This is a genomic window from Streptomyces atratus, from assembly GCF_040655115.1.
Classification (GTDB): domain Bacteria; phylum Actinomycetota; class Actinomycetes; order Streptomycetales; family Streptomycetaceae; genus Streptomyces; species Streptomyces atratus_D.
Map to the genome: position 1 here is coordinate 1 of NZ_JBFAJH010000024.1, position 98334 is coordinate 98334.

At 70.7% G+C, this 98334-nt stretch carries 88 protein-coding genes, 11 pseudogenes and 1 riboswitch; of the genes and pseudogenes, 48 read left to right on the plus strand and 51 right to left on the minus strand.

The window, feature by feature from the left end; all coding sequences use genetic code 11:
* Window positions 1-213: 213 nt before the first annotated feature.
* The 7 genes from AB0I23_RS23845 to AB0I23_RS23875 form a co-directional block, all read right to left on the minus strand.
* The gene (locus AB0I23_RS23845; RefSeq protein WP_359112067.1) at window positions 214-879 is read right to left on the minus strand and encodes a HEAT repeat domain-containing protein; all 666 of its coding nucleotides are present in this window, start codon (window positions 877-879) and stop codon (window positions 214-216) included.
* A 46-nt stretch (window positions 880-925) separates the two neighbouring features.
* Window positions 926-2377 carry a peptidoglycan D,D-transpeptidase FtsI family protein gene (locus AB0I23_RS23850; protein WP_359112068.1) on the minus strand — a complete coding sequence of 484 codons (1452 nt, stop codon included), beginning with the start codon at window positions 2375-2377 and terminating at the stop codon, window positions 926-928.
* Between the two features lie 90 nt (window positions 2378-2467).
* Complete coding sequence (locus AB0I23_RS23855; RefSeq protein WP_359112069.1) at window positions 2468-3127, minus strand: response regulator transcription factor; 660 nt, start codon at window positions 3125-3127, stop codon at window positions 2468-2470.
* Entirely contained in the window at window positions 3124-4374 is a 1251-nt protein-coding gene (locus tag AB0I23_RS23860; RefSeq protein ID WP_359112070.1) for a sensor histidine kinase, read from the minus strand. Before AB0I23_RS23860 ends, AB0I23_RS23855 begins: the two co-directional genes overlap by 4 nt.
* Entirely contained in the window at window positions 4371-5396 is a 1026-nt protein-coding gene (locus tag AB0I23_RS23865) for a hypothetical protein (RefSeq protein WP_359112071.1), read from the minus strand. Before AB0I23_RS23865 ends, AB0I23_RS23860 begins: the two co-directional genes overlap by 4 nt.
* A 91-nt stretch (window positions 5397-5487) precedes the next feature.
* Complete coding sequence (locus AB0I23_RS23870) at window positions 5488-5967, minus strand: GNAT family N-acetyltransferase (RefSeq protein WP_359112073.1); 480 nt, start codon at window positions 5965-5967, stop codon at window positions 5488-5490.
* A gap of 3 nt (window positions 5968-5970) precedes the next feature.
* A complete protein-coding gene (locus AB0I23_RS23875; protein WP_037691667.1) occupies window positions 5971-6741 on the minus strand; it encodes an IclR family transcriptional regulator in 771 nt (256 codons plus the stop codon).
* A 137-nt stretch (window positions 6742-6878) separates the two neighbouring features.
* On the opposite strand from AB0I23_RS23875, the gene AB0I23_RS23880 reads away from it, so the two are divergent.
* Complete coding sequence (locus AB0I23_RS23880; RefSeq protein WP_359112074.1) at window positions 6879-8408, plus strand: aldehyde dehydrogenase (NADP(+)); 1530 nt, start codon at window positions 6879-6881, stop codon at window positions 8406-8408.
* A gap of 564 nt (window positions 8409-8972) precedes the next feature.
* A complete protein-coding gene (locus AB0I23_RS23885; protein WP_359112076.1) occupies window positions 8973-9446 on the plus strand; it encodes a GNAT family N-acetyltransferase in 474 nt (157 codons plus the stop codon).
* A gap of 521 nt (window positions 9447-9967) precedes the next feature.
* Here the strand turns inward: AB0I23_RS23885 and AB0I23_RS23895 are convergent.
* From AB0I23_RS23895 to AB0I23_RS23905, 3 genes are read right to left on the minus strand one after another with little or no spacing between them, the layout of a single operon-like run.
* Window positions 9968-12718, minus strand: a complete 2751-nt coding sequence (locus tag AB0I23_RS23895) for an alkaline phosphatase family protein (RefSeq protein WP_359112077.1) — start codon at window positions 12716-12718, stop codon at window positions 9968-9970.
* Window positions 12719-12724: 6 nt separating this feature from the next.
* On the minus strand, window positions 12725-14107 hold the full coding sequence (locus AB0I23_RS23900) for an ABC transporter permease (protein ID WP_359112079.1): 1383 nt from the start codon (window positions 14105-14107) through the stop codon (window positions 12725-12727).
* Window positions 14104-15045 (minus strand): ABC transporter ATP-binding protein, encoded by a 942-nt coding sequence (locus AB0I23_RS23905; protein WP_359112081.1) that lies wholly within the window; start codon window positions 15043-15045, stop codon window positions 14104-14106. The genes AB0I23_RS23900 and AB0I23_RS23905 overlap by 4 nt, the downstream gene beginning before the upstream one ends.
* A 654-nt stretch (window positions 15046-15699) precedes the next feature.
* Between AB0I23_RS23905 and AB0I23_RS23910 the strand changes: the two genes are divergently transcribed.
* From AB0I23_RS23910 to AB0I23_RS23920, 3 genes are all read left to right on the plus strand, one after another.
* A complete protein-coding gene (locus AB0I23_RS23910; protein ID WP_359112082.1) occupies window positions 15700-15867 on the plus strand; it encodes a hypothetical protein in 168 nt (55 codons plus the stop codon).
* Window positions 15868-15934: 67 nt separating this feature from the next.
* Complete coding sequence (locus tag AB0I23_RS23915; RefSeq protein ID WP_327247067.1) at window positions 15935-16654, plus strand: DsbA family oxidoreductase; 720 nt, start codon at window positions 15935-15937, stop codon at window positions 16652-16654.
* 100 nt (window positions 16655-16754) lie between these two features.
* The gene (locus AB0I23_RS23920; RefSeq protein ID WP_359112084.1) at window positions 16755-17816 is read left to right on the plus strand and encodes an aminotransferase class V-fold PLP-dependent enzyme; all 1062 of its coding nucleotides are present in this window, start codon (window positions 16755-16757) and stop codon (window positions 17814-17816) included.
* 8 nt (window positions 17817-17824) lie between these two features.
* Here AB0I23_RS23920 and AB0I23_RS23925 read toward each other — a convergent pair.
* The 6 genes and pseudogenes from AB0I23_RS23925 to AB0I23_RS23950 form a co-directional block, all read right to left on the minus strand.
* Window positions 17825-18093, minus strand: a pseudogene (locus AB0I23_RS23925) (LacI family transcriptional regulator); the annotation flags it as partial.
* On the minus strand, window positions 18087-19109 hold the full coding sequence (locus tag AB0I23_RS23930; RefSeq protein ID WP_359112086.1) for a VOC family protein: 1023 nt from the start codon (window positions 19107-19109) through the stop codon (window positions 18087-18089). The pseudogene AB0I23_RS23925 and the gene AB0I23_RS23930, both read right to left, overlap by 7 nt.
* A gap of 95 nt (window positions 19110-19204) precedes the next feature.
* Window positions 19205-19666: pseudogene (locus tag AB0I23_RS23935) on the minus strand (phytanoyl-CoA dioxygenase family protein); the annotation flags it as partial.
* Between the two features lie 6 nt (window positions 19667-19672).
* A complete protein-coding gene (locus AB0I23_RS23940) occupies window positions 19673-21301 on the minus strand; it encodes an IS200/IS605 family accessory protein TnpB-related protein (RefSeq protein WP_359112189.1) in 1629 nt (542 codons plus the stop codon).
* A gap of 247 nt (window positions 21302-21548) precedes the next feature.
* Window positions 21549-21854: pseudogene (gene ectA, locus AB0I23_RS23945) on the minus strand (diaminobutyrate acetyltransferase); the annotation flags it as partial.
* A gap of 353 nt (window positions 21855-22207) precedes the next feature.
* On the minus strand, window positions 22208-23314 hold the full coding sequence (locus AB0I23_RS23950) for a pyridoxal-phosphate-dependent aminotransferase family protein (RefSeq protein WP_359112087.1): 1107 nt from the start codon (window positions 23312-23314) through the stop codon (window positions 22208-22210).
* A 127-nt stretch (window positions 23315-23441) separates the two neighbouring features.
* Here AB0I23_RS23950 and AB0I23_RS23955 point away from each other — a divergent pair, with 127 nt between their 5' ends.
* Entirely contained in the window at window positions 23442-24518 is a 1077-nt protein-coding gene (locus AB0I23_RS23955) for an amidohydrolase family protein (RefSeq protein ID WP_359112190.1), read from the plus strand.
* Window positions 24519-24831: 313 nt separating this feature from the next.
* Window positions 24832-25785, plus strand: a complete 954-nt coding sequence (locus AB0I23_RS23960) for an SCO1860 family LAETG-anchored protein (protein ID WP_359112089.1) — start codon at window positions 24832-24834, stop codon at window positions 25783-25785.
* An 81-nt stretch (window positions 25786-25866) separates the two neighbouring features.
* On the opposite strand, the pseudogene cobC reads toward AB0I23_RS23960, so the two are convergent.
* The 8 genes and pseudogenes from cobC to AB0I23_RS24005 form a co-directional block, all read right to left on the minus strand.
* Window positions 25867-27460: pseudogene (cobC, locus tag AB0I23_RS23965) on the minus strand (Rv2231c family pyridoxal phosphate-dependent protein CobC).
* 118 nt (window positions 27461-27578) lie between these two features.
* Window positions 27579-29000 carry a cobyrinate a,c-diamide synthase gene (locus AB0I23_RS23975; protein WP_359112091.1) on the minus strand — a complete coding sequence of 474 codons (1422 nt, stop codon included), beginning with the start codon at window positions 28998-29000 and terminating at the stop codon, window positions 27579-27581.
* A complete protein-coding gene (gene cobO, locus AB0I23_RS23980; protein WP_030920034.1) occupies window positions 28994-29602 on the minus strand; it encodes a cob(I)yrinic acid a,c-diamide adenosyltransferase in 609 nt (202 codons plus the stop codon). The genes AB0I23_RS23975 and cobO overlap by 7 nt, the downstream gene beginning before the upstream one ends.
* Window positions 29602-31617 (minus strand): putative cobaltochelatase, encoded by a 2016-nt coding sequence (locus AB0I23_RS23985; RefSeq protein WP_359112092.1) that lies wholly within the window; start codon window positions 31615-31617, stop codon window positions 29602-29604. The genes cobO and AB0I23_RS23985 overlap by 1 nt, the downstream gene beginning before the upstream one ends.
* 154 nt (window positions 31618-31771) lie before the next feature.
* Complete coding sequence (locus AB0I23_RS23990) at window positions 31772-33322, minus strand: cobyric acid synthase (protein ID WP_359112094.1); 1551 nt, start codon at window positions 33320-33322, stop codon at window positions 31772-31774.
* The gene (locus tag AB0I23_RS23995; protein ID WP_359112096.1) at window positions 33319-34299 is read right to left on the minus strand and encodes a cobalamin biosynthesis protein; all 981 of its coding nucleotides are present in this window, start codon (window positions 34297-34299) and stop codon (window positions 33319-33321) included. The genes AB0I23_RS23990 and AB0I23_RS23995 overlap by 4 nt, the downstream gene beginning before the upstream one ends.
* A 147-nt stretch (window positions 34300-34446) precedes the next feature.
* Window positions 34447-34578, minus strand: a riboswitch (cobalamin riboswitch).
* A gap of 153 nt (window positions 34579-34731) precedes the next feature.
* Complete coding sequence (locus AB0I23_RS24000; protein ID WP_359112098.1) at window positions 34732-34965, minus strand: hypothetical protein; 234 nt, start codon at window positions 34963-34965, stop codon at window positions 34732-34734.
* Between the two features lie 12 nt (window positions 34966-34977).
* Entirely contained in the window at window positions 34978-36267 is a 1290-nt protein-coding gene (locus AB0I23_RS24005; RefSeq protein ID WP_359112100.1) for an inorganic phosphate transporter, read from the minus strand.
* A gap of 503 nt (window positions 36268-36770) precedes the next feature.
* Here AB0I23_RS24005 and AB0I23_RS24010 point away from each other — a divergent pair.
* The 3 genes from AB0I23_RS24010 to AB0I23_RS24020 all read left to right on the plus strand — a co-directional run bounded on the left by AB0I23_RS24010 (window position 36771) and on the right by AB0I23_RS24020 (window position 40100).
* Entirely contained in the window at window positions 36771-37406 is a 636-nt protein-coding gene (locus AB0I23_RS24010) for a class II aldolase/adducin family protein (RefSeq protein WP_359112192.1), read from the plus strand.
* A gap of 71 nt (window positions 37407-37477) precedes the next feature.
* Window positions 37478-38605, plus strand: a complete 1128-nt coding sequence (locus AB0I23_RS24015; protein ID WP_359112102.1) for an alpha/beta hydrolase — start codon at window positions 37478-37480, stop codon at window positions 38603-38605.
* A 184-nt stretch (window positions 38606-38789) separates the two neighbouring features.
* On the plus strand, window positions 38790-40100 hold the full coding sequence (locus AB0I23_RS24020; protein ID WP_359112194.1) for a hypothetical protein: 1311 nt from the start codon (window positions 38790-38792) through the stop codon (window positions 40098-40100).
* Window positions 40101-40506: 406 nt separating this feature from the next.
* Here the strand turns inward: AB0I23_RS24020 and AB0I23_RS24025 are convergent.
* Window positions 40507-40598 (minus strand): annotated as a pseudogene (locus tag AB0I23_RS24025) (neutral zinc metallopeptidase); the annotation flags it as partial.
* Between the two features lie 369 nt (window positions 40599-40967).
* Between AB0I23_RS24025 and AB0I23_RS24030 the strand changes: the two are divergent.
* The 3 genes from AB0I23_RS24030 (at window position 40968) to AB0I23_RS24040 (ending at window position 44268) form a co-directional block, all read left to right on the plus strand.
* Window positions 40968-42566 carry an ABC-F family ATP-binding cassette domain-containing protein gene (locus tag AB0I23_RS24030; protein WP_037691628.1) on the plus strand — a complete coding sequence of 533 codons (1599 nt, stop codon included), beginning with the start codon at window positions 40968-40970 and terminating at the stop codon, window positions 42564-42566.
* A gap of 358 nt (window positions 42567-42924) precedes the next feature.
* A complete protein-coding gene (locus AB0I23_RS24035) occupies window positions 42925-43146 on the plus strand; it encodes a helix-turn-helix domain-containing protein (protein ID WP_037691626.1) in 222 nt (73 codons plus the stop codon).
* Window positions 43147-43476: 330 nt separating this feature from the next.
* Window positions 43477-44268: an enoyl-CoA hydratase/isomerase family protein gene (locus AB0I23_RS24040; protein ID WP_359112104.1), complete on the plus strand. Its 792-nt coding sequence runs from the start codon at window positions 43477-43479 to the stop codon at window positions 44266-44268.
* On the opposite strand, the gene AB0I23_RS24045 is transcribed toward AB0I23_RS24040, so the two are convergent.
* A complete protein-coding gene (locus tag AB0I23_RS24045) occupies window positions 44258-44968 on the minus strand; it encodes a hypothetical protein (protein WP_359112106.1) in 711 nt (236 codons plus the stop codon). The genes AB0I23_RS24040 and AB0I23_RS24045 overlap by 11 nt on opposite strands.
* A 94-nt stretch (window positions 44969-45062) precedes the next feature.
* Here AB0I23_RS24045 and AB0I23_RS24050 point away from each other — a divergent pair, with 94 nt between their 5' ends.
* The 5 genes from AB0I23_RS24050 to amaP are packed head-to-tail and all read left to right on the plus strand — an operon-like array spanning window position 45063 to window position 47410.
* Window positions 45063-45551 carry an Asp23/Gls24 family envelope stress response protein gene (locus tag AB0I23_RS24050; RefSeq protein ID WP_359112108.1) on the plus strand — a complete coding sequence of 163 codons (489 nt, stop codon included), beginning with the start codon at window positions 45063-45065 and terminating at the stop codon, window positions 45549-45551.
* Window positions 45552-45583: 32 nt separating this feature from the next.
* Complete coding sequence (locus tag AB0I23_RS24055) at window positions 45584-45775, plus strand: hypothetical protein (protein WP_037691618.1); 192 nt, start codon at window positions 45584-45586, stop codon at window positions 45773-45775.
* A gap of 14 nt (window positions 45776-45789) precedes the next feature.
* A complete protein-coding gene (locus AB0I23_RS24060) occupies window positions 45790-46143 on the plus strand; it encodes a hypothetical protein (RefSeq protein WP_359112196.1) in 354 nt (117 codons plus the stop codon).
* A complete protein-coding gene (locus AB0I23_RS24065; protein ID WP_359112109.1) occupies window positions 46140-46826 on the plus strand; it encodes a DUF6286 domain-containing protein in 687 nt (228 codons plus the stop codon). Before AB0I23_RS24060 ends, AB0I23_RS24065 begins: the two co-directional genes overlap by 4 nt.
* Window positions 46823-47410, plus strand: coding sequence for an alkaline shock response membrane anchor protein AmaP (gene amaP / locus AB0I23_RS24070; protein ID WP_359112111.1), 588 nt, complete (start codon window positions 46823-46825; stop codon window positions 47408-47410). Before AB0I23_RS24065 ends, amaP begins: the two co-directional genes overlap by 4 nt.
* Before the next feature lie 122 nt (window positions 47411-47532).
* Here amaP and AB0I23_RS24075 read toward each other — a convergent pair whose 3' ends face one another.
* From AB0I23_RS24075 to AB0I23_RS24100, 6 genes and pseudogenes are all read right to left on the minus strand, one after another.
* Window positions 47533-48288, minus strand: coding sequence for an SDR family oxidoreductase (locus tag AB0I23_RS24075; RefSeq protein ID WP_359112113.1), 756 nt, complete (start codon window positions 48286-48288; stop codon window positions 47533-47535).
* 5 nt (window positions 48289-48293) lie between these two features.
* Entirely contained in the window at window positions 48294-50093 is a 1800-nt protein-coding gene (locus AB0I23_RS24080; RefSeq protein WP_359112115.1) for a glycoside hydrolase family 15 protein, read from the minus strand.
* Window positions 50094-50208: 115 nt separating this feature from the next.
* Window positions 50209-51027, minus strand: a complete 819-nt coding sequence (locus AB0I23_RS24085; protein ID WP_359112117.1) for an SURF1 family cytochrome oxidase biogenesis protein — start codon at window positions 51025-51027, stop codon at window positions 50209-50211.
* Between the two features lie 71 nt (window positions 51028-51098).
* Window positions 51099-51332: a hypothetical protein gene (locus AB0I23_RS24090; RefSeq protein WP_072482991.1), complete on the minus strand. Its 234-nt coding sequence runs from the start codon at window positions 51330-51332 to the stop codon at window positions 51099-51101.
* A gap of 64 nt (window positions 51333-51396) precedes the next feature.
* The gene (locus AB0I23_RS24095) at window positions 51397-52422 is read right to left on the minus strand and encodes a DEDDh family exonuclease (protein WP_359112118.1); all 1026 of its coding nucleotides are present in this window, start codon (window positions 52420-52422) and stop codon (window positions 51397-51399) included.
* Window positions 52423-52494: 72 nt separating this feature from the next.
* A pseudogene (locus AB0I23_RS24100) lies at window positions 52495-52812 on the minus strand (TetR/AcrR family transcriptional regulator); the annotation flags it as partial.
* A 155-nt stretch (window positions 52813-52967) separates the two neighbouring features.
* Here AB0I23_RS24100 and AB0I23_RS24110 point away from each other — a divergent pair.
* The 6 genes and pseudogenes from AB0I23_RS24110 to AB0I23_RS24135 all read left to right on the plus strand — a co-directional run.
* Window positions 52968-53572: pseudogene (locus AB0I23_RS24110) on the plus strand (amidohydrolase family protein); the annotation flags it as partial.
* A gap of 25 nt (window positions 53573-53597) precedes the next feature.
* On the plus strand, window positions 53598-54311 hold the full coding sequence (locus AB0I23_RS24115; RefSeq protein ID WP_359112120.1) for a VIT1/CCC1 transporter family protein: 714 nt from the start codon (window positions 53598-53600) through the stop codon (window positions 54309-54311).
* A 986-nt stretch (window positions 54312-55297) separates the two neighbouring features.
* Window positions 55298-55684: a DUF4440 domain-containing protein gene (locus AB0I23_RS24120; RefSeq protein WP_359112122.1), complete on the plus strand. Its 387-nt coding sequence runs from the start codon at window positions 55298-55300 to the stop codon at window positions 55682-55684.
* A gap of 118 nt (window positions 55685-55802) precedes the next feature.
* Window positions 55803-56681, plus strand: coding sequence for a sterol desaturase family protein (locus tag AB0I23_RS24125; RefSeq protein ID WP_359112123.1), 879 nt, complete (start codon window positions 55803-55805; stop codon window positions 56679-56681).
* Window positions 56678-57367 carry a lysoplasmalogenase gene (locus AB0I23_RS24130; protein WP_359112125.1) on the plus strand — a complete coding sequence of 230 codons (690 nt, stop codon included), beginning with the start codon at window positions 56678-56680 and terminating at the stop codon, window positions 57365-57367. The genes AB0I23_RS24125 and AB0I23_RS24130 overlap by 4 nt, the downstream gene beginning before the upstream one ends.
* Before the next feature lie 20 nt (window positions 57368-57387).
* Window positions 57388-58431 carry a zinc-dependent alcohol dehydrogenase family protein gene (locus AB0I23_RS24135; protein WP_359112127.1) on the plus strand — a complete coding sequence of 348 codons (1044 nt, stop codon included), beginning with the start codon at window positions 57388-57390 and terminating at the stop codon, window positions 58429-58431.
* Here AB0I23_RS24135 and AB0I23_RS24140 read toward each other — a convergent pair.
* Complete coding sequence (locus AB0I23_RS24140) at window positions 58421-59935, minus strand: CoA transferase (protein ID WP_359112130.1); 1515 nt, start codon at window positions 59933-59935, stop codon at window positions 58421-58423. The two genes, AB0I23_RS24135 and AB0I23_RS24140, sit on opposite strands and share 11 nt — an antisense overlap.
* 67 nt (window positions 59936-60002) lie before the next feature.
* Here AB0I23_RS24140 and AB0I23_RS24145 point away from each other — a divergent pair.
* Window positions 60003-60237: pseudogene (locus tag AB0I23_RS24145) on the plus strand (lysoplasmalogenase family protein); the annotation flags it as partial.
* 149 nt (window positions 60238-60386) lie between these two features.
* Here the strand turns inward: AB0I23_RS24145 and AB0I23_RS24150 are convergent.
* Window positions 60387-61916: a S8 family peptidase gene (locus tag AB0I23_RS24150; protein WP_359112132.1), complete on the minus strand. Its 1530-nt coding sequence runs from the start codon at window positions 61914-61916 to the stop codon at window positions 60387-60389.
* Window positions 61917-62203: 287 nt separating this feature from the next.
* On the opposite strand from AB0I23_RS24150, the gene AB0I23_RS24155 reads away from it, so the two are divergent.
* The 3 genes from AB0I23_RS24155 to moaA all read left to right on the plus strand — a co-directional run bounded on the left by AB0I23_RS24155 (window position 62204) and on the right by moaA (window position 65380).
* Window positions 62204-62569 (plus strand): DUF485 domain-containing protein, encoded by a 366-nt coding sequence (locus AB0I23_RS24155; protein ID WP_359112134.1) that lies wholly within the window; start codon window positions 62204-62206, stop codon window positions 62567-62569.
* On the plus strand, window positions 62566-64206 hold the full coding sequence (locus tag AB0I23_RS24160) for a solute symporter family protein (protein WP_359112135.1): 1641 nt from the start codon (window positions 62566-62568) through the stop codon (window positions 64204-64206). The genes AB0I23_RS24155 and AB0I23_RS24160 overlap by 4 nt, the downstream gene beginning before the upstream one ends.
* A 184-nt stretch (window positions 64207-64390) precedes the next feature.
* Window positions 64391-65380, plus strand: coding sequence for a GTP 3',8-cyclase MoaA (gene moaA, locus AB0I23_RS24165; RefSeq protein WP_359112137.1), 990 nt, complete (start codon window positions 64391-64393; stop codon window positions 65378-65380).
* 193 nt (window positions 65381-65573) lie between these two features.
* Here the strand turns inward: moaA and AB0I23_RS24170 are convergent, their stop codons facing one another.
* Window positions 65574-65810 carry a hypothetical protein gene (locus AB0I23_RS24170; RefSeq protein WP_359112139.1) on the minus strand — a complete coding sequence of 79 codons (237 nt, stop codon included), beginning with the start codon at window positions 65808-65810 and terminating at the stop codon, window positions 65574-65576.
* 199 nt (window positions 65811-66009) lie between these two features.
* Window positions 66010-66384 carry a DUF3099 domain-containing protein gene (locus AB0I23_RS24175; protein ID WP_359112198.1) on the minus strand — a complete coding sequence of 125 codons (375 nt, stop codon included), beginning with the start codon at window positions 66382-66384 and terminating at the stop codon, window positions 66010-66012.
* Between the two features lie 202 nt (window positions 66385-66586).
* Between AB0I23_RS24175 and AB0I23_RS24180 the strand changes: the two genes are divergently transcribed.
* Window positions 66587-66862, plus strand: coding sequence for a GlsB/YeaQ/YmgE family stress response membrane protein (locus AB0I23_RS24180; protein WP_359112140.1), 276 nt, complete (start codon window positions 66587-66589; stop codon window positions 66860-66862).
* Window positions 66863-66936: 74 nt separating this feature from the next.
* Here the strand turns inward: AB0I23_RS24180 and tyrS are convergent, their stop codons facing one another.
* From tyrS to AB0I23_RS24205, 5 genes are all read right to left on the minus strand, one after another.
* Entirely contained in the window at window positions 66937-68205 is a 1269-nt protein-coding gene (gene tyrS, locus AB0I23_RS24185) for a tyrosine--tRNA ligase (protein ID WP_359112142.1), read from the minus strand.
* A gap of 55 nt (window positions 68206-68260) precedes the next feature.
* Window positions 68261-69655, minus strand: coding sequence for a metallopeptidase TldD-related protein (locus AB0I23_RS24190; RefSeq protein ID WP_359112144.1), 1395 nt, complete (start codon window positions 69653-69655; stop codon window positions 68261-68263).
* Window positions 69652-71175 (minus strand): TldD/PmbA family protein, encoded by a 1524-nt coding sequence (locus AB0I23_RS24195; protein WP_359112145.1) that lies wholly within the window; start codon window positions 71173-71175, stop codon window positions 69652-69654. Before AB0I23_RS24195 ends, AB0I23_RS24190 begins: the two co-directional genes overlap by 4 nt.
* Before the next feature lie 203 nt (window positions 71176-71378).
* Entirely contained in the window at window positions 71379-71600 is a 222-nt protein-coding gene (locus AB0I23_RS24200) for a DUF397 domain-containing protein (protein WP_359112146.1), read from the minus strand.
* Window positions 71597-72463, minus strand: a complete 867-nt coding sequence (locus AB0I23_RS24205) for a helix-turn-helix domain-containing protein (protein WP_359112148.1) — start codon at window positions 72461-72463, stop codon at window positions 71597-71599. The genes AB0I23_RS24200 and AB0I23_RS24205 overlap by 4 nt, the downstream gene beginning before the upstream one ends.
* A 196-nt stretch (window positions 72464-72659) precedes the next feature.
* On the opposite strand from AB0I23_RS24205, the gene AB0I23_RS24210 reads away from it, so the two are divergent.
* From AB0I23_RS24210 to AB0I23_RS24235, 6 genes and pseudogenes are all read left to right on the plus strand, one after another.
* Window positions 72660-73136 carry an ATP-binding protein gene (locus AB0I23_RS24210; protein WP_359112150.1) on the plus strand — a complete coding sequence of 159 codons (477 nt, stop codon included), beginning with the start codon at window positions 72660-72662 and terminating at the stop codon, window positions 73134-73136.
* Window positions 73137-73282: 146 nt separating this feature from the next.
* Complete coding sequence (locus AB0I23_RS24215; protein WP_359112151.1) at window positions 73283-73567, plus strand: type II toxin-antitoxin system Phd/YefM family antitoxin; 285 nt, start codon at window positions 73283-73285, stop codon at window positions 73565-73567.
* A 5-nt stretch (window positions 73568-73572) separates the two neighbouring features.
* Complete coding sequence (locus AB0I23_RS24220) at window positions 73573-73956, plus strand: PIN domain-containing protein (protein WP_359112200.1); 384 nt, start codon at window positions 73573-73575, stop codon at window positions 73954-73956.
* 153 nt (window positions 73957-74109) lie between these two features.
* Window positions 74110-74829, plus strand: a complete 720-nt coding sequence (gene fabG, locus AB0I23_RS24225) for a 3-oxoacyl-[acyl-carrier-protein] reductase (protein ID WP_359112153.1) — start codon at window positions 74110-74112, stop codon at window positions 74827-74829.
* Window positions 74830-74834: 5 nt separating this feature from the next.
* Complete coding sequence (gene fabI, locus AB0I23_RS24230; protein ID WP_267005884.1) at window positions 74835-75602, plus strand: enoyl-ACP reductase FabI; 768 nt, start codon at window positions 74835-74837, stop codon at window positions 75600-75602.
* Window positions 75603-75768: 166 nt separating this feature from the next.
* Window positions 75769-76128, plus strand: a pseudogene (locus tag AB0I23_RS24235) (hypothetical protein); the annotation flags it as partial.
* Between the two features lie 23 nt (window positions 76129-76151).
* On the opposite strand, the gene AB0I23_RS24240 reads toward AB0I23_RS24235, so the two are convergent.
* Complete coding sequence (locus AB0I23_RS24240; protein ID WP_037691566.1) at window positions 76152-76826, minus strand: FadR/GntR family transcriptional regulator; 675 nt, start codon at window positions 76824-76826, stop codon at window positions 76152-76154.
* A 140-nt stretch (window positions 76827-76966) separates the two neighbouring features.
* Between AB0I23_RS24240 and AB0I23_RS24245 the strand changes: the two genes are divergently transcribed.
* From AB0I23_RS24245 to AB0I23_RS24260, 4 genes are all read left to right on the plus strand, one after another.
* Window positions 76967-78259 carry a CynX/NimT family MFS transporter gene (locus tag AB0I23_RS24245; protein ID WP_359112155.1) on the plus strand — a complete coding sequence of 431 codons (1293 nt, stop codon included), beginning with the start codon at window positions 76967-76969 and terminating at the stop codon, window positions 78257-78259.
* Window positions 78260-78276: 17 nt separating this feature from the next.
* A complete protein-coding gene (locus AB0I23_RS24250) occupies window positions 78277-78393 on the plus strand; it encodes an SGM_5486 family transporter-associated protein (RefSeq protein WP_266987204.1) in 117 nt (38 codons plus the stop codon).
* A gap of 169 nt (window positions 78394-78562) precedes the next feature.
* The gene (locus AB0I23_RS24255; RefSeq protein ID WP_359112157.1) at window positions 78563-78769 is read left to right on the plus strand and encodes a hypothetical protein; all 207 of its coding nucleotides are present in this window, start codon (window positions 78563-78565) and stop codon (window positions 78767-78769) included.
* Between the two features lie 74 nt (window positions 78770-78843).
* Window positions 78844-79362: a SixA phosphatase family protein gene (locus AB0I23_RS24260; protein ID WP_359112159.1), complete on the plus strand. Its 519-nt coding sequence runs from the start codon at window positions 78844-78846 to the stop codon at window positions 79360-79362.
* Between the two features lie 83 nt (window positions 79363-79445).
* On the opposite strand, the gene serB is transcribed toward AB0I23_RS24260, so the two are convergent.
* Window positions 79446-80708, minus strand: coding sequence for a phosphoserine phosphatase SerB (gene serB, locus AB0I23_RS24265; RefSeq protein WP_359112160.1), 1263 nt, complete (start codon window positions 80706-80708; stop codon window positions 79446-79448).
* A gap of 266 nt (window positions 80709-80974) precedes the next feature.
* A complete protein-coding gene (locus AB0I23_RS24270; RefSeq protein WP_359112162.1) occupies window positions 80975-82603 on the minus strand; it encodes a streptophobe family protein in 1629 nt (542 codons plus the stop codon).
* A gap of 243 nt (window positions 82604-82846) precedes the next feature.
* On the opposite strand from AB0I23_RS24270, the gene AB0I23_RS24275 reads away from it, so the two are divergent.
* Complete coding sequence (locus tag AB0I23_RS24275; RefSeq protein WP_359112164.1) at window positions 82847-85390, plus strand: ABC transporter ATP-binding protein/permease; 2544 nt, start codon at window positions 82847-82849, stop codon at window positions 85388-85390.
* Window positions 85391-85481: 91 nt separating this feature from the next.
* On the opposite strand, the gene AB0I23_RS24280 is transcribed toward AB0I23_RS24275, so the two are convergent.
* From AB0I23_RS24280 to AB0I23_RS24290, 3 genes and pseudogenes are all read right to left on the minus strand, one after another.
* Window positions 85482-86276, minus strand: a complete 795-nt coding sequence (locus AB0I23_RS24280; RefSeq protein WP_359112165.1) for a transglycosylase SLT domain-containing protein — start codon at window positions 86274-86276, stop codon at window positions 85482-85484.
* A 285-nt stretch (window positions 86277-86561) separates the two neighbouring features.
* Window positions 86562-87630, minus strand: a pseudogene (locus tag AB0I23_RS24285) (S-adenosylmethionine:tRNA ribosyltransferase-isomerase).
* On the minus strand, window positions 87627-88331 hold the full coding sequence (locus AB0I23_RS24290) for an SDR family NAD(P)-dependent oxidoreductase (protein WP_359112167.1): 705 nt from the start codon (window positions 88329-88331) through the stop codon (window positions 87627-87629). The pseudogene AB0I23_RS24285 and the gene AB0I23_RS24290 overlap by 4 nt, the downstream one beginning before the upstream one ends.
* Window positions 88332-88523: 192 nt before the next feature.
* Here AB0I23_RS24290 and AB0I23_RS24295 point away from each other — a divergent pair, with 192 nt between their 5' ends.
* The 3 genes and pseudogenes from AB0I23_RS24295 to AB0I23_RS24305 all read left to right on the plus strand — a co-directional run bounded on the left by AB0I23_RS24295 (window position 88524) and on the right by AB0I23_RS24305 (window position 90704).
* Complete coding sequence (locus AB0I23_RS24295) at window positions 88524-89669, plus strand: GAF domain-containing sensor histidine kinase (RefSeq protein WP_359112169.1); 1146 nt, start codon at window positions 88524-88526, stop codon at window positions 89667-89669.
* Complete coding sequence (locus AB0I23_RS24300) at window positions 89662-90306, plus strand: response regulator transcription factor (RefSeq protein WP_359112172.1); 645 nt, start codon at window positions 89662-89664, stop codon at window positions 90304-90306. The genes AB0I23_RS24295 and AB0I23_RS24300 overlap by 8 nt, the downstream gene beginning before the upstream one ends.
* A 148-nt stretch (window positions 90307-90454) precedes the next feature.
* Window positions 90455-90704 (plus strand): annotated as a pseudogene (locus AB0I23_RS24305) (chaplin family protein).
* Window positions 90705-90913: 209 nt separating this feature from the next.
* Here the strand turns inward: AB0I23_RS24305 and AB0I23_RS24310 are convergent.
* Window positions 90914-91696 (minus strand): hypothetical protein, encoded by a 783-nt coding sequence (locus AB0I23_RS24310; protein WP_359112174.1) that lies wholly within the window; start codon window positions 91694-91696, stop codon window positions 90914-90916.
* 123 nt (window positions 91697-91819) lie between these two features.
* Between AB0I23_RS24310 and AB0I23_RS24315 the strand changes: the two genes are divergently transcribed.
* From AB0I23_RS24315 to AB0I23_RS24330, 4 genes are all read left to right on the plus strand, one after another.
* A complete protein-coding gene (locus AB0I23_RS24315) occupies window positions 91820-92617 on the plus strand; it encodes an ABC transporter ATP-binding protein (protein WP_359112176.1) in 798 nt (265 codons plus the stop codon).
* 84 nt (window positions 92618-92701) lie between these two features.
* Window positions 92702-93130, plus strand: a complete 429-nt coding sequence (locus AB0I23_RS24320) for an NfeD family protein (RefSeq protein WP_359112178.1) — start codon at window positions 92702-92704, stop codon at window positions 93128-93130.
* A gap of 126 nt (window positions 93131-93256) precedes the next feature.
* Window positions 93257-94186, plus strand: coding sequence for an SPFH domain-containing protein (locus AB0I23_RS24325; protein ID WP_030920228.1), 930 nt, complete (start codon window positions 93257-93259; stop codon window positions 94184-94186).
* Between the two features lie 62 nt (window positions 94187-94248).
* A complete protein-coding gene (locus AB0I23_RS24330; protein ID WP_359112180.1) occupies window positions 94249-95016 on the plus strand; it encodes a sulfite exporter TauE/SafE family protein in 768 nt (255 codons plus the stop codon).
* Between the two features lie 69 nt (window positions 95017-95085).
* Here the strand turns inward: AB0I23_RS24330 and AB0I23_RS24335 are convergent, their stop codons facing one another.
* From AB0I23_RS24335 to AB0I23_RS24345, 3 genes are all read right to left on the minus strand, one after another.
* Window positions 95086-95592: an HNH endonuclease gene (locus AB0I23_RS24335; protein ID WP_359112182.1), complete on the minus strand. Its 507-nt coding sequence runs from the start codon at window positions 95590-95592 to the stop codon at window positions 95086-95088.
* A gap of 157 nt (window positions 95593-95749) precedes the next feature.
* Window positions 95750-96280, minus strand: coding sequence for a YbhB/YbcL family Raf kinase inhibitor-like protein (locus AB0I23_RS24340; RefSeq protein ID WP_359112184.1), 531 nt, complete (start codon window positions 96278-96280; stop codon window positions 95750-95752).
* A gap of 43 nt (window positions 96281-96323) precedes the next feature.
* Window positions 96324-97106, minus strand: a complete 783-nt coding sequence (locus AB0I23_RS24345; protein ID WP_359112186.1) for a sporulation protein — start codon at window positions 97104-97106, stop codon at window positions 96324-96326.
* A 72-nt stretch (window positions 97107-97178) separates the two neighbouring features.
* Between AB0I23_RS24345 and AB0I23_RS24350 the strand changes: the two genes are divergently transcribed.
* Window positions 97179-97820 carry a DNA-3-methyladenine glycosylase gene (locus AB0I23_RS24350; RefSeq protein WP_359112187.1) on the plus strand — a complete coding sequence of 214 codons (642 nt, stop codon included), beginning with the start codon at window positions 97179-97181 and terminating at the stop codon, window positions 97818-97820.
* The last annotated feature ends 514 nt before the right edge of the window (window positions 97821-98334 follow it).

Here is a 98334-nt window from a genome sequence, read left to right on the forward strand (position 1 = left end):
GCTGACGCCACACCCGGCGTCCCAGATCGCACCGAGAACGTTACGCACACCCCGCCAGCCATGCCCACAGATCGTCGCACCGTTCACTCAATCGTACCCATGTTCGCCAAAGCGGCTTGTGTGCCCAGCAGTTGTGAACCCCCACTCGTTCTGCCCCGGTCCGTCGAACCGGGCGTCCCCAGGACGGATACGACCGTCTCCGGATGTTCCGGGTCACGCTGCTCCGGGAGGGCCCGCCGCAGCGCGGTCACCGCCGCGAGCCGTTCGGCCCGGGAACCCTGACCGGCGATCGTCCGCAAACCGGTCGCGGGTGGAGGTCAGTCCGGGCGCCCGCAGCAGCAGCTTCCCGGCCGCCTCGACGAGCTCCGACCGCACCTCCCCGTTCGGCTCCGAGTCCGACCGTGCCCACAGCGCCTCACTCACCGCCTCCGCCTCCCCGGCGGCGTGCGAAAGCGGCTGGGCAACCGCCCGGCGCACCCCCGGATCGGAGTCGTCCAACAGCGTGAGCAGCACGGGCAGCGCCCCGGTCCACGCCGCGGACCAGCCCGGGTCGACGAACCGGCGATCCGCCTCCCAGCAGCCGACCCGGGCCAGACTGCCGACGAGTTGCAGCAGTTCCTCGCGGACCGTCACCACGGGGTCGGCGGCCATCGCCACCAGATACGGCAGCAGCGGCGGCGCGGCCGGACAGATCTGACCGCCCTGGTGGTAGACGGAGGTGAGCATCTCCTCCACCGCGTCATCCGCACGCTCCGGCGCGTACACGTCGCGCACCCAGCCCGGCACCTCGACCGCGGGGCCGTACACATGCGTCAGCGCGGCCCAGTCGGTCCGGTCCAGTCCGTCGAGCGTGCGGGGGTCAGGCGGCGCGGAGGTCATGATCCGGATTCTGACAGCCGCAGCCGGTCCTCCGCGCCTGTCCTTCTCACCCCTTGAGCGCCGCCTTCATCATCTTCTGCGCGATCGGCGCCGCCAGCCCGTTGCCGCTGACCTCCGAGCGGGCCGAGCCCGAGTCCTCCACGACCACGGCGACCGCGACCTCCTTGCCGGTGGACGTCGACTTCGCGTACGAGGTGAACCAGGCGTACGGCGTGTTGCTGTTGCCCACGCCGTTCTGCGCGGTGCCCGTCTTGCCGCCGACCTCCGCCCCGTCGATCCGGGCGTTGGTGCCGGTGCCCTGCTCGACGACGGTGACCATCGCGCTGCGCAGTTGCTCGGCGGTCGAGGCGGAGACGACCCGCTTCGTGTCGCCGTCCGCGAACTCCTGCAGGGTGTTGCCCTCGGAGTCCGTCACCTTCGACACCATGTGCGGGGCCGCGAGCTCACCGCCGTTGGCGAGGGCCGAGGAGACCATGGCCATCTGCAGCGGGGTCGCCGTGACCTCGAACTGGCCGATGCCGGTCAGCGCCGTCTGCGCCTTGTCCATCCCCGACGGGTAGAGGCTCTCGGAGGCGCGCACCGGGACGTCCAGCTTCTCCGTGTTGAAGCCGAACTTCTCGGCCATCGCCCGCACCTTGTCCTGGCCGAGATCGGCGGCGGTCTTCGCGAAGACGTTGTTGCAGGAGTACTGGAGCGCCGTGCGCAGCGTGGCGTTCTCGCAGGGGGCGGACGCGCTCTCGTTCCTCAGGACCGTGGTGGTGCCGGGCAGCGTGTACGGGTCGGGGCTGTCCGTGCGCTCGTCGACCGAGCTGTAGAGACCGTTCTCCAGCGCCGCCGACGCCACCACCAGCTTGAACGTCGACCCGGGGGCCAGCGGCTGCCGCAGAGCACGGTTGGCCAGGGGCTTGTCCTGGTCGGATAGCAGCTTCTGCCACACGTCGCCGTCGTTCGTCCCGCTGATCTTCGACGGGTCGTACGAGGGGGTGGAGACCATGCCCAGGATCTTCCCGGTCGCGGGGTCGATCGCGACGGCCGCGCCCTTGTCGTTGCCGAGCGCCTCGTACGCCGCCTTCTGCACATCCGGGTCGATCGTCGTCAGCACACTGCCGGGCGAGGTCTGCTTGCCCGTCACCACGTCGACGGGGTTCTTCAGCCGGTCGTCCGTGCCGTCGAGCACATGGCTGTAGATCCCTTCGAGCTGGGTGGCGCCGTACGCCTGCGAGCTGTACCCGGTGACGGCGGCGTAGAGCTCGCCCTGCGTGTACGTGCGTTTGTACGCGAGATCGCCGCCCTGGGTCCTCTTCGATCCGGTGACCGGTGATCCGGCCACGACGATGTCACCGAGCGGCTGCGCGTACTGCGCGATGGTGTTCCGCCGGTTGTGGTCGTTGTCCGCGAGTGCCTGGGCCTGGTACGCCTGCACCCAGGTCGCCCGCCCCAGCAGGGCGAGGACCAGCAGCAGGCAGAAGACCGAGGTGTGCCTGATTGTTCTGTTCATCCCGCTGGAGGGACGAGCGGCGGCGTCGGGCGCGTTCCCGTCTGTGCCGCTTCTCACCCATTCTTCATACTGCGCGCCGCGGGGCCCGGGTCAGCCGGGCGTGATGAACCCCGACTCGTACGCCGCGATCACCGCCTGGGTGCGGTCCCGGGCTCCGGTCTTCGCCAGTACCGCCGCCACATGCGTCTTCGCCGTGGCCGGCCCCACCCGCAGCCGTTCCGCGATCTCGCCGTTGGACAGTCCTGTCGCCATCAGCCGCAGCACCTCCGTCTCCCGTTCGGTGAGCCGGGCCACCCAGGGCGGTGCGGCGGACGCGTGCCGCCTGCCGTACTCGGCCGCCAGTCCCCGTACCGCCGACGGGAATAGCAGGGAGTCGCTGCGCGCGACCAACCGCACCGCCTGGACCAGGTCCTCGGCCGCCGCACGCTTCAGCAGGAAGCCCGCGGCTCCGGCGCGCAGGGCGTCGTACACGTAGGAGTCGTTCTCGAAGGTGGTGACGACGACGATCCGCGGGGGCGCGTCGAGCGAGCCGAGGATCTGCTCGGTGGCGCGGATCCCGTCGACCTCCGGCATCCGTACGTCCATCAGCACCACATCGGGGCGCAGCTCCCGCACGACGGAGACGGCCTCGGCGCCGGTCGCCGCCTCGCCGACGACCCGCAGGCCGGGTTCGGCTTCGAGGATGACGCGCAGGGCCGTGCGGACCATGCGTTCGTCGTCGGCGACCACGACCCGGATACCGGTGTTCATCGCTTCTCCTGTGCGGGAATGTGCAGGGGCAGCCGGGCGGTCAGCCGCCATCTGCCGTCGTCGTGCGGTCCGGCCTCGGCGCGGCCGCCGAGCAGGACGGCCCGTTCGGCGATGCCGCGCAGCCCGCGGCCGCCGCCGGGCCGCACCACCGGTGCCCGCCCGGACAGCGGGTTGTCCAGGGTGATCGCCAGCTCCTTGTCGCACACCGCGATCCGCAGCTCCACCGGAGCCTCCCGCCCGCCGTGCCGCAGCGCGTTGCTCAGCCCCTCCTGCACGATCCGGTACGCCTCCCGGGACACGGCGGTGGGGGCCGCGCCCGGATCACCCTGGACGACGTACGACACGGGGACCCCGCAGCGGCCCAGCAGCCCGTCCAGCGCGTCGAGCGCCGGACCCGGCAGCCCATCCTCCCCGTCGTCCCCCTGCCGCAACAGGCCCAGTACGGAGTCGAGTTCACCGACCGTGCGCCGGGTGGTCTCCTCGATCGCGGTCAGCGCCTCGCGTACGAACTCCGGGTCGCTGTCCAGCACCCGGCGGGCCGCACCCGCCTGGAGCGTCACGGCGCTGAGCGCGTGGCCGACCGAGTCGTGCAGCTCCCGGGCCAGCCGGTTGCGCACCGCCAGGTCGGCCGCCCGGCGTTCGGCTGCGGCCAGCCGGTCCTCGGGGGTCGGGCCCAGCAGCACCGGAGCCCGGCGGGCCAGCAGCGCCCCGGCCGCCGCCGCGCAGCCGGCCAGGGCGACCAGCATCGCGAGCCCGGCGAACGGTGCCAGGGCCAGGATCCACGGCCGGGTCAGTGCCCGGGGCAGATCGAGCACCGCCGAGTTCCGTACGGAGGAGAGGAACGGCAGCGTCATCACGGCCACCGCGAAGGGTGTCAGCGCCAGCGTCATCCCGCTGATGACGGCGCCGAGCGCCAGATGCAGCGTGAACCAGCCCGCGGTCCGTACCCTCGCCTGCCGGGTCCTGGCCGGACCGTCGGCGAGCCGCTCCGCGGGGACACCGCACAGGGCGCGGACCGCGGCCACCGACAGCGGCCGGGCGAGCGGGAAGAGACCGGTGACCGCGGCCATCGGCAGGGCGTACGCGAACGCGGTCAGTTGCAGCGGCAGCGAGTTGAAGGCGTTGCCGTCGCGGTTGTACGTGCCGACGACCACGGTGCCGACCAGGAAGTACGGCATCAGCAGCGCGCCGCCGATGATCAGGTGCAGCCAGCGCAGCCGGGCCCGCCGGCCGAGGAGCAGGGTCACGCGGACGGCCCGGCGGGCTTCGTCGCCGCAGCGCGTTCCGCGAAGAAGCAGGCGCCCAGGGCGGCGACCAGGATCCCGACCAGCATCTGTACAGCGTAGGTGAGTTGCGTCCCGGCCGCGGGCCGGCCGGCGATGTCGTCGACCGGGCCCAGCGCGACGATGCACAGATAGCCGCCCCAGCAGCCCAGCACCCCGGAGCCGGCCCATGCCAGCGCGAGCGGCACCTTGAGGGCGAGCGCACCGCGGCGGCGGAGGGCGAGCAGCAGGATTCCGGCGACGGTGACGGCCGTGAACACCGTATGGACCGCTTCGAGGGCGTAGAAGTCGCTCGTACGGTCCGCGATCCGGGTCTCGTTCAGACCGGCGGTCGATCCGGTCGCCCAGAGGAGATGGACCGTGCCGGGCACGAGCGCGAGCAGTGAGGCCACGACCGCGACGACGCGCAGCGCCGGTCCGGTCGGGCTCTGTGGCAGGTCGCTCAGCCTGCCCTGCCACAGATGACCCCAGCGGTCCCTGGCGTACAGGACGAACAGGGCGCCGAGGGTGAGGCCCTGGACGATGAAGCCGGTGTAGACGACGACGTAGACCCACGCGTCGAGGAAGGGGCGCCCGTGACCGCCGGACCCGGCGGTCGTCCCTCCGAACGCCTTCACCAGTAGCTGCAGCGGGAAGCCGGTCATGATCGGAAGCAGCAGCCCGGTCGCCACCCACATCGGTACGGTGAGCAGCCAGGCCGGGACCCGCCGCCCCCATGGCCGGGTGAGCAGCAGGGCGAGGACGACGACCGTGCAGTCCAGCAGCGCCGACGCACTGTTGGCGACGAGCATCGCGGTGCGGTGGTCGAGCAGCGTGCTGCCGGCGGGGACGCCGACGTGACTGCCCGCGATCCAGGCCGCCTTGAGCGAGACGTACGGCAGGCAGGCGGCGATCGCGAGGGCGCGGAGCACGGCGCGGGCCCGGCCGGTGGGCGCGGGCGGCGCCTGTGCGGTCGGGTGAGCGGGCGCCGTCGGTGTCTGTGTCATGACACCCACGCTCGCGCGCCCTGTCCGCCCGCGCGTCCTGCCCGGCGACGATCCGTCTCCGCCGCGCGGCGGAGACGGCCTCACCCGGCTCTCAGCCCAGTGTGAAGAGCAGTTCGTCGGTCAGCTCGCCGCGGGCGTGTGCGAAGCCCCGGTCCTTGCCCGTGACGGTGAACCCGCACTTCCGCAGCACCCGCACCGAACCGGCGTTGTCGGCCGCCGCCCGGGCGTGCAACGGCCGTTCCGGTACGGCCTCCAGCAGCGCCCGGAGCGCGGCGGTCGCGAGCCCCCGGCCCCAGTGCGCCCGGTCGATCCAGTACGTGACCTGCCGGTCGCCCTCGGACCCGTACACCCCGGCGTTGCCCACCACCGCGCCGTCGGCGAGCACCGTCCGCATGATCACGGTGCGACTGTTCAGGATCCGCGCCCAGTGGGCCTCGAACGCGGGCCGGTCGCCCGGGTCCTCACTGGTGAACGCGGCCGTCCGGACCGACTCCGGATCGGACATGTAGGCGAAGAAGAGCGGCACATCGCTGTCGCGTACCTCGCGCAGCGTCACCTCGGGCGCGCCCACGGGTCAGAGCCTGCGGGTGGCGAGCGTGAGCCGGTCCCGCGCGTCGAACAGCGCGTCCTTGACCATCTGCTCATGCGCCGGGGTGAGCCGGGCGACCGGCACCGAGCAGCTGATCGCGTCCCGCGCCGGCGTCCGGTACGGGATCGCCACGCCGAAGCAGCGCAGCCCCAGGGTGTTCTCCTCGCGGTCCACCGCATACCCCTGCTCGCGGATGAGGTGCAGTTCCTCGATCAGCTTCTCGCGGTCGGTGAGGGTGTGCTCGGTCAGCGCGGGCAGCGTCTCCGGCAGCATCTTGCGGACCTGCTCGTCGCTGTGGGTGGCCAGCAGCGCCTTGCCGAGCGAGGTGGAGTGGGCGGGGAGCCGGCGGCCGACGCGGGTGAAGGGGCGCAGATAGTGCTGGGACTGGCGGGTGGCGAGGTAGACCACGTTCGTACCGTCGAGACGGGCGAGGTGGATGGTCTCTGTGGTGTCGTCAGAGAGTCGGTCGAGCGTCGGGCGGGCGGCCGCGACGACCTCGTCGCCGTCGATGTACGAGGTGCCGACCAGCAGCGCCCGGACGCCGATGCCGTACCGGGTCCCCGTCGCGTCGGTCTCGACCCAGCCCAGCTCGACCAGGGTGCGCAGCAGCATGTAGAGGCTCGACTTGGGGTAGCCGACCGCCTCCTGCACGGCCGCCAGCGAATGCATACCGGGACGCCCGGCGAAGTACTCGAGCAGTTCCACCGTCCGTACCGCGGACTTGACCTGTGCCCCACCTGACTCGGCAACCGACATCGCCCTCGCCCCTTCCAACCCACTTCTTGCCAACACTGAACGCCCGGAAATAGAGTCCCTACATATTCACGATCAGGAACTCTGTTCAGAATACCGAACAACTTCTGATGTGTGGCAGAGGACCGGAAGGAAACACGGTGGCAGCAGCACCAGTCTGGAGCGTCGACCCCCGCACCGGGAACCCGCGTGAGCAGGTTGCCGTGGAGGCTACAGCGGAGGAGGTCGACCGTGCGGTGCGGGCCGCACACGCGGTACGCGAAGCGCTCGCCGACCGCACCGTACGCGCCGCATTCCTGCGTACCGCGGCGGATCTGCTCACCGAGGCCGGGGAGCACGTCATCGAGGCCGCCGACGCCGAGACCGCGCTGGGCCCGGCCCGGCTCACCGGTGAACTCGCCCGCACCGTCGCCCAGCTGCGCGCGTTCGCCGAGGTCGTCGACGAGGGCGCCTTCCTCGACATCCACATCGACCACGCGGACGCCACCCGGACCCCGCCGTGGCCCGACCTGCGCCGCTACAAGATCCCGCTCGGCGTCGTCGCCGTCTACGCGGCCAGCAACTTCCCGCTCGCCTTCTCCGTCCCCGGCGGCGACACCGCCAGTGCCCTGGCGGCCGGCTGCCCGGTCGTCGTCAAGGCGCACCCCGACCACCCGGCCACCTCGGAGCTCTGCGCCTCCGTGCTGCGCCGGGCCGCCGCGAAGGTCGGGCTGCCCGAGGACGTACTGATCCTGGTGCACGGCTTCGAGGCGGGCGTCGAGCTGGTCAAGCACCCGCTCGTGACCGCCGCCGGGTTCACCGGCTCCATCCGAGGCGGGCGGGCGCTGTTCGACGCCGCGGCCGCCCGGCCGGCCCCGATCCCGTTCCACGGCGAGCTCGGCTCGCTCAACCCCGTCGTCGTCACCGAGGCGGCCGCCGCCGAACGCGGCGAGCAGATCGGTGCCGGGCTCGCGGGCTCGATGACCATGGGCGCGGGCCAGTTCTGCACCAAGCCCGGCTTCGTCCTGGCCCCGGCCGGCGAGACCGGCGACCGGTTGCTGAAGGCGCTGACCGAGGCGGTCAGCGACAGCGAGGCCGCGGTCATGCTGGACCACCGGATGCGGGACGCCTTCGTCGCGGGCGTACGCGAACGGGCCGAACTCCCCGACGTGGACGCCCCGGTCACCCCCGGCGCGGGCGGCGACCACACCGTCTCCGCCGGCTTCCTGACCGTACCGGCGCGGCTGCTCGCCACCGAAGGACCGCACGACGCGCTCCTGGAGGAGTGCTTCGGCCCGGTCACCGTCGTCGCCCGCTACGCCTCGGAGGACGAGATCACCGCCGTCCTCTCCCGGCTCCCGGGCAATCTCACCGCCACCCTCCAGATCGCCGAGGAGGGCACCGACGCCGACGCCCCCGGACTCCTCGCGGCCCTCACCCCGCTGGCCGGCCGGGTCCTCGTCAACGGCTGGCCGACCGGCGTCGCCGTCGCGCCAGCCCAGCACCACGGCGGCCCCTACCCGGCCACCACCTCCACCTCCACGTCGGTCGGTGCCACCGCGATCGAACGCTGGCTGCGCCCGGTCAGCTACCAGACGACCCCGGAGGCCCTGCTTCCGCCGGAACTGCGCGAGGACAACCCGCTGGGCCTGCCGCGCCGCGTCGACGGGCGCCGCCCGTGGAAGGTGTAGGCGCCGCCGGTGCACGGTCGTCACCCGCGCGTCCGGTTCCTCGTGGTGCCGTCGCCTTGTCGGGTGGGTGGTGGTCCGTGGCCCCTCCGGGGTGTCTCCTCGGGCGACGGACGTTCGGCGGGTACGCGAGGGAAGCCCGGGTCTTTGTTCGTCACCCCGCGGGGACTCCCCTGCGCGGCCCCGGACCGGCCGTCCCGCGGGTGCGGCCATGCGTGCCACCGGGTCACAGACGCGGGTGATGCGGGGGTGGGGCCGTGCAGGGGAGTCCCCGCAGGGGCTGGCGTACGTGCCGGGTTCGTCCGCGGTGCCGGCTTCCGCGCCAGTCCCGAGGAGACGCCCCGGAGGGGCCCCACCCACCCCACCACCCGGCAGACGCGGGCCCACCCCGTTGCCGGGCGGCACGCCCCGAGCCCGTCCGGCGATCGAGAACGGAACCGGCCCCCCACCGTCGCCCGCCTCACGCTCGTGGCCCCCGCACGACACGGCGGCCCGCGCCTCGTTCAGCAGACTGCCCGCCGAGCGGGCCGGGGCAACCGCGGGCCGCCCGGTGGCGTCCCTCCCCGCATGATCAGAACTGCCACGCCCGCCGATCTCGACGTCATCGTCCAGCTGCACACCGAGGCCCGCGCCACCTACTACCGGGGGCACCTTCCGGAGGAGGAGTACGCGGGCGCCGTGGAGGTCGGGCGCAGCCGCGGCGGCTGGTCCCGTGCGATAGACCGCCCCGACGCCACCGTGCTCTGCGCGGAACGGGACGGGACCCTCGTCGGCATCGCCGCCTACGCTGTCCGCGAAGGCGATATGACGCTCACTCAGCTCCATGTCTCGCCGGTCCACTGGCGTACGGGGATCGGCACCGCACTCCACACCGCCTGCGTCGACGCCTGGCAGCGGGCCGGAGTGGACAGCGCCCGCCTGGAGGTCTTCGTGCACAACACCCGTGCCCAGGCCTTCTACGTCCGGCACGGCTGGACCCCCGACCCCGAGCACCCGCGCCACGGTTCCCATCTGGCGCTGCGCCTCACGGTCGGCCCCTGATCCCGGCGGACGAGGAATCCCTCCTCGCGGCCCTGCGCGCGGACGCGGCGTCCCCTCGCACCTCGGACGGCGCCGGACTGCGCCTCGCCGGACTCCTCACCGCCGTCGCCGAGGTGTGGGAGCCGGACTTCGGCGACGTGACCGACGACGACGTGCTCGACGCCTTGGAGGACGACGCGGGTTTTGCCGTCGGTGAGCCCTGCGCCGGCCGGGCCGGATATCTCTCCCCGGCGCGCGCGGCCCTGCTGCCGGAGGGCATGACGGCCGGGCGCAAGGAGCTCGGCGTCGGAGGCGTACTCCTCGACATCGCTCCGTACGGCAACGTGAAGGACGTACTGCAGGCCGATCCGCGGTTGCGGGACGCCGGTGCGCTGCGGCCGCTGCCGCGCCCGATGGGCCGTCACGCGCCGGCGCTGCAGCTGCCTCTCTCTGCGGTACAGGAGACAGAAGACGGCCCCTGGCCGGCAGTGACGCCGGCCAGGGGCTCCTTTACGCGATCAGGCTGTGCTGACCGGCCTACGTCAGCCGTCGTTCTCCGCCGACGGGATGAACGCGCCCGGCACGTCCTGAGGAGCGTAGATCTTCTTCTCGCCCGGGTACGGCTTCTTCCAGTTGTACCGCTCGTACCAGGCCAAGTGGTTCATCTGCGCCGGGGGAGCGTAGTCCGGCACGGCCTGGGGACCGGTCAGCCGCTGCTTCGACTTCCACTGGTCCCACTCGGCGGCGACGTTCTTCATGTCCGCCGGCACCGAGGCCGCCGGCACGGCCTCCGCCTTCGGGTTCTGCGCCGCGGGGGTGTCCAGACCACAGGACGGCGCGCCGTTCTTCACACCGTCGGTCAGCGAGACCCGGTTGGGCAGCGCGGTGAACGGCGTGAAGTCCGGGCTCTGGGTGAACGCCGCAGCCATCGGGGTGGCCGCGGTGTCCTTCTGGTTCATCGGCTGGACCCCGAGGATCTGCTCGATGGTCCGCATCATGTTGATCTGCGAGTAGTAGTGGCTGTCCACCGTGCCGTGCTTGGCCCAGGGGCTGATGATCTGGACCGGGGCGCGGTGGCCGTCGACGTGGTCGGTGCCGGCCTGGGAGTCGTCCTCGACGACGAAGATCGCCGAGTCCTTCCAGTACTTGCTGTGCGAGATCTCGTCAACGATCTTGCCGACGGCGAGGTCGTTGTCCGCGACCTGGGCGGCACCGCTCACCGGGCCACCGGTGTGGTCGCTGGAGAGCCAGAACATGTTCAGGTTCGCCGGACCGTTCTTCTGGAAGTCCTTCTTCCAGATCTCGGCGCGGTAGACGTCCGGGACGCTGGTGTCGAACTTCGGGTAGCCGTGCACCGACACGTCGTTGAGCGACGGGATCGGCGAGGTCGAGTTCAGCGGGTAGGCGGTGTCCTGGCCGGTGGCCGCCATGTTCTTGGTGTCGCAGTACAGGTTCTGCCAGCTCGCGCCCGACGGCTTGGTCAGGAACTGCTGGAACTCACCGAAGTTGCGGACGGACTTGCCGGCGTCCTGCGCACCGGTCCAGATGAAGCCGGTCCGCTGGTGGCCGAGGGCGTCGTCCTCGGTGTCGTAGCTGCGGGTGTACTCACCGGCGGAGGACTCGGTGTACTCCGGGTTGTCGGACTGCATCAGCCAGTTGTGGCCCTCGGCGGAGTTCGTGCCGATGTCGTACGTGTTGTCGTACAGGCCGAACTGCCTGGCCAGGGCGTGCTGGTTCGGCGTGACGTTCTCGCCGTACTGCGCCAGCGACGGGTCGCCGTTGCCCTCCGGCATGTCACCGAAGACCTGGTCGTAGGTCCGGTTCTCCTTGACGAGCAGGAAGACGTGCTTGATCGTCGAGGGGTCGCCGAGCTTGACCGGGACCGGCACCGGCTTGGCCGGGGAGCCGTCGGACTTCTTGAGCGACTCGCCGTTCCAGCCGTTCTGCTTGAAGACCTTGCCGGTGTAGGACCTGATCACGCTGTCGTCGGGCAGCGTGAACTTCTGCACGCTCGACGTCGTGTCGTGGGTGCCGTGACCGCTGGCCTTACGGCGCGCGTCGATACCACGGGTGTTGGAGACGTAGACCTGGTCGCCGACGGTGGTGATCTCCGACGGGAAGTAGTCCGTCGGGAGCAGGCCGACGTAGCTCACCGGCTCCTGCGCGGAGGTGTACTTGTAGACGGCGACCGCGTTGGCACGGCCGAGGGTCACCAGCAGGTGACCGTCGTCGGTGAGGGTCACCGCGTCGGGCTCGTAACCCACCGAGGCCTTGGCCCACGGCTGGGTGGCGATGGTCTGGACGACCTTGTCCTTCGCCGTGTCGATGACCGACACGTCGTTGGTCGCGGTGTTGGTGACGAACAGCGTCCCGTTCTTTGCGTACAGGGCGGTCGGGTGCAGACCGACCTCGATGCTTGAGGGGGCGGCGTCCTGGTTCGCCAGGTCGATGACGCTGACCGTGCCGCTGGTGGTGGCAGCGGTCTTCTGGTCGGCGAGTACCTGCGTGCCGTACGAGTTGATCGTGGGCTCGCCGGGCTTGGCCGGGCGGCCACCCTCGTTGCTGACGTAGAGCTTGTCGCCGACGACGATCATGTCGCGCGGGGCGTTGCCCACGGCCCAGCTCTGCTTGACGGTCCCGGTCGCCGCGTCGATGGAGACGACCCGGTTCTGGCCGTTGACCGCGGAGTACACGGTCTTGCCGTCGGCCGAGAACACCGCCTCGCCCACCAGGGCCTTCTTGGAACCCTGAGCCGGGATGGTGACGGTCCTCGGGCTGGAGACGCTGCCGTCCGCGTTCACGGTGAACACGGTGTAGCCGTCCGGCTGGCCCAGCCACAGCTGCTTGCCGTCGGGCGAGTACGTCGGGCCTTCCTGGCCCACGTTGTTGCTGCTGATGCGGGGGTTGGACGACGCGGCGTTGCTGACGAGCTGCTGCTTCTTCCAGTTCTTCAGGTCCACGATGGCCAGGGCCGCGCCACCGTCGGTGACCGAGGCGGCCATGTGCGTGCCGTCCGGGCTGACCGAGGACGACATGATCTTGCCCTCGTTGATGACAAGACGGTCGCCGTACGGGGCGATGTACTGGTTGCCGGAGACGACCTGGCCGTCGGCAGTGACCTGACCGACCTGGTCCGTGCCGAACTGGTGGGTCTGCGCGAACGCCGTGCCGGCGACCACGAGAGCGACGGCGGTGGTGCCGGCCGTCAACAGCGGTATCCGGCGGCCGATGAGTCTACCGAGGAGGCTGATCCGAGCTTCCTCAGCGAGCTTGCGGCGGCGAGTCACCTGCATTGAATGTTATCCCTTCGGGGTGGTGTCGAGCAGCTCGACGTTGCCGTCGAACTGCCACAGCGGGTTCGGTGCGTCACCTTCGGGGGTCCGCACCAGGAAGTAGCCGTTCACTTCCTTCGGTCCATCGCCATCGGCCATGAACCGCCCGTCCGGAGTGACGTCGAGTTGGTAGATGGCCTGTCCTGAGGCCTCGACGCCGGGAAGATGCCAGGTGACGACGCAGCGCCAGTCGTTGCCCGGGCCCTGCGCTGCGACCCTGGTGCTTCCCTTGTTGCACGCCGCCGTGGCCTTCAACTGGGCCTCGGTGACGGCGGGTCGGTTGAGTAGGTCGGTCTGCATGCGGTACAGGTGCGCGAACGCCGTGGCGACCGAGCGCTGCACCTTGTCCTGCTCGATCCCGGAGCCCGTCGCCGAGGTCGTCGCGGCGACGACCGCGAACGACACGGCGGCCACCCCGACGAGCGGCAGGACTCCGACGGTGATAGCGCGGCGGCCCGAACCGTCGTGGGTCGGGTTGGTGAATTCGCGCCGTACGAAGAGCACGTAGGCCAGCGCCGTCGCGACCACGGCCCACACGAGGCTGACGACGATGCCGATCAGCAGCGGGCCGAGCTGCTGCGGGCCGGTGAACAGTCCGTTCCAGGAGATGAAGGCGTAGCTGGGCAGGGCGACCCGGACAGCCACGGGGAGCGGCAGCATCTGGGCGACCGCCATCGCGAGCGAGACGAGTACGGGCACCAGCAGCCCCATCGGGGAGCGTCCCAGCGTGACCGACCCGAGGAAGCCGAGCGCGGCGAGCGCCAGGGTCGGAGCGAGGACGCAGATCCAGGAGAGCAGGACCTGAACGGCGGCGTCCGACGGCGCCAGGAGGTGGCCGTCGAGGCCGACCAGCGGCTGGTTGCCGACTGCGAGGAGGCCGCCGGCCGTGCTGGAGACCGCGAGCCCGGCCACGAGCAGCAGCAGGACGGTGAGGCTGGCGGCTGCCTTCGCCACGAAGATCCGCCGAGGCGAGCGGACCGCCACGAGCAGCTGGCGCCAGGTGCCGAGCCGGTCCTCGGAGGCGAACACGTCACCGGCCACGATCGAGGTCAGCAGCGGGAGCGCCCAGGCCCCCGCGAAACCGAGCATCACCAGCGGCCCGGCCCACCCGGAGGCGTGCATCCAGCGCCCGAAGAGGGTGTCCACGGGGAGCGTGGCCTGCTGGCTCACGCCGGCGACGAAGAGGGCGGGAACGATCCAGCAGGCGAGGACCAGCAGGCGGATCCGCCACTGTGAGACGAGCTTGACGAACTCGAAGCGACAGACGCGGGTGACGGGGACGCGAGGGCCCCTGGTCACCTGCTCGTGTTCCTGTTCCTGTTCCCGGCTCGGGGTGAGGGCCGCGGTCATCGGCCGGCCTCCTGCTGTTCGGTGAGGGCGAGAAACGCGGCTTCGAGCGGCGACACCACGGGGGCGAGCTCGCGCAGTGCGATGCCCGCGTGCACCAGCCCCGCCACCAGTTCGTCGAGGGCGGGCACCTGCGCGCGCACGACCAGCGTCTGGGCGTCGTGCCGTACGTCGGCGTCGTCGACGACCTGGATCCCGGCCGTGTCGACAGCCAGTCGGCGGGCGGCCCGCGGGTCGGAGGTGAGCAGCCGGTAGTCGAGTTCGCGGTTGTCGGTGGCCAGCTTGCTCAGCGGGCCGGAGAGGACGACGCGTCCGGCAGCGAGGATGGTCACCTCGGAGCACAGCGCCTCGAGGTCGTCCATGTTGTGGCTCGAGAGCACGACGGCGGTCCCGTCGGCCGCGAGCCGGTTGAGGACACCGTGCACGTGCTTCTTGCCCGCCGGGTCGAGGCCGTTGGATGGTTCGTCGAGCACGAGCAGCCGGGGCTTGGTCAGCAGGGCGGCGGCGAGTCCGAGCCGCTGGCGCATGCCGAGGGAGAAGCCGCGGGTGCGGTCGTCGGCGACGCCGGTGAGGCCGACCTCGGCGAGTACGTCGTCGACTTCCGCTGTGCGCGCGTCGTGGCCGCGGAGTGCGGCCAGCGCGGCGAGGTTCTGCCGTGGGGTGAGCGAGGGGTAGAGAGCGGGACTGTCCACGAAGCCGGCGACACCGTCGGGAGCGTCGAGTGCCCGCCCGACCGGTGTGCCCAGGACCTCGAGGCGACCGCTGTCGGCAACCGCGAGTCCCAGCAGGATGCCGAGCAAGGTCGTCTTCCCGGCGCCGTTCGGTCCGACCAGGCCATGGATCTGCCCCTGAGTCACATCGAGGTCTATGCCGTCGAGCGCGACCACGTCGCCGAAACATTTCGTGACACCGCGAGCCCGGATGGCGATGTGTGTGTCCATGAACCCCTTCTTTCAAAACCTTCAGTGACCTTAGGGACGGCGCACAGCGCAGGCAGGGGCAGCCAGTTGAATATTCGTGTAATGGGAATCGACCGGCAGACGCCGCACCGATGCCTCGCCGGTAGCCGTCACAGGCACCTTTTCGATGCCGGATCGCAGAGCTCACCGGGCCACCGGACACGTGCGGTCGAAAGCATCGCCGCCAGTTGGATCGTGATCACGACAGGGCATCGGCAAGGCCCGTGTGCACGAAGTAACCGGCATCGAGCAGCCGGACTTGGGCCACACCTGGATGCACCGACTCTGTACGAAGTGCCGTGCCCGCAATCCGGTGCGCTGCCGGCACGAAGCGCGCCCGGGACGCACTGTGGAGGCAGTGCGCCAGTGTCGAAGGCGGCGGGTTCGGCAACACCCCTGGTCTCCAGCGGCACTTGCATGCCCACCGCGAGATCCCGCCCGCAGACGAACAGCAGATCACGCCGCCCTCGTGCGGTCCGCCGCGCGGAACGGCGCTGCGGGACGGACGGGCGCGCGGGACCGGCACCGCTGCCGGCCGGCGCGGTCGTGGGCAGCGTGGCGCCGGTGAACCAGGGCCTGTCTCCGGTTGTGATCACACTCGGCGGTCCCCTCGCCGGAGCAGGAGGAGAGTCCGGAGTGAGTTACGTCAGACCTCTCCACATCCGCGTCTGGGAGTGCGGGGCCCGCGGAGCCGTCCTCGACCGGGACATCAACGCGGCGGTCCACGTCGCCATGGCCCCCGGGACGGCGCAGGACCGGCCGTGGGCAACCGGGGGAATCAGGGCGTCCGCTCCTGCGTTGTGAAACGGGGCGGAGAGTGACTCCGCGCTGCCCGAGCCGTTCGTACGAGAACACGGAGAGAAGAAGAGACATGCGCGTCGAGATCTGGAGCGACATCGCCTGCCCCTGGTGCTACATCGGGAAGGCCCGCTTCGAGAAGGGCCTGGCGGGGTTCGCCCACCGCGATGAGGTCGAGGTCGTGCACCGGTCCTTCGAGCTCGACCCCACGTACGCCAAGGGCGACACCGTGCAGGTGATCGACATGCTGGCGCAGAAATACGGGCGCACCCGGGAAGAGGCGAAGGCCATGGAGGCGAATGTCGCGGCCAACGCGCAGGCCGAGGGGCTCGGCTACCGCACCGAGGGCCGCGACCACGGCAACACCTTCGACATCCACCGGCTGCTCCACCTGGCCAAGGCTCGCGGCCGCCAGGACGAGCTGCTGAGCCTCGCCTACCGGGCGAACTTCGCCGAGGAGCGGTCCGTCTTCGACGGTGACGTGCTGGTCGAGCTGGCCGTCGAGGCCGGGCTCGACGTCGATGAGGCGCGCGCCGTCCTCGCCGACCCCGAGGCGTACGCCGACGAGGTGCGGGCCGACGAGCGCGAGGCGTCCGAGCTGGGGGCCAACGCGGTGCCGTTCTTCGTGCTCGACCGGCGGTACGGGATCTCCGGCGGCCAGCCCGCCGAGGTGTTCGCGCAGGCGCTGGAGCAGGCGTGGAAGGACCGTCCGCTGACCGCGATCGGCTCGGACGCGGCAGCCTGCGACGCCGACGGGGCGTGCGAGGTCCCGCAGTCCGGCGGACAGAGCTGACCCGCTCCATCCCGCCCGGCTGCACGCATGAGCATTGCTTGGGGAGACCCCTCAATTCTTCATGATTGACGATGAGTTGAGGGGGCTTCAGGGTGGGTGTATGGAGATCTCCTCGCTCATCCAGGCGGTAGGCGCCGAGTTTGCGCCCAAGACCACGTATCTCAACACCTCCAGCTGCGGGCTGCTGCCCCGCCGCACCGTCGAGGCGGTGAAGGCGCTCGCCGACGAGAATGCCGCGGGCACCGGTGCGGGCGCGGGCAGCTTCGACGCCGTGGACGCCGCACGGGTCCGGTTCGCCGGGCTCGTCGGCGTCGGCCCCGACCGGGTCGCCACCGGCAGCTCGGTCGCCGTGCATGTCGGTCTGATCGCGGCCTCGCTGGAGCCCGGCGCCGAAGTGCTGGTTCCCGAGGGGGAGTTCAGCTCGGTCGTCGGCCCCTTCGCGGCCCGCGGGGATCTGCGGATGCGGTACGTCCCGCTGGACGGCATGGCCGAGGCGGTGCGGCCCACGACCTCGCTGGTCGCCCTCTCCTTCGTGCAGTCCGCCGACGGCCGCCTCGCCGACCTCGACGCGGTCCGGGCGGCGGCCGCCGCGCACGGAGCCCGGGTCCTGCTCGACGCCACCCAGTCCGCGGGCTGGCTGCCGCTGGATGCCGGGGCTTACGACTACACCGTCACGGGCGGCTTCAAGTTCCTGCTCTGCCCGCGCGGTACGTCGTTCCTCACGGTCACCGAGGAGGCCCAGGAGACCCTGCCGCCCCTCTTCGCGAGCTGGGTGGCCGGCGAGGACCGCTGGAACAGCACCTACGGTCCGATCGGCCGGCTCGCCGGTACCGCGCGCCGCTTCGACGAGGCGCCCGCCTTCCTCGCCTACCACGGCGCCGAGCACTCCCTCGCACTGCTGGCCGAGATCGGCATCGACGCCGTACACGCCCACAACACCGCGCTCGCCGCCCGGTTCCGTGCCGGACTGGCCGGGATCGGTCACGAACCGGTGCCCGGCCGGACCGCGATCGTCGCCGTGCCGGGTCTCGGCGGCCGGGAACCCGCGCTGGCGCGGGCCGGGATCACGGTCTCGGACCGGGCCGGGAATCTACGGGCGGCATTCCACCTCTACAACACACAGGCCGATGTGGACCGCGCGCTGGAGGTGCTGGCGGGCTGACCGTCCCGGCCTGCTGTCGTACCGATCCGGCGGCGCCCCGACTCGTGCAGGCAACGCACCATGTCCCGGGCGCCGTCCCGGCGTCGGCCGCCACATGGCCGGCCTCGGAGCCCTGCCCGAGCGGCTTGCCGCAGGCGACGAGCGGGACCCCGGCCTTGTGCAGCCGGGCGGCGACCGGGTCGCCGGAGTGGCTGGAGACCAGCAGGACACCGTCCGCATGACCGGCGATGTACCGCATGCTCCGGCGGCGTTCGGCCTCCGTCCCCGCGATCAACAAGCAGGCGTGTCCAGCGGCGCGCTCCGCCACTTCCACGAGCTGACGCGCTCACGCCCGGGCAGCTCGGCGCGGCCGGTGGACCAGAGCAGTACGGTCCACCGGTCGGCGTCGTCCGGGGCGTCCGGGAACAGCCGGGCCAGTACGCGGTCGCACAGATCGGCCGGCGGCGCCCAGGAGATGTCCAGGTTCCGAACGACATCGTGCGTATGCACCAGGGTCTCCACGATTCCCATCGCGGCGAAGCCCTCCGGGTCCGAGATCCCGTAGGCGTGGAACGAGCGGACATCCGCCAGGGTCGTCCGTACCATCGCCGTCAGCAGTGCTCCGCTCGCCTCCAGGGTCTGCAGCAGGCCGGCCGCACCGGCGTCGGGGTTGGCGAAGATCGCGTTGGCCGGGCCGCCCTTGCGGTCGGCTCCCCAGCGGTACGGCACCTCGCGATCCAGCGGCGGCTTCTTCGGGCCCAACTGGGCCGCGTACGCGAAGAGATCGTCGTTCAGATGCTCCACGGTCTCCCAGGAGTCCCACTCCAGTGTCCCGGCGGGCGCCCGCCAGTGGTCCTCCGGAACCTCACGGAGCGCGGCGAGCGAGAGATGGACCGCGTTGGTCACGTCGTCCGCGGTGACCGGAAGCCGGGTCGCGGTCAGCGTGGCCCGTTCCGCGGCGCTGCACTCCACGCAGAACTCATTGCCCTCGGGGTCGGCGAGCGTCGCCCAGCCCCGGCCGTTCGGCTTGCGGTGGTCGCCGACGAGCGTGGCGCCGAGGGCGAGCAGCCGCTCGACCTCCTCGTCACGGGTACGGTCCTGCGGCTGGACGTCCAGGTGGACGCGGTTCTTGCCGGCCTTGGGCTCGGGTACCGAAATGAACAGCAGTGCGGCGCCGGGGGTCTCGACGAGTGCCTCGGGATCACCGGGCCGGTCCTCGTCGGACAGCTGCGCACCGAGCACCTCGGCCCAGAAACTGCCGAGCGTGTAGGCGTCGGCGCAGTCGATGGTGACGTGTCGTACGAGTGAAGTCATGGCCTCACTCTCGCTGCTGACGGACGACCGGGTCCACCCGATTGTGCCGGTGGGCGGGGACGGCCCGGGCCGCCACCGCCCACCGCGCCACCGCCTCATCCCACCGGCGAGAAGTCCCGTGACCCGATGAACTCCGGGCGCCTGGCCGGCGCCGCGAACGGTTCCTCGGCGGCGTTCTCCACACTGTTGAAGACGATGAAGACATTGCTGCGCGGGTACGGGGTGATGTTGTCCCCCGAGCCGTGCATGCAGTTGCAGTCGAACCAGGTCGCCGAACCGGCCGGACCCGTGAAGAGCCGGATGCCGTGCCGGTCGGCCATCCTGGTCAGCGCCTGGTCGGACGGGGTGCCGGCGTCCTGCATCCTCAGCGACTTCTTGTAGTTGTCCTTCGGCGTCCCGCCCGCGCACCCGAGGAACGACTTGTGCGAACCGGGCATGATCATCAGCCCGCCGTTGGTGTCGTGGTTCTCGGTCAGCGCGATCGACACGGACACCGCCCGCATGTGCGGCAGACCGTCCTCGGCGTGCCAGGTCTCGAAGTCCGAGTGCCAGTAGAACCGTTCCTAACCAGTGCGCATGAGTGAGTCCTGGACCCACTGCTGCGTTCTGGGCGCATCCCGAACGGTGTTGGATGCGCTGGGTTCCCGCTTTCTCGTCCCGTTCGGCGGCACGCCTCCAGGGGCGTGATCCGTTGTGGGTGGGCGGGTTCCCTCACGCCCCCGGGCGCCTGGCCTGGCCTGGACGGTCCGATGCCCCGCACGATCACTCCGGTCGTGTGGGGGCGGTGCCGTCCGACGCCGGACCGGGTGTCCGAGGGCGCGTCGTCCGATCGCGATACCGGCGGCATCGTGACGGGACATCGTGCGGTGGGGGGTGGCCAGTGGTTTCTGCCAGTGCTGGGCACCCCACAGGGAGGTGTAGGCGGGGTCGACCGCGACGACCGCGAGGCCCTGTTCGGCGGCCATGGAGACCAGCCGGGCCTTGAGTTTGCCGGTCGGGATGCCGGAGATCAGCTGCCGGAACCGCTTTTTACGGCCGTGCTTCTCCCGGGTCTTCTCGGTGGTGAAGTCGAGGTCCTCGATGCCGATCGCGGCGACACCGACACGCACCGCCCAGTTGATCAGGCGGGTCAGCGCGTGGCGGAGCTGCGCGTCGCGGTGACCGGCGGTGCCGGACAGGTCGTAAGGGAAGCGGTGCGGGTCACCGACCGGATTGCCGTGCCGGTCGAGCAGGTAGGCGGCGAAGTGGTCGGCGTTGGTGTCGACGCCGATCATGCCCCGGGCGCGGGCGGCCTCCAACGGGATGGTCTTCACGACGGGGCGTTGCCAGGACGCGGTGAGGTACCAGCGGCAACGGCCGGTGTCGAGGTGGATGCGGTAGGCGACGGACCGGTTCGTGGTGATGCGGTCGGCCCACTCCGCGCCCCGGTGCGCGAACGCGATACGGGCGGTGAGGGTGTACCGGCCGTGCCGGGCGTTGGCCAGGTGCGCGAGCGGGGCAGGCAGTTTGATGCTGACTTCGCCGTCCGGGGTGACCCGGATCGTCTCGTTCCCGAACCGCTTCCCCGACTCGCCGTCAGCCGCGATGAACCAGCGCTCCGCCTCCCACCGTTCCCGCCACTGGCCTTCGGTGAGCCCGGCCCGGGCGAGATGGTGGCGGGTGTTCAGGAGACGTTTACCGCCCCGCACCACCCGGACCCGTCCGGCCTGCCGGTCGGAGACAGCGGCGGCGTGCCGGTCTTCCAGCATCGCAAGGCGACGGGACTTGCGGAACCACTCGCTCTTCGACCGGTAGCCGCCCGCGGCCCGCTTCGTTCCGCGTTTCCCGATCGGGAGGGACAGGCGGTGCCGCAGCGTCTTGATCCCGGCTTCCAGGTTCTGGATGTGCGCCGCCTGGCAGCGGCGCGCGAGCGCCCACTGGTCATTGGTGGCCTTGGTGATCGCCCCGGCGATCCGCGACGACGACACCCCGGTCAGCTCCCGCTTACGCGACGCCCAGGTGTCCGCACTGTGCTCCAGACCATCCGCACAGCGGGCCTTGAGATCACGGGAAGCGAGCGCACCCTGATGCTCACCGACCGCACGCAGCACCTTCTCGTCCTGGGACGTGAGGTGCCCCAGACGGTCCCGGATCGCCATCCCGGCAGGCCCGGACACCACGAAGGACGCCGCCAACTCCCGCGAACCACGCACCACATCACCCCCTCCCTCAAGGCCGGACAACTGCCACCCAGCCCAACGAGCAGCAGTCGCCAAGGTCACCCATTCGGCGCCAGAACTCCCGTTCCCACCCCCTCGAACCCACCGACAGGACTCACTCCCGCACCCCACAACTCACTTCAGCTCAGTAAACCGACAGCAGCCCACAACCCCGAAGTACCGAACCCCCGCTTGACGTTGATCCGCGACTGGTGGACGTACACGTCCGAACCGAGGATCTGGCGGCCAGCCCGGTCCCGCGCCGGCCGTGGTCGACGGCCACCTGCCAGACGACGAGCGTCTCGGGGCGGTCGGGTCGGATGTATCCCGTCACGAAGGCGACCGGTTCACCGGTCTGGTCGCGGGCGACGACGGAGGTCGCGGCGAAGTCACGGCACCACAGCAGGTAGCTGTACGAGGAGTTGAGGTCCAGGACCTCGGAGTCACGGGCGATACGCCAGATCGCGGCTCCGTCCTCCACTCGCGGGGTGTCGATGGTGAGGAATTCGCTTCGGGCACGTGCAAAATCTGCTGGTGCGGCGGTCATGCGAATTGAATGTACCCAGCAAATTCTGAAATTGCATCGACGCAGAGAGTTGGGTGGAACGGGTCCGTGTGTTATCACGCGGGCGCGTGCCCCGGCGCGAAGCGGTGAAGATTCCTGCCGGTATATCCGTCATTTATCCGGCAAATCTTCCCCGGATGTGGAGTCGGTCACAGAGTCGTAATTCCCCGGAGGCGCGGTCGAATTGTGTCGATCAGTGCTGTCGAAATTTTAGGGTTTAGGGTCCGGGAAAGCGGGCAAAAGAATGCGGGGAGCTGCTCTGAATTAACAGCTCCCCGCATTGGCGAATTCGTGGAGGTCCGCCGCCGGATCCCGGATGGCGGACCCTCCTGAATTTATTCGCTCGGCCAGGTTTCCGTAACGGCCCTGCGGGCAGCTTCGAAGTCGACCGGCCGGCCCTCGTCGGCCAGCGCCGCCCCCAGAGCGGCGAGCGAGGACTGCACCGCTCCACGCGTCGCGTCCACACCGTAGTGATTGACCCGGATCATCTCCTTGGACAGTGCCCCGCCACCCGCGATCAGCGGCAGCGACGGGTCGGCCGCGAGCGCCTTGGCGACCAGCCCGGCGGCGTCGATCCCCGCCGGGGCGCGCAGCGTCGTGGCGACCGGCGCCGCCTCCCGCGCCTCGTGCACGTACGGCGCCAGACCGCCGCTGAGCGCCACCGCGCCCGCCCGTGTCGCCGCGGCGGCCGCCGCGTGCCGGGCCATCAGTGCCTCCAGCCCCTCCGTCTCGATCCGCTCCACGCACGCCTCCAGCGCGAGCATCTCCAGCTGTGCGGGGGCGTGCAGGAGTGCCTTGCGGCCGCCGTCGATCCAGCGCTCCTTCCAGTCCAGGAGCGAGAGGTACGAGTGGCGGGGGGCCTCGGGGTTGGCGGCGATCCGCTCCCAGGCGCGCCCGCTCACCGACACCGCCGACACCCCGGCCGGGCCGCCCATCGCCTTCTGCGCGCCGATCACGCACAGGTCGACGCCCCACAGGTCCGGCAGCAGCGGCTCGGCGCCCACCGAGGCGACGGCGTCCAGCATGAACAGCGCCCCGTGCGCCCGGACGACCTCACCGATCTCCGCGACCGGGTTGGTGTTGCCGGTCGCCGCCTCCGCGTGGACCAGCGAGACGAAGTCGATCTCCGGGTGCGCGGCGAGCGCCTGCGCTACCTGGTCGGCGGTGACCGCGGTGTGGAAGGGCACCGCCAGATCGATGACATTGGCACCGCAGTCGCGCAGCCAGTTCCCGAAGGTCTGCCCGTACGGCCCCGTGACCACGTTCAGTGCGGTCGAACCGGGCCGGGCACCGCTCCGGATGCAGCCTTCGAGGGGAAGCAGCGCCTCGCCCTGCATGATGACGACGTCCTGCTCGGTGGCGAGGAGGCCGGCCACCCGCCGCTCGACGGCGGCGAAGTGCGCGGCGGTGAGCGGGGCGAGGTCGAGGAAGGGGTGCGTCACGGTGGTGCTCTCTTCGGATCGGGTCGGCCTGCGGTTCGGCGTGCGAACAGCGCTTGCGTCGAGAGTACCGAGGCCGCCACCGGCCGCCTCGTACAGTGCTGCCATGAGAGATCACACGGTGAAGCCGGTGCTGCATGTGAAGGGGCGGGTACTCGTCGGTCCCGACGACGTACGGGACGAGCTGTGGGCCGTCGACGGGCGGATCTCGTACGAGCGGCCGCCCGGCGCGGACGCGGCGGAGACCGTCACCGGCTGGGTGCTGCCGGGCCTCGTGGACGCCCACTGCCATGTGGGGCTCGATCACCACGGCCCGGTCGACGCCGCCACGAGCGAGAAGCAGGCGCTCACCGACCGGGAGGCCGGGACGCTGCTCATCAGGGACGCAGGATCGCCCTCCGACACCCGGTGGATCGACGACCGCGAGGACCTTCCCAAGATCGTCCGGGCCGGCCGTCATATCGCCAGGACCCGCAGGTACACCCGGAACTACGCCCATGAGATCGAGCCCGGCGACCTCGTCGCATACGTCGCGCAGGAGGCGCGGCGCGGCGACGGCTGGGTCAAGCTGGTCGGCGACTGGATCGACCGGGACGCCGGTGACCTGACCGCCTGCTGGCCGCGCGGCGAGGTCGAGGCGGCCATCGCCGAGGCGCACCGGCTCGGCGCCCGGGTCACCGCGCACTGCTTCGCCGAGGCCGCCCTGACCGATCTCGTCGAGGCCGGGATCGACTGCATCGAGCATGCGACGGGCCTGACCGAGGCCACCATTCCGCTCTTCGCCGAGCGCGGCGTCGCGATCGTCCCGACGCTGGTCAACATCGCCACGTTCCCGGACCTCGCGGCCGGCGGCGAGGCCAGGTTCCCGCGCTGGTCGGCGCATATGCGGCAGCTGTACGAGCGTCGCTACGACACCGTGCGCGCGGCGTACGACGCGGGCGTGCCGGTCTACGTCGGCACCGACGCGGGCGGCTCGCTGGCCCATGGTCTGGTGGCGGCGGAGGTCGCCGAACTGGTCACGGCGGGCATCCCGCCCCGCGAGGCGCTCTCGGCGACGGCCTGGGGTGCGCGCGCCTGGCTCGGGCGACCGGGTCTCGAGGAGGGCGCACCGGCGGATCTGGTGGTGTACGAGGAGGATCCCCGGGCGGACGTACGGGTGCTGTCGGCGCCGCGCCATGTGGTGCTGAACGGCCGGGTGATCGGATGACGCCACCGCGGCCCCGCGTTGACGGCCGGTGACCGAACGGGGCTCGCTCTCGTTGAAGCACCTCAGCGCACACCCCGGCGTAGTCGGCCGGAACGTCGTACACGCTCAGCGGATCGGGTGATGCCGAGGGTCGCACGTGCCGGGATAATCGAATACGCAGACGGAAACCCCCCTTTGGTGTGAACTCCCTTCAGATAACTGCCAGTTCACCCTCTGTGCGTAAAGATTCACGGAGTCGAGGCCACCGGTGCCCGCGATGTCCCCCATTGGACGGCGCCGGTGGCTCCATGTCTCTTGTGGGGGTTCCACCATCTTGAACAGCAACACCTTCCGCCTCGCCGCCCTGGCGGTTGCCGCCGCGCCCGTCGCCCTGCTGGTCGCCGCCCCGGCGCACGCCACCGGGTCCACCCCGACCACCGGCGGCGGGAAGGCGAGCGCGGTCGTGCTCCGCACCGCACTCGACGTCTCGCTCCTGAACAAGACGGTCGATGTGCCGCTGAGGACCACGCTCAACGAGGTGCACGCACCGGCGAGCGCCGAGGAGACCGCGCTCAGCGTGCGGCTCGACGGCGTGGCGCACGGCCGTCCGGTCGACGTGCTGCGTGCCGACGTGGCCACGGCGGACGCGACCGTCGACAAGCACAGGGCCGAGGGCTACAGCAACCTGGCGAAGGCCCGCGTCCATGTGCCCGGACTGCCGCTGCTCTCGCTCATCGAGGTCGAGAAGGTCACCTCCAAGGCGGTCTGCGAGGTGGGCCACAAGCCCGTTGCCGAATCGAATGTGCTGGGCCATGTCAGGGTCCTCGGCCGGAAGGTCACGCTCACGGCGGGCGGCACGACACGGGTGGAGGTGCCCGGCGTCGGTGAGGTCCGTCTCGACCTGTCGAAGACGCGGACCACGTCACGTACCGCCGCCGCGACCGCGCTGCGGCTGAAGGTGTCGGTCAACCCGCTCAAGCTCAATGTCGCCGACGTCCAGGGCGAGGTCACGCTCGTCGAGGCGACCTGCGAGACCCCGAAGGCGACCGCTCCCACCACCGAACCCACCGAGCCGGCGGGCGGCAACTCCGGCGGCACCAGCGGCGGCAGCACCGGTGGCGAGGTGAAGCCGCAGGCCGGGACCGGTCACGCCCCGGCAGCGGTCGACACGAGCCTCGCGGAGACCGGTGGCAGCTCCGCGACGCCGTACCTCGCGGGCGGAGCGGCGTTCCTGCTCGCGCTGGGTGCGGGCGCGACGGTCGTGGCACGCAGGCGCGCCCAGGACTGACGCCGACCGGCCCGAGGGGCGGGGCAGGGGGAAATCAGGGGCATGGGGAGCGGTGTTCACAGGGGTGAGCGCCGCTCCCCGTCAGCGGTACCTGGGGGAGGCGAGCACCTGGAGCGCCTGATCGAGCGCCTGCAGAAAACGGTTGGTCGTCACGCGGTCCCGCACGGCCAGCCGCAGCCACTGCGGACCGAGCCCCGGGAACGTATCGCCGCGCCGCGCCGCGAACCCCAGCGCCCGCAGCCGCTCCCGCACCTGCGCCGCCCGCTCCATCCGCACCAGCACGAACGGTCCCTCGGCGGGCTCCGCGACCCGCACCTCGGCGAACTCCATGAGCCCGGCGATCAGATGGGCCCGGTCCAACGCGATCCGGTCCGCCGCCGCGGCTGCCTCCACCAGCGCCCGCGGCTCCATGCACGCCTCGGCCGCCGCCAGGGCGGGGGACGACACCGGCCACAGCGGCTGCGCCTCCTGGAGCGCGCCGATGGTCTCCGGTGAAGCCAGTACGTAACCGATCCGCAGCCCCGCCAGCCCCCACGTCTTGGTGAGGCTGCGCAGCACCACGAGGCCCGGGATGTCCGTACGTCCGCACAGCGCCTCGCGCTCGCCCGGCACCACGTCCATGAACGCCTCGTCGACCACCAACGTCCGCCCAGGGCGCGCCAGTTTCTCCAGTGCGGCCATCGGATGCAGGACCGACGTCGGGTTGGTCGGATTGCCGACCACCACCAGATCCGCCTCCTCGGGCACGGTTGCCGGATCCAGCCGGAAACCGTCCTCGGCGCGCAGCAGTACCCGCCCCACCGTGTGCCCGGCCGCGCGCAGCGCCGCCTCGGGCTCGGTGAACTGCGGATGCACGACGACCGGCCGCCGGGCCGGCAGCGCCCGCGCGATCAGCACGAACGCCTCCGCCGCACCCGCCGTCAGCAGGACCCGATCCACCGGCAGTCCGTGCCGTTCCGCGACCGCGGCCCGCGCACGGCCCCCGTCCGGGTAGGCGGCGAGAGTGGAGAGGGACGCGGTTATTCGTTCCTTCAGCCAGGCCGGGGGCGTATCGGTACGTACGTTGACGGCGAGATCGGTCAGATCCCGGCCGCGGACCTCCGCGTCGCCGTGGTGCCGCAGATCGTGCTGCCCGTCCGCGCGGTTGACATCGGGTCTCTCAGTAGGAGTGTGCATGACTTCCAGGTGGTGTGGGGGGCGAGTTCATGACGGTGGGGATGGAGCGACAGCAGGACGACTATGTGCCCGGCACCGGGCTCGACGCAACGGTGGGATCCGGATACGCGTGCGAAGCCCGCCGGGCCACCGCACAGGTCACCTTCCCCACCCGCCCCGCGGGGTTCGACTTCCGCTTCGGTACGAGGAGTTCGTCGGCGCGGACGAGAGCCGCCGCCTCCGCGACCGAAGCCGAACCGACCGCGGCGAGCACAGCGCCCGACGGGTTCGGTACGGCGACCGCGGCCAGCTCCTGCGCGCTGTACCCGCGTACCGGAACGCCCAGCCGCGCCGCCGCCCCCACGATCCCCGGCTCCTCGGCCTTCGCGTCGAGGGTTGCCAACTCCATGACGCCGCGGGGCGACAGCCCCGCCTCGTGCAGTACGGACGAGACGAGCTCCAGAACCTCGTCGGCCGACGCACCCCGGCCCGTGCCGACCCCGACGACGAGCAGAACCATGGGGCGAGATCCTTCCGGGAACGAGAGCGGTACGAAGGCCGGCCCGCTCCACACCGCTGTGCACCGTGGCGGGGGTCGCCTTCATCCGGCTCGTGGTGGGCATCGCGGGCCGACGACGTCACCCCGCGGCCCTTGCGACGAACCGCCGCGCGACGCCCGGCGCCGAGGCCCAGTGCGTATGCAGATAGCTGGCATGGACGCCCCGCTGCACGAAGCCCTCCACGCGCCGCTCCGGCAGATGCATGCCCCAGGCGGGGGAGGCACCGGCGCCCGGCTCCAGCACCGTGCGGTGGAACTCGTGCCCGCGCAGCCGTGTGCCGACCGCGGCCAGCGGACTGTCGGTGAGTGCCACGGCCTCCCGGTAGCCGAGTGTCAGCCGCTTCGACATCCGGCCGTCGGCGTCGAGCACCCCGCACATCGGCAGCCCGTCGAGCGAACGCGAGAGATAGAGCAGCCCGGCACACTCCGCGGCGAGGGGAGCGCCGGCGGCTGCGAGATCGGCAACGGCCTTGCGGAGCGGTTCGTTGGCGGACAGCTCGGGGGCGTACACCTCCGGGAACCCCCCGCCGATGACGAGCCCACGGGTTCCCTCGGGCAGCGCTTCGTCCCGCAACGGATCGAACGTCACGACGTCGGCCCCTGCGGCGGCAAGGAGCTCGCTGTGCTCGGCGTAGGAGAACGTGAAGGCGGGCCCTCCGGCCACGGCGACGACGGGACGGCCGCAACCCGGCCCGCGCCGGCCACCGTCGAGACCGTCCGGGCCACCCTCGCCGAGGGCGCCCCCGCCTCCCACCGCCTCCCGTACGGCCCCCACCGGATCCCACGCCCTCGACGCGGCAGGTGACCGCGGTGCCGAACGCGCCAACGCCATCAGCGCATCCAGGTCACACCCACTCCGAACCTGTGCCCCCATCGCCGCGACAGCGGCCACCGCGTCGCCCCGCCGCTCGGCCACCGGCACCAGCCCCAGATGGCGCGAGGGCGTGGCCACCTGCTCGGCCCGCCGCAGCACCCCCATCACCGGCACACCGGACTCCTCCAGCGCCTCCCGGAGCAGCATCTCGTGCCGGTCGGAGCCGACCTTGTTGAGGATCACCCCGCTGATCCGTACCTGCGGATCCCACGAGGCGAAGCCATGCACCAGCGCCGCCACCGACCGCGACTGCGAGGACGCATCCACGACCAGCACCACCGGTGCCCGCAGCAGCTTCGCGACATGGGCGGTCGACGCCAGCTCGCCCCCGGAGGCCCCGTCGTACAGCCCCATCACCCCCTCGACGATCGCCAGGTCGCACCCGCGCGCCCCGTGCGCGAACAACGGAGCGACCAGCTCCGGCCCGCACATGTACGCGTCGAGGTTGCGCCCGGCCCGCCCGGTGGCCAGTGAGTGATAGCCGGGGTCGATGTAGTCGGGCCCGACCTTGTGCGGCGACACGGCGAGGCCGCGCTCCGCGAAGGCCGCCATCAGCCCCGTCGCCACGGTGGTCTTGCCGCTGCCGGAGGCCGGAGCGGCAATCACCAGTCGCGGAACGGTCACCACTCGATGCCCCTCTGGCCCTTCTGGCCGGCGTCCATCGGGTGCTTCACCTTGGACATGTCGGTCACCAGGTCGGCGGCCTCGACGAGCTTCTCCGGGGCGTTGCGCCCGGTGATCACCACATGCTGCGTCCCCGGACGGTTGCGCATCACCTCGACCACCTCGTCGGTGTCGATCCAGCCCCAGTGCATCGGGTACGCGAACTCGTCGAGGACGTACAGCTTGTACGTCTCGGCGGCCAGGTCGCGCTTGACCTGCTCCCAGCCCTCGCGGGCCTTCTCCTCGTTGTCCGCGTTGTCGCCGTGCAGGCCGCGCTGGACCCACGACCAGCCCTCGCCCATCTTGTGCCAGGCGACCGTGCCGCCCTCACCGCTCGCGCCGAGGACCTTCAGCGCGTTCTCCTCCCCGACCTTCCACTTCGCCGACTTGACGAACTGGAACACCCCGATCGGCCAGCCCTGGTTCCAGGCACGCAGCGCGAGCCCGAACGCGGCCGTCGACTTGCCCTTGCCGATACCGGTATGGACGAAGAGCAGCGGACGGTTGCGGCGCTGGCGCGTCGTCAGCCCGTCGTCCGGCACCGTGGTCGGCTGTCCCTGCGGCATCAAGCGGCCCTCCTGTTGGATCCGTTGGTTCCCTGAACGTCCCTGACGAGCCCGGCGATCGAGTCGGCCCGCAGCTCGTCGAGCGTGACGGCGGTGCCCCCGAGATCGCGGGCCAGGGAGCCGGCCAGCCCGAGCCGCACGACCCCCGACTCGCAGTCCACGACGACGGACGCCGTGCTCTCGGCCTCGTGCAGCCGCGCGGCGCGCGCCGCCAGGGCCACCGGCTCCGGACCTCCGGTCGCCCGCCCGTCCGTCACCACGACCAGCAGCGGCCGCCGCGACGGATCGCGCAGCCGCTCCACCCGCAGGACGTCATGTGCCTTCAGCAGTCCGGCCGCGAGGGGAGTGCGCCCACCGGTCGGCAGCGTCTCCAGCCGCGCGGCGGCCGCGTCCACGGACGAGGTCGGCGGCAGTGCCACGTCGGCGCCCCTGCCGCGGAAGGTGATCAGGCCGACCTTGTCCCGCCGCTGGTACGCGTCCAGCAACAGCGACAGCACCGCACCTTTCACGGCGCCCATCCGCTGCCGGGCGGCCATCGACCCGGAGGCGTCCACGACGAAGAGAACGAGGTTCCCCTCGCGTCCCTCCCTGGTCGCCTGCCGCAGATCGTCCCGCCGCACCACCAGCCCACGGCCCGAGCGTCCGCGCGCACGCTGGTGCGGGGCGGCAGCCCGCACGGTCGCGGCGAGATGCAGCTTGGTCAGGGCCCCCTCGGGCCGCCGCGCCCCGGTCGTACGACCGTGCTCGGTACGCGCCCGGGACCGCCGCCCCGCCGCGCCCTCGCCGAGCCCCGGCACGCTCAGCATCTTCGTGCGGAACGGCTCGGCAGCACGTACGGGCTGCTGCTCGCCGCCATCGGCCGGTCGCCCCTGCGAGGGCAGTCCGGGCGTGTCGCCGTCCCCCGCCTCGGGCCGCGGTGGCGTGTCGGGACTGTCCCCCTGCGGCGGCTGCCCACCCCCACCCGGCCCGTCCGGATCGGGATCGTCCCCGCCCCCGTCCCCTTCACCGCTGTTCTGCTCCAGCGTGTCGTCGAGCTTCTCCTCGTCGAGGCCGGGCGCGTCGAACGGATTGCGGCGGCGCCGGTGGGGGAGCGCGAGCAGGGCGGCCTGCCGGACGTCCTCGGCGAGCACGTCGGTACGTCCCGCCCACGCGGCCAGCGCGGTCGCGGTGCGGGCCATCACGATGTCGGCACGCATCCCGTCGACCTCGAAGGCCGCACAGGTGGCGGCGATCTGCCGCAACGCACGGTCCCCGAGCACCACATGGGGAAGAAGCGCCCGCGCGGCGGCGATCCGCTCCCGCAACTCGCCTTCCTCCCCGGCCCACCGGGCGGTGAACCCGGCCGGATCGTCGTCGTACGCGAGCCGCCGCCGTACGACCTCGACCCGCTGATCGGTGTCGCGTGACGCGGCGACCTCGACGGTCAGTCCGAACCGGTCGAGCAACTGCGGCCGCAATTCGCCCTCTTCGGGGTTCATCGTTCCGACGAGCAGGAAGCGCGCGGCATGGCGTACGGAGACGCCTTCGCGTTCCACATACGAGGCACCCATGGCAGCCGCGTCCAACAGCAGATCCACCAGGTGGTCATGGAGCAGGTTGACCTCGTCGACGTACAGGATTCCGCGATGCGCGTCGGCGAGGAGCCCCGGCTCGAACGCCTTGACCCCCTCGGCGAGCGCCCGCTCGATGTCGAGCGCCCCGACGAGGCGGTCCTCGGAGGCGCCCACCGGCAGCTCCACGGTCCGCGCCGCCCGCGACGCGCCGCCCCCGGCCTCGTGGGGCCCATCGGGACACGCCGGATCGGGCGACACGGGGTCACACGAGAACCGGCACCCGGAGACGACATCGACCTCGGGCATGAGCGCGGCAAGCGCCCGCACGGCGGTGGACTTGGCGGTCCCCTTCTCCCCACGCACGAGCACACCACCGACAGCGGGCGATACGGCGTTCAGCAACAATCCGAGCCGCAGATCGTCCTGCCCGACGATGGCAGTAAAGGGATACGGGGTACTCACAAAGCCTCCTTGACGACGTCATCCATCCAAGAACCGGTGACCCGTTCCGGTCCGCCTTTCAGCCCGTCCGGTGCTCGATGACCGGGGGCCGGGGCGGAGCCCCGGTTACGGGAAGGGACGGGTCGGGGAACAGAGCCCGCGGCAGGTGTCCCCTTCACGCCAACCCCCCAGCCCCACCGCCCACACGGGCCGCCGGCACCTCCGGCGCCCCAGGACCCACAAAGGGCAGTCCCTCCGGCACCCCGGCCTCGATCAACCGCATCAACGCCCCGGTATCCGCATGCTCCTCGATCAGATCCCCCAGCCGGTCCAGCTGCTCCTCCCGCAACGCCCCGAAACTCGTGTCCGGCGCGGCCACGAAGCGCCGTCCCGCCGCGCGCGCGACCTGGCCCAGGAACCGCCGGCGGAACGCATCGCTCTCCAGCGACCCGTGCCAGTGCGTCCCCCACACCGCGCCCACCCGGCACCCGTCCAGGAACGGCTCGCCGCCCCGCACATCGGCGACCCCGTGGTGGATCTCGTACCCCTCCACCGGCTCCCCGAGCGCCCTGCCGACGGGCCGGGCGAGGGTCTTCTCGCGGTCGAACCGGATCCGCACCGGCAGCAGTCCGAGACCGTCGACCCGCCCCGCCCGTGACTCCACCTCGTCCTCGATCTGCTCGGCGAGCACCTGGAACCCGCCACAGATGCCGAGCACCGGACGCCCCTGCGCCGCCCGCCGCAGCAGCGCGTCGGCCAGCCCCCGTTCGCGCAGCCAGGCCAGCGCCTTCACGGTCCCGCGCGTGCCCGGCACGATCACCAGATCCGCGTCGGCCAGCTCCTCCGCCCGGTCCACGAAGCGCACCACGACGCCCGGTTCGGCGGCCAGCGCGTCCACATCGGTGAAGTTCGACATCAGCGGTACGGCGCACACCGCGACCCGCAGCACGTCCTCGCCGTGCGGCGGCGCGACGACCGACTCGCGTACGGCCCCGCGGAGTGAGACCCGCAGCCCGTCCTCCTCGTCGATGCCCAGGCCATGGGCGAACGGCAGCACTCCGTACGTCCGCCGCCCGGTCAGCCCGTGCAGCATGTCGAGCCCCGGCTCCAGGAGCGACACGTCGCCGCGGAACTTGTTGACCAGATAGCCGGCGATCAGTGCCTGGTCCTCTGCGCCGAGCAGCGCCGTCGTGCCGAAGAACGAGGCGAAGACGCCACCGCGGTCGATGTCGCCGACGACGACGACGGGGAACCGCGCGGCCCGCGCGATCCCCATGTTCACGATGTCGGTGCGCCGCAGATTGATCTCGGCCGGGCTGCCGGCTCCCTCGCAGATCACGGCGTCATACGTGCCCCGAAGCTGCTCCAGACAGTCCACGACCGTACCGAGCAGGGATTCCTGCCGCCCCCCGTGGTAGCCCCGCGCGCTCATCTCGCCCACCGGCCTGCCCATCAGGACGACCTGACTGGACCGGTCGCTGCCGGGCTTGAGCAGCACCGGGTTCATCAGTGCGGTCGGCTCCACCCTGGCGGCCTGAGCCTGCATCGCCTGCGCGCGTCCGATCTCCGCGCCCTCGCGGGTGACGAACGAGTTCAGCGACATGTTCTGCGCCTTGAACGGTGCGACCTTCACGCCCTGGCGCACCAGCCACCGGCAGATGCCTGCCGTGACGACGCTCTTGCCCGCGTCCGACGTGGTTCCGGCGACCAGCAGTCCGCCGCTCATTTCCCTCTCCGTCCCGCGGCCGGACGCCGCCCCCGGGGCGACCACCGTCCCGCGATCAGCCGGCCCGCCGCGCAGACGCCGAGGGCCAGCACCCCCACCCGGCGCGACAGCCGCACCGCGCGCTCGATGTCCCCGGTCTCCACCGCACGGCCGCTCGCGCCGTTCAGTACCGGCCGGTGCTCGACCCGCCCGTCGTACGCGAGGGTTCCGCCGAGCCGTACGCCGAGCGCCCCCGCGAACGAGGCCTCCACCGGGCCCGCGTTGGGGCTCGGATGTCTGCCCGCGTCCGCCCGCCAGGCCCGCAACGCCCGCCGTGGCTGACCCCCGGCAACCACGGCGAGCACGGCGGTGAGCCGGGCGCCGGGCCAGCCCGCGACGTCGTCCAGGCGGGCCGAGGCCCAGCCGTAGCGCAGATGGCGGGGCGACTTGTGCCCGACCATCGCGTCGAGGGTGTTGACGGCACGGAAGGCGACGAGTCCTGGCACGCCACCCAGCGCGCCCCACACGAGGGCACCGACCACCGCGTCCGAGGTGTTCTCGGCCACGGACTCCACCACGGCGCGCGCGATCTGCGGCCCGTCGAGGGAGTGCGGGTCGCGCCCGCAGAGATGGGGGAGCCGCTTCCGGGCCAGCTCGATGTCACCGGCGGCGAGCGCGCCGCCGATGGCGCGCGCCTCGCGACCCAGCGAGGTGCCGCCGACGACGGACCAGGTGGCGGCCGCGGTCAGGGCGACGGAGGCGGCGGGACGACGGCGTACGGCACGGGCGGCCAGCGCGGCTCCACCCGCAGCGCCTCCGGCGCAGACCAGGGTGTGCAGGGCGCCCCACCCGCGGTGGTCGTGCCACAGACGCCGTTCGACGCCCGCCGCGGCCCGCCCGAACGCGGCGACCGGATGCCCCCGGCGGGGATCACCGAGCAGCAGATCGCCGATCAGGCCGGCGGCGGCGCCGTACGCGAAGATGCGGTCGGCTCGCACGGCTCAGCCGGCCGCACTGCCTCGAAGGACCTTCCTGCAGCCGGCTCCTGGTGAGAGCGGCACAGAAACGGCGGACGCACGGCAGCCGGGCATGGCGATATGTCCTCACTCAGGGTCCGCGCCCTGGTTCGACGTGACCGGCGGCGAGAGTCTCCTGGCTCCCGGATCCGCAGTGCCCCCGGCCTTCCAGCCCGCATGCGCGAGCCGTGACTTCCGTTGTGGGGGGACTGCTCCCCGGTGACAGTGGCGGGACCGCGCCGGATTCGCACCGGCTTCCTCTGCTGTCGCCGTAAATGGCTCCGGCAGTCCACCACGCTCCGCGAACGCCCGTCAACCTGGCGTTGACCTGCGGCGGTGCAGTGTGCGCAGACACACATCGGGCCGGACACACGCGAGGTGTGTCCGGCCCGATGAGGGAGTGCGGGAAGGGGCTCAGGCGACGATCAGATAGATCCCGTACGCGACCGCGGCCGCGCAGAGCCCGAAGCAGAGGTACGCGCCCGCGCGGGCGAGCACCAGGGACCCTCCGGCGGAGCCGCCCTGCGCGGCCGGTTCAGGCTGCCTGGAGAGGCCGACGATGCCCAGGGTGAAGAGGCCCACCAGCGCGACGGTGACGACGAGCGAGACGCCGAAAACGGAGCCGAGAGCTGCCCAGTCGATGTTCATGGTGATCTGTCCTTACACCGTGGCGGGCCGCGCCGGATCGGCGGCGACGGTTCCGGGCTGGGCCGGGATGGTGGTCTTGAGGTCCGTGGTCGTGTCCACCACCGTGGCGACCGCGGCCGCACCGGCGGGCGGCGGCGGGGTGACGGCCGCGATGGCGGTGGTGATGACACCCGCCGGTTCGGCGTCCTCGCCGGTGGGCGCGACATCGTCGTGCCCGACCGGCTTGCGCCGCGACAGCAGCCAGATCGCTCCGGAGCCCGCGACGAGCAGGACGGCGACGACCGCGACACCCCAGGAGCCCTGCTTGGTGAGGAACTCCGCGCCCGCGCCGACCAGACCCGCGGCCGGCAGGGTCAGACCCCAGGCGACGAACATCCGGGTGGCGGTGGACCAGCGGACCACACCGCCCCGGCGGCCCAGGCCCGCACCCATTACGGCGCCGGAGCAGGACTGGGTGGTGGAGAGGGAGAAGCCGAGGTGTGAGGAGGCCAGGATGACCGTGGCCGCGCTGGTCTGGGCGGCGAAGCCCTGCGGCGGCTTGAGCTCGGTGAGGCCGCTGCCCATGGTGCGGATGATGCGCCAGCCGCCCAGGTAGGTGCCGAGCGCGATGGCCAGACCGGCGGAGACGATGACCCAGACCGGCGGGTTCGAGCCGGGGGACAGGACGCCACCGGTGACCAGGGCCAGGGTGATGATGCCCATGGTCTTCTGCGCGTCGTTGGTGCCGTGGGCGAGCGAGACCAGTCCGGCCGAGGCGATCTGGCCGGCCCGGTAGCCCTTGGCGGTGGCCTTCTCCTGGGCGTCGTTACGGATCCTGCCGCCGATCCGGTACGTCAGCCGGGTCGCCAGCAGCGCGGCGAGACCGGCGACGACCGGGGCGGCGACCGCGGGGAGCAGCACCTTGGTGACGACGGTGCCGCCGTCGACCGAGGACCAGCCGGCCGACATCACCGCGGCGCCGATCAGGCCGCCGAAGAGTGCGTGGGAGGAACTGGACGGCAGGCCGACCAGCCAGGTCAGCAGATTCCACAGAATGGCGCCGACGAGAGCCGCGAAGATGACTTCTGTCCGCAGTCCGTCCTCGTTGATGATCCCGCCGGAGATCGTTTTGGCGACCTCCACCGACAGGAACGCGCCGACGAGGTTGAGAGCGGCGGACATGGCCACCGCTGTCTTGGGTTTGAGGGCACCGGTCGAGATGGTGGTCGCCATCGCGTTCGCGGTGTCATGGAAACCGTTCGTGAAATCGAACACTAGAGCTGTCACGATCACAATCGCGAGGAGCAGCGTGATGTGTTCCATTTACCCAGGCAATCGTTCGACGTCATTGGCAGGTGGACCGTAGGCAACCTGGGTGAACGGAAGATGAACTGAGAGGGGCTCTGCGGTGACTCCAAACGCAGTTGAGCCGTTCTCTTTGTCGAGCCACCGACAGCCGGTGCGGCCAGCAGTGCCGTCCGTGGCCGGATTCCGCCCCTCCCGCCCCGCTTCCCGCCCCGCGATCCGAGGCCTGGAAAGCTCCGAAAGAGATGTGGGTCACCCGAGGTCTCCTGCCGCGTCCGCCCCGCTGACAGGATTCCCCCATGTCTGACCTTGCGTGGGAATCCCGGCCTTCAGGCCGGGCGGGAGACGCATCCTGGTGATCGTAGCCGCGAAGGGGTGTGGTACGCTGCGGTTCTGCTTCGGCAGCGGTCAGGGCTTGGCCGTCATGAGATCCCTTACGGTCGAGTGAGAAGCCGCCTCTTTTACGAGGGGGAGGAGTCACGAGCGATCACCACGAGGACGCCGACGAGGCACGCGACGCGATCGAGCAGGCCTGGAACGGTGTCGTCGCCACCGCCCGCAGGACCGCGGCGGAGGGCCTGGTCGTCGGCACCTCGGGCAATGTGTCGGCGCGGGTCGGCGACCTCGTCCTGGTCACGCCGAGCGGTGTGCCCTACGACCGGCTCGGCCCCGGCGACACCGTGGCCGTCGACCTCCACGGCAACCAGGTTCTCGGCGCCCTCGTCCCGACCAGTGAACTCCCGCTCCACCTGGCGGTCTACCGCAACACCGACGCCGCCGCCGTCGTGCACACCCACGCCGTGCACGCCACGGCCGTCTCCACCCTCGTCCCCGAGGTCCCGCTGGTGCACTACGCCGCCGCCATGCTCGGCGGCCCCGTCCGTACCGCGGTCTATGCGCGCTACGGAACGCAGGAGCTGGCCGAGCACATGCTGGCAGCCCTGCGCGACCGCACGGGCTGTCTGCTCCGGAACCACGGAACCGTCACCTACGGGTCCACTCTCGACCAGGCCTACGACCGCACCGCCCAGCTGGAATGGATGTGCAGGCTCTGGCTCACCGCCAGCTCCGTACCCGGCCGCACCCCGTCCCTGCTCTCCCTCGCCCAGTTGCGCGACGTACAGGACGCCCTGAAGGGGTACGGACAGCCCGGCTGACCGGGAACGGTCCGGCCACCGGACGGCCCCGTCCACTGGCAGGGCACGGCACGCCCCCCGACACTGAAGCAGTGCGCCCGGCTACAGCGACGGCAGCAGTCGTCACCACCATCCTCGGCGTCGGCGCGGCAGCGGTCGCGGCCGGCCGTTACGCCAGCGACGCCGCGCTCAGGGCGCCGTCCGGACGTCCGCTCCCCGCCGACCGCAAACTCACCGTGCACGCCATGGCAGCAGGGCAGGTCACACTGACCCGCTCCTTCACCGCGCTCCGGCCCGGTACCTACGGACTGGTGGGCGACGGCGTCCAAGCCGTCGTCGGCCCGGTGATCGAGCAGGCGCCGCACGCCGCCGACGCCGTCGTCCGCAGACTGGAACGCGTCAACAACGGCAGCCTGGAACCCGGCGTCGAGGTCCGGATCACGCCCGCGCTGTACAGCGGCGACCCCGGCACGGCCCTCGGCCTCGACCACGAGGACGTCGAGGTCCCCGGCGAGCTCGGCGTCCTGCCCGCCTGGTTCGTACCCGGCCCCCGGGACACCTGGGTCATTACCGTTCACGGCCTCGGCACCACCCGCGAACACCCCATGAACCTCATGGAGTTCCTGCACGGGCTGCGGCTGCCGGTCCTCGACCTGGCCTACCGCGGCGACCCCGGAGCCCCGCGCTCCCCGGACGGACTCGCCCACCTCGGCGAGTCCGAATGGCGCGACCTGGACGCGGCCGTCCGCTTCGCCGTGCGGTACGGCGCCGAGAAGGTCGTCCTGCACGGCTGGTCCACCGGTGCCTCCATGGCCCTGCACGCGGCCGTCAACTCCGCGCTCCGCAACCGTATCTGCGGCCTCGTCCTGGACTCCCCGGTGCTCGACTGGGCCACCACCCTGCGCGCCCTGGCCACCGCCCGCGGCGTCCCGTCCCCGCTGCTGCCGCTCGCCCTGCGCGCCGCTCAGGGCCAGACCGGTCTGCGGGGCTCCCGACTCCTCGACACCTCCCTCCCGCAGGCCCTGCACGTCCCGACGCTGATCTTCCACGGCCCCGACGACACCCTGGCCCCCTGGCAGCCGAGCAGGGAGCTCGCCGAGCGCCGTCCCGACCTCGTCTCCCTGCGTCCCGTACCGCAGGCTCCGCATGCGGCGATGTGGAATGCCGATCCGGCCCGCTACGAAGAGGCTCTGCGGCGCTTTCTCACGCCCCTGATGTGAGCTGATGCGAGGGATCGGCCGGTTGGTACCGGCCGGGCCCGCAGCCCCCACCCACCGCGAATCCGGGTTCCGTTTGGGCTTTCGGGCCGTCAGAGGCAAGACTGCTCCCGTGACGTCCCGTACCCCGCGCGACTCCAGGCTGCGACTTGTCCGCCCGCGACCCCTTGCCACCGCTCGCAAGGCCGTGACCACCCGGCGCACCAGGCCGGCTCCCCGCCCACCCGAGGGCACCCCGCCCCGTGCGGAGCTGGCCCGCCAGGCCAGGGCCGCGCTGGCAGACGCCGTACGGATCGCCCGCTGGGCCGCCGACGGCGCGAGCCCCGGCACGGCCCCGCTCGCCGCCCACGCCCTCGAGCGGACCGCGGCCGCACTGGAATTGTCCCCGGCGCAGGTCCGCTCCGGCTGGGACCGGGCCCGCCTGGCAGGCCTCGTCGAGCTCCACGGCGAGACCGCACGCCCCGGCTGGCGGCTGCGCGCCTGGGACCGCGACGACTCCGCCGTGCTCCGCGGCTGGGTGGCGCTCTTCGACGCCTGGTCGCTCGTCCACCCGGCGCCCGAGGGCATCGAGTCCACCGCGGTCGCCGAAGCTGTCGAGGCCGTACCCCAGGTGCTCTCCCTTCTGCAGCTCTCGGCGGGTCCGGTCAGCGTGCCCGCACTCCTCGACCTCCTCGGTCAGCGCGTCGCCGAACTCCACGAGGAGCGCTGCGAGGTGCCGTACGGACCGGAGGCACCGGCCGAGCCGGCCGAACCCGCCCCCACCGCGCACCCCGCCGCCCTCGTCGCACTCCTCCTCGACTGGGCGCTGGAGGGACTGGCCGCCGTCGGCGCACTCACGCTCGGCGTCGGCCACGCCACCCTCACCCCGCTCGGCAACTGGGCGGTCTGGGTCAAGCTGGAACAGATCTGCGTCGCCGCCCAGAGCCCGGCCGGGAACATCGAGCAGTCCGCCGCCGACATGCTTCTCGGCTGCGCCCGGCTCACCCCCGGACCGGCCCGCGCCGAATACCGCGCCTGGCTGGCCGCCCGCCCCGTCGGCAGCGCCGTCGCCGAACTGCTCGCCGTCGCCCGCGGCGAGGACGCACTGCTGCGCGGACTCGCCTTCGAGGCGCTCCGGGTCGTCGGCGCCCCTGCCGAGCCCGTGGTGCGCTCCGTCGTCGCCGACTCGTCACTGCGCCCGTACGCGCTGCTCTGGCTGGCCGAGTACGACGGAGCCGACCCCGAGGACGCCCAGGATGTCCTCAGCCGCGAGGAAGCCACCTGGCTCTGGGTCGACACCGCGGCGGCCGTCGCCGACCACGGCGAGACGGCACTGCTGGTCCGCCATCTCGACTCGGCCGTGCAGGGCACGGTCCCGGCGCTGCTGGACGAGGTCCGGGCCGTCGGCCACCCGCGCACCGTCCAGGTGCTGGTGGCGCTGGCCGCCGCTCACCCGGACCCCGCGCTGGCCAAGGCCGTCCGCCGGGCCGCCTTCCAGGTGCACACCGGCGGCGTGTAGGAACGGGGAAGCGCCACGGGGACGCGGACACGGTCAGTCCGCGGACCCCGGGGTGTACGTCCCGAAGCTCCACGGCGGGGGCCCGACTGCTGACGCCACACCCGACGTCCCAGACCGCACCGAATACGTTACGCACACCCCGGCAGGCAAACCCATAGATCGTCACACCGTTCACCCCATCGTGCTCATGTTCGGCAAAACGCTGTGCTCGCCCAGCAGTTGTGGGCCCTTCGATGCGCACCATGCGCGGGCGGTGGAGCAGGAACCCCGGCCGGTGTGACCGCCCTGGCGCCACCTCTCTTCTTTCTCTTCTTTCGCTCGCCACTGTGATCTGCGTCTCAGTCTTTCGCCGGCCACTGACAACGGCCGGATCGGCCGCGCGGCCGGCTCGCGCTCACCGCTCGGCTCACCGGAAGGTGTTGCAGTCGGCCATGTCACCACTGCGGAAGCCGGTGGTGAACCACTGCTGCCCTGCGCCGCCGAGCCGTGCGTCCAGGCTCACCTTCACGGCGTCGCTGTTCGAGCCCGTACGGTCGTCCTGCGAGCGGCTCGGTTCGGCGTCGTCGTCGAACCGCAGAGGGGCCACCACTCTCCGATCCGGCCGCGGCTCCCTCACCGCACTGCGCCGAGTATCGGATAGTTCACACCGCTATGCCTGTCCTGGTCGCCTGAGACAGGCAGGGCTGCGGCGCCGGAGGGCCTCCGGGGCGAGTGACCGGCAAATGCCGTAGGAGCATGCGGAAAAGCAGTTGCACACCGCCAGTAGAATGACCCGTATGGGAATTCTCCTTGTGCATGAGTAGCGGCGTCGAGTCGAGACTCTGAAGTCGTCCCGTCCGCCGTCCATCACCGCCCTGGAGTTTTTCCGTGATCACCGCTTCCGGTATCGAGCTGCGTGCCGGCGCCCGCATCCTCATCGAGTCCGCCAACTTCCGTATCGCCAAGGGTGACCGCATCGGCCTCGTCGGCCGCAACGGAGCGGGCAAGACCACCCTCACCAAGTGCCTCGCCGGCGAGGGCACACCCGCCGGCGGCACCATCGCCCGTTCCGGTGAGGTCGGCTACCTCCCGCAGGACCCGCGCACCGGTGATCTCGACGTCCTCGCCCGCGACCGCATCCTCTCCGCCCGTGGCCTCGACGAGATCCTGCGCAAGATGCGTGAGAACGAGGAGCGGATGGCGAACGGCAAGGGCGCCACCCGCGAGAAGGCGATGAAGAAGTACGAGCGGCTGGAGACGGAGTTCCTCACCAAGGGCGGTTACGCCGCCGAGGCGGAGGCCGCCACCATCGCCGCCGCGCTCAGCCTGCCCGACCGGGTACTCGGACAGCCGCTCCACACGCTCTCCGGAGGTCAGCGCCGCCGTGTCGAGCTGGCCCGCATCCTCTTCTCGGACGCCGACACCCTCCTCCTCGACGAGCCGACGAACCACCTCGACGCCGATTCCATCGTCTGGCTGCGCGACTACCTGAAGAGCTACCGCGGCGGCTTCGTCGTGATCTCCCACGATGTCGACCTCGTCGAGACGGTCGTCAACAAGGTCTTCTACCTCGACGCCAACCGCTCGCAGATCGACATCTACAACATGGGCTGGAAGCTCTACCAGCAGCAGCGTGAGGCCGACGAGAAGCGCCGCAAGCGCGAGCGCCAGAACGCCGAGAAGAAGGCGGCTGCCCTCAACTCGCAGGCCGACAAGATGCGCGCCAAGGCGACCAAGACCGTTGCCGCGCAGAACATGGCCAAGCGCGCCGAGCGGCTGCTCTCCGGACTGGAGGCCGTCCGGGTCTCCGACAAGGTCGCCAAGCTGCGCTTCCCGGAGCCCTCGCCGTGCGGCAAGACCCCCCTGATGGCGGAGGGACTCTCCAAGTCCTACGGTTCGCTCGAAATCTTCACCGATGTGGACCTCGCCATCGACAAGGGCTCCCGCGTCGTCATCCTCGGTCTCAACGGTGCGGGCAAGACCACCCTGCTCCGGCTCCTCGGCGGTGCCGAGAAGCCCGACACCGGCGAGGTCATCGAGGGCCACGGGCTCAAGCTCGGCTACTACGCCCAGGAGCACGAGACCCTCGACCCGGAGCGCACGGTCCTGGAGAACATGCGCTCCGCCGCCCCGGATCTCGACCTCGTCGAGGTCCGCAAGACGCTGGGCTCGTTCCTCTTCTCCGGCGACGACGTCGACAAGCCGGCCGGGGTGCTCTCCGGCGGTGAGAAGACCCGTCTGGCGCTCGCGACCCTGGTGGTCTCCTCCGCCAATGTGCTGCTCCTCGACGAGCCGACGAACAACCTCGACCCGGCCAGCCGCGAGGAGATCCTCGGCGCGCTGCGCACGTACAAGGGCGCGGTCGTCCTCGTCACGCACGACGAGGGTGCGGTCGAGGCGCTCCAGCCGGAGCGGATCATCCTGTTGCCGGACGGCGTCGAGGACCTGTGGGGTGCGGACTACCGGGACCTGGTCGCGCTGGCCTGATTCCTGGTCCGGGCGGTTTCCCCGCCCGTTGCCGGCTGATCCACTGCGACTGGATCATTCGGCCTACGTGTGATCCATCATCTGCGTGAGGACCTCTCGTACCTCGGCGCGGCGCCCGGCAGATACCTGCCGGGCGCGCCCATGTGGGGCCGCACCTCCTCGTACGGTCCTGACCTGGCCATTCGTCTCGGGCTCGCTCCGGATCGCCCTCGAAGCCCGATGGAATGCGAGATTCCGTTCGTGAGTGTGCATTGCCGGGATGCGAAACCGGTTGTGCGGACCTTGTCGAATGGGTGGCCAGGAAGCCCCCGAGGGGTGATCATGAGATTCCAGAGCGCACTTCCCTGAGGAGGCACGGGTGGCCGAGACTCTGAAGAAGGGCAGCCGGGTTACCGGCACCGCGCGCGACAAGCTCGCGGCAGACCTGAAGAAGAAGTACGACTCCGGTGCGAGCATCCGGGCGTTGGCCGAAGAGACCGGCCGCTCCTATGGATTCGTCCACCGGATGCTCAGCGAGTCCGGAGTCACGCTGCGGGGACGCGGCGGAGCGACACGGGGCAAGAAGGCTGCCACGGCCTGACAGCCTCAGGCCCTGTCGTCGGACTGCCGTCCGTCGCGCGACGCCTGGCACGCACGCTCGCTGTGTTGCCGGAAAGTCCTGGTAGCTCCGCTACGAGGACTTTCCGGCGCCGCGCGTTCGTGCGCGCCGAACGACGCGCGGCCACCTTCGGGTGGCGACGGCAGTTCGACGCAGGACCTGGGCCGATCGGGACACGTCGCGCGACGGACATGCCCCGAGAGCTCACCGGTTTCGGGTGGTAGCCACCCGGTCGACCACGTGGTCGACCGAGTAGTTACTGTTCAGTCACTTAGCTCGACATGCTGACTGCACCCGACCCGAAGGCGCCCCATGACCTCGCTCGACTCTGTGCTCGACCAGGACGGCGTACGACTCACCGTCGATGACGCGGTTGCCACAGTGACCCTGACCAATCCGGCCAAGCGCAACGCTCAGTCCCCCGCTCTGTGGCGGGCGTTGACAGAGGCCGGACGGGCGCTGCCCGGCAGCGTGCGGGTCGTCGTGCTCCGTGGCGAGGGCAAGTCCTTCTCCGCGGGGCTCGACCGCCAGGCGTTCAGCCCCGAGGGGTTCGACGGTGAGCCGTCCTTCCTCGACCTGGCGCGCGGCAAGGAGTCCGAGCTCGACGCGACCATCGCCGAGTACCAGGAGGCGTTCACCTGGTGGCGCCGCAACGACATCGTGTCGGTCGCGGCGGTCCAGGGGCATGCGATCGGTGCCGGCTTCCAGCTCGCCCTCGCCTGTGATCTGCGGATCGTCGCCGAGGACGTGCAGTTCGCCATGCGTGAGACCAGCCTCGGTCTGGTCCCCGACCTCACCGGCACGCACCCCCTGGTGCACCTGGTCGGGTACGCCCGCGCCCTCGAAATCTGCGCCACCGGACGCTTCGTCCACGCGGAGGAGGCCGAGCGCAGCGGTCTCGCCAACCTCGTGGTTCCCGCCGACGAGCTCGACGCGGCGACCCATGAACTGTGCATGGCGCTGCTGGCGGCCCCGCGTGACGCCGTCGTCGAGACCAAGGCACTCCTGAGCGGTGCGGTCTCGCGTACGTACGAGGACCAGCGCACCGCCGAGCGCGCGGCCCAGGGCCGCCGCCTCCGCGACCTCGCGGGCCTCACGGACTGAGCCCTGCGTCGACCACGGCGGTGACCAGCACGGTCACCGGCGGATGTCCCTCCACGGCGTCCGCCACCGCCGTGCGCACCGCCAGTGCCACATCGAGCGCCCGGTGCTCCCCGTCCGTCGCCAGCTCGACCCGCACATGGTCCGCGCCCGTATGCACCGCGCTGCCCATCACCCGGGTCAGCGTCGCGACACCGGGGACCGCTGCCGCCGCTGTCCCCGCCACGCCCTCCGCCTCCGCGCCGCGCACCGCGGCAGGCTCCGGGACCGTCCGGTCGGGAACCGTGTCCAGCAGTTCCGTCACCTGCAGATCCACCTCGGCGACCACCAGGCCGAGCCGTTGCGCGGCCGCCGTCAGCAGTGCCGTGCGCAGGGCGGCCGCGGCGGCGGGCAGCGGCCGGTCGGCCGTCGCCGACATCGTCGCCTCGATCCGCAGCGGCCCGGGCGACAGCGCGCTCGGCGGCGGCGGCAGCAACGGGTCCGGGGCCGCGTCCGGGTCCGCCACCGCGATCCGCACGTCACCGAGCACCGGGCCGGGACCCGTTGCGCCCACCGAGCACCGCAGTACCGAGACCACGGCCCGCTCCGAGATCCACGCACCGTCCGCCGGACCACCCAGGGGGAGCAGTCTGCCCAAACCGATTCTCTGCCGTACCGCCGCCGTCCATCCGTCGGAACTGTGCGGGCTGTCAGCCGTCGTCATTGCCCCAGCCTGCCGCATCCACGGCGCGAGACGGGGCAAGCGCACTTAATGTGGGCAAGGAAGTCCAACCCCTGCCCCGAAGGGAAGAGTGGCGATGACCGACACCCCGCAGCGGAACCGGCCCGAGAACCCCGACAGCGCGACGGGGGACGACGCCAGGAAGAGTCCGCTGACCAAGCGCGGCGGAGGAGATCCCGCCACCCGCGGTCGTACCACCATCGCGGACGGTGTGGTCGAGAAGATCGCCGGTATGGCGACGCGCGACGTGGTCGGTGTCCACGCGATGGGCAGCGGCTTGTCCCGTACCTTCGGCGCGGTGCGCGACCGGGTCCCCGGTGGTGGCAAATCCGTCACCCGCGGCGTCAAGGCGGAGGTCGGCGAGTCGCAGACCGCTCTCGATCTGGAGATCGTCGTCGACTACGGGGTGTCGATCACCGAGGTCGCCCGTGATGTACGGGAGAACGTCATCGCGGCGGTCGAGCGGATGACGGGCCTCGAGGTCGTCGAGGTCAATATCGCCGTCAGCGATGTGAAACTGCCCGACGAGGAGGGCGAGGAGCAGTCCGAGCCACGTCTCCAGTAGGACTCCCACACGAGGCAGTTGAGGAGAGCACCATGAGCAAGGCTGTGGTCGGCATGGCGGTCGGCATGGCGCTCGCATTCGCCGGATACTTCGGTGGGTTCGGGGCCTTTCTGCTGGTCGCCGCGTTGGGAGCGATCGGCTTCGTCGCCGGTCGCTTCCTGGACGGCGATCTGGAACCCGGCGACTTCTTCCGGAGTCGCGAGCGCGGCGACCGACGGCGGTGACGGCGGTGTCCGGGGTGTCGGAGGTGCTCGGCCGGGTCCCTGCCGCGGAACGGGGCGGGACCCGGATCGCCGACCGGGTCGTCGCGAAGGTCGCCGCACAGGCGGCGAAGGAGGCTGTCGACGAGCCGCCGCGGGAGGGTGCCTCGCCGCGCGCCACCGTCACGGTGCACCGCGACACGGCCCGGGTACGAGTCAGTCTGGAGCTCGGATATCCCACCGCCATCGGCCGCCAGTGCGGTGCCGTGCGTCGGCGGGTCATCGAACGGGTAAAGGCGTTGACGGGGATGGAAGTGCCCGAAGTGGCCGTACAGGTCGAGCGTCTGCACCCCGCGGGAGCGAGCGTCGCGGCACAGGGGAGGATCCGATGACCGAGTCCCAGGAGCCGGAGAACAGCACGCGGCGCCTGCCCACCGGCGACCCCGTGGAACGCGGAGGCGGACTGGCCCTCGACCAGTCCGCCTCCGCCGCGGCGTACGACCCGGCGCCGGCGAAGGAGCGCAGCGGCGGCAGCGCCGGCCGCTTCTGGTCCGCGCGCCGCATCCCGGCCGGGCTCCTCGCGCTGGTGATCCTCGGCGGATGCGCGCTGCTGCTGTACGACGTGGCGGCGGTACGGGCTCATCATCCGGCCATGCAGTGGCGCCGCACGCTTGCCGACGACCTGGCGGAGCGGCCGCTGAGCAGTGTGTGGGTGACGGTCGGCGCCGTGCTCGCGATGGTGATCGGTGTGTGGCTGATCGTGCTCGCCGCCACGCCCGGTCTGCGCGACGTGCTGCCGATGCGCCGCGACCGTCCGGGGGTGCGGGCCGGGCTCGACCGGACCGCCGCCGCCCTGGTCCTGCGCGACCGGGCCGTGGAGGTGTCCGGCGTGCAGTCGGTGCGGGTCCGGATGGGGCGCGCCAAGGTCGCGGTGCGTGCCGTGTCGCACTTCCGCGAACTCGATGACGTGCGGGCCGACTTGGACACCGTACTGGGCGCGGGGATCGAGGAACTGGGCCTGGCGAAGCCGCCGAGCCTGTCCGTGCATGTCCGCCGTCCGGCGAAGAAGGGGTGACCGCGGTGCTCAGGACCGTCAACCGGGTGCTGCTCGCACTGGCCGGGCTGGTGCTGATCTGCGGCGGCGGCGCGGTGCTCGCCGCCGGGCTCGGCCTCTCCGTGCCGTCCTGGTGGCCGTGGGACAGCAGGACCGATGTGCTGCTCAGCAGGGCCGACCGGGACCGCTGGCGCGCCGAAAGCTGGTGGTGGCCGACGGTCCTCGCGGTCCTCGCGGTCCTTGTCGTCCTCGCGTTGTGGTGGTTCCTCGCCCAGTTCCGCCGCGCACGCCTCGCCGAGGTCCTGGTCGACAGCGGCGACGGCGAGGGAGCGCTGTTGCGCGGCCGGGCCCTGGAGGGTGTGCTCGCCGGGGAGGCGGGGACGCTCGACGGGGTGGCCCGCGCCCAGGTGCTGCTGGTCGGCCGACGCAGCACGCCACGGGCGCGGATCCGGCTGCTGATGGAACCGCACGCGGCACCCGGCCAGGCCCTCGGCCGCCTCACGGACGAGGCCCTGGCCCACGCGAGGGACTCGGCGGGCCTGGCGGAACTGCCGGCTGAAGTGCGGCTGAGGGCTGTCAAGCACCGTGCGGAACGGGTGAGTTGAGGACGTGGACGTCCGGCAGCGGCAGAGTCGGGCCCGTCGAGAGGTCTTTCCCCCGCCCTTGTGGCACGGGGAGGCCGAGGACGAGAACGGCCACCGGCCGGCCCCGGTACCTCCGACCCCGCTCAGAACCCGCGCCGTGACCCGCCGTCCACCGGCACCATGATCCCCGTCAGATACGACGCCGCGGGCGACAGCAGGAACGCCGCCGTCCGACCGAACTCCTCCGGCGTACCGTACCGGCGCAACGGGATCCGCGCCTCGGCCGCCGTACGCGAAGCCTCGGCGTCGCCGGACAGCGCATCCAGCTCCCGTACCCGATCGGTGTCGATCCGGGCAGGCAGCACGCCGACCACACGGATGCCCCGCGGGCCGAGCTCGTCGGCCAGGGACTTGGCGAACCCGGCCAGGCCCGGCCGCAGACCGTTCGAAATGGTCAGCCCGGCGATCGGCTCATGGACCGAGCCGGAGAGCACGAAGCCGATGACCCCGCCCTCACCGAGCGTCGCGGCCGCCGTGCGCGCCAGCCGCACCGCGCCCAGGAACACCGAGTCGAAGGCCGACTGCCACTGCTCGTCCGTGTTGTCGGCGACAAAGCCGGGCGCCGGTCCGCCGACGCTGATCAATACGCCGTCGAGCCGCCCGAACCGCTCATGGGCGGCGTCCACCAGACGCTGTGCCGCGCCGGGCTTTCCATTGTCGGCGGCCACACCGACCACGTCCGGCCCCAGTTCGGCGGCGGCTGCCTCGACCCGCTTCTCGTCACGCCCGGTGATGATCACCTTCGCGCCGTCCGCCGCCAGCTCCCGGGCGGTGGCGTGGCCCAGCCCCCGGGTCGCGCCGGTCACGATGTACACACGGTCCTTCAGTCCAAGATCCATGGGCCCTATCCTGCCGCGTCGTGTTCCTGCATGTCGCAGCCGCCCAGGGCAACGGCGGTGCCCACCAGTCCGATGTGGCTGAACGCCTGTGGGAAGTTGCCCAGTTGGCGCTGCGCCACGGTGTCGTACTCCTCGGCGAGCAGTCCGACATCGTTGCGCAGCGCGAGGAGCCGCTCGAAGAGTTCCGTGGCGTCGTCGGTGCGCCCGGTCAGGCGCAACGCGTCCGCCAGCCAGAACGAGCACGCCAGGAACGCGCCTTCGCCGCCCGGCAGCCCGTCGATCGAGCCGCCGTCCGTGCTGTAGCGGCGGACCAGCCCGTCGCTGCCCAGCTCGGCCCGGACCGCGTCGACCGTCCCGACGAGCCGCGGATCGTCCGGCGACAGGAAGCCGGTCCGGGCGATCAGCAGCGTCGCGGCGTCCAGCTCCCGGGAGCCGTACGACTGCGTGAAGGTGTTCCGCACCGGGTCGTACCCCTTCTCGCACACCTCCCGATGCACGGCGTCCCGCATCGCCCGCCACCGGTCGGCGTCCCCGGCCAGCGACGGGTTGGCCTCCAGAGTGCGCACCGCGCGGTCGGCGGCGACCCAGGCCATCACCTTCGAGTGCACGAAGTGGCGGCGCTGGCCGCGGATCTCCCACAGCCCCTCGTCCGGCTCGCGCCAGGTGGACTCCAGGAAGCCGAGCAGGCTGAGCTGCAGACTCCAGGCGTGCGGTTGGTCGGCCAGACCCGCCTCGCGCGCGAGCCGGAGCGAGTCCATGACCTCTCCGTACACATCGAGCTGCCGCTGCCGGACCGCCGCGTTGCCGATCCGGACCGGGCTGGAGTTCTCGTATCCGCGCAGCCACGGCAGCTCCGCCTCGGGAAGCCGTCGTTCGCCCGCCAGGCCGTACATGATCTGCAGGTCGGCCGGGTCCCCGGCGACGGCGCGCAGCAGCCAGTCCCGCCAGGCGGCGGCCTCCTCCACATAGCCGGCCGAGAGCAGCGCGTTGAGCGCCAGAGTGGAGTCCCGCAGCCAGCAGAAGCGGTAGTCCCAGTTCCGTACGCCGCCGATCTCCTCCGGCAGCGAGGTGGTGGGGGCTGCCACGATGCCGCCGGTCGGAGCGAAGGTGAGCGCCTTGAGGGTGATCAGCGAGCGGATCACGGCCTCCCGGTACGGGCCCCGGTACTTGCAGCGGGCCGACCACTCGGCCCAGTCGGACAGGGTGTTCTTCAGAGCCTCGTGCGGATCGACGAGATCGGGGCGCGGCGAGTGCGAGGGATGCCAGGTCAGTACGAACGCCACCTGCTCGCCCGCGGAGACGGTGAACGACGAGCAGGTGGAGAACTCCTGGCCCCACGTCTTGACCGGCGGCTCGCTGCGCAGCCAGGCCGAGTCGGGTCCCGCGACCGCCACCCGGTGGCCCTGCGAGCGGCGCACCCACGGCACGACGGAGCCGAAGTCGAAGCGCAGCCGGATCACGGAGGCCATGTCGACGGTGCCGCTGACCCCCTCGACGATCCGCATGACATCGGGTTCCCGGTCGCGCTGCGGCATGAAGTCGATGACCTTGACGGTGCCGGTGCGGGTCTCCCAGAACGTCTCCAGGACGAGGGAGTCGCCCGCGTAGCCGCGCCGGGTGCACGTGTCCGCACCCTTCGGGGCGATGCGCCAGTGGCCGTTGTCCTCGTCGCCGAGCAGGGCGGCGAAACAGGCGCCCGAGTCGAAGCGGGGCAGACAGAGCCAGTCCACGGAACCGTTCCTGCCGACCAGGGCGGCTGTCTGCAGATCGCCGATGAGGGCATAGTCCTCGATGCGTGGGGTCACGTTCTGCCGTGTTCCCGAACCGGGCCCCCCCTAAGCAGCCGAAGTTCCACAGGCGGCCGCATGCCCGACATCACCGGCTCGTGAGCACGGTGGCGGGGTCGCCGGGCAGGTCCGCTCAGGCAGTCGCGGGCGCGGGCTTCTCCGGCCGTTCCGGCTCCGGATCGCCCGCTGCCCCGGCCTTGGCCGCGGCCTCCACCCGGTCGCGCTTCTCGCGCCGGGCCAGCACCACGTACCCGGCGGGGACACCGGCGGCGAACAGCCACCACTGGACCGCGTACGCCATGTGCGGACCGATGGAGCTGTCGTCCGGCGCCTCGATCAGCTCCGGAACGTCGCCGGACGGTTCGGGTGCGGTCTGTTCGATGTAGCCGCCGAGGACCGGTCGGGAGAGCGCCTTGGCCTGCTGGGCGCTGTTGATCAGCATCACCTGGCGGTCCGGCAGGTCCGACAGGTCCTTGATGCCGCTGGTGCCCGTCGTCTCATCGGCCTTGAGCCGTCCCGTGACGGTCACCTCGCCCGTGGGCACGGCCGGGATGTCCGGGAAGGCGCGCTGGTCGTCGGCGGTGGGGATCCAGCCCCGGTTGACCAGGACCGTGCCGCCGCCCTTGAGGTCGAGCGGGATCAGTACGTGGAAGCCGACGCTGCCGTCGGTGGAGGTCCGGCGGCGCACGACGACCTCGTGCTTCGTGTCGTACGTCCCGGTGGCCGTCACCGCACGCCAGTAGTCGGAGCGCGGGACCGTGTGACCGGGGGAGGTGAGCGTGGCGACCGGCACCGGCTTCGCCTTCAGGTTGTGCGAGATCAGGGAGTTCTGCGCCACCCGGTGCTCATGCCGGTGGAGCTGCCAGAAGCCCAGCTCGACCATCGTGGGAATCATGACGAGGGCGAGGAGGGCGAGGATCAGCCACTGCCGGGTCAACAGGAAGCGGTACACCCCACGACGGTACAACTGCGTCATGGGGTGCTGTGCGGAGGGGGTGGCGGCCGGGGCCGCCCGACCGGGGCTCAGACTTTGTCGATGATGCCCACCTTCCCCTCGGCGCGGGCGCAGTGCCCGCCGCAGAACCAGTGCCCGTCGACCTCGACACCCTGGCCGATGATCTGGACCCGGCAGTGCTCACAGATGGGTGCCATCCGGTGAATGGCGCAGGAGAAGCAGTCGAAGACATGCACCGCGCCCTGCGCGTGCACCTCGAACGACATGCCGTAGTCGTTTCCGCAAACCTCACAACGTGCCATGCGCCACAGGGTGGGACGCGGGGACGCCGGGCGGCGAGCGGCGGACGGGCGAGTCGCCCCCGGTTCACTCCGATGACGGCGTCGGCAGAGCAGGAGCCACGGGCGCCCCGGTCGTCGCCGACACCTCGGCCACATCCCTCAGCAGGTGGGTGAAGGCGCTCTCGTCCACGATCGGCGTGCCGAACGCCTTGGCCTTCACCGTCTTCGACGTCGCCGCGTCCGGGTCATTGGTGACCAGCAGGCTGGTCAGCCGGGAGACGCTGGTCGCCACATGCAGCCCGGCCTCGACCGCCCGGTCCTCCAGCAGCTCACGGTCGATGGAGGTGTCCCCGGAGAACGCCACGCGCATGCCCTGCATGAGCGGTTTGTCCTTGTCGTACCGCCCGGGGTTCGGATATGGGCAGGCAGGCCGCTTCCGGGAAGGGCGCCAGCTGTTCCGGCTTCCGTACGAGGGCTGATAGCCGACCCTCGGGGTCACCGGGGAGTCCGACCACTCGGTCAGCGGGCGGCACTCCAGCAGCGGCAGCCGTACCCCGTCGCGCGCCGCCGCGTGCAGACTCGGCCGGAACGCCTCGGCCAGCACCCGGGCGTCGTCCAGCGCGTGGTGCGCACGCTGCTGCACGACTCCGAAATGCGCGGCCAGCGACTCCAGCTTGTGGTTGGGCAGCGGCAGCCGCAGCTCCTTGGAGAGCGCGATCGTGCAGAGCCGCTGCTCGACCGGGGCGACGACCGCCGCGCGGGCGTACTCCCGGGCCAGCATCGACCAGTCGAAGGCGGCGTTGTGTGCGACCAGGACCCGGCCCGTGAGCCGCTCCGACAGGGCGGCGGCGACCTCCGGGAAGAGCGGGGCTCCCTCCAGGACATCGCTGGTCAGCCCGTGGATCCAGACGGGGCCGGGATCCCGCTCCGGGTTGACGAGGGTGTACCAGTGGTCCTCGACATCGCCCTGCGCGTCCAGCCGGTAGACGGCAGCGGAGATTATCCGGTCGTCGCGGGCGAGTCCGGTGGTCTCCACGTCGACGACCGCGTACCCCTGCGGGTAGGCGGTCGGCCACGGTGCTGCGGTCTGGCGGTCGTCGAGCATGGTCACAGAGAATACGGGCCGGTACTGACAGTCCCCTATCCGGGAGCCCTCTGTTCGACCGGTCCGGGGCCGCGGCTCCTACGTCCCGCCGGCCGCCGGCAGGCCGTTCACCAACGCCCGCGCGGACGCCGTGAACAGCCGGTCCCGGTCGGCGGGCCCGGCCAGTGCCCGGGCCGGCGCCGGGTCGTGCTCCGCGGTGGCCATGCCCCATGGATCACCCACACCGGGGGACTTGACGGGGGAACGTTCCCGGTTGCGTTCGACCAGCAGGAAGCCGACCGTCCGGAACTGCACCGCCCGCACCGCGTCGGCGGCCCGCGCCCCGCGCAGCCCCGCGGCGTGCACCTCGTGGACGAGCGCCTGCTGCGCGGGCAGGAACATCCGTTCCGTGAGCCCGCACGGTGTGGTCGCCGTCCGGGAGAGCGCCCCCGACGCGGTGGCGGCCGTCCTCCCGCCGCCTCTCAAACCCGCCGAACGCCCGCTCGTCCGCGCCGACATCAGCAAGGTCGATCTGCCCGGCCGAGGGGCTGAAGGCTGCGCCGACGCGCCCGCGCGCCGTCTTCATGGTGGAGACGACGTGGTTCTCCCACCGCGGACTGTGGCATCTGATCTTCGGCGGGGCATTCCGCCGCCACCCCGGGTTGAAACTCGTCCTCACCGAGCAGGGCTCGGGCTGGATCCCGGGCGACGTCGAGATGCTCGACCACCACCACGGCCGCCTGGTCGCGGCGGGCCGGGCAGCAACCGCCGAGTCCAAGTCCGGTGCGGGGCTTGCCGCTTCGATGGGGGCGAGCCCCGGCGAGGTCTGGCGCGACAACTGCTTCGTCGGCGCCGGTTTCATGCGTCCCCGCGAGGTGCCGCTGCGCGACCGGATCGGCCTCGACAAGATCATGTGGGGCAGCGACCACCCGCACGACGAGGGCACCGCCCCCTACTCGCGGGAGGGCCTGCGGATCGCGTACGCCGGACTCCCGCCCGACGAGATCGCGGCGATGGCCGGCGGCAACGCGGCTCGCGTCTACGGCTTCGACCTGGCCGCGCTCGACCGTGTCGCCGCAACCGTCGGCCCGAGGAGATCGCCGAGCCCCTGACGGAGGTCCCGGCCGACGCGGCCGGCCCGGCCTTCGCACCGGGCGGGTCGGTCCGCGTCCGGTGACGGGGCGGAGTGAGACCATCCCCGGGTGACGGATACCCAGGCGCATGACGAGCCCCACGGCAACGGCCTGGGCACGCGGCTGAACTGGCTGCGCGCCGCGGTCCTCGGTGCCAACGACGGCGTGGTCTCCACCGCGGGTCTCGTCGTCGGTGTCGCCGGAGCCACCGACGACCGCGGCATCCTGCTGACAGCGGGCCTGGCCGGGCTGCTGGCCGGTTCGATGTCGATGGCGGCGGGCGAATACGTGTCGGTCTCCACCCAGCGCGACTCGGAACAGGCTGCACTGGCCACGGAGAAACGGGAGCTGAAGGAGACCCCGGAGGCGGAACTCGCGGAACTGACCGGCCTGTTGGAGGGCAAGGGCCTCAGCCACGAAGTCGCCCGCGAGGCCGCCCTCCAGTTCACCGACCGCGACGCGCTGCGCGCCCACGCGGAGGTCGAGCTGGGGATCAACCCGGACGAACTGACGAACCCCTGGCACGCGGCGGGCGCCAGCTTCCTGGCGTTCACGGTGGGTGCCCTGCTGCCCCTGCTGGCGATCGTGCTTCCGCCCTCGTCGGTGCGCCTGCTCGTCACGGTCGTGGCTGTCCTTGCGGCGCTGGCGCTCACGGGGTGGTGGAGCGCCCGACTGGGCGACGCGGTCGTGGGGCGAGCGGTACTGCGGAACATGGGCGGGGGAGCGGTGGCGATGGCGGTGACCTACGCGGCGGGGGCGTTGCTGGGGGCGGTGGGGGTCTGAGAGCGTCTCTAGAACTCTGTGTGTGCCTGGGGTTTTCGGGCTTTTCGGGCGCGGCGTGGCCGTGTGCGGTCGCCGTCCGGTGGTCCGATCCTCGGGGTGAGGGGGTGGACCTCGGTGGCGTGCAGGTGGTGGAAGCCGGTCCGCACGGCGGCGCGGGTGCGTCGTCGACAGGTTCTGCGTGAGAGCCGCCTGTGTCCGGGTAGAAGGTCTTCTTCCGGCCGGGCGTGGGCGGGTACTTCATGACCTGGCACCGGCCCGGTGGGGGTGGGTGTCGTGGTGTCATGCCCCGCCGGACGCTGAACCATCCCGGTGGGGGTGGTGGCGGGGACCGTACGCACGTCGGGCATACGGCGGGAAGTCTTCGGGCCCGGGGCCTGTCCGGCGGTAGCGCGCGGGGTGCCTCGGTGCCGGGGGCCGGTGGGCCTGCTGGGTGCTTGACCCTCAGCCGGGCGGTGGTCTCGTCCACCCTGGCCAGGGTGACCTGCTGGCGGTCCATCGCGGCCAGCAGCACCAACTCACCGACCTGCGGCGGTCCCTCCAGTACGCACAACCCGGCGGGCAGGCACCCGTGCTCGGCCGCATACGTGCGGATCTGGCGGGTGCGGTTACGGATTTCGGCACCCGCCACCCCGGCGGGCAGCAGCTTCCGCAGCGCCACCCACTCCGCCTCGGTGCGCCGACGGGGATCGGTGGGCCAGGTGGCCAGGACCGCGGTCACGATGGTGCGCCGGTGCAGGGCGTCCGGAGGGCCGGACCACGCTGACCGCACCGGCGAGGGCGCCCCGACGGACGCGGCTGGGCATGCCGGTCACCGGCATTCACTACCGGCACCCGGCGGAGAACCTGCTCTCCAGCCACGTGCGGTCCACCGGCGACCCGGTGGAGACGGCCGCAACGGCCGCGGCGCTCGGTGCGGCAGGCGCAGAGCCCGCTCTGCGGGGGCAATCCGGTTGCGAAGGGACAGGGCACCTGGGCGAAGATGCCGCATGAGCAGAGAGACGGACGAGGTACGCGAAGCCATCGCGGGCGAGCTGCGACTGATGGACCCCGACGTGCGCACGTCACGGTCGCAGGCCCGGCAGCTGCTGGATCCGGACTTCGTGGAGGTCGGCGCCTCGGGCCGGCGGTGGACGTATGAGGACATGTTGGCCGAGCTGCCCGAGCTGGACGGTGCGGCAGAGGACGGCCCGCGCTTCGAGCCCTCGGACATGACCGGTGTCCTGATGGCGCCCGGGCTGGTGCACCTCACCTACGAGACCGTGATCGGTGGAAACCGGGCGCGACGGAGTTCGCTCTGGCGCAGGCGGAGTGCGAGCGCGACGTGGCAGATGTACTACCACCAGGCCACACCGATCCCGCCCGAGGGCACATGAGCGGAATCGCGCGACGGATTTGTTGGCGGAAGGTGCCAAAGGTTGCTGACATCGCGTCTCGCATACTTGTTGGTAACAACGTCTGGTCCCGGCCGACCGGCAGCTCTACGGTGCTCGCATGGAGCCGAACCTGCCCGATGTCGTGCTGTGGTCCATACCGGCCTTCGTCCTGCTCACCGTGGTCGAAATGGTCAGCCACCGCATCCACCCCGACGACGACGCCGCCGGGTACGAGACCAAGGACGCCGTCACCAGCGTCACCATGGGGCTCGGCAGCCTCGTCTTCGACCTGCTGTGGAAAGTGCCCATCGTGGCGATCTACACCGCGGTCTACGAGCTGACCCCGCTCCGCGTCCCCGTCCTGTGGTGGACGATCCTGCTGATGCTGCTCGCGCAGGACTTCTTCTACTACTGGTCCCACCGCGGCCACCACGTCATCCGGATCCTCTGGGCCTGCCATGTGGTCCACCACTCCAGCCGGAAGTTCAACCTCACCACCGCGCTGCGCCAGCCCTGGACCTCGCTGACCGTCTGGCCGTTCTACGTTCCGCTCGTCGCCTGCGGTGTCCATCCGGCGGCGCTGGCCTTCTGCTCCTCGGCCAATCTCGTCTACCAGTTCTGGGTGCACACCGAACGGATCGACAAGCTGCCCCGGCCCTTCGAGTACGCACTGAACACGCCCTCCCACCACCGGGTGCACCACGCCTCGCAGGGTGGCTATCTCGACCGGAACTTCGGCGGCATCCTGATTCTGTGGGACCGGCTCTTCGGCTCCTTCACCGCCGAGACGGAGCGGCCCGTCTACGGGCTCACCAAGAACATCGCCACCCACAACCCGCTGCGCGTCGCGACCCACGAGTACGCCGCGATCGCCCGGGACGTACGGGCGGCGGGCAGTTGGCGCGAGCGGGCCGGACGAGTCTTCCGCGGGCCGGGGTGGCAGCCGGCGTCCACGGTATCCGCCACCGCCGTCCCCGCACCCGGGCGCACCGGATGAGCGCCGCCACGGTCGCTGATCCGCGGGCGCGCCTCGTACGCCCCCTGCTCATCGCCTTCCTCGTCGCCTCCGCCGTCGATCTCTTCGGTGTCCTCGCCGATGCCGGCATCGCCCACCTCGTCGCCAAGCCTCTGCTCATGCCGCTGCTCGCCGGGTACGCCGCCGCCCGCCGCGGCCCCCGGCCGCTGATCGCCGCGCTGCTCTTCGGCTGGGGTGGCGACACGCTCCTGCTGCCGGACGCCGACGCCGCCTTCCTCGTCGGCATGGGCTCCTTCGCCGCAGGTCACGTCTGCTATCTGTGGCTCTTCGGGCGCGCCCGGAGTTCCCTGCTGCTCGGCGTGGCGTACGCGGTCGTCCTGGCCGGCTTCCTCGTCCTGCTCCGGGGCGGGCTGCCCGCGGACCTGAGGATCCCGATGGCCGGGTACAGCCTGCTGCTCACCGCGATGGCCTACCGGTCCAGTACCTTCGGCCGGTACGCGGCCGTCGGCGGGGCGCTCTTCCTGCTCTCCGACGCGCTGATCGCCACCGGCATCGCCGACCTGCCCCAGCTGCCCGCCCCCGGCTTCTGGGTCATGCTCACCTACATCGCGGCGCAGTTCCTGCTGACCGTCGGAGCGCTTGCGCCGGGTGGGAAATGGGACGTTGTCGCCCCTGGGGCGTACCGTGAGCGGAGTATCAGCATCTGAGATCGCAAGGACCCCCACGCATGCGCGCCACCGTCATCCACGCCCCCTACGACATACGCGTGCAGGAGGTGCCGGACCCGACGATCCAGCAGCCCACCGATGTGGTGCTGCGGGTCCTGCGGGCCTGTATCTGCGGCAGCGACCTGTGGGCGTACCGCGGCGAGTCCGCCCGCCAGCCCGGCCAGCGCATCGGCCACGAGTTCATCGGAATCGTCGAGGAGACCGGGCCGGAGGTCGGCGGCTTCGCGGCCGGCGACCTCGTCGTCGCCCCCTTCGTCTGGTCCGACGGCACCTGTGAGTACTGCGCCGAAGGCCTGATGACGTCCTGCCCGCAGGGCGGTTTCTGGGGCTCGGTCGGCTCCGACGGCGGCCAGGGCGAGGCCGTCCGCGTCCCGTTCGCCGACGGCACGCTGGTCAAGCTCCCGGCCGCTGCCGCGTCCGACGACCGGCTGCTCACGGCGCTCCTGGCCCTGTCCGACGTACTCGGCACCGGCCACCACGCCGCCGTCGGCGCGGGCGTGAAGCCCGGCTCCACGGTCACCGTCGTCGGCGACGGGGCGGTCGGCCTGTGCGGCGTCATGGCAGCCAAGCGGCTCGGCGCCGAGCGGATCATCGCGCTGGGCCGCCATCGGGTGCGTACGGACATCGCCCGCACCTTCGGCGCCACGGACGTCGTCGCCGAGCGCGGCGAGGCGGCTGTGGCCGCCGTACGGGACCTGACTGGCGGCCAGGGCGCGCATGCCGTGATCGAGGCCGTCGGCACCGAGCAGTCGATGCGTACGGCGGTCGAGATCACCCGCGACGGCGGCTCGATCGGCTACGTCGGCGTGCCGCACGGCAGCGGCACCGGGCTGGACCTGGGCGTCATGTTCGACCGGAACATCGCCCTGCGCGGCGGCGTCGCCCCCGTGCGCGCGTACATTCCGGAACTGCTCCCCGACGTCCTGTCCGGCACGATCGACCCGTCGCCCGTCTTCGACCTCACCATCGGTCTCGACGAGGTCCCCGCCGGCTACCGCGCGATGGACGAGCGTACGGCGCTGAAGGTTCTCATCAAGCCGTAGCGGACCCCGGCAGTGAGCCGTGCGGGCCCGGCGGACGAGACATGTCCGCCGGGCCCGTTGCGGTCAGCAAGGTGCCGCCGATGGCAGCCGCGGTGATACCCCAGACCGGGGAATCCGCGGCCAGCCGGCCCGGCGGACGCGACCAGTCCGCCGGGCCGCCCGCGAAGGACACCGGCGGCAGGGCGTACCGCAGGCGTCCCATCTCGCTGTCCGTGATGCCGAGGTGCTTCTCGGGCTCGTACGTCTCCGAGGTGCCGGCGGTCGGCTGCTCCGGGAGGCCGTTGCACAGCCAGTGCGCCGTCTGCCCGAGTGCCAGCCGCAGCAGCCGAGAGCCGCCGTCGTCGTGCTGCTCGGACAGCGCCCGCAGCACCCCCGCCGCCAGCAGGTATCCGGTGCCGTGGTCGAGGGCCTGCGCCGGCAGCGTGCCCGGTGCTCCCGCGCTCCCCGCCAGCGTCGCGATGCCGGTGGCCACCTGCACCAGGCTGTCGAAGCCGCGCCGTTCGTGCCACGGCCCGTACCGGCCCCACGCGGACACCTGCGCGAGGACCAGACCGGGCCGGCGTACGGCGAGCGCCTCCGGAGTCAGGCCGTATGCCTCCAGCGCGCCCGGCCGGTATCCGGTGACCAGTACATCGGCGTCGGCGAGCAGTTCCTCGAACGTCGCCCGCCCGGCCCGGTCGCGCAGGTCCAGGGAGACCGACCGCTTGCCGAAGCCCGTGTCGTTGTGGGCGTCCTGACTCTCCGGCAGCTGCGGCGCGTCGATCCGCAGCACGTCCGCGCCCAGCAGCGCCAGCGTGCGGGTGGCGACCGGGCCGGCGAGCACCCTCGTCAGGTCCAGGACCCGGAGCCCGGCGGCGGGCAGCAGCGGCGAACCCGACAGCGTGCAGAGGCGGCGCGGCGCCACCGTTCCGGGCCCTTCGGTCCGTTCGAGCGTGAGCAGCGGGCGTGCGGCGATCGCGGCGCCCTGCTCGTGGGAGGCCCACTCCTCGGGGGTGCGCAGCGCGACCGCCAGACCGCCTGCGGCGTACACCGTCTCCTCGATCTCCGCCGACCGGCGCTCGGCGAACACGGCCGCCACCGTGTCCACCCCGGTGTCGTCGGGCAGACCGAGCGCGGTGAGCAACCGGGCGCGGTGGTGCGGGTAGTTGGCGTGGGTGCGGACCCAGCCGTCGGCCGTCCGCCAGAACCGGGACAGCGGGGCGAACGTCGTCGGCGCGCGCCCGTCGATCCGCAGATGCCGCTCGCTGAGGAACGCCGTGCCCACCGCCCCGCCGTCGACCCGGACCCGCGGTACGGGACCGGCGCCGCCCCGCGTGCGGCGCGCCGCGAGTTCGGCGGCGGCCAGCGAACAGACCGCGACAGTGGAGCGGGCCAGCTCCAGGACGGGCAGCCGCGCGGGCAGCGCACCGGTGGGTCCGCCGAATCCGATTCGGCCGAGAAGCGCGGGGTCACCGCCGAGAGCGGCCCAGGCCTGCTCCGTACCGGAGCTCTGTACGCGTGTCATGTCCGCACTATGGCACTGAGTGCCGCTTTTCAGTCATGGGCCTTGTGCTCGCCGGAGTTCCGTGCTGCTCGGTGTCGCGTACGCGGTCGTCCTGGCCGGCTTCCTCGTGCTGCTCCGGGGTGGGGTGCCCGCGGACCTGAGGATCCCGATGGCCGGGTACAGCCTGCTGCTCACCGCGATGGCCTACCGGTCCAGTACCTTCCGCCGGTACGCGGCCGTCGGCGGTGCGCTCTTCCTGCTCTCCGACGCGCCGGCTGATCGCCACCGGCATCGCCGGCCTGCCCCAACTGCCCGCCCCCGACGGTCGGTCTGGACGGGGTGCCGCAGGGCTACCGGGCGATGGACGAGCGCACGGCGCTGAAGGTGCTCGTCAAGCCGTGACGCCATGACGACGGGGCCGGACGGGAAGTGCTTCCCGTCCGGCCCCGGTTGCGCAGAGGTGCGGAGCCGACTACTTGACGGCGTTCAGGGCGTTGACGATGCCGTGGCCGTAGTAGCCGTTCACCTGGCTGTCGCCCTTGCAGGTCGTCGCGTCGACCAGCTGGCCGTCCGAGTTGTAGACCTTGGACGGGCAACCCGGGTTGACGGCCTGGGCCTTCAGCAGCTCCTGCAGCTGCGCAGGCGTGGCCATCGGGTGCGTGCTCTTCAGCAGGGCCGCGACGCCCGCGACATGCGGGGTGGCCATCGAGGTGCCCTGCTTGTAGCCGTACTGGCCGTTCACGACCGTCGAGAGCACACGGCCGTTGGCGTCCGGGGTGGCCGGGATCTGCCACTTGTCGCCGCCGGGGGCGGACACGTCGGCGACGCCCAGACCGAAGCTGGAGTAGTACGACTTGAAGCCCTGCGTGCCGGTCGCGGTCACCGTGACGACGCCCGGCAGCTGGGTCGGGATGTCGAAGCACTTGTGGGGGTCGATGGTGCGCGTCCCCGAAGGGGAGTCGTTCGGGCTGGAGCTGTCGACGATGCTGTCGGAGTTCAGGTCGTAGTTCTCGTTGCCCGCCGCGGCGACATTGAGGACGCCCTTGCGCTCGGCGTACTTCGTGGCGCGGGTGAGGGCGTCGAGCAGAGCCTTCTGGTCCGGGTCGTCCTGGCAGTTGAAGTACCAGGGGTCGACGTAGTAGCTGTTGTTGGTGACCTCGATGCCGTGCTCGGCGGCCCAGACGAAGCCGCAGACGACCGCCTCGGTGTAGAAGAGGCTGGTGCCGGGCTCACTGACCTTGATGCCGGCCACCTTGACACCGGGGGCGACACCGGTGACGCCGATGCCGTTGCGGGCGGCGGCGATCGTACCGGCGACATGCGTGCCGTGGTCACTGCCGTTGGTGTACGGACGCCAGGCGCCCTCGGTCGTGTCCGCCACGCCGCCGACGCAGTTGGCCGACTGCTCCCTGGAGAAGTTCGCCTTGAGGTCCTCATGGGTGTCGTCGACACCTGTGTCGATCACGCCGACGGTGACCGAGGCGCTGCCATCGTTGATCTTGCTGGCCTCGTCGGCCTGGATGGCGCGCATGTCCCACTGGTTGGGCTCCAGCGGCTCCTGGCCCGGGCCCGCGGCCGCGGCGGCCTTCGCGGCCTCCTCGGCGGTCAGCAGCTCGGTGCTGCCCTCCTCGGTCGTGGCGACGGACTTGAGCGGGGCGGTGCGGGTGGCACCGGCCGACTCGACGCCCGGGGTGTTGCGAATGGCCTTCGCGAAGTCGGGGTTCGAGGAGTGGACGACGATCACGCCTATTTGGTCGTGCGACGTCACGATCGTCCCGCCGGCCGCGGCTATCGCTCGGCGCACCACACCCGTGCTGTGTACGGGGGTGGTGTTGACGACGTACGACAGCTTCGGGCCGTCCGTCGAGACCGCCGCCGTGGGCAGTCCGTCCGACGGGGCGGCGGATGCGGCACTCGTCGGCAGGAAGCCGAGCGAGGCCGTGAGGGCCAATCCGACGGGCAGCGTCAGTACGCGGGTCCGTCTGGATCCCAGATGCGCCATGGGGTCTCCACATCATCCGTGTCAGCCGGCCGGACACGAGGTGTGTCCGGACGTGTGTATGAACGGTGAAGTTATCGCTGATCATCCGGCACATCAATGAATTGACGACATTCAGTTCGAAGGGTGCCGCCGATCGGGCGAAGCGGAGAAGTGGCAACTCGCGGTGAACCGCTTCGCCGCGCCCCACGTGCCGTTGTCAGGGGAGTCGCACACCAACCCCCCGACATCGAGGTTCTGTTGTGAAACCCACCGCCCCCACCACCGCACCCGCGTCGCGAGGAGAATCCGTGGCTACCGATGCATCGCCGCCCAAGGCCGGTCCCGACACCGGCCCTGCCCAGCCCACGACAGAACGGTTCGTCGAGGTCCAGGAGAGCGCGGAGTTCACCGAACTGCGCCGCGCTCACCGCTCGTTCGCCTTTCCGCTGACCATCGCGTTCGTGCTCTGGTACCTGCTCTACGTGCTGCTGTCGAACTACGCCGGCGGCTTCATGGGCACCACGGTGTACAGCAACATCAACGTGGCCTTCGTGTTCGGCCTCGCCCAGTTCGTCACCACCTTCCTCATCGCCTGGTTCTACGCGCGGCACGCCGCGGCGAAGCTCGACCCGAAGGCCGAGGCCATCAAGTCCCGTATGGAGGCCGACGCATGAGCGCCGCGTACCACTCGCATCCCGTGATCCAGCTCGCCGCCTCGTCCACCGCCGAGCACCGGCCGCTGATCATCACGCTCTTCGCGGTCTTCGTCGCCGCGACCCTGGGCATCACCGTCTGGGCGGGCCGGCAGACCAGGAGCGCCTCCGACTTCTACGCGGGCGGCCGCCAGTTCACCGCCTTCCAGAACGGGCTCGCGGTCTCCGGCGACTACATGTCCGCCGCCTCGTTCCTCGGAATCGCCGGCGCCATCGCCCTCTTCGGCTACGACGGCTTCCTCTACTCGATCGGCTTCCTCGTCGCCTGGCTGGTGGCCCTGCTGCTGGTCGCGGAACCGCTGCGCAACTCCGGCCGCTACACGATGGGCGACGTCCTCGCCTACCGGATGCGGCAGCGCCCGGTCCGTACCGCCGCGGGCGTCTCCACCATCGTCGTCTCGATCTTCTACCTGCTGGCGCAGATGGCGGGCGCGGGCGTGCTCGTCTCGCTGCTCCTCGGCATCACCAGCGACGCCGGAAAGATCCTCATCGTCGCCCTGGTCGGCGTCCTGATGATCGTGTACGTCACCATCGGCGGCATGAAGGGAACCACCTGGGTGCAGATGGTCAAGGCCGTCCTGCTCATCGCCGGTGCCCTCCTGATGACCTTCCTGGTGCTGCTCAAGTTCGACTTCAACATCTCCGACCTGCTGGGCACGGCCGCCGAGAAGAGCGGTCACGGAGCGGCGTTCCTGGAGCCCGGCCTGAAGTACGGTGCCACCGGCACCTCGAAGCTGGACTTCCTCTCCCTCGGCATCGCCCTGGTCCTCGGCACCGCCGGGCTCCCGCACATCCTGATCCGCTTCTACACCGTCCCGACCGCCAAGGCCGCCCGGAAGTCGGTGAACTGGGCCATCGGCATCATCGGCGCCTTCTACCTGATGACGATCGCGCTCGGATTCGGCGCCGCGGCGCTCATCGGCCCGGACGAGATCAGGGCGAAGAACCCGGCCGGCAACGCCGCGGCACCGCAGCTCGCCGAATACCTCGGCGGGGTCGGTACGACGGGCGGAGCGGTGCTGCTCGCCGTGATCTCGGCCGTCGCCTTCGCCACGATCCTCGCCGTCGTCGCGGGCCTCACCCTCGCCTCCTCGTCCTCCTTCGCCCACGACATCTACGCCAACGTCATCCGCAAGGGGAAGGCCACCGAGAAGGAGGAGATGCGGGCCGCCCGCTGGTCCACCGTCCTCATCGGCGCGGTCGCGATCATCCTCGGCGCCTTCGCCCGCGACATGAACGTCGCCGGCCTGGTGGCTCTCGCCTTCGCGGTCGCCGCCTCCGCCAACCTCCCGACCCTCCTCTACAGCCTCTTCTGGAAGCGGTTCACCACCCAGGGCGCCCTGTGGTCGATCTACGGCGGTCTGGCCGGCTCGGTGATCCTGGTGCTGTTCTCGCCGGTCGTCTCCGGCAACGCGAAGACATCGATGTTCAAGGGCGTCGACTTCGCCTGGTTCCCGCTGGAGAACCCGGGCCTGATCTCCATCCCCCTGGGCTTCCTGCTCGGCTGGCTCGGCTCCCTCCTCTCGAAGGAGGAGCCGGACAAGGGCAAGTACGCCGAACTGGAGGTCAAGTCCCTCACCGGCGTCGGCGCCCACTGACGAGAAGGAATTAATCGAAAAGTTCGAGCCACGCACCACGCTGTTCCCGCGGCCGCGTCGTAGAGTCCTACGACGCGGCCGCGCCGTACCTCGTGGCAATCGGGCCACCTGCGTGTCGCAGGTCTCGCGTAGTCTCGGAGAAGTCAGATCCGCAACCGGGATCCACCGGGGGAGGGGGCCCACCATGCTCATCGACACCTACGACCGGGTCGCCACCGACCTGCGCGTGTCGCTGACCGACCGCTGCAACCTGCGGTGCACCTACTGCATGCCCGAAGAGGGACTGCAGTGGCTGGCCAAGCCGGACCTGCTGAGCGACGACGAGATCGTCCGGCTCGTCCGTATCGCCGTCACCCAGCTGGGGATCACGGAAGTCCGCTTCACCGGCGGCGAGCCGCTGCTGCGCCCCGGCCTCGTCTCCATCGTCGAGCAGTGCGCGGCGCTGACACCCCGCCCGAAGCTGTCCCTGACCACCAACGGCATCGGGCTGAAGCGCACCGCAGCCGCCCTCAGGGCCGCCGGACTGGACCGGGTCAATGTCTCCCTGGACACCCTGCGCCCCGACGTCTTCAAGACCCTCACCCGCCGCGACCGCCACCACGACGTGCTGGCAGGCCTCGAAGCCGCCCACGGCGTCGGCCTCACCCCGGTCAAGATCAACACCGTGCTGATGCCGGGGCTCAACGAGGACGAGGCCCCCGACCTGCTCGCCTGGGCCATGGAGCACGGATACGAACTCCGCTTCATCGAGCAGATGCCGCTCGACGCCCAGCACGGCTGGAAGCGCGACGGCATGATCACGGCAGGCGACATCCTCGCCTCGCTGCGCACCCGCTTCGCCCTCACCGCCGAGGGCGAGGAGGAGCGCGGCTCCGCCCCCGCCGAGCGCTGGCTCGTCGACGGCGGACCTCACCGGGTCGGCGTCATCGCCTCCGTCACCCGCCCGTTCTGCCGGGCCTGCGACCGCACCCGGCTCACCGCCGACGGCCAGGTGCGGACCTGCCTGTTCGCCCGCGAGGAGACCGATCTGCGCGGCGCGCTGCGGTCCGAGGCCCCGGACGAGGAGATCGCCCGGATCTGGCGTCTCGCGATGTGGGGAAAAAAGGCCGGATCCGGTCTGGACGACCCGTCGTTCCTGCAGCCCGACCGCCCGATGTCGGCGATCGGCGGCTAGCTAGGGGCGTGTGTCGGAAGTGCCGCCGTCCGCCCGAAGGGCGGGCCCGGCGGCGTGCGGTCGCAAGGCGGGGGGTCGTCCTCGTACCGGACGTACGTGGACGACCCCGACAACGCAGCGAGCGTGCCAGGCGTTGCGGGGCAGGCGGGACTTCCGGCACACGCCCCAGCCCCATCGCAGCGGCGAACGGCCCTCAGCGGCCCTCGGCCGAGGACTCCCACTCCGCCAGCGTCACGACATCCTTCAGGAAACCTCGTACCCCCAGGAACGAGGAGAGATGCTCCCGGTGCTCGTCGCAGGCCAGCCAGGTCTTACGGCGCTCGGGAGTGTGCAGCTTCGGATTGTTCCAGGCCAGCACCCATACGGCGGCCGTACGGCAGTCCTTGGCGGAACAGATCGGTGCGGTGGCGGCATGTTCGGGGGAGTTCACGGACTCAACCCTAGGGCCCTGCGAGAGCCGGAGAAAAAACGACGCCGAGCAGCCACGGGGGGAGCTGCCCGGCGTCGGTCTGTCGCTCCGACGGGGGATGCGGAGCGCGTAGGCAGTATGTCACGCGGACCGGGGTGCGGTGCACCTGAACCTCATGATTGATCTGAGCTCTTCTTGAGGCTTCGGGTGTGCCACGCACTCAACTGTGCTCATGCGGTTCCGCCCCACCGCCGGCCCGGTCGGCCGCCGGTCCGGATTCCGCGGGACCGGCCACCGGGGCGGCGTCGAGCATCGGCCGGGCGGGCGGCGGAACGAAGGTCGAGGGCAGCGAAGGGGGTGTCTCCCGGCCCGCGTTGGCGATGACGACGGCGACGTACGGAAGCAGGGCACCCAGGACGAGCGCCACGATGGCCACAGGCTTCTCGATGTTCCACAGCACTGCGGCCAGGATCACCGCGACCGTCCGTACGGACATCGAGATCACATAGCGGCGCTGCCTGCCGCGCACGTCGTCCGCGAGGCTCTGCCGCGCTCCAGTGATCCGGAAGACCTCCGCCCCGCTCTGCTTCCACATCACGTCCACCACCCTTCCCCGGGCTCCCCGCGAGCCACTCCCACGGTACGCCCGGCATCCGACGGGTTCGAGACCGGGGCACGCCGTATCCACGCACAACCGCACCCTCGTGGCACGTACGGACCCGTCCGGCATGCGGCGTACGGCCGATGGGCCGAGACTGGGCGCACATGCGCGACAGCGCGCCGCATGAGGAGGCGACATGGGCTGGTTGTGGGCAATCGTCGTGGGGCTGGTCCTCGGTCTGATCGCCAAGGCGATCCTGCCGGGCAAACAGAACATCCCGCTCTGGCTGACGACCGTTTTCGGCATGATCGGCAGCGTCCTCGGCAATTCCGTCGCGACCTGGATCGGCGTCAACGACACCGCGGGCATCGACTGGACGCGCCACCTGCTGCAGCTGATCGGCGCCGTGGTCGTCGTCGGTGTCGGCGACATGCTCTGGACATCGATGCGCGGAACCAGACAGAAGGCCTGATCCAGCACTCGTACAGCACACCGCGGCCGGGCACGCATGTCGCGTGCCCGGCCGCGGTCCGCGTCCGTTTCCGGTCAGCCGGCGATGACCTCGACGGCCGCGAGGTTCTTCTTGCCCCGGCGCAGCACCAGCCAGCGCCCGTGCAGCAGCTCCTCACGGGCCGGTGCGCTCTCGCCGTCCGTGACCTTGACGTTGTTCACGTACGCACCGCCCTCCTTCACCGTGCGGCGGGCGCCCGACTTGCTCGGCGCCAGGCCGACCTCCACCAGCAGGTCGACCAGCGGGCCGAGCTCGGTGACCTGCGCGTGCGGCACCTCGGACAGAGCGGCGCTCAGCGTCGCCTCGTCCAGCTCGCCGAGCTCGCCCTGGCCGAAGAGCGCCTTCGACGCCGCGATGACCGCGGCGCACTGGTCGGCGCCGTGCACCAGCGTCGTCAGCTCCTCGGCCAGCGCGCGCTGCGCCGTCCGGGCCTGCGGGCGCTCCTCGGTGAGCTTCTCCAGCTCCTCCAGGTCCGCGGGGGTCCGGAAGCTGAGGATGCGCATGTACCGGGAGACGTCCCGGTCGTCCACGTTCAGCCAGAACTGGTAGAACGCGTACGGCGTCGTCATCGCCGGGTCGAGCCAGACGGCTCCGCTCTCGGACTTGCCGAACTTGGTCCCGTCCGCCTTCGTCATCAGCGGGGTCGCCAGCGCGTGCACCTCGGCGCCCGGCTCCAGCCGGTGGATCAGGTCGAGGCCCGCGGTGAGGTTGCCCCACTGGTCGCTGCCGCCCTGCTGGAGGGTGCAGCCGTGGCGACGGTACAGCTCCAGGAAGTCCATGCTCTGGAGCAGCTGGTAGCTGAACTCGGTGTAGCTGATGCCCTCGTCGGACTCCAGCCGCCGGGCGATGGAGTCCTTGGTCAGCATCTTGTTGACGCGGAAGTGCTTGCCGACGTCCCGGAGGAACTCGATCGCGGACATGCCCGCGGTCCAGTCCAGGTTGTTCACCATGATCGCCGCGTTCTCGCCCTCGAAGGACAGGAACGGCTCGATCTGGGACCGCAGCCGCGACACCCAGTTGGCGACCGTCTCCGGGTCGTTCAGCGTGCGCTCGGCGGTCGGCCGCGGGTCACCGATCTGACCGGTGGCCCCGCCCACCAGGGCGAGCGGCCGCAGACCGGCCAGCTGGAGCCGGCGCATGGTGAGCACCTGCACCAGATGGCCCACGTGCAGACTCGCCGCGGTGGGGTCGTAACCGCAATAGAACGTGACGGGACCGTCCGCGAGAGCCTTGCGCAGGGCGTCCTCATCGGTGGACTGGGCGAACAGCCCACGCCACTTCAGCTCGTCGACGATGTCCGTCACGGTTCCGTGTCTCCTCAGCTACGTGTATCGAAAGGCAACAGCCAGTCTAGGCGGGTCACACGCCCGCGCTCACCGAGCTCATGTTGAAGTCCGGGATCCGCAGCGCGGGCATGGCGGCCCGGGTGAACCAGTCGCCCCACTCGCGCGGCAGCGTCTTCTCCGTACGGCCCGCTTCCGTGGCCCGCGACAGCAGATCCACCGGAGACTCGTTGAACCGGAAGTTGTTCACCTCGCCGACGACCTCGCCGTCCTCGACGAGATACACCCCGTCGCGGGTCAGCCCGGTCAGCAGCAGCGTCGCCGGATCGACCTCCCGGATGTACCACAGGCAGGTCAGCAGCAGCCCCCGGCCGGTCGTCGCCGCCACCATCTCCTCCAGCGACCGCTCACCGCCGCCTTCGAGCAGCAGATTGTCGATCGCCGGCGCGACCGGAAGCCCGGTCAGCCCCGCCGTGTGCCGGGTGGTCGTCAGGTGCTCCAGCCTGCCGTCCCGGATCCAGTCGGTCGACGTCAGCGGCAGACCGTTGTCGAAGACGGAGGCGCCGTCCCCGGAGGCATGGGCGATCACGAACGGCGCCGACTCCAGACCCGGTGCGTGCGGGTCGCTGCGCAGCGACAGCGGCAGCTCGGACAGCGTCTCGCCGATCCTCGTCCCGCCGCCGGGCTTGGAGAACACCGTCCGGCCCTCCGCGGCGTCCCGTGCCGTCGACGACCACAGCTGGTAGATCAGCAGATCGGCCACCGCGGTCGGCGGCAGCAGCGTCTCGTACCGCCCGGCGGGCAGCTCGACACGGCGCTCCGCCCAGCGCAGCCGCTGCGCGAGTTCCGCGTCGAGCTCGGCCGGGTCGACGTCCTTGAAGTCGCGCGTGGAACGGCCCGCCCAGGTCGACCGGGTCCGGTCGGGGGACTTGGCGTTGAGCTCCAGCGTCCCGTTCGGCTGGTCGTGGCGCAGCCGCAGCCCCGTCGAGGTGCCCAGATAGGTCGAGGTCAGCTGATGGTGCGCGAAGCCGTACAGCTCGCGCCCGCCGGCCCGGGCGCGGGCGAAGGCGTCACCGAGTGCCGGGGCGAACTCCGCGAACACGTCGGAACCCGTCTCGGCCGGGGCGTCCGTGAAATCGGGCGACGACGGCACACCGGTGACCAGCGGCTGCGCGTCCTCGGCCGGACCTGCGCCACGCGCGGCCGCCTCGGCGGCCCGGACCAGCGGCTCCAGGTCCTCGGCGGTGACGGCGGACCGCGACACGACTCCGGACGCGGCCCCCTCGGCACCGTCGACGGTCGCGATGACGGTCAGGGTGCGCCCCCGGGTCACCCCGTTCGTGGTGAGCGCGTTGCCCGCCCAGCGCAGATTGGCGGAGGACTCCTCGTCGGCGATGACGACACAGCCGTCGGCGGTGGACAGTTCGAGCGCGCGCTCGACGATCTCGTACGGCTTGCTGACGCGGCTCATCGGCCCGCCTCCTGCGTCGTGTTGAGGATGTTCACGCCTCGGAAGAGGGCGGAGGGGCAGCCGTGCGAGACGGCCGCGACCTGGCCCGGCTGGGCCTTGCCGCAGTTGAAGGCGCCGCCCAGGACGTACGTCTGCGGGCCGCCGACCTTCTCCATCGAGCCCCAGAAGTCCGTCGTCGTCGCCTGGTACGCGACATCGCGCAGCTGCCCGGCCAGCTTGCCGTTCTCGATGCGGAAGAACCGCTGCCCGGTGAACTGAAAATTGTAGCGTTGCATGTCGATCGACCAGGACCGGTCGCCGACCACATAGATGCCGCGTTCCACCCCGCCGATCAGATCCTCCGTGGACAGGCCGCCCGGGTCCGGCTGCAGCGACACGTTCGCCATCCGCTGCACGGGAACATGGCTCGGCGAGTCCGCGTACGCGCACCCGTTGGACCGGCCGAGACCCGTCAGCTTCGCGATCCGCCGGTCCAGCTGGTAGCCGACCAGCGTCCCGTCCTTGATCAGGTCCCAGGACTGGCCCTCGACACCCTCGTCGTCGTACCCGACGGTCGCGAGTCCGTGCTCGGCGGTCCGGTCGCCCGTCACATTCATGACAGGGGAGCCGTACGCCAGCTTGCCCAGCTGGTCGAAGGTGGCGAACGAGGTACCGGCGTACGCCGCCTCGTACCCCAGCGCCCGGTCCAACTCGGTGGCATGGCCGATCGACTCATGGATCGTCAGCCAGAGGTTCGACGGGTCGACCACCAGGTCGTACGTCCCCGCCTCGACGCTCGGAGCGCGCATCTTCTCCGCGAGCAGCCCCGGGATCCGCTCCAGCTCGGAATCCCAGTCCCAGCCGGTTCCGGTGAGGTACTCCCAGCCGCGTCCCACCGGAGGGGCGATGGTCCGCATCGAGTCGAACTCACCCGTCGTTCCGTCCACGGCGACCGCGGTGAACTGCGGGTGCAGCCGGACCCGCTGCTGGGTGGTGACGGTGCCCGCCGTGTCCGCGTAGAACTTGTTCTCGTGGACGGTCACCAGCGAGGCGTCCACATGCGCGACGCCCTCGGCGCCCAGGAGCCGGCTGCTCCATTCGGCGAGGAGCCCCGCCTTCTCCTCGTCCGGTACGGAGAACGGGTCGATGTCGTACGCCGACACCCAGGTCCGCTCACCGTGCACCGGCTCGTCCGCCAGCTCCACGCGCTCGTCCGAGCCCGCCGCCGCGATCACCTTCGCCGAGAGCTTCGCCATGGCGACCGCCTGGGACGCCACCTTCGCCGCGGCGTCCATGGTCAGATCCACCCCGGACGCGAACCCCCACGCACCGCCGTGCACCACCCGTACCGCGTACCCGAGGTCGGTGGTGTCCGAGGTCCCCGACGGCCGGGCGTCCCGCAGCCGCCAGGACGCGCTGCGCACCCGCTCGAAACGGAAGTCCGCATGCGTGGCGCCCAGCGCGCGGGCCCGGGCGAGCGCCGCGTCGGCGAGGGCCCGTAGCGGCAGGGCCAGGAACGACTGATCTACCTCATGAGGCATGTAGTACTCCGTCTTTTCGGCATGTGTCCGCAGTGAACCATGCCGTGCGTCGAGGGCGACCGGCCATAGGTTTCTCCGGACGAGCGCGCCGGGCTCGTCAACGGGTTCGGCGTGGGCCACCCGAGTCCTGGATCTGATCGCTCTGCCTCGAACGGGGCTTCATCTCTTACGAGATGGCCCTCCGGGCAAGCCGCCCCGGCCGATCACAGGTCGCCGTCGATCACGCCCGCCCTGAACGCGGCCCACCCCGAGGCCGTGAACCGCAGGGGGGTGCGTGCGGGGTCTTTCGAGTCGCGTACGGCCGTTGCTCCTCCGGGGAGGATGGCGACTTCTACGCAGTTGTTCTCGGCTCCACTGGCGGAGGACCTGCGCCAGGCCGCGATCGAGAGGTCGTGTCCGAACAGCTCCGCCTCGGGCGCGTTCACCTTCTGTGGCCTTCTTCCATCTCAGCTATGCGTGCGGCCGAGTCCTCCGTGGACAGCGCCGTGGCACGAATCCGCTCGAACGCCTTCGCGAAGGGCGACGCTCCTTCGCCCTCAAGGTAAGTCTCTCCGCTGAGGTTTTCCAGCAGAACCACGTCCGGGGCGGGTCCGGGGAAACCGACCATGCTGAAGCCGCCTACGACTCCAGGATGCGCGGTTGAGTCCAACGGCATCAGTTGGATGGTCACGTTGTGCATCTCCGCCGAATCGAGCAGGCGTCGCAACTGCTCGCGCATGGTGGCGGGACGGACGGCGAATCGCTGGTGGAGCGCGGCCTCGTGGATGATGGCCCACAGCTCCAACGGCTTTCCCGGTCGAGTGAGTACGGACTGCCGGGCCAGCCGCACTTCGGCAAGTGCCGCAACTTCGTCGGTGGTGCGGAACGTTGTGATTCCCGCGATGTTCTCGCGCGCGTACGCAGCGGTCTGCAACAGGCCCGGGATCACCAGTGGCGACCATTCGCAGATCTGCGAGGCATCGGACTCCAGCGAGATGTAGTCGGCGTAGGCGGGGGACACGATTCCGCTGTAGGTCTGCCACCACCCCTTCCTGCTGGCGTCCTTGGCCAGATTGTCCAGGGCGTTGAGCGTTTCCGGATCGTTGATCCCGTAGACCCCGAGCAGCGTCACGACATCGCCGGGCCTGATGGCCTGATTGGCGCTCTCGATCTTCGACAGCTTCGGGCCTTTCCAGCCCATTGCGACGGCGGCCTCGTCGAGCGTCAGACCTGCGCCGTTCCGCAGACGTCTGAGCGTGGATCCCAGGCGTCGGCGCCGGACGGTCGGTACCACGGGAGAGTTGGGCATGTCGCAGTCATACCTCAGTAGTTGGCGGTGCTGAATACCTTCCGGGAGCTCGTAACCGAAGGGGGTGGAAAACTTGCTACCCAGGGTGGATGAGGTGCGCCATCGCTACTCATCGCCACTTAGCGTGCATGCGCAATTGCCCTGTGTGGCGGAAGTCAATACTTCCCGCGGCCCCGCGCCGCAGGCTGGAGGCGTCATGTTCGGCATGGCCGACGAGGAAGACCAGGACCCGCAATCCCCGCCACCCGCCGTCGGGCGCTACGTGCGCTACCGGAGCCGCGGATTCGCGGCACACATCAACGCCTCCGGCCCGAACCTCCGCTCCGTACGTGAGCTCACCGCCAAGGCCCTGGCCGAGCTCGGCGTGCAGGGCGACGTGGCCGACATCGCGCAACTTGTCGTGTCGGAGCTCGTCGGGAACGCCGTCCGGGCCTGCGGGGATCACGTGCCCGTCGTGGTGGAGGTGTACGCCGCGGCCTTCGGGGTCGCGGTCAATGTCCATGACCCCGACCCCCGCACCGTTCCGCGCCGTCGCGGTATCGCACTGGACGACGCGGAGGCCGAGGTCGGCCGGGGTCTCGCGTTGCTGGACCTGCTCGCGCCGGGCTGGCACGTGGTTCGATCGTCGATCGGCAAGCAGATCCGGTGCCGGGTCCCCTGCACGGCCGGGTGAGTCTCGCCGTGTGGGGGGCGATGGGTCGGGCGAGCCGTGGCATATGGCCGCCCAGGGGTTGGGCGGATCCGTATCAGCACGCAACAAGTGTAGGTACGATTCAAGAATGTAGGTACTTTTCGCGGTGGCCGCCGAAGGGAGCCCCGATGAGCACAATCTCCGTCCGCGAGTTCTCGTACAACCCGAGTGCCGTCTTCGCGCGCGTGGAAAAGGGAGAGGCGATTCAGGTGACGAGACACGGCAATGTCATTGCCATACTGCTTCCTGGCACCGGGGCCTCGGAGCGATATGCCCCGCTTGTCGCGCAGGGGCAGATCAGGCTGAAGCCGGCCACGACGGCCGATCTCGACCGTCTGCCGGTCTGCGAACCGCCGAAAAATGTCTCCCCCCTGGATATCCTGCTCGGCGAGCGTGAGGACGATCCGCGTTGATCTACATGGACAGCTCGGCGATCGTCACTCTGCTGAGTGGGCGCGACCATGCTCGTGAGCTGCGAGCTCATCTCGCGGGGCGATCGGTGGCACCCCTGGCGACCAGCAGCCTCGGCTTCGTAGAGACGGTTCGGACCCTGGACCAAGTCGGTAGCTTTCCCCATCTCATAGGGGATCTGACTCGGGACTTCACCGAGATCCTCTTGACCGACGAGGTGCGGGACGCGGCTGCCGCCCTTTCGGGCAGAGTACGGACTCTCGATGCGATTCACGTGGCCAGCGCTCAGGTGCTGGGAACGTCGCTCGACGTACTCATCAGTTACGACAAGCGGATGCTGGAGGTTGCCGAGAGCATTGGCCTTCCTGTCGAAGCGCCGGGCTTTCGCTGAGGCGTTCACGTCGTGGGAAACGGTCGGTCCGGGTGGGCACTGTAGGAACCCCACAGTGCCTCGCGGAAGCCACTGTCAGGGGCCGAGTCCTTGGAAAGCGCCCGGTACCGATAGGTTTTCGAGGTACCAGACCGCTATCGAAAGGGTGATCCGTTGAGCCGCTCGGTTCTCGTCACCGGAGGAAACCGGGGCATCGGCCTCGCCATCGCCCGCGCTTTCGCCGACAACGGCGACAAGGTCGCGATCACGTACCGCTCGGGCGAGCCGCCCCGGGTCCTCACCGAAGCGGGGGTCCTGGCCGTCCGGTGCGACATCACCGACGCCGAGCAGGTGGAGCAGGCATACAAGGAGATCGAGGAGAAGCACGGTCCGGTCGAGGTACTGGTCGCCAACGCCGGTATCACCAAGGACCAGTTGCTGATGCGGATGTCCGAGGAGGACTTCACGTCCGTACTCGACACCAACCTCACCGGCACCTTCCGGGTCGTCAAGCGTGCCAACCGCGGCATGCTGCGCGCCAAGAAGGGCCGCGTCGTCCTCATCTCCTCCGTCGTCGGCCTTCTCGGCTCGGCGGGGCAGGCCAACTACGCCGCGTCCAAGGCCGGCCTGGTCGGCTTCGCCCGGTCGCTGGCGCGTGAGCTCGGCTCGCGGAACATCACTTTCAACGTCGTCGCACCCGGCTTCGTCGACACCGACATGACCCAGGTGCTCACCGAGGAGCAGCGCAAGGGCATCGTGTCCCAGGTGCCGCTCGGCCGCTACGCGCAGCCCGAGGAGATCGCCGCCGCGGTGCGCTTCCTCGCCTCCGACGACGCGTCGTACATCACTGGAGCCGTCATCCCCGTTGACGGCGGATTGGGCATGGGTCACTGACCACCATGATCGGAATTCTCGACGGCAAGCGCATCCTCATCACCGGTGTGCTGATGGAGTCGTCCATCGCCTTCCACACCGCCAAGGTCGCCCAGGAGCAGGGTGCCGAAGTCATCCTGACCGCCTTCCCCCGGCCCACGCTGACGGAGCGCATCGCCAAGAAGCTGCCCAAGCCCGCCAAGGTCATCGAGCTGGACGTGACCAACACCGAGCACCTGGACCGGCTCGAAGGCCTGGTCCGTGAGGAGCTCGGTTCGCTGGACGGCGTCGTCCACTCCATCGGCTTCGCGCCGCAGGACGCGCTCGGCGGCAACTTCCTGAACACCCCGTTCGAGTCCGTCGCCACGGCGATGCACGTCTCGGCGTTCTCGCTGAAGTCGCTCGCCATGGCCTGCAAGCCGCTGATGAGCGAGGGCGGCTCGATCGTCGGCCTCACCTTCGACGCACAGTTCGCCTGGCCGCAGTACGACTGGATGGGCCCGGCCAAGGCCGCGCTGGAGGCCACCTCCCGCTACCTCGCCCGCGACCTGGGCAAGGACGACATCCGCTGCAACCTGATCTCCGCCGGGCCCATCGGCTCGATGGCCGCCAAGTCCATCCCGGGCTTCTCGGAGCTCGCGGACGTGTGGAACACCCGCTCCCCGCTGTCCTGGAACATGGCCGACCCGGAGCCGGCCGGCCGCGGTGTCGTCGCCCTGCTCTCGGACTTCTTCCCGAAGACCACGGGTGAGATCATCCACGTCGACGGCGGCGTGCACATGATGGGTGCCTGACCTCGTAGAACCCGGCACGACCCGGCCGTGTACCACCTCAGAGCAGGTGGTGCGCGGCCGTCGTCCGTCCCCGCGCGGTCTTCCCCCGCTCAAGTCGAAAAGACGGTCGATCCACCGCAGAATGTGGTGGAACCGGACTTTTGGTCAGGCTGCGGAGGTGATCGCTGTGCGCTCCACACGTCGCCGAACCTGGGCCCTGCTGGCGGCCTCGGCCGTCGCTGTCGCACTCGCCGCCCCCATAGGCATATCCGTCGTGGGGCGGATGGGCGCCGGAGCGTCCGCACCCGCCGGCCCCACCCCGGACCCCTCCGGTGCCGACTGCCGTACGACGGTCCAGGGCTCCCAGGTGGTCGCCTACTGCCACAACCCGTACCCCTCCACCGACCGGGTACAGCTGCACACCGAATGCGGCCGTTGGTGGGACATCGACGCGGACGGCATACCCGTCGACGTGGCTCCCGGACAGACCGTGCGGCTCGACGACCGCTGCTGGAAGGAAGTCGCCTCCGCCTGGGTCACCCACCGCCGGATACAGGTCCCCCCTTCGGATCAGATCCGTTCCGCCAGACAGCTCAGTGCGTGGCTCGCCGCCTCGGCGGCCGCGGTCTCCGCGTCACCGGCCCGGATCGCCTCGACCAGTCGCCCATGATCCATATGGTTTTCCGGCCGCAGTTCGTGCCCGACATCGACCCGCAGATAGTCGCGCAGCAGATCCCCCAGATCGGCATAGAGACCCGTCAGTACGTCATTGTGCGAAGCGGCGACCACGGCCAGATGCAGCGTCGCATCCGCTGCCACGAACGCCTCCGCGTCCCCTGCGGCCCAGGTCTCCTCGCGGCGCGCCATGAGAGCGTCCAACTGCTTCAGATCCCGCTCGGTGCGCCGGACGGCCGCCAGCCGGGCCGCCGACGACTCCAGTGTCGAGCGCAGCTCGGCGACATGGCGCGGGTCGGCGGAGGCGAAACGGCGGTGCATCACCCCGGCCAGTTCGCTGGTGGCGACGACATACGTGCCCGACCCCTGGCGGATGTCCAGCAGCCCGTTGTGCGCGAGCGCGCGCACCGCCTCGCGGACGGTGTTGCGGGCCACGCCCAACTGCTCGACCAGCTCGGGTTCGGTCGGAATCCGCGAACCGACGGGCCACTCGCCCGAGGTGATCTGATTCCTCAACTGGGCAATCACCTGGTCGGCGAGTGCCGAACGTCGCGGAGACGTCAGCGCCATGATGCTCCTTGCTCGGGTCCCGGGGTCAACGGATTCTCGGGGCTGCGGGTTTCCCGAGGATTTCCGAAGGTTTCCGAAGGTTTCCGAAGGTTCTCAGACGATTGGACAATCAATCATCCCATGATTCTATGATGGGCCCCATGTTCGACGACGAGCCCCAGCGCCAGCCCCTGACCCTGAAAAGGCACACCACCGCGGCGAGCACCCCCATGGACTCCCCGGCCCCGCCGGCCGCCGCAGGTCCCGCCTCCTGGCTCCTCCGCCTGGTCGCCGTCGGTCTCGTCCTCACCGCGCTCAATCTCCGCCCCGCCATCACCAGCCTCGGCGCCCTCCTCGAAGAGGTACGGGACGGGCTGCACATGAGCGGCAGCGTCGCCGGTGTCCTCACCTCCGTACCGCCGCTCTGCTTCGCCGTCTTCGGCATCATGGCGCCGCGTCTCGCCCGCCGCTTCGGCACCGGCGCGGTCGTCTGCGCCGGCATGGCCGCCATCATGTCCGGACTGCTGATCCGGCCCCTCGTCGGCTCCACGGCCGGTTTCCTTGCCGCCAGCGCCCTCGCCCTCATGGGCATCGCTGTCAGCAATGTCCTGATGCCGGTGATCGTCAAACGCTGGTTCCCGGACCGGGTCGGCTCCATGACCGGCCTCTACTCCATGGCGCTCGCCCTCGGCACCTCACTCGCCGCAGCCGTCACCGTGCCCATGACCGATGCGCTCGGCGGCAGTTGGAAGGCCGGTCTGGGGATCTGGGCCGTGCTCGCGGCGGCGGCGGTCCTGCCCTGGATCCCGCTGGTACGGGACCGGAGCGGCGCCCAGGGGCAGCCCGCCACCCAGCAGCACCGGGACGTTCCGGCCCTGCGGATCACCCGCTCCCGTACCGCCTGGGCCCTCGCCTGCTTCTTCGGCCTCCAGGCCACGGCCGCGTACATCACCATGGGCTGGATGCCGCAGATCTTCCGCGATGCCGGGGTCTCCGCCGGCACGGCGGGCGTGCTGCTCGCCGTCACGATGGCCATGGGCGTGCCGCTCGCCTTCGTCATCCCGAGGGCCGCCGCCCGGATGCGGAACCAGGGGCCGATCGCCGTCGTGCTCGGCACCTGCGGCCTCATCGGCTACGCCGGTCTCTACCTCGCACCGGCGGGCGGCGCCTGGGTCTGGGCGCTCCTCCTCGGCATAGCCAACTGTGCCTTCCCGCTCGCCCTCACCATGATCGGCATGCGGTCCCGCAGCGGCGCCGGAGTGGTCCGGCTGTCGGCGTTCGCCCAGTCCACCGGCTATCTGATCTCGATCCCCGGCCCGCTGCTGGTCGGCGTGCTCTACCAGCACAGCGGCGGGTGGGGGCTGCCGATCGCGCTGATGGCGGGCCTCATGGTGCCGCAGATGGTGGCGGGAATTCTGGCCGGGCGGGACCGGACGATCGAGGACGAAAGCTGAGATGCGAGACTGGCCCCATGCCAGTGCTCGATCCGAATCCCCAGAACGGTCAGAAGAAGCTTCTCCTCGTGCTCGGAGTGATGCTCCTGATCACGGTGATCATCGGAGTGATCGCTTCGATCGCCTCTCCCTGACACCTGCCCGAGTGCCCTGCCCCGACGTCCCCGCAGGGGATGGTGGGGCTAGCACCACCATCCCCTAGGGGGCCAGGGTCAGGGGGAAGTGGGTGGGTCACCGGATGGGACGGGCGCCGCCGGATCCGTAGGTTTCAGGTATCAGAACCGTTGACCCACGGAGGCGGACATGTCGGCCCGTACGCACACCCGATCGCCCCGCCCCGCGTCGTCCGGCGTCGAGATCCGGCTGCCGTGGTGGGCCGTCGCGCTGCCTTCGGTCGCGTTCGCCGCCCTCCTGCTGATGATCGTGGGATCGGGCCAGGCGCACGCGGCGACGGGCGATCCGGCGATCGGCCGGTTGCTTCAGCGAATCGTGGACCTGCTGGCCCTCTGAGGGCGTTCACCCGCAGCGGGGGAGCCCTTCAACACCCTGCGACGGGCGGCTCATTTCATGCGAAGCTGAGGTGTATGAGCGTCGACACACCTCGCAGGATCGTCCTTCTCAGGCACGCAAAGGCGGAATGGTCGCAGGACTCCGACCACGAGCGGCCGCTCGCGGAGCGTGGCCGCAAGGATGCGCCCGTGGCAGGCCGCAAACTCGTCGATTCCGGCATCGTCGTCGATCTGGCCCTCTGCTCGACCTCCGCCAGGACGCACGAGACCTGGAAGCTGGCGGTGCACGAGATGCCGAAGCGTCCCAAGACCGTGTACGCGGAGCGGCTCTACGAGGCCTCGCTCGGCGAGCTGATCGCCCTGATCAACGAGACCCCCGATGAAGTGCGGAACCTGCTGATCATCGGCCACAACCCAGGGATGCACGCTCTCGCCGACGCCCTCTCCGCATCGGCGGAGGGCGACACCCTGGCCCGGATGACCCACGGCGGATTCCCGACCGCCGCATTCGCCGTCATCGAGTTCTCCGGCTCCTGGAAGGGCGTGGAGCACGGCGTGGGCAAGCTGATCGAGTACTGGACGCCGAACGACTGATCGCGACGGCGTACGCGGACGGGCCCGGCACCTCACCCGTGCCGGGCCCATCCGCGTATCCGGGACTCGAAGCCATCGATCGGTCAGACGAGACCGTCGGCCGCCTCGACCTCTTCACGGGTGATCCCGAGCAGATACAGCACGGTGTCCAGGAACGGCACGTTCACCGCGGTGTGCGCGGCCTCGCGGACGAGCGGCTTCGCGTTGAAGGCGACCCCGAGGCCGGCGGTGTTCAGCATGTCCAGGTCATTCGCACCGTCACCGATCGCGACGGTCTGCGCCAGCGGCACCCCGGCCTGCTCGGCGAAACTGCGCAGCAGCCGGGCCTTGCCCGCCCGGTCCACGACGTCGCCCACGACCCGCCCGGTGAGCTTGCCGTCGACCACTTCCAGAGTGTTGGCGGAGGCGAAGTCGAGCCCGAGCCGTTCCTTCAGGTCGTCCGTGACCTGCGTGAAGCCGCCGGAGACGACGCCCACTTGATAGCCGAGCCGCTTCAGCGTGCGGATCAGCGTGCGCGCACCGGGGGTCAGCCGCACCTCGGCGCGCACCTTGTCCACCACCGACACATCGAGCCCCGCCAGCAGCGCCACCCGCGCGTGCAGCGACTGCTCGAAGTCGAGCTCGCCACGCATCGCCTGCGCGGTCACCTCGGCGACCTTGTCCTCACAGCCGGCGTGCGCCGCGAACAGCTCGATGACCTCGTCCTGGATCAGCGTCGAGTCGACATCCATGACGACCAGCCGCTGCGCCCGGCGGCTCAGCCCGGCGGACACGACCGCCACGTCGACGCCGATCCCGGCGGCCTCGGTCGCCAGCGCGGTCCGCAGCTCCGCGGTTCCGGTGCCGGAGACGGCGAACTCGACAGCCGTGACCGGGTACTTCGCCAGGCGGAAGATCCGGTCGATGTTGCCGCCGGTCGAGGTGATCGTGGCCGCTATGGCGGCGGTCGACTCGGCGGTCAGCGGGTGCCCGAGCACGGTCACGTGGGAGCGCCCGTATCCACGCGGCCGGTTGTCACCGGTACCGGAGATGATCTCGGCCTGCAGCTTCAGTGATTCGGCCCAGCTGTGCACGGTCGCCCGCAGGTCGCCCTCGGTGGTACCGCCCGCGGTGGGGGTGGTGACCAGTGCGCACAGGACGATGCGGCCACGGGTGACGACCTGCTCGATGTCGACGACATCGACCGCGTAGGCGGCGAGCGTGTCGAAGAGTCCGGCGGTGATTCCCGGACGGTCCTTCCCGAAGATCTTCACGAGAAGGGTGGGGGTGTCGGTGCCCTGACGGGACTCAGGGGCCTCAGAGGGCTCGGGAGACGGGGAGGACTGAGGGGACTGAGATGCGCTCATGGTGTTCCCACCGTATCGGTCCCTCTCGCGCCCTCGAACCCCCGTCCCGCGGACCGGACAGCGGAAACGGTCCCCGGCCGATCGGGTCGACCCCTGCCCCCGGCGGGAGTGAGCAGCCCTGCACGGCGCGTGTCCGATGCGGCAGGACATGCAAGCCCGTCCGGGAGTCCCGCATGTCCTCAAGGCAGGAAGGCGGCGCCCCGTCCCGGGGCCGCAGCCGGGCCGGACGCGTTCTCGGGCCCGTCCGGCCCTTGAGGACCACGTGATCACCCGGCCCCGGGCAGCCGGCCCGACGGCGGCAACCCTTCCACGTCCCCCGGCCCGGGCCCGGGGCCAGGCGGCGGCACCGCCGGCCGTGGCGGCGGACCGATCGGCCCCACCACCGTCGGCGCACTGTGCATTCCGTCCGCCGCCGGATCCGGATACGGACGCAGATACGGATTCGTCTCGTCGTGCGACGGCCGGTACACCCGCGACGGCGTATACGGTCCCGGCTCCCCACCGCCACCGCCACCGCTGCCTCCGCCACCACCGGCCGGCCCCGGCCCCGACGGAACCGCCGCCGCCACCCAGGCCACGGCCGCCCCCACCCCGCCCGCGCCCGCACCCCACACCACACCCAGCAACGCAGCCGTCCCCGTCCGGCCGTGCAGCTCGATCCCGGCGCCGAAGGCGTCGAAGCCCAGCACCGACAGCGACGCATCCGCCGACACCTGCGTCAGCCACACCAGGAGCGCAAGCGCCGACGCTGTTACGCCCCCGAGCCGCATCGCGCACCGCCCCACGAACCCGGCCCCCGTCAGCTCCCCCCGAGGCGTGCGGGTCGCGGCCAGCACCCCCGCGTACAGCATCATCACTGCGGCGGCGACCGCCAGCAGCCAGACCCGGCCGTCCAGCCCGGCCAGCCGCCCGACCGTCACCGGCTCGTCGGCGGAGACCCGTAACAGCTCGTCCAGAGGATCGGGCAGCACCTTGGCCAGCTCACCGGTCGCCTGCCCGTCCCACGGCACGAAGAGGCCGAGCGGGACCCCGAGCCACGCCCCGTTCGGCGCCCCGAGCAGCGCGGCGCCCGCGATCCGCTTGGGGTGGGCGTCGCCGGCAGCCGCGTACGCGGCTGCCGCGCACCCGGCCACCACCGCGACCAGCAGCACCGACACGACCGCGGACGCCGCAGGCCGCACCGTCCGGTCCACCCACGCCAGCCCGGACGGCAACGGGGTACGGCGCGAGGCGAGCAGGGCGATGACCAGCACTCCGAGCACCCAACTCGCCCCACCCGCAAGGGACTTGGCAGAGTCGACGGTGAACCCGACCTGCGCCTGTGCCCGCGCGAGATCCACCAGCCGGTCCGGCAACAGCCCACCCGGATCACCGAGCCCAGCGGGCAGACCACCACGCCCTCCCGCCCCTGGCGCACCGTCCAGCCCCAGCGCCCCGCCGTCGATCGTCACGACATCGTGACCAGCCCAGGCGAGCCCGCCGAGCACGGCGACTAACACGACCGCCACCGCCCCTGCGCGGACTACGAGTTCGGCACCGGAGACGACCGCTCCCACCCCGCGCAGCGACCGCAGGAAGAAGAGCGAGAGCAGCAGCGCGCCGACCAGTCCGACCCCGAGCGGTGTGACGGCGAGAGCGGTGTGCGCCTCGGCGCCGTCGAGTCCGAATGCCGAGACGTTGCCTGACGGAGAGACCGATCCACCCGCTCCCAGCACCACGACGGCCGCCGTCATCGGTCCCAGCGCCCCGGCCGAGTCGGCCCCGAGCAGATGCAGACCGAGGGCCGCCGTCCCCGCCATCCCGGCCATCGCCCAGCTGACCGAGGCGATGGCCGCCACCACCACGTCTCCCCAAGGGATGCGCCCCGTACCGCCACCGCGCCCGTATCGTGCCATCAGGGCCCCCAAAATCGTTACGAGATGCCCTGAGTTGACCTGGTCACTCATGATCCGTACGTACTCGTGGGCGCTTACTACTCTCCGAGCCTGTTTCTCCCCCGTCAACGGTGCGTCGCAGCAGGTCTCGATTCGATCTTGACTCCGCCCGACTTTCGTATCGGGGACAGCTCCTGGAATAGTTCCCCACGATGTTCAGCATCCCTAGACTCCCTGCGATGGGGGTAACTCGGGGGACAACTAGTGGGGCGCGGAGTGCCGGAACTCGTACTGGAATTGAATGGAAGGACCTGGACGCTCGATCCGTCCAGGCCATACACCCTCGGTCGCGATCCACAGGGCGACCTGACGATCGACGACGCCAGGGTCTCGTGGCGGCATGCCACGATCAGCTGGGCGGGCCGGAGTTGGTTCATCGAGGACCATGGTTCGACCAACGGCACCTATGTGCAGGGCCGGCGAATCCATCAGATGGAAATCGGGCCGGGCTCGGCCGTGCACCTGGGCAACGCCACTGACGGACCGCGGCTGAGCTTCAGCGGCGCCGCCGCGGCCGCCGATGTGTACAGCGGTCAGGGCGCGGGTGCCCAGCAGCCCCAGCAGGGCGGCGCGGGCCGACCGGGGCAGCAGCAGGACCCCGCAGCGCACCAGCAGCAGGCATGGCAGCAGCAGGGCGCGGAGCAGCAGCAGCCTCAAATCCCGCACCAGCAGGGCGTGGCGAAGCCGCCCGCCGCGGGCGGACCCGGTGGTGCCGCGGGGGCTCCGCCGGTTTACGGAGACCGCAGTCCGACGACGTTCCACCAGGTGGCCCTGGGCAGGGTCATGCGCATCGGTCGTGCGCTGGAGAACGAACTCGTCGTCTCCGACCTCCAGGTCTCGCGCCACCACGCCGAGTTCCACGCGACACCCGACGGCCGCTTCGAGATCCGCGATCTCGGTTCCCACAACGGCACGTACGTCAACGGTCAGCCGCTCCAGAAGTCCGGCTCCGCGCTGATCGGCCCGAACGACATCGTCGGTGTCGGCCACTCGACCTTCCGCCTGGTCGGCGACCGGCTGGAAGAGTTCGTCGACACCGGTGAGGTCTCCTTCTCCGCCCGCCACCTCACGGTGACGGTCGACGGCGGGAAGCAGATCCTCAAGGACGTCTCGTTCGGCGTCCCGGAGAAGTCGCTGATCGCGGTCATCGGCCCCTCGGGTTCCGGCAAGTCCACCCTGCTCAAGGCGCTCACCGGCTACCGGCCCGCCAACCAGGGTGACGTCCTCTACGACAACCGGAACCTGTACAAGCAGTTCGCCGAGCTGCGCCAGCGCATCGGTCTGGTCCCGCAGGACGACATCCTGCACAAGGAACTCACCGTCACCAAGGCCCTGAAGTACGCGGCCAAGCTCCGCTTTCCCGCGGACACCACCGAGGCCGAGCGTCAGTCCCGGATCCACGAGGTCCTTGCCGAGCTCAAGCTCGACATCCACAAGGACAAGAAGGTCACCTCGCTCTCCGGCGGCCAGCGCAAGCGTGTCTCGGTCGCCCTGGAGCTGCTCACCAAGCCGTCGCTGATCTTCCTGGACGAGCCGACCTCCGGACTCGACCCGGGCATGGACCGCGACGTCATGCAGCTGCTGCGCGGGCTGGCCGACGACGGCCGTACGGTCCTCGTCGTCACGCACTCCGTCGCCGAGCTCGCCATCTGCGACAAGCTGCTCGTCATGGCGCCCGGCGGTTCCGTCGCCTACTTCGGTCCGCCGGAGGAAGCACTCAACTTCTTCGGCTACACGACCTGGGCCGACGTCTTCTCCGCCTTCGAGAACTACCGCGACTACGACTGGGCGGGCCGCTGGCGCGGTTCGCAGCACTACCAGATGTACGCCGCGGACATCGACGCCGTTGCCGCACAGTCCGTACACATGCCGCCCCCGCAGCAGATGCGCCCGCCGAAGCCGCAGGGCTGGGGGACGCAGCTGTGGACGCTGATGCGCCGGTACGTGTCGGTGATCGCGTCCGACAAGGGCTTCATTGGTCTGATGGTGATCCTGCCCGCGGTGCTCGGCATTGTCAGCGTGGTCATCCCGGCCGACTTCGGCCTGGCCCCGCCGAAGCCGCCGTCCCGGTTCAACGGTGATGCCGGAACGATCATGCTGATCCTCGCGGTCGGCATGTGCTTCTCCGGTGCGGCCAACTCCGTACGAGAACTGATCAAGGAACGCGTCATCTACGAACGGGAACGGGCCACCGGCCTCTCCCGCTCCGCCTACCTCATGTCCAAGGTGATCGTCCTCGGCGTGATCACGGCCATCCAGGGCGTCATCATCTGCGGCATCGGCTTCGCCACCCGCGATCTGCCCGAAGAGGGTCTGATCATGCCGCCGGCCGTCGAGCTCTGCGTGACGATCACCGCGCTCGGCTTCACCTCGATGATGTTCGGTCTGGTGATCTCCTCGCTGGTGAAGACCTCCGAGAAGACCATGCCACTGCTGGTCATGTTCGCGATCGTCCAGGTCGTCTTCACCGGCATCCTCTTCCAGGTGTACGGATCGCCCGGCCTGGAGCAGTTCGCGTGGCTGATGCCGTCCCGCTGGGCCATCGCGGCCGCGGGCGCGACGCTCGACCTGTCGCACCTGATGCCGCCGTGGGACCAGAAGAACCCGACCGACCTGGACCCGCTGTGGGAGCACGCGGCCGGTCAGTGGGGAATGAACATCTCGGTGCTGCTGTTTCTCGGCGTCATCTGCGGCTTCGCGGTCGCACGACTGCTGCGCCGCCACGAGCCCGAGGTCATGCGCAAGTAACACGGGCACCGCGCACACGGAACGCCGAAGGGCGGCACCCCGATCCGGGGTGCCGCCCTTCGACGGTGTGCGCGGTGCCGTGCCGCGTCGATCAGTACGCGCTGTTGACGTTGTCGATCGAGCCGTACCGGTCGGCGGCGTAGTTGGCCGCGGCGGTGATGTTGGCGACCGGGTCGTAGATGTTCATCGAGGTACCGGGGACGTGGTACGCGTTGAACGTCGGCCGGATGACCTGCAGCAGACCGCAGGAGGGAGTGCCGTTCTGGGCGTTGATGTCCCAGCCGTTGATCGCGTTCGGGTTACCGGTGGACTCCCGCATGATGTTGCGGTGCAGACCGTTGTACGAGCCCGGGATGCCCTTGGCCTTCATGATGTCCAGGGCCTCGGTGATCCAGCCGTCCAGGTTGTTGGCGTAGACCGGGGTACGGGCGACGGAGCGGGTGGTGACCTGGGTGGACCGCTTCGCGGCATCGGCCTTGGCCTTCGCGGCTGCCTTGGCCTTCGCGGCGGCCTGGGCCTCGGCCTTCGCGGCGTCTGCCTTGGCCTTCGCGGCGGCCTCGGCCTTCGCCTCGGCGGCGGCCTGCTTCGCCCTGGCCGCGTCAGCGGCCTTCACCAGCTTCTCGGCGGTGGAGTGCTGCTCGATGATGCTGGCCTGGATGGTCCTGGCCTGCGGGGCACTGGGGGTGAGGCTGAAGACCACCGGAGCGGCGGAAGCGGCCTGCGGCTCGGTCTGCGGCTTGGCCGGCGTCTCGGCCGGCGTCTCGGCGTGGGCCGGGACGAGGGAGAGCGAGAGAGCGGCGGCGGCGACAGCGGAGACGCCCGCCACGGAGAGCTTCTGGGTCTTGTTCAGGCAGCGAAGACGGCTGGGGATGCTGGACGCGGACATTCAGTCGTACCTCTTCGAATCGCTGGAGTCCTCACGGAGGACGAGACGGAAGCGACTGTTCGCATCTCCGTCGGGGACGAGTGCAATTCTTAGCGGCAGCAAAATCCCGTGGCAAAGAGGTGACGTACGAAGTCAGGTAGTGGATCAGGGGTCTGCTCGAACGGGACGACCCGCGCTCATGCCCATTCATGTGGACCTTGTCTGTCCACTAGCCGGCTTCGTAAGTGATGTGTGTCCTATGCGCCGCCTCACATCGGTCGCGCAACAATCTCACCAACGGTTGCGTCAGCAATTCGGAGTGTGAGGCTCCGGTGAGGGGAGCAGTAGATGCACGTCCCCGAACTCATGCCAGAGGTACCGGTGCCGCAGCGCCTCCGGGTATGCGCACTGCAGCGCGGCCCGCCCCGCGACCGCCTCCAGCATCAGCAGATGCGAGGCCTCCGGCTCGTGCAGCCCGGTCAGCAGCCCGTCCACCGCCCGCACACCGTACTGCGGCGTCACCACCAGATCCGTCCAGCCGGCTGCCGGCCGCACCACCCCGTCCGCGCCCGCCGACGACTCCAGCGCTCGCACCGCCGTCGTACCGACCGCGATCACCCGCCCGCCCGCCGCCCGCGCGGCATTGACCAGCCAGGCCGTCGTCCGCGGCACCTCGAACCGCTCCGGGTACGGCGGCTCGTACGCCTCAGCCGACGCCACCCCCGTATGCAGCGTCAGCGGCGCGAACTGCACCCCGCGACGCACCAGTGCGGCCACCAGCCGCGGCGTGAACGGCCGCGCGGCGCTCGGCATCTCCGCCGAACCGCTCCCGTCGGGGGACTCCACCGCGAACACCGTCCGGTACGCGGACAACGGCTGGTCCCGCTCCGTATACCGGTAACGGATCGGCCGACCGTACCGCCGCAACAGCCCCGGCACCTCCGTCGACACCCGCGCCCACCACAGCCTGGCGGCCGCCGCACCGCCCAGCGGCTCCTGCAGCACCAGCCGCGAGCCGCCCGGCAGCTGGACGATCGCCCCAGCCGGTCCACCGCGGCGCGGCACCGTCGTCCCCGTCCTGTCGGGGCGGCGCAGCTCCACCGCCCAGCGCCCGTCCTCGCCCCGCGTCGAGAAGTGCACGACCACCCGCGCACCGCCGACCCGCCCGTTCACCGCGGCGGGCAGCGTCGCGGACGTATTGACGACGAGTACGTCCCCGGCCCGCAGCTGCCCCAGCAGCTCCCGGAACGCGTGGTGCGACACCTCCCGCCCGGGACACCAGCATCCGTACGTCATCACGCCCCGCGCCACGCTGCTCCGCAGGCACCCGAGCCGAGAGCTCCGCGGGCACCGTCAACGCGTCCAGAGCGGTCACCGCTCCACCCCTGTCCCCGTCAGCGCGGTTGCCGCATACCGCCCACTCGCCGGCCGACGCTCCAGCAGGCGCAGGAACGCGGGCGCCACGCTCTCCGGACGCGGCCGCGGATCCTCGTCCTCCGGTACCGCCGCCGCATACAGATCGGTCTGCATGTCGCCCGGATCGACCGCCCACACGCGCAGCCCCGGCTCCTCCACCCCCAGCACCGCGGCGAGCCGGTCGAGCGCCGCCTTCGACGCCCCGTAGCCGCCCCAGGTCTCGTACGGCTCCGCCGCCGCGTCCGAACTCACCACCACGACCGCGCCCGTCGCCGACGCCCGCAGCAGCGGCAGCGTCCCCTGCACCAGACCGAGCGCCGCCACCACATTGGTCTCCAGCGCCTGCCGGAGCCCTCCCAGCGCCAGCGCGTCGAGCCGCACGAGCGGCTCCGCGCCCAGCGCACTCGCATTGCTCACCAGCAGATCGAGCCCACCGAGCTCACCGGCGGCGGCCACCAGTGCCCCGCGGTGCGCGGCATCCGTGACATCACCGGGCACGGCGACCACCCGCGCCCCGTACGCCACCAGCTCCTTCGCCGTCTCCTCCAGCGCGCTCGCGGTCCTGGCGTCCAGCACCAGATCCCAGCCCCGCCGAGCGAGCGCGACGGCCAGCGCACGCCCCAGTCCCTTCGAAGCGCCCGTGATCATCGCGACAGGCATGCCAACCGTCCCCTTGTCTACCCAGGCGATCACCGATGGACCTCGGCACCCCCAACGTAGGAACGTCGCCGTGCCCCGCGCCTCGTCCGCGAGCCGCACCTCCGCAAGGCACTTCGGCCTAGGGCGGACGACTGAGCACCGGCCGTCCACAGGCCGATACGGAGCCACCACCTCCGCCGGTACGGTGAGGCCATGAGCCACAGCCCACCGTCGGGCCTCGCAGCGGTGAGTGCCGCGCTGCTCGCCATGAGCCGGCATCTCGAAGTGCGTGACGTCCTGAAGACCATCGTCGCCTCGGCCCGCGAACTGCTGGACGCCGAGTACGCGGCCCTGGGCGTCCCCGACGACCACGGCGGCTTCGCCCAGTTCGTCGTCGACGGCGTCAGCGACGAGCAGTGGAAGGCCATCGGCCCATTGCCCCGGCAGCACGGCATTCTCGCCGCGATGCTCCACGAGGCGAAGCCCGAGCGGCTCGCCGACGTCCGCAAGGACCCCCGCTTCGAGGGCTGGCCCGCCGCCCACCCGGACATGTCCGACTTCCTCGGCCTGCCCATCAGGGACGGCGACGGGATCATCGGCGCGCTCTTCCTCGCCAACAAGCGATGCCCCAAACCCCAGGGCAGCTGCGGTTTCACCGCGCAGGACGAGGAATTGTTGTCGATCCTCGCCCAGCACGCGGCGATCGCCCTCACCAACGCCCGGCTGTACGAGCGCAGCCGCGAGCTGACCATCGCCGAGGAGCGCTCCCGCCTCGCCCACGAGCTGCACGACGCGGTCAGCCAGAAGCTGTTCTCCTTGCGGCTGACGGCCCAGGCAGCCGCCGCCCTGGTGGACCGCGACCCGGCCCGCGCCAAGGGCGAGCTCCAGCAGGTCGCCGCGCTGGCCGCGGAGGCGGTGGACGAGCTGCGCGCCGCCGTCGTCGAACTGCGCCCCGCAGCGCTCGACGAGGACGGTCTGATCGCCACGCTCCGCACCCAGATCCAGGTCCTGGACCGCGCCCACAGGGCCAAGGTCACCTTCGAGAGCCTCGGTGTACGAGCTCTGCCCGCCGCCCAGGAGGAGGCGCTGCTCCGAGTCTCCCAGGAGGCCCTGCACAACGCACTGCGCCACTCGGGCGCCGAGCAGGTCGACGTCACGCTCGCCCGCCGTGGCAGCGGCACGGTGCTGCGGATCACGGACGACGGCAGCGGATTCGAGCCCACGGCGACGCGGCAGGCGGGCCGCCATCTGGGGCTGGTGTCGATGCGGGACCGCGCGAGCGGTGTCGGCGGCAGGCTCACCGTTGAATCGGCGCCCGGCAAGGGCACCACGATCGAGATGGAGGTCCCCGGTGGCTGACAAGATCATCAGGGTGCTGCTGGTCGACGACCACCAGGTGGTCCGCCGCGGTCTGCGTACGTTCCTGGAGATCCAGGACGACATAGAGGTCGTCGGCGAGGCGGCCGACGGCGCCGAAGGAGTCGCCCGCTCCGAGGAACTCCACCCCGACGTGGTGCTGATGGACATCAAGATGCCGGGCACCGACGGCATCGAGGCGCTCCGCAAGCTCCGCGAGCTGGACAACCCCGCCAAGGTGCTGATCGTCACCAGCTTCACCGAGCAGCGGACGGTGGTCCCCGCCCTGCGTGCGGGCGCGTCCGGTTACGTGTACAAGGACGTCGACCCGGAAGCGCTGGCCGGCGCCATCCGCTCGGTCCACGCGGGCCATGTCCTGCTCCAGCCGGAGGTCGCCGGGGCCCTCCTCGCCCAGGAGGACGGAGGCACCGGGACCGGCCGGGGGGGCACCCTCACCGAACGGGAGCGTGAGGTCCTCGGCCTGATCGCCGACGGCCGCTCCAACCGCGAGATCGCGCGGGCCCTGGTTCTCTCCGAGAAGACGGTCAAGACGCACGTCTCGAACATCTTGATGAAGCTGGATCTGGCGGACCGTACCCAGGCGGCGCTCTGGGCCGTCCGCCACGGGGTGGCGGGCTGATCGGAGCTGAAGCGGACCGGTTGCTTCCGGGCCGAGATTTCATACTGTCGGGTGGATGTCACCCGTACGGCGCGGCCTGTCGCGCCCGGGGGCGTTCTCCCTGGCGTGCTGCGGCGGCCGGCCGCGGCGACGCGAGGAGGATCCTGAAGTGACGAACCTGAAGAAGGCAGCTGCCGTCACCATGATCGCCGGTGGCACCATCGCCGCAGGCACCGGCGCTGCCTCCGCCACCGGTCACGGCGCGGGCGCCCACGGTGTGGCGACCCACTCCCCGGGCGTGGTCGGCGGCAACGTCATCCAGGTCCCGGGTCCACGTCCCGGTGAACGTGGTCGGCAACACGGTCAACGTGATCGGTCTGCTCAACCCGGCCTTCGGCAACGTCGGCCACAACGGCTGACCACCCCGGTCCTCTTGATGCCGGACGACTCCCGAAAGGGACCCGCGTCCGGCATCAACCATGCCGCCCCGCACCACGATGGGCGGCCTCTCACGACCGAGGATCGAGCCGCAACGGGCCGAGCCACGCCCGCCCGGCACCCTCAGGCCCGTCCGGCGACCGAGGACGGAGCGCCCCCCCGACGCCCCGATGCCCCGTCCCCCCACCGCCTACCCCCGCTCCCGCTCCTCCACATACGCGTTGTACGCCGCCACCTGTGCCCGCCGGGCCACCCGCTCCACCGGCCGCAGCGCCTCTCCCCGGGCCGCGATCTCCGACGCGCTCACCGCCCCGCCGTGCCCGTTCTCGTACGCCAGCGAGATCAGCAGCCCCACCCGCTGCGCCAGCTCCAGCACCCGTGCCGCCCGTGGCGGATATCCCGGAGCGAGCAGCTCCCGCCCCCGCTCCGACCGCGCCCGGTACGCATCCAGCGCCGCCTCCGCCACCGGCCCGGACCCGGCCACATCGAGCCGCGACAACACCGCCGTCGCATCCCGCAACGCCTCCGCGAGCTCCCGTTCCGCCTCACTCAGCGACGGCACGTCGGCCGGCGGAGCCTCCCGCACCGGCAGGCAGTGCCACACCACCTCGACGTGCAGATCCCCGGCAGGCCCCACCTCCCGCACCTCGGGCACCAGCCCGTACGGCGCGCTGGACGCGACCACCGCCTCCTCCGCCTCCAGCGCCCGCGCATTGAACTCGGGCGGGCCGCTGAGGCCGAGTGGATGCCCCGGCACCGGCAGTGCGACCCGGAAGCCCGTCACTCCCCGTCCCCGCAGGCGCCCCAGCGCCAGCGTGAGCCCGACCGGCTCCGCTTCACCCGGCAGCCCCTCGACGCGGTGCACCGCGTCCTCTCCGACAATCGCGAGCGCAGCGTCGTCCGGTGACACAAGTCCGGCCAGAAGCGCGTTTCCCCATGAGGCCAGCAGCCCCGAGCGTGGTTCCGAAAGCATGGGAACAGCCTAGGGAAGCGGACCTAAGAGCTGGAGCACTCCTGGGGTGGCGTAGGTTTTCCCTGGGAGCTGTGCCCACAGGCACGCGACGATCTCGAGACTGCATGGGGAGACAACGCGCTCATGAGCGATGTACTGGAGCTGGTGGACGTATCCGTGGTCCGCGACGGACGCGCTCTGGTGGACGACGTCTCCTGGTCGGTCAAGGAGGGGGAGCGCTGGGTCATCCTCGGCCCGAACGGCGCCGGCAAGACCACCCTCCTCAACATCGCGTCCAGCTACCTCTTCCCGACCAAGGGCAGCGCCGCGATCCTCGGCGAACAACTCGGCGGCGTCGGCACCGACGTCTTCGACCTGCGCCCGCGGATCGGTATCGCGGGCGTCGCCATGGCGGAGAAACTGCCCAAGCGCCAGACCGTCCTGCAGACGGTGCTCACCGCCGCGTACGGCATGACCGCCACCTGGCACGAGGACTACGACGCCGTCGACGAGGACCGGGCCCGCGCCTTCCTCGACCGGCTCGGCATGACCGAGTTCCTCGACCGCAGGTTCGGCACCCTCTCCGAGGGCGAGCGCAAGCGCACCCTGATCGCCCGCGCCATGATGACCGACCCCGAGCTGCTCCTCCTCGACGAGCCCGCCGCCGGTCTCGACCTCGGCGGCCGCGAGGACCTGGTCCGCCGCCTCGGCCGGCTCGCCCGCGACCCGTTCGCCCCCTCCATGATCATGGTGACGCACCACGTCGAGGAGATCGCCCCGGGCTTCACCCACGTCCTCATGATCCGCCAGGGCAAGGTCCTCGCCGCGGGCCCCATGGAGACCGAGCTCAGCTCCCGCAACCTCTCCCTCTGCTTCGGTCTGCCGCTCATCGTCGAGCACGCCGACGGCCGGTACACCGCACACGGCCTCCCGCTGTCCTGAACGCCGGCGTCCTGAACGCACTGTGCCCCGAATGTCCTGATCGAAGCCCTGTCGGCGAGGGACCCGCGGTCCTACCATGACCGGGTGGACATCGATGCGTGGGTGTGGTGGCTGATCGGCGCGGTCGGGCTGGGTATTCCGCTCGTCCTGACCGCGATGCCCGAGTTCGGGATGTTCGCCGTAGGAGCGGTCGCCGCGGCGGTCGTCGCGGCACTCGGCGGTGGCATCGTGGCCCAGGTCCTGGTCTTCGTGGTCGTCTCCGTCGCGCTCATCGCGGTGGTCCGCCCGATCGCCGCCAGGCACCGCGCCGACCGGCCTCAACTGGCCACCGGCATCGATGCGCTGAAAGGCCGTCAGGCCGTCGTCCTGGAACGGGTCGACGGCAGCGGTGGACGGATCAAGCTGGCCGGAGAGATCTGGTCGGCCCGCGCCTACGACGGAGACCAGACTTTCGAACCCGGCCGGCAGGTGGATGTCGTGGACATCGACGGTGCCACGGCCGTCGTCATGTGACCGAACCGCTCACACGGCGGACCGCGGTCTGCCAGACTCGATGTCGATCATCATGAGATCCGGACCTCATGAGATCCGACCCCGATCATCGCGATCCGTCGGCAACCGAAGGGCACGAGGAACACGATGCAACCGATCATCATCGTCCTGATCATTCTGGTGGTGCTCGTCTTCATCGCCCTGATCAAGACGATCCAGGTCATCCCGCAGGCCAGCGCCGCCATCGTGGAACGCTTCGGCCGCTACACCCGCACGCTCAACGCGGGCCTGAACATCGTCGTTCCGTTCATCGACACCATCCGCAACCGGATCGACCTCCGCGAACAGGTCGTCCCGTTCCCGCCCCAGCCGGTGATCACCCAGGACAACCTGGTCGTCAATATCGACACCGTCATCTACTACCAGGTGACGGACGCGAGGGCCGCGACGTACGAAGTCGCCAGCTACATCCAGGCGATCGAGCAGCTCACCGTCACCACCCTCCGCAACATCATCGGCGGCATGGACCTGGAGCGGACCCTGACCTCCCGCGAGGAGATCAACGCAGCCCTCCGCGGTGTCCTCGACGAAGCCACCGGCAAGTGGGGCATCCGCGTCAACCGCGTCGAGCTCAAGGCGATCGAACCGCCCACCTCCATCCAGGACTCGATGGAGAAGCAGATGCGCGCCGACCGTGACAAGCGTGCCGCGATCCTCCAGGCCGAGGGAACCCGGCAGTCCGCGATCCTCACCGCGGAGGGCGAGAAGCAGTCCGCGATCCTGCGCGCCGAGGGTGAGGCCAAGGCCGCGGCCCTGCGCGCCGAGGGCGAGGCCCAGGCCATCCGTACGGTTTTCGAGTCCATCCATGCCGGCGACCCGGACCAGAAGCTCCTCTCGTACCAGTACCTCCAGATGCTCCCGAAGATCGCCGAGGGCGACGCCAACAAACTCTGGATCGTACCCAGCGAGATCGGTGACGCTCTCAAGGGCCTCAGCGGAGCCTTCGGGAACCTCGGCACCGGCGTCCCCGGCTTCAACACCGGCAAGGAGCGCCGGGAGGAACCCCCGGTCGACTGACGCGTACACACCATCGTGCATGATCAGTGCACCAAGCACCGATCATGCACGGGGGAATCGGAATGTCCATCTGGGAGATGCTCGCCGTCTTCGGCGCGGGCATCAGCGCGGGCGCGATCAACACGGTCGTCGGTTCCGGAACGCTGATCACCTTCCCGGTCCTGCTCGCCACCGGCGTGCCCCCGGTCACCGCCACGGTCTCCAACGCCCTCGGCCTGATCCCCGGTTCCATCAGCGGCGCCATCGGCTACCGCAAGGAACTCGCCGGACAGGGCCGCCGCGTCCTCAAGCTGAGCGTCGGCGCCCTCATCGGCGGCCTCACCGGTGCCACACTGCTGCTGGCCCTGCCTTCCACGGCGTTCGAGACCATCGTGCCCATCCTGGTCGCCCTGGCCCTCGTCCTGGTCATTCTGCAGCCTCGCATCAGCAAAGCCGTCCAGCGCCGCCGCGAGCACAACGGCACCACCGCCCGCTCCGACGGCGGCCCGCTCCTCTTCGTCGGGCTGATGCTCGCCAGCGTCTACGGCGGCTACTTCACCGCCGCCCAGGGAATCATCTACCTCTCCTTGATGGGGATGCTGCTCGACGACACGATGCAGCGCCTCAACGCCGTCAAGAACGTGCTGGCAGCCGTCGTCAACAGCGTTGCCGCGCTTTTCTTCCTCTTCGTCGCGGACTTCGACTGGACAGCCGTCGTCCTGATCGCGGTCGGCTCCGCGCTCGGCGGCCAGATCGGCGCGAAAATCGGCCGCCGGCTCAGCCCCACCGTGCTGCGCGGCTTCATCGTGGTCGTCGGCACGGTCGCCATCGTCCAGTTGGTGCTCCGCTGAAACCGTAAACCCGCCTCCTCACGAAGACGGGCTTCCGATACGACGATCTACGTACACGGCCTACGCCGACTACGCGGCGGTCCGGTCCAGCCACTCCGGCAGCGCCGACCGGTCACCGGCCCCCATCGCCAGCAGCATCGCCTCCGCGGGCGACGGCACGAAGGGCTGCCGCAGCAACGGCATCCCCGCCTGCTCCGGCGTCCGGGCCGCCTTGTGGTGATTGTCCTCGGCGCAGGACGCCACCGTATTGAGCCAGGTGTCCTGGCCACCCTGGGCGCGCGGCACCACATGGTCGACGGTCGTCGCCCGCCGCCCGCAGTACGCGCACCGGTGCTGGTCCCGTATCAGCACACCCCTTCTGGACCATGGCGCCTGTCTTCGGAACGGCACCCGTACGTACCGGCAGAGCCTGATCACCCGGGGTACCGGGATGTCCACGGCGGCACCGCGCATACGGAGATCGGGATGCGACTGCTCGACAACAGCCTTGTCCTGCAGAATCAGCACCACCGCACGGTTCAGCGTCACCGTCGACAGCGGCTCGAAGCTCGCGTTGAGAACCAGCGTGTCCCGCATCTCGCCCACCTCCCGTGTGCCGCCCGCCCCCTGGCAGGCCCGGATCAACTCTGGCCGGGCGGGCCGGGATGGACAACGCAATAAAAAAATGCCCTGCCCTGATCTCTCCAAGACCAGGGCAGGGCAAACAGCAGGAGAACTCTCAGCTCAGCGGGTACTACGCGGGACCGGTGTACTCGCCGATCAGCTGAGCACGACCCAGGGTGTGGAACCGCAGATTGAAGCCGACCACAGCGGGGGACACATCACTGTCCGGCCCCAGCTTCTCGCTGTCCACCGCATACACGGTGAAGACGTACCGGTGGTTCTCCCCGGCCGGCGGCGCGGCACCGCCGAAATTCTTCGACCCGTAGTCGTTGCGGACCTGAACGGCACCCGCGGGCAGCCCCTCGAACTTCCCGCTGCCCGCACCGGCCGGCAACTCCGTGACCGATGCCGGGATGTCGAACAGGACCCAGTGCCAGAACCCGCTGCCCGTCGGAGCATCCGGATCGAAGCAGGTCACGGCGAAACTCTTGGTCCCCGCCGGGAACCCTTCCCACCGCAGTTGCGGGGAGGTGTTCCCGGCCGCGAACACCTGGGCGTCCGCCAGCACGGCCCCGGGAGCGAGATCCTCGCTCACCACCGTGAACGAAGGCACCTCGGGATGGAAGTCATGCGGCAGCGGCGGCCTCTTCGGCTCGGTCACGTCAGCACCTCTCCTGATCGGCTCTGGAGTCTCGCCACCGACCCTAGAGCCAGTTGCGCTGACCGCCGACCTGGGCGAGCCACTGATTGAGGTAAGCCGCCCAGTCGGTCCCCCGGAAGTCGTGCAGGTCGACCTTGAATGCCCGGTACGAGTCGCTGCCCTCACTGAAGAGCCCCGGCTTCTTGTCCATCTCCAGCACGACATCCATCTCGCGGTCGTCCGCGACAAACGTCAGCTCGACCTGGTTCAGCCCCCGGTACTGCTGCGGCGGGAAGAACTCGATCTCCTGGTAGAACGGCAGCCGCTGACGCGTGCCGCGGATGTGCCCACGCTCCATGTCCGCGCTGCGGAACCCGAAGCCGAGCTGTCCGAACGCGTCCAGGATCGCCTGCTGCGCCGGCAGCGCGTGGACGTTGATCGGGTCGAGGTCGCCCGAGTCCAGCGCCCGCGCGATCTCCAGTTCGGTGGTCACACCGATGTTCATGCCGTGCAGGTGCTGACCGCCGAACATCGTGATCGGCGTCTCCCACGGGATCTCGAGCCCGAACGGAACGACGTGCACGGCACCGGCCTGCACCTCGAACGCCCCACCGAGCTGCAACTTGGTGAACTCGATGTCCTGCTTCATCTCCTGGTCGTTGCCCTCGACCTCGACGCGCGCCTGCAGACCGACCGAGAGTCCCTCGATCTGCTGCGCCACGGAACCGCCCTGGATCCGCACCTCGCCCTGGACGACCCCGCCCGGTACGACGTTGAGCTCGGTCAGCTCAGTCTCCACCGAAGCACCACCGGCACCCATGCTCGCGAGCAGCCGCTTGAAGCCCATATTTACTCCTCCTTGGTCTGACCCCTACATACGCGCCACGACCGTAGTCGGTTCCCGGTAACCTCGAAGGCCATGATGGAGGGCCTGGACCGTACGCCGCTGACGCGGGATTTCTTCGACCGCCCCGTACTGGAGGTGGCACCCGACCTGCTGGGCCGGACCCTGGTACGCATCACAGGCGACGGCCCCATCGAACTCCGCCTCACCGAGGTGGAGGCGTACGCCGGCGAGATCGACCCCGGCTCGCACGCCTTCCGCGGCCGCACGGCGCGCAACAGCGTGATGTTCGGACCACCCGGCCACGCCTACGTCTACTTCACGTACGGCATGTGGCACTGCCTCAACCTGGTGTGCGGCCCCAAAGGCGTGGCGAGCGGTGTACTGCTCCGGGCGGGCGAGGTCCAGGTGGGTGCTGAGCTCAGCCGTAAACGTCGAATCTCGGCCCGCAATGACCGAGAACTGGCCAAAGGTCCGGCCCGTCTGGCCACCGCCCTCGACATCGACCGAGGCCTGAACGGCACCGACGCCATCGCCCACCCGGGTGCCCCCTTGTCCGTACTGCACGGCACCCCACCACCGCGCGACCAGGTACGCAACGGCCCCCGCACGGGCGTGGGCGGTGACGGAGCCGCACACCTCTGGCGCTTCTGGATCGACGGGGACCCCACCGTGAGCCTGTACCGACCTCACGCACCACGCCGCCGCGCAACTTGACTCGCCCCTGCTAGCCGCCTAACGTAGCCCGAGCCGCTTGAACGGGTACTGCTGTCGGCGCGGTCCATCGGACCGAGGCTGAGCACCCGGAAGCGACCAACCACTACTTTCGACTCACCCTGACGGGTGCGAATTCGGCATGCCGCAATTCGACTTCATCGGCTCGATTATGAGCTGTCAAGGAAATCGGCTAAAGTAGTGGACACGCCGGAAGGCAAAGGCCACTCCAAAGGCCGCCGGAATCAAATTCGGACCGGAAACGGAATCGAAAAAGAGTCTGGTAAGGTTGGAATCGCCGGAAAGGGAAACGCGAAAGCGAAGAACTGGAAAGTGCAGTAACAAATCTTCTGTTTCGCAGAGGGCCCGCTTCGACCGGGAATCGGACACGAAAGAGTCTGATAGAGTCGGAAACGCAAGATCGAAGGGAAAAGCCCGGAGGAAAGCCCGAGAGGGTGAGTACAAAGGAAGCGTCCGTTCCTTGAGAACTCAACAGCGTGCCAAAAGTCAACGCCAG

Bases quoted from the DNA above. Each gene is read 5' to 3' on its own strand.
- AB0I23_RS23845 (WP_359112067.1), bottom strand. From the start codon at position 879: ATGACCTCCGCGCCGCCTGACCCCCGCACGCTCGACGGACTGGACCGG.
- AB0I23_RS23850 (WP_359112068.1), bottom strand. From the start codon at position 2,377: ATGAACAGAACAATCAGGCACACCTCGGTCTTCTGCCTGCTGCTGGTC.
- AB0I23_RS23855 (WP_359112069.1), bottom strand. From the start codon at position 3,127: ATGAACACCGGTATCCGGGTCGTGGTCGCCGACGACGAACGCATGGTC.
- AB0I23_RS23865 (WP_359112071.1), bottom strand. From the start codon at position 5,396: ATGACACAGACACCGACGGCGCCCGCTCACCCGACCGCACAGGCGCCG.
- AB0I23_RS23875 (WP_037691667.1), bottom strand. From the start codon at position 6,741: ATGTCGGTTGCCGAGTCAGGTGGGGCACAGGTCAAGTCCGCGGTACGG.
- AB0I23_RS23885 (WP_359112076.1), top strand. From the start codon at position 8,973: ATGATCAGAACTGCCACGCCCGCCGATCTCGACGTCATCGTCCAGCTG.
- AB0I23_RS23895 (WP_359112077.1), bottom strand. From the start codon at position 12,718: ATGCAGGTGACTCGCCGCCGCAAGCTCGCTGAGGAAGCTCGGATCAGC.
- AB0I23_RS23900 (WP_359112079.1), bottom strand. From the start codon at position 14,107: ATGACCGCGGCCCTCACCCCGAGCCGGGAACAGGAACAGGAACACGAG.
- AB0I23_RS23905 (WP_359112081.1), bottom strand. From the start codon at position 15,045: ATGGACACACACATCGCCATCCGGGCTCGCGGTGTCACGAAATGTTTC.
- AB0I23_RS23915 (WP_327247067.1), top strand. From the start codon at position 15,935: ATGCGCGTCGAGATCTGGAGCGACATCGCCTGCCCCTGGTGCTACATC.
- AB0I23_RS23920 (WP_359112084.1), top strand. From the start codon at position 16,755: ATGGAGATCTCCTCGCTCATCCAGGCGGTAGGCGCCGAGTTTGCGCCC.
- AB0I23_RS23930 (WP_359112086.1), bottom strand. From the start codon at position 19,109: ATGACTTCACTCGTACGACACGTCACCATCGACTGCGCCGACGCCTAC.
- cobO (WP_030920034.1), bottom strand. From the start codon at position 29,602: ATGCCGCAGGGACAGCCGACCACGGTGCCGGACGACGGGCTGACGACG.
- AB0I23_RS23990 (WP_359112094.1), bottom strand. From the start codon at position 33,322: ATGAGCGGCGGACTGCTGGTCGCCGGAACCACGTCGGACGCGGGCAAG.
- AB0I23_RS24000 (WP_359112098.1), bottom strand. From the start codon at position 34,965: ATGAACATCGACTGGGCAGCTCTCGGCTCCGTTTTCGGCGTCTCGCTC.
- AB0I23_RS24005 (WP_359112100.1), bottom strand. From the start codon at position 36,267: ATGGAACACATCACGCTGCTCCTCGCGATTGTGATCGTGACAGCTCTA.
- AB0I23_RS24040 (WP_359112104.1), top strand. From the start codon at position 43,477: ATGACCTCGCTCGACTCTGTGCTCGACCAGGACGGCGTACGACTCACC.
- AB0I23_RS24045 (WP_359112106.1), bottom strand. From the start codon at position 44,968: ATGACGACGGCTGACAGCCCGCACAGTTCCGACGGATGGACGGCGGCG.
- AB0I23_RS24050 (WP_359112108.1), top strand. From the start codon at position 45,063: ATGACCGACACCCCGCAGCGGAACCGGCCCGAGAACCCCGACAGCGCG.
- AB0I23_RS24055 (WP_037691618.1), top strand. From the start codon at position 45,584: ATGAGCAAGGCTGTGGTCGGCATGGCGGTCGGCATGGCGCTCGCATTC.
- AB0I23_RS24065 (WP_359112109.1), top strand. From the start codon at position 46,140: ATGACCGAGTCCCAGGAGCCGGAGAACAGCACGCGGCGCCTGCCCACC.
- AB0I23_RS24075 (WP_359112113.1), bottom strand. From the start codon at position 48,288: ATGGATCTTGGACTGAAGGACCGTGTGTACATCGTGACCGGCGCGACC.
- AB0I23_RS24090 (WP_072482991.1), bottom strand. From the start codon at position 51,332: ATGGCACGTTGTGAGGTTTGCGGAAACGACTACGGCATGTCGTTCGAG.
- AB0I23_RS24120 (WP_359112122.1), top strand. From the start codon at position 55,298: ATGAGCAGAGAGACGGACGAGGTACGCGAAGCCATCGCGGGCGAGCTG.
- AB0I23_RS24125 (WP_359112123.1), top strand. From the start codon at position 55,803: ATGGAGCCGAACCTGCCCGATGTCGTGCTGTGGTCCATACCGGCCTTC.
- AB0I23_RS24130 (WP_359112125.1), top strand. From the start codon at position 56,678: ATGAGCGCCGCCACGGTCGCTGATCCGCGGGCGCGCCTCGTACGCCCC.
- AB0I23_RS24135 (WP_359112127.1), top strand. From the start codon at position 57,388: ATGCGCGCCACCGTCATCCACGCCCCCTACGACATACGCGTGCAGGAG.
- AB0I23_RS24140 (WP_359112130.1), bottom strand. From the start codon at position 59,935: ATGACACGCGTACAGAGCTCCGGTACGGAGCAGGCCTGGGCCGCTCTC.
- AB0I23_RS24150 (WP_359112132.1), bottom strand. From the start codon at position 61,916: ATGGCGCATCTGGGATCCAGACGGACCCGCGTACTGACGCTGCCCGTC.
- AB0I23_RS24160 (WP_359112135.1), top strand. From the start codon at position 62,566: ATGAGCGCCGCGTACCACTCGCATCCCGTGATCCAGCTCGCCGCCTCG.
- moaA (WP_359112137.1), top strand. From the start codon at position 64,391: ATGCTCATCGACACCTACGACCGGGTCGCCACCGACCTGCGCGTGTCG.
- AB0I23_RS24175 (WP_359112198.1), bottom strand. From the start codon at position 66,384: ATGTGGAAGCAGAGCGGGGCGGAGGTCTTCCGGATCACTGGAGCGCGG.
- AB0I23_RS24180 (WP_359112140.1), top strand. From the start codon at position 66,587: ATGGGCTGGTTGTGGGCAATCGTCGTGGGGCTGGTCCTCGGTCTGATC.
- AB0I23_RS24190 (WP_359112144.1), bottom strand. From the start codon at position 69,655: ATGAGCCGCGTCAGCAAGCCGTACGAGATCGTCGAGCGCGCGCTCGAA.
- AB0I23_RS24195 (WP_359112145.1), bottom strand. From the start codon at position 71,175: ATGCCTCATGAGGTAGATCAGTCGTTCCTGGCCCTGCCGCTACGGGCC.
- AB0I23_RS24205 (WP_359112148.1), bottom strand. From the start codon at position 72,463: ATGCCCAACTCTCCCGTGGTACCGACCGTCCGGCGCCGACGCCTGGGA.
- AB0I23_RS24210 (WP_359112150.1), top strand. From the start codon at position 72,660: ATGTTCGGCATGGCCGACGAGGAAGACCAGGACCCGCAATCCCCGCCA.
- AB0I23_RS24215 (WP_359112151.1), top strand. From the start codon at position 73,283: ATGAGCACAATCTCCGTCCGCGAGTTCTCGTACAACCCGAGTGCCGTC.
- AB0I23_RS24220 (WP_359112200.1), top strand. From the start codon at position 73,573: ATGGACAGCTCGGCGATCGTCACTCTGCTGAGTGGGCGCGACCATGCT.
- fabI (WP_267005884.1), top strand. From the start codon at position 74,835: ATGATCGGAATTCTCGACGGCAAGCGCATCCTCATCACCGGTGTGCTG.
- AB0I23_RS24240 (WP_037691566.1), bottom strand. From the start codon at position 76,826: ATGGCGCTGACGTCTCCGCGACGTTCGGCACTCGCCGACCAGGTGATT.
- AB0I23_RS24245 (WP_359112155.1), top strand. From the start codon at position 76,967: ATGTTCGACGACGAGCCCCAGCGCCAGCCCCTGACCCTGAAAAGGCAC.
- AB0I23_RS24250 (WP_266987204.1), top strand. From the start codon at position 78,277: ATGCCAGTGCTCGATCCGAATCCCCAGAACGGTCAGAAGAAGCTTCTC.
- AB0I23_RS24255 (WP_359112157.1), top strand. From the start codon at position 78,563: ATGTCGGCCCGTACGCACACCCGATCGCCCCGCCCCGCGTCGTCCGGC.
- AB0I23_RS24260 (WP_359112159.1), top strand. From the start codon at position 78,844: ATGAGCGTCGACACACCTCGCAGGATCGTCCTTCTCAGGCACGCAAAG.
- serB (WP_359112160.1), bottom strand. From the start codon at position 80,708: ATGAGCGCATCTCAGTCCCCTCAGTCCTCCCCGTCTCCCGAGCCCTCT.
- AB0I23_RS24270 (WP_359112162.1), bottom strand. From the start codon at position 82,603: ATGGCACGATACGGGCGCGGTGGCGGTACGGGGCGCATCCCTTGGGGA.
- AB0I23_RS24280 (WP_359112165.1), bottom strand. From the start codon at position 86,276: ATGTCCGCGTCCAGCATCCCCAGCCGTCTTCGCTGCCTGAACAAGACC.
- AB0I23_RS24290 (WP_359112167.1), bottom strand. From the start codon at position 88,331: ATGCCTGTCGCGATGATCACGGGCGCTTCGAAGGGACTGGGGCGTGCG.
- AB0I23_RS24295 (WP_359112169.1), top strand. From the start codon at position 88,524: ATGAGCCACAGCCCACCGTCGGGCCTCGCAGCGGTGAGTGCCGCGCTG.
- AB0I23_RS24310 (WP_359112174.1), bottom strand. From the start codon at position 91,696: ATGCTTTCGGAACCACGCTCGGGGCTGCTGGCCTCATGGGGAAACGCG.
- AB0I23_RS24315 (WP_359112176.1), top strand. From the start codon at position 91,820: ATGAGCGATGTACTGGAGCTGGTGGACGTATCCGTGGTCCGCGACGGA.
- AB0I23_RS24325 (WP_030920228.1), top strand. From the start codon at position 93,257: ATGCAACCGATCATCATCGTCCTGATCATTCTGGTGGTGCTCGTCTTC.
- AB0I23_RS24330 (WP_359112180.1), top strand. From the start codon at position 94,249: ATGTCCATCTGGGAGATGCTCGCCGTCTTCGGCGCGGGCATCAGCGCG.
- AB0I23_RS24335 (WP_359112182.1), bottom strand. From the start codon at position 95,592: ATGCGGGACACGCTGGTTCTCAACGCGAGCTTCGAGCCGCTGTCGACG.
- AB0I23_RS24345 (WP_359112186.1), bottom strand. From the start codon at position 97,106: ATGGGCTTCAAGCGGCTGCTCGCGAGCATGGGTGCCGGTGGTGCTTCG.
- AB0I23_RS24350 (WP_359112187.1), top strand. From the start codon at position 97,179: ATGATGGAGGGCCTGGACCGTACGCCGCTGACGCGGGATTTCTTCGAC.